A 115,343-nucleotide genomic window follows, 5' to 3' on the forward strand; every position below is an offset into this window, starting at 1 on the left:
ATTAAATAAGGCAATATAATTTCAGCTGTTCCACTTATCAAACCATAAATAGATAGAGAAACTACAATAGTTGCCAAAATTATTCTAATTATTTTCACCAGCACTTCCCCCGCAATAATGAAATTAGGTCCTTTACTAAAGTCCCCTGTAATACAGTTAAAATGAGCGCAAACCTCTCTAGATTATCGCTCTGAGATTACAGTACATTGATATTTGTTATGATTGTTTCCAACCACTGGTTTGTATCCTTAAAACAGAAGCCATTATTCCTATGAGGCAAAAGGTAATTCCTACTGGAAAGATGAAGAATAGTATAAGATCTGGAATTATTCCAAGGTACGGTAGAATTGTACATACCGGAACTGCAACGGTCAGGGTTAATAAGATAATCAAATCTAGTTTTTTGGTATTCAAACGAAAATCCTCCTAAAGCAATACAATACATTTATTAGCTACTAATCTTAGTTAACACTCTTAGATCCAATTATTTCAAAATAGTGCTAATAAATCCATCTTTTTTTACATAAATAGAAGCCTATCTTATTACAGATAAGCACCGATTTAATAGAACAATGGACTCAATTCAATATTCTTGAGTTGCCCCTATTCATGAAGACCTAGTTTCGAGCTAAAGTAAATAAAAGATGGTGTTAGAACATTAAAATCCATATGACCTGAGGAAACACTGGTAAAGGTATTTGATACTTAGCGTTGTAAATTCTCATTTTCCTGCGCTACCCCCTTCAGGATCGTCTTAATTATCTATGTCCGAAAAATCTATATCAATAATATCTGGGAAGTATTCTTTCATAGCCTTATATTCATCATATAAGCCTTCTTCAGATAGCACTAATGCTTCAGATAGTGCTTTATACAGCCTGTTACCCATTGGCCGCATACTTATATAGGTTAAGGTTCCCCCAACTGCTCCTCCTAGTACTGGTACAACTTTTGCGACGCCCTTAGCAAATACATCTTTATTCACTTTTATCCCAATGTATAAAAGAGATTTCTTAATTATAGGGTAGTAAAGCGTTTTTGTAAGAGCTTTTTGCGGTAACTTTTTTAGCAATTGTTTCGATAATCCGTTCGAAATAAACTTTAAGGCATTTGCTGTTCCTGCAACGCTAAACATAACACCTAAAAACATGATTATTTCATTTCGAGCTTCTTCCATATCGGTATGTTCATCAAGCCATAAGTCATCATGCCCATATAAATAAGCCAATTCTTGGGCTAAAACCACCGAATTTCCAAAAAATTGATATAAGTCTGCCGGAATTGTCCCCGCCATTGCTAATCCACCTGGAACACCTGTAGCAAATCCAAGCCCAGCACTTTTTAATGATCTTTTATGAATTACAGCTTTTGCAACATTATCGAGCTCAGATCTATTAATCCCAGCTTTGTATGGTCCTAATGCTAAAATTTGATTCAACTTTTCCTTAGATACTCGATCAGCAAATCTTTTCGTTAAAAAGTCTTTTCGGTCAACTTTTACGGTCGGCACTTTTAAAGTTTGATCAATTAGTGAGGTTAAGTCAATTTGCTTCTTTTTAAGTTTATTTGCCATATGTATACCTTCTCTCTTCAATTTGGAGGTAATAATATTTTTCCATATTACTCATTTTAAGTAATTTATTCGACGAAGAACGGTGGAGCAGGGATTTTAAAATTCATCGTGACCTCCAAAATGGATTTGCGCTTAAAATGTTCAGTTATCTTACGACTTCAGCCAACATGTCAAATCCAATTATTTCAAAATAACGTTGATAAATCTACCTATTTCCCAAATAAAAGGAGCCTATCTTATTTAAGATAAGCTCCGAGATTGTGGAAGACTCTGTTTCAAGATATTTACTTGTGTGCCTACTACTTATTTATCCTGTACAATTCAGACTTGCCAAGGTAATTGATTCCATTCTGTTCACAAAACATTTTCAAGGTTTTATTAAACCACTCTGGTGCAAAGGGATTAAGCATAACTGAGTTAATAAAATTATCAATATGTCCGTAGTAAACCTGAAATGTTTTATCCTTTAGATTTAAATTTAACTTTGATATGATTCTTTTTACTTCAGTAGAAATTTCTTCAATTGCAATATCCTTATATAACCAGGAGTCTCCGCTTAGCTTTAAATAGTCTTTTACGTATTCTTGAGCGTCTTCGGTCCCATTAAACTTATAATGAGTTACAAGTCTAATTTCACTTTCATGTGAGAACGCTTTTCTTTTGATTTTAATTAAATCATAAAAGGAGTCTTTTTCTACTATCTCATTCAGATCTTCCACATACTCTACTTCTAAATCTTCAACATTTTCAAGTTTTGAAATGTCATTTAAGTCAATTTCAATACGTACTGAAGTGTTATTATTATTATAAATTCTCCATAAAGCATCGCTCTCATTTATTTTTGTCCAAGATTGACAATATAACTTATTCGTTATAATTTGTTGAAGTATAGTCTCTAAAGCATGTTTTGTAGATATTGAATCGGCAGAATCGGTCGTTTTTTTTAATTTAGATTCAATTAAATTTAACTCATATGGATCATCCCAAAGAGTAGGATGTACAAAAGTTAATGATTGTTTCATTATCATATCAACAAAGGACTCAAAACTTATAAATCTATAAATTTTAGACATTTTTTCCTCCTGTTTATTACGTACTAATTTATTAGAGACCAATACCTCTTGTTACATTGCTTTGACTTTCTGAAATAAGAGAAATGCAACTTTTAATGGAACCTTTATTTAAATATGCTGATATTAATAATTTTTAGATTTCCTATTTAATATACCTTTTGCTAAAGTTAGTTTCGAACCAATACCTAAATAAACAAGCAATCCTGTACATATAGATATAGCCGAAGTAAGAAGAGCACGAGAATATAAACTGAAAGCTTCTGGTAACCATATCTCACAGAGAACTTCCGTCCCCCATACAATCAGGGACATTAAGACTACTAACAATAAAACGCTTCTCAATGTTTTAAGTAAAGGTAGAATCTTAAAGTGAATGGTATTCTTGATCATATATACGTTATATGTAATCGACGTTGTGAAACCAATATAGGTTGCTAATATGGGCCCTACTTCATCTAAATATGGCACAAGTAGATAGTTTAAAAGCACCTTTAAACCAACGCCTATGAGTATACCTATGATTAATTTCTTTTGCTGATTAATCCCTTGCATAATAGCAGCCGTTACCGTGTACAAAGCAAAAACAACTGCGGCCAAAGAGTACCATTCCAGTATGCCTCCGCCTATGTCAGGGCTATTTTCTAGTCCAAACACCATTATATAAATTGGTCTTCCTAGAATACATAAACCCATAGCAGCCGGCAGTGTAAAGAAAATTAGAATTTGTATGGTTTGAGAAATTTTGTTATGTACCTCTAACATCCTTCCACTATTAAATGCAGAGGTTATCCCTGGGATTAAAGACATACCAAATGCTGTCGCTAATGATACAGGAACCATAACGAGAATTTGAGCTAGACCAATAACGGAATTAATCGTCTCAGCTTCATATAAATTGTATCCAATCGATTGAAATAACTTATTTATCATGAAGGTATCAATATTCTGGTAGATCGGTATGGCAAGACCAGTAATTACAAAAGGAATTGCATAACCAATCAATTCTTTAAACATCGATTGAACGTTCATGTCCTCGTTGTTCAAACTTTCATCTCTTTGTTTCTTAATTAAATCTCTACGTTTAAAGAAGACAAATAGCAATGTGATAAATCCAGCTAATCCTCCTATAAAAGCAGCAAAGGTAGCGACGCCCACTGCATTTGTAATAGAGCTTTTAAGTACATGAATAGTGACATATGCACCTGCCAAAATGAAAGTAATCCTAACCACCTGTTCGATGACTGTGCTTAGTGCAGATGGACCCATAGATTGGTTACCTTGAAAGTACCCCCTAAAAACGCTCATAGCTGGAATTATTAACAAAGCAAAACTAACAAGACGAATGACAAACTGAACATCCTCAATAGAATTACCTGTTGAATCATTAGGATCTATGACTAATCTTGCTAAAAATGGTGCCGTTAAATACAAAGCTACGAAGGATATGGTACCAGTCATGACCATTAAATACATTCCATACCGTAAAAGCCTCAATCCGACTTGATAATTACCTACTTCATTATATTTCGAAACAAATTTTGATACGGCAAGGGGAAGACCTATTGTTGAAATGCTTAATAGAATTGTATATGGTCCGTAGGCATATTTATATAAAACGTATCCCTGCGTTGATACAAGAGCAGTAAATGGAATAATATAAATGAAGCCTAGAATCTTAGATATTAGGGTTGCAGCCGTTAGAAAAAAAGTACCCCTTAAAAATTTACTTTCCACTGAGACACCTCAATTATTTCTACTGTATGAGCTATGCTATCTATAATATATTTCTTCCATCACTTCATATTAACATATTTATCCATTATAACTGAGAGAAATTAAACCATAAAAAAGACGACTTCTCTTATGAAATCGTCTTTATGCAATAGGTCAGTTAGATTACTCTCATTTTTCAATTCTCGCTCCGAGATTGTTGAAGACTTGAAGTCAAGATAATTAGAAACTCTCTTCCTTGAAAACCCTCATTTTCAAATACTCTCTAATAACCATTAGATCATTATCACGATAACTTCAAAGAATCTTTTAACTCTTTCTTCAAAAATTCTAACTTGTTGAGGTCTGGAATAAAGTATGAAGGCCCTGGCACTTCAGGTGTCGTTCCCTTGATTTCCTTCGTTTGAATAGACGTTGAACTTATTGTAGGAAACTTTTTTTGCAGGGCAAGTATTTCACTTGGTTTAAAATTAGTCTCAACGTTATCTTTTAATACCTCTGAAATCTTATTAATTTCAAATAGTGTGTCTCCTGACTTGACCTCATCTACCGTAGCTTTAATAAATTGTCTTTGACGTTCATCTCTTGAGTAAACGGTGCTCACATCACGCTTCCTCATTCTTACAAATGCGAGCGCTTCTTCCCCATTCATTTCGGTTATTCCCTCATCAAAGTAAATCCGATCATTTGAATAAAAGTTCTTTTCCCAAAATGGATATTTCACATCTACCTTAACTCCACCAATTGCATCAACAATGTCATGAAATCCTTCAAAATTTACAGCAACATACTTATCGATCGGTATCTCCAAAAGATCTTCCACTGTTTCTACGGCTAACTTTTTGCCTCCATAATTGGTAAGGTACCCATATGTATAAGCAGCATTTATTTTATGAGTCCCAGCGTATTCACTTCCAACTTTTTCAACCGGAACTTGCACTTTTGTATCCCTAGGAATACTTGTCATCGTTACTTCTTTTGACTTAGGATCAAGAGTTATAACAATTTGAGTATCAGCTCTTCCGCCTTTTCCATCTGAGGAATAATCTTCAATTCCAAGTAGCAAAATGGATATGGGTTCATTTCCGACTTTTACTTTTGTGTCTCTTAATTCTGACATATCGTTATCCCGTTCAAGTTCACTATAAGATTCCTTCGCCGTATCATATACTTGAAATCCTAAATAACTCGCGATACAAATGACAATAAAGAAAAGTGATAGAGTACCAATGAGGATTTTTTTCCTGCGCTTTTTTCTTCGCCGATCTGTGAATCTATTTTTCATCTTTTTCTCCTTTTTTCTATGGATTGTGAAACCAGTATTCACTTAAGTGTTTCCATAATAGGTTCCTGCACTATAGTGATCTTGCATCGCCAACAACTGAGAAACTGTTAAAAAGTGATAGCCTTCATCTTCAAGGGTAGTTAGGAGCCGTGGTAAGGCATCGGCGGTAGTTGGATGCACATCATGTAACAGGATGATCGATCCAGATACAACTTCCTTGTTTACGACCTGATTGATCGCATCAACATTCTTACTTTTCCAATCCAATGAATCAACGGACCATAGAATAAGAGAAGCTCCATTGCGACTTGCCACTTCTTCAACTTCTGAATTGATCGCTCCATAAGGCGGCCTGATAAGTGTAGGTGCTTCCCCTGTCGCATCCTGGATCTTTTGTGTGGAGCTTTGGAATTCCTTTTGTATTCTGGACTCCCCTAGTTTCGTTAAGTTCATGTGTTGATCGGTATGATTCCCAATTTCATGCCCAGCGCTAGCCACTTGCGCAGCAAGAGAAGGGTTCTTTTCTACTTGACTCCCTAACATAAAAAACGTAGCTTTAGCTTGATGTTGCTTTAGTATCTTCAAAACCCGTGGAGTGACGTTCGGATTAGGTCCATCATCAAAAGTCAGTGCAACATACTTTTCTCCAGGTTTAAGAAGAGGTGGCTCGCGCTCTGCTGTTGCAGCTGTATTTTCTTCCTCTAAAGGAAGTTTAATTTCAATTGGCCCCTCCCCGTTTTCGGTTAGGTTAGACTTCTCCATATAGAAGATAAGCGAACCTTCATGTGCCAACCAATTCCATGAGTCAGGCGCACTCAATAATTCACTGAGCCTTTGATCGATTAATTCCTTATTATACTGATCGTTTTGTTTTAATTGCTTCTCCAAAGTAGCACGAACATTCTCTAACGTTTTTCCATAGGAAGTGAGTAAATCGCTTATTTTTAGGCGGTTATGATTAGCATCTACCGTAAAAACTTTGACGTGATTTTCACTAGAACCCGTATCTACCAAATGATTGGCGTTAAAGATTAAACTTGTTGTATCTTTTGCTCCTAGTTTTGCATCTGCTTGAATCGTTAAGTGAGCACGACTTCCCGAACCAAGCTGATCTTTCTCAGATTCTACTTCAGAGAAAAACATTTCTTTCTGCTCTTCAATCCACTCTTCAATCGTTTTTTCAAGAGACCGATTGTCAATAATCGGTTTGGTAACCAGTATAGTATAACGCTCGGTTTCGTCAGTCTCTTGCTCAAATTCAATGGTATTTTCCTTATCAACTTCCTTTGCGCTACTATCTCCAACCCACTTGCCAATCCCAATTACCATAAAAAGTCCTAATAAAATAAGCACAACCCATCCGGGCCATTTGATTCGCTTGAATGGCAACCTCTTCATCATATTATCGATCCTCTTTCATTTCATCTATGAAAAATGTTCAGACACGTTATAAAACCTATATTTCGACATATATACAAAAGAGTCTATCGATAGATAGACCCTAAGATTCAAACATACTATTAAATCCTATGGTTGTTGGCATTATCATTTACATGATTGGTAATCGTCTCAACAATATCAGAAACACTTACGTTTTCAGTCGAAAGGGAAGTCCCTAAATCGTATCGATCAAATGCCTCTAAACAAGCATCCGTCTGGTGAAAACACCAGGCTCCTTCTTGTTCTCCTCGATTCAACAGTCTCTGATGAATGGTATCTTTACTTGCTGTTAAGCAAAAGGCATGGATGTTTTCATCCCATTTTTTCAGTCCATTAAAAATATATTGAAAATAATCAGGTTTTCGAAGCGTCATAGGAACGATTAAGTTTATTTGATAACGACTTATTAAACGAGCTGCTGTTTCGACCGTTAATTCCGGCCAAAGCTGTAAATCTTGAAAATCACCCGTATGAGCTTCTTGTGCCTGAATGTCTTTTGGCATCATGTGCCGCAGCATATATCCGATTACTTCAGGATCATAAATCATACTATTATCAATTTCATTTAATAAAGCTTCTGCAACGCTAGTTTTCCCAACACCAAATGCTCCGTTTACCATGATAATCATTAGACGATCCCCTCATCACTAAAGTTTCATTTCTCTCAGTTTGTTTCTTCTAATTACTAAGAATTTATTAATCTAAATTTAGACTGCTTATGACCAAATCGTTCAAGCTCTTCTTCAAATTGCATGCCAGCTTTTTGTAGCACATGACGGGAAGCTTTATTCTGAGACTGTGTTTCCGCCACTATGGTAGAATACCCTAGTGTTTCAATCCCAAATTTCAAGATGTGCGTAATGACTTCTGTAGCATACCCTTTTCCCAATAGTCCGGTAAAAATTGATTTCCGATTTCGATATCACGCTCATCATGATACATATCGAGAAAAACCAGTCCTATAAAAGCTTCCGTCTCTCGTAACCGTATCGTCCAATGCAAAGCTGCATTTTGAGAGTGAATCATTTCATTAAACCTCTTCCCATAACCCACTTCATCAACAGGACCGCCTATATATTCCCGAACATGCTCATTTTCATATAGTTGTTTAATATCAGCATAGTCCTCTATTGAAAGAGGGATTAGCATGCATCGTTCAGTATTCAACAATACTTTTCCTCCTCACCTTCCAATTCTCCCAGGCGATATTAATAGAATTTTGAGAGTGCAGGAAACGAGTCAATTACATCATCGTATTCCGATACTTCTCCGAAACCATACTGTGCATAAATAAAAGGAATTTTAGCGTACCTCGCTGCTTTTAGATCCCCTTCCGTATCCCCTATATAAATAGGCGTTGTCAGATTGTTTCTCTCTATAATCAGCTGAATATTTTCTCCTTTTGAAAGTCCCGTTCTCCCAGGGTTTTCAAAGTCTTGAAAGTAGTTCTCAAGTTGGTGATGCGTATAGAATGATTCAATATATCCATCCTGGCATTTACTGACGATATAGAGTTTGTATGAGTTTGATAGTCTCTTCAATACTGTCTCTACCTGAGGAAAAAGAGAACCACCGTGTTTTTCTATGTATCCTTGTTCAACTTCGCAACACTCTCTTATCACCTGTTCTCTGACCTCTTCAGACAGATAAGGAAATAGTTTTAAACTAATCTCCTGCATTTGTAACCCCATCGTTCCTTCAAAGTCAGTTCTTGTGAGTTCTCGATGAACTTGTGGGTGTTCTTTCAAACGACTATTCCATGCGAGTAATACAGTATCAATCGGGTCCCAGATGGTGCCGTCTAAGTCAAAAATAATGCTATCCATATAGTGATCTCTCCCAGTAAAACGCTTAATGGAAAAACTTCTTATTCTTTCAGCATAAGAGCAGCTTCGTAATATTCTAATAAAAGAAACGGAATCATGCTTTCTACCTCAACTATGTATATAATTGTAAAAAGAGACACTACATGACGTTTGCTTCTATATTCATACCTCAATATAACTCGAGGCATATTTTACAGAGGATGATGAGATGACGTACTCAAATCTAGGACTCGAAATAAAAGCATTGCGGCAGATGAGAGGATTTTCACAAAAAGAACTTAGTAAGAAAATTTGCTCACAAGCTCAAATCAGTAAGATCGAAAAAGGTGATGTCTATCCCCTTGCCCCAACTTTGTATGAAATCGCAAGCCGATTAGGAGTAGATATTAACTACTTTTTTGAGAGGGCATTGATTGAAAGACATGATTATGTAGAAGAGGTTTATATTCAGGTAAGAGAAGCGATCAACCAGCAAAACTATCAAAAAGTATATGAAATTGTTAAAACAGAAAAGAAAAATCCCCTTTACCATCACCATTTAGATTTCAGGCAATTTATCATGTGGCATGCAGCCATTTGTAAATACCATTTGGAACTCGATACAAAGAATACACTCGACTTGTTAGATGAAGCTCTGAAATTAACCCATACAGGTAAATTTTATAGTGAACGGGAAATCGAAATTTTAAATAGCAAAGGGGTTATTTATCTCTTAACGGAGGAGTATGCAGCAGCCATTGATCTTTATCAACGCTTATTAGAAGAACACGAGAGGTTACGATACGAAAAAGACACAACGATTAAGATTAGAATCTACTATAACTTCGCAAAAGCACTAAATAAGAATAAAGAGTATGATTCATCGATAAAAATTTGTACATATGGTATTGAGGATTGCATCACTAAAAAAAGCATGTACCTTTTTGGTCATTTATACTTTCAGTTGGGATACAATTACTTTCAAACAGGTCGAAGAGAAAACGCAATTCAGTACTTTTCCAAAGCCTATACCATTTTCGATCTACAAAATGAGGATGAGCTCAAAAAGCATATCGATCAATATTTCTTAAAAGAACTTGAGGGTTATGGCAGTAGAGATGTTTCACCCTCCAATCGCCAAACTAAATAGAAAACATTAAGAGAAGAGGATCAGATCCTTTTCTCTCTTCTCTATGAATTATTCCACCTCTGGATGTTCAGTAAGTCTATCCATCTTAAACCTTATATTAATGTATTAGCTACTATAGCTCTGAATTATGTATTTATTACGACATCTGCATTGTCTAATGGCTTAATCGTGTTAACATAGTATTCCTCGGCCTTCCAATACCTCTTTTCGAATTTTTCTCTGTTTCGTTTAGTAGTTTCTGTTTCACGCATAAACCTTTTTTCCCGAGGACAGTCCAAAAATAATACTTTATCAAAATAGTCCCTCCATTCCTTACGTTGGAGAAAAACTCCTTCAATAACAATCCACCCTGTCTTAGGCAAATCAATTGTTCTGAATTCATGTGTATCTGTATCATTATCATAATATGGGAGATCAATTTGATTGCAGTATGTAAGTTTTTCAAAAAAATGTTCCTTTAACCACTCAACGTCCCATTGGAGATTAAAATACTCATACCATTCTTCAAATCCGGTATTATAACGGCTTTTTCTTTCAACGATATGATCATCGATATGAAATAAATAATATTCAATCTTTTCCTTATCAAGGAGCTCATGAAGTTGTTTGACAAACGTTGTTTTTCCAGACCTACTCAGCCCATCTATTCCCAGAATGTATCTTCTATTAGATTGGACTGATAAAATCAGTTCCGATAAATTTATTTCCATCTATTTCACCCTTTCCAATTGATTCATTTTACTTCTTCTTTTTGACTTAAAGGAATATGAAACAATTACCATTTAATATACTATCGCAAGAATATTTTATCTTACCTCTCATCATTTTTAGTACATACAAATGTAGATCTTATTCCGGACAAATTACCTTATTGAGTGCTTATCTATTTTTCATCAAACGCTCCGAGATTGTTAAGTAACTAGCTTAAAGGTTTACCTGAGACAATATGCCAATGTAGGTGCTTTGAATCTTGATAGTCTCCAATATTGGTAATCACTCTACAAGCTCCTTTTTCTTCAGTGACCATAGCAGCAACTTTTCTGATTACTCCAAGTAGCTCAAGCACTAATTCATCATCACTTCCCTCTAAAGTGATTAAAGATGAAATGTGTTTCTTTGGTATAGCCACAATATGTACTGGATAAAATGGCTTTGTATGATGATAGGCTAGTACATTTTCTGTTTCTAATACTTTTTCTACTTGTGTCTTACCACACAATACTTCATCACAATAAAAATCTTCAGTCATAATAATTAATTACCTCCTCTATTTGATTCACTCGTCTTCTCATTACACAATACCAATTATTTCAAAATATCATCAATAAATCTATTGTTTCTTTAATTAAAAAGGAGCCTATCTTATTAAAAATAAGCTCCGAGATTACTTAATAAGTACTTTCATTGTTCTATTATTTCTCCACCCAAAAATTTTGTCTGGCAATAAGGACAACGATACACATCATTTAGATCAAGATCGATATCAAATCGTAGTGGCAATCTTCTTTTGCAAACCGGACATCTCCATAAAGTAAAGGATATGATAAAGAAGATCACTAAAAGAGAAGTACCTGGAATGGCCAGCCACCAACTCCCAAAAATACTTCCTATAATGCTCAAGGTTAAAGAGAGAAATAAAGCGGCTAGTGAAATCTGTCTATATTTCATAATATCTCTAACTCTTTTTGCCACTCTACCCCTCCTTTTATTATTAAAATGACTGGATAGCGCCTTCAGATTCCCAAAATTGAAACGTTACATTATTACTCAACTTTTGCTCCGAGATAATGGAACATTGATATTTGTTATGATTGTTTCCAACCACTGGTTTGTATCCTTAGAACAGAAGCCATTACCCCTATGAGGCAAAAGATAATTCCTACTGGCAAGATAATGAATAGTAAAAGGTCCGGAACTATTCCAAGGTACGGTAGAATTGTACATACCGGAACTGCAACGGTCAGGGTTAATAAGATGATCAATTCAAGTTTTTTGGTATTCAAATAATAATCCTCCTAGAGCATAAAGTAGTTCGATTAGCATCTAATTTTAATCAAAATGCTTAATACCAATTATTTCAAATAAGAGCTGATAAATCCATCTTTTTCACTAAAAAGAGCCTATCTTATTAAAGATAAGCTCCGAGATTGTTGAAGATTAAATAGAAATTCATCTAATAAGGTTATTTTAAATAATTGTAGACTTGTGACTTGTCTTGGCAGTATAGTTTCCTAAACTACCTTTAGTTTTAAATTGTATTTACTTCATATAAAATACCCAAAACCACCTAGTTTTTAAATTAATCCCCCTTCCTACGCTCTTTATATTATCCAAAATATTGTAAATAATATAATTTTATGGTAAATTTTGAATATTGTTATAAAAGGGAGGGTATTTATGAAAAGATTTAGAAAGCCTATACTATGGGTTTTTCTATCAATTGGCATTATATTAACAAGCTTAGTTTTTGTTCATTTCATTAGTTTAGAAAAAGAACCAGTTTCTAAAGATTGGAGTAGAGAATTCGATCTTAATTTAAAAAGTGATGATAAAACAGTCCCTTTTCAAGTGAACAATGAGGATTCCTTGACATTTTATACAAGCAACAACGAAGGAATAAATAGCGTAACTTTAGATGATGATTACAAAATTTTAGAAAACCAATCAATAAAACTTGATACATCTCCAGAATTCAGTATATGGACAAATGGGAAGAAATTTCTCTATGTTAATTCTAAAAATGAACTCCACCATTACATTGAAAGCAATAATAAAGATACTGTAATCGATGATAATATTACTGGGTACATGGCTAATAAGAATACAGTCGTTTACTGGAAAGATAAAAGTCTATTTACTATAAATCCAGTGAGTATGAAAACATCTAAAGTCAAAGACTTCGATAAAAGGATAAATCGTGTCGTTTTAGAAGATCAATCACTATTAGTAATCACAAATGAAAAACAGGCTTTTGATGGAACATTATTAATTCCTGAAAAAGAAAAATATCGTTCATACGAAGTGTTTGCGATGGAAACTGAAAAAATCAGTCAAAGATTCACTAATTTTGACTACATACTTGAAGATGAGAATATGGAGCTTGTCTATACTATTTATGATGTGAGTGAGAAAGCCCATACGCCTTATTACTTATCAGGAACAATTACAAAGTTACACACGAAAAAACCAAAAACGTCAAATTTTTATCCTGCAGGCAGTAACGTACGAATTGAAAATCCTAATTATTTAAACATCTACCAAAATGATGGAAAGGTTAATATTCTTTTTAGTGCCCAAGGAAGAGTATCGAGTTTTAAAACTGAAACAAATGTTTTCAATGCAACGCTTAACGATAATAAATGGAAAGCCAATCAATTGAGTCGGACAGCAAATCGTTCGTCAAATCCATTCCAATTTGAAGATGGAAAGATTTTTTGGCAGGAAACTCAACCACTCGAAGACGCTAAAGTGAATTATAGCTTAATGGGAATTACTACAGATAAAGATGGCATTGCTCGTAGTAAAGAAATCAATAAAGATGATATCAAAACAGCTCTCTCTCACACAGGATTAGCTCTTGCTATGGGTATTATGACTCTGTTGGTTGCAATGGTCTGGGTAACACCTGCGGGTATTTTTATTATGATTATGTATATGTTTAATACCAATGCGATTGAACAGGGGAAAAGGTGGGTTCTCGTTACCACTCTTAGCTTATATTTTATTACTCAATTATTTATTATACAAATGCAAATGAATGACGTTTTTTATATGTTTGCTCCAGATTATTTAATATTTGACGGAAGTTCTTACATTCTTCCATTTCTGATTGGCGCCATTTCGGTATTAATAATAAAAATGTTTCGTATTAGCAAGGATCATTTACTTGCAAAGCTCAGTTACACAATTGCAATGAATGTGCTAATTGTGACACTTTTAATCGGTCCTTATCGTTTCTAATGTTGGCCAGGTCTTTATCAAGACCTGGTTTTTTATGCAATGAATTTTATTCTTGTACCATTTAATTTATTTTTGAAGCAATATGGTTCACTTTAATACTAACAATTGCTGAACTAATAATAGGGAAAAAGAATTAAATTGAACACTACTCTACCTAGAGTAATGAAGAGGCAAATGTTTTTTATTGAACAATCGCTCCGAGATTACTAAAGATCATTTGTTTACATACACTTTTTCATCTTTCAATTTCTTTACTCCTTTATTTCTTATCCAAACTTCAATATTATCATCTTCTTTTATTAGAACTTTTAAAAACGACTTCAAAAATAGTACTTATTACTATTCCTCCAATAAACAATGAAAGCTCGTTTTCTATTAGAAAAAAGTACAAAGAAACCACCAAAATTATGGTTCTTATTATTCGTTGGATTTTTTTATTTTTCAAATGCAATTTCCCTTTTCTTTATGCTCTATCGTGTAGATTATTAAATAATCGCTCCGAGATTGTTGAAGAATTGAATACAATATAAATTAAGTTTTCTTCTTCTCTTGTTTGATATGCGCTTTGTAAGTACCTGTATAGTTCAAAGACACTCGAAATGCGTTGCAATATCTTAAAATATACTCTGAATATCGCAAGCCCTTTCATCATGGCGAAAAAAGAAGGACAGTTAAGTAAATGTCCTTCTTCATCTATACCTATTTTTTCTTAAACATTTGCATCCGGTGATTCTCAAGCTCTGCCACAAAGATATCTCCCTGTTTATTCACCGCAATATCATGGGGGATTTTCATTTCACCAACTTGAGAACCCCAATCACCGAACCGTTCTATGATCTTACCACTTTGACTTGCGACCACCACTTGATGGGATCCTTTATCACTGTTTGGATAAAGCGCATCACCGCCATCTGCTACATACACGTTACCGTTTTTCCCCACTTCCACACCGAAAGGGCGGCCCAGCTCGTGCTGATCCCACTCATCGAGGAATTTTCCATCCTGGGAGAAAAGCTGAATACGTGCATTGTTCCTGTCTGCTACATACAAGTTCCCTTTCTGATCATGAGAAATTCCATGGGGCAGATTAAATTCACCTGGACTATCCCCCAGTTTATTCTTCTCCCAAAGGAATTGTCCCTCAGCATCGAATTTCACAATCCGTCTATTACGGTAGCCGTCGCTGACAACAAATGAGCCATCTTTCATGACCGTGACATCCGTGGGCCTCGCGAATGTATACTTCGTCATCCCAGTCGGGAAATTAGGCAGCACATTCCTTATCCGTAAGGCAGGCTCCATATAAATGGGATAGTCATCTCCAAATGTATCTACTAATTGACCACGAGATGTAAATTTGTAAACCTTGTTCTGAGTAATATCCGTGATCCAAACATTGTCTTCATGATCGATTTCCAATCCATGAGGGGAAGCAAATATATTCTCTCCCCAACGATCTTTGACTTTCATGGTTTCTCCATCAATGACGATAAGGGTTGGTTCTTGGATCAGGCTTTCCCCACCATATTCGGAACTTCCCCGATGTAAGTAGTAAATATCTCCTTTACTATTTACTGCTACTCCACTCGCTTCCCCGGCTATTTTCTTATCTGCCTCAGTCTTTGGCCAGAGAATTTCAGGAACATACGATGCTGATGGTTTGGCCTCAGGAACGTCTTTATATACTGTATCACTTCCTCCACGGCTAAACCACGCAGCCATTGCTCCTAGCAGGAGGACGATAGTGATTGTTATGCGTAAACTTTTCTTCATTTCCTTTCAACTCCATATAAATTATTGAGGATATGATTGTAACACAACGTGAAATAATGTTTCCTCTGGCTTATGACATAAGATGTATAGGACTAAAGACGTATGGAGTATCTAAGTTTTGTAGATGTTCTAAAATAGTTATATCAGTTTCCATTACAAGTCCTATAGACATTTCACGTTGTTAACATTTTTTTTACTAATCATCAGATTTATAATGAAGTGACCCTATCAGTAGGATCCTCCGTTTAATTCCAGTAAAATTTAAACTGACGAACTTTCTAACACCAATTATTTCATATCATTTATAAATATCTTTTTTTTATGTAAAATAAAAAGCCTATCTTATTAAAGATAGACTCCGATAATTGATTTTCCTTATCTCGTGAATTCAAATAAATCTTGTTATGTCCTGATCTGCAAAGAGATTATGTGAAATGTTTTGAAGAAAGAGGAAAGAAGAACCTTAAATTATGAGTTGCCAGGGACATTGATGGCGATGAATAAGAGAAACTAACTTATGAACGTTGTATTGAAAAAGAATACCGTTCTCAAATAGTCATCGATTATGATGGTCCAAAATTTAATGAAGAGTTCTATGCCGAGACATTTGAACTTTGGTGTTACTTTGGGGACTATAAAAAGGGCACAGGAACATTATATGATCTCAAGAATAATGATTTAAGATCTTCTATAAAGAAAACATTAAGTACATAATTTAATTGCAGACTGTCCTTCACTTATATCACTTTGAGGTACTTCAACATAGCTATTATCGATATTAGATTCTTTTTTTGAATTTCTAATTCTTCCAAACAAGTTTCTCACCCTGTTTCAAATAAAATATACAACCGTTATTCAATTAAACTGCCCTATTGCTTAAGATCGACAACACCGTCCACAATCCTAATATCAACATATCACGGCATATGTTACCTTATTTTTCTTCCTAATCTACTCTTTCTTCTATCTTCGTAGTTTCTTTGGTAAACTTCTAAAGATAGGCAGTTTGTTAAAGGGGGATGAGGATGGATCGGATTATGGTGATGGGTGCTTCAGCAGGCGCCGGTAAGTCAACTTTTGCAAAGAAACTCGGCAACATTCTAGGTTATCACGTTTACCATCTTGATGCGCTCTTTTGGAAACCGGGCTGGGTAGAAGCAAGTCTCAATGAATTCCGTGCTTCCCAGAAGAAAATCACTTCAAGTTCTCACTGGATTATAGAAGGCAATTATAGCAATTCCTATGATATTCGAGTAGCAAAGGCAGATACGATTATTTACATCGATGCGCCTAGACTTCTTTGTCTTTATCGCGTTCTAAAACGCTGGGTGACTCATATTGGGAAGACTCGTTCTGATATGGGCAAAGGCTGCAATGAAAAAATGGAGTGGTCGTTTTTAACTTTCATTTGGACGACCTACTATCCTCGTAAAGAGAAGATGAATAAGCGATTTGCAGAGATTCAGCAAACTTCTCCTGAAAAAACCATAATCGTTTTACAAAACAAAGCGGAAATCGCGAATTTTCTTCATGAACTTCAGACAAAGCATACAATTTTGTCATAACCCATGATAAGATAAAATGCAGTACGTTTGAATCCTGATTTTCCTGTTCAAACTAGAAAGACTACTGAAGCACATGGAGGCATTATGCTAACTTTTGAAGAAAAACTAGAGATTATTGAATCATCCTTTCCTGAATTAACACGAAAAGACGTATCGCTTGGACGTGTGAACTTTCACTATGAAGAAGCGGTTATCGATAAGAAAAATGTGGTTTATCATCTTCACCCGAACGGAAATGGCTATGTATTTGGCGATCTGATTGAAGGTTACCCATTAGATGAAAGAGGGATGGTCAACATTCGCGATTTTTCAAGCAATGAGCTTCGAAAAATTATCAGAGAGTCAATCCAGTCTCTTTCTGTCCTTCCGGGATCTGATATTGAAGTACAAGTGTGGGTGAATGACGAAGGTCAAACGCTTGAACTCATGTACGAGCCTGAACTCGAGTTATGGAATGTTTATGCTGGCGATATTCTTGATGGCACCTTCCCTTCTCGAAATGAAGCGGTTCAATACCTTGATGAAGAAGGATTTACTAGAAGATAAACCTGATTAGCCTCCCGCCACTAAGCGAGAGGCTTTTTTTATTTAGATGAGCGATTTATAGAATCCAGTTGATTTTCCTACATAGCCACAAGCTTCATAGAATTGATGTGCAGCTCTTCGCTCTTCACGATTCCCGCTATTTAACACGACTGTTGTAGCTCCCTTATCATCAGCCCTTCTTTCGGCTTCCTCCATCAACTTCCTTCCAATTCCTTGCTGGCGATATTCTTTCGCTGTTACCATCGTAATGATTCTCGCAACAAGAATATTGGCCACATAGGATCGTTCATAATGCATACCAAGCATACCAATTAGTTCCCCTTTCTCTTCCGTCACAAGGGTAAGATACTGAGGATCATTTAGTATTGGTAGGAATCGCTCTTTTACTTCATGTACTTCTGCTTCATAGCCCATATCTGAAAGTAAACGAGTGATACCTTCCTCATCCCCCAGCTTCACCTTTCTTATGTTCATGTTCCCTTCTCCTCTCGTAAACCACTATTTCGATATCGCTTTGATGAAAATAAGAGAATGAGTGGCAAAATAAGCACACTTAAACTTACCACTCCACTCCATCCAAACCGATCCCACGCCACTCCAACTCCTGAACTGCCTGCAGCAACACCTGCATAATAGCTAATTAAGTAAAAACTTGAAGCGCCACTTTTATGATGATCGGCTGTTTGGGCGACGGAAGCTGATGCCATTGAATGCGCGATAAAAAATCCTGCGCAGATGATGCAAAGTCCAATCATGACAGCCGATATATTTTGAAAAACGGTCAGAACAACTCCAACGATGAGGGTAGATAGTCCGATGATCATGGTTCGTCTAAGGCCAATGTTAGAAGAAATTCTTCCTGCAAGAGGTGGAGAAATGACGCCAAGGATATACGCAAAATAGGTTAGAGAGATCCACTTCAACGAAAGAGCAAAGGGGTCTTCTTCCAGGTGAAATGGCAAATAAGTCCACACACCTGTAAAGATTACCTGGATTAGAAAACCGAGGGTGAAAAGAGACAATAAGCGATGGTCTCTAAGGTGAACAAACATCCCCTTCATATCGTTAACTACGCTTCTACTTCCTCCTTCAAAAAAGCGGGAGTCAGGTAGTAGCCAGTAAAAACAACCTGTTGCTACTAGGCCAAAACCACCAAGAAACATAAAACTTATTTGCCAACTATAGAGATCCGTTAAGTAACCTGTTGCCACTCGTCCTCCAAGTCCTCCCATTGCATTGCTAGCAATATAAATACTTGTAGCCAGTCCGATGGTGTATGGCTCGACTTCATCAGCTAAATATGCCATGGCTGATGCGGGTATTCCCGCGAGGAAGAATCCCTGGATACATCGAAGAATGAGTAAAAAGAGGAACGATTTCATTAATGGCATAATCAGGAGCAGACCGAGAACAAAAAGCAGGGATACTTTCATGACAACTGTTCGTCCATGGCGATCGGAAACAAAGCCGAGAATTAGAAGACCCGGAATCATTGTAATGACCGGTAGCGACATAAGGAGACTTGATGTTGTAGGCGTTATATGAAATTCTTTCGCGAATATAGGAAGCAGCGGTTGAAAAGCATATAAAGAAGAAAAAATGAGCAATGCTCCGCAACCAAGACTAGCCGCTACTCGCCAAAATCCTCCATCCTTTGATGTATAACGCTGTTTCTTCGTTGTTTGATCCATCACTGTATCATCACCTTAGTTCTAGCTGAATTTTGTTGGAATTTGAGTTAGATCAATGCCCCATACAATTGGCATGTAAAAATAAATGGCTATCGTAATAATGATGATAGAGGTTACATTTAGCCAAAAACCGGCTCGCGCCATATCAGGAATTTTTAAATAACCTGATCCAAACACAACCGCGTTTGGTGGTGTGGCAACTGGGAGCATGAAGGCACAGCTTGATGCAATTCCAGCTCCAATCATTAAGGCATATGGATGAACACCGATCGCTGCTGATAAAGAAGCCATAATTGGAAACATCATTGTGGCCGTCGCCGTGTTGGATGTAATTTCTGTTAAGAAAATAACAAGCGTTGTAACCAGTAGTAAAATAATGAATAAGTGAATTCCTTCAAGAATGGTTAATTGCTCTCCAATCCACTTGGCAAGTCCTGATTCTTGAAAACCGGAAGCAATGGCAAGCCCTGCTCCAAAGAGTAGGAGGATGCCCCAAGGTAACCCTTTCGCTGTATTCCAGTCCAACAAAAAAGATCCTTTTTTCGAAGGTGCCGGTATAAGAAACAATAAAATCGCTGCCGTCATGGCAATCACTGTATCATTAATGTTTGGATTTAACTCACTAAGTACGAATGAGCGACTGATCCACGCAAGCGCCGTAAGAGAAAATATGGTAAGAATGACTTTCTCTTCTACCGACATTCCTCCGAGATCATCCTTCTCTCTTTTGATAACCTCTTTACCACCTGGCAATTCTTTAATGTTCATTGGAAAAGCCATTTTCACAAGGTAATACCAGCACCCAATTAATAGTAGAACGGTTAACGGTACACCAAACATCATCCAGCGGGCAAATGAAATTTCAATGCCATATAGCTCATTCACAACAGCTGCGAAAATGGTATTTGGCGGTGTTCCAATTAATGTCGCAAGACCACCAATCGAAGCACTATAAGCGATACCAAGCATAATCGCTTTTCCGAAATTAAATCGGGGAGCTCCTTCCTCCGTATTCATATCTAGCTGCTCAGATACTTGATAAATCACTGCAAGTCCAATTGGCACCATCATCATTGCGGTGGCAGTATTTGAGATCCACATCGATAAAAAGCCCGTAGCGACCATAAAGCCAAGGACAATTTTTTCCGTACTCGTTCCAATTGCTGATATAATAAAGAGAGCAATGCGTTTATGTAAATTCCACTTTTGCATTGAAAGCGCAATCAGGAAACCACCCATAAAAAGAAAGATCGTATTATCGCCATAGGCTGATGCTGTTAAATCACCTTCCAGTGCACCTGTTAGCGGAAATAAAATGAGTGGTAATAGAGACGTTGCAGGAATGGGAATTGCTTCTGTAATCCACCATGTTGCAATCCATGCCGTACTAGCTAATACAGCTAAACCAGCTTCCGAAAGGCCGTTTGGGTGAAAAAACAGCATCAGCGCAAGAAAGAGCGCTGGTCCTAACACTAATCCAGTTAGCTTTCTTTTGTCATAAACCGGATCTGGACCGGATAGCGTAGGATTTTTTTGTGAACTTTGAGAAGGGATTCCCGGCGTGTGTGAAGAAGCGAATGTTAAGAGATCCTTTGCACGATGATGTTCATGCCAAAAACAGCTCCAAAAAAGACGTACTTGTTCCATAGTGATACCTCCTATCGTTCGTGTCACTATAGTGTAGGATTCACTTGGTACACCTGTCAATATTTTCACAATTTTGGTTCTATTTTACTCTTTTTTAGCAAAGGACTTTTGGTTCATCTTTGATATTTTCATTCACACCCTCTTTCAAAACCCCCTTATATTTCCAATAAGGGCGAATGTTATAAGTTGATGGTGTGATTTTAATCATTCATACGATACATTCCAGGAATCACCGTATGAGTTTCATTTCGATTGACAACAAGTTGCTCAAAATCGATCCAGGGGGTATATGATGAGAAAGATACAGCAGACGACCATTAATTCGGTTGTAAAATACGGACAAACGAAGCTTCCGAAATCAACAAATACAGAATGTCCTGAATGTGGTAATGACGCCTCATTTCAATTGAAATTTGATTATCAAATTAACCAGGCCGTGTTTTCAACACTTTCCCGCTGTTCCATTTGTAAAGAAGCGGTACTCTTCATTTTAATTAAAACCTCACATGGCGATCGCGGAGAAGAAGTCGAGCTTTTTGTCCACCAAACATCCTTCACACGTGAACCGCTCGGTAGACTAACAAGTTCTGCCCGATTGCCTGACGATCTTGAACGTGTTTATCGCTCTGCCGTGAACGTACATAATATGAAAGACTGGACCGCCACAGCTGTCATGGCTAACCGCGTTCTTGAAAGTATTACCGGCAGTTTTCTATCTGAGAATGAATTAGGACAGCCCCTATCCAAACAGCTCGAAACGTTGGCGAAACAAATTGACTTAGAAGAACCGATTGTAAAGCTAGGTCAGCTTCTCGGAAAAGGAAGTAATCTGAATAACCTCCTTTGTCTTGAAAAAGCGACTAGCGAAGAAACGGCGAATCTCATTATTGACTTGTTAGATTCATTAATTGAATATCTTTATATTCTTCCTCAACGAATTGTTCATCTACAAAAACAAATCGAAGGATAATGAAAAGACAGGTAGCTCATGAGCTACCTGTCTTTCTTGTTAAACCATACTCGTTTTATCGTTATTTCTAACCCTTCGTTTTCTTTTGAAAAGAAGGATAGTTAATAAAGATCGCAATCACTCCAGCAATCGCAATAAGTATGGGATAAATGGAGTAAGGCAAGAGGGCGAGTGGTGAAATTGAAGCAAGTCCAGCAACAGCTAGCACCTGTGCACCATACGGGAGCATTCCTTGAATACTACCTGAAAAAATATCTAAAATACTAGCTGATTTCCTCGGATCTACGCCATACTTCTCAGAAATGTTCTTCGCAAGTGGTCCCCCCATAATGATGGAAATCGTATTATTCGCTGTCGATAAATCGAGTACACTAGCTAGACCAGCGATACCAAATTCTGCACCTCTACGGGAGTTTACTCGGCTTAAAATTTTATCTAGAACGTATTGAATACCTCCATTATGCTTGATTACTTCAATCATACCACCGATTACAAGGGCAATCATCGCAAGGTCTTCCATTCCTTTAATCCCTTCTGTAACGGTGGAAATCAGTCCACTCATGCCAAATGAACCGTTAAACAGACCGACTATTCCAGCAAATAGCGTTCCACTTACAAGGACAATAAGCACATTAACCCCTGCAATGGCTGCGATTAAAACGCCTAGATAGGGAAGAATCGTGATCAAATCAAAAGCGCGATCTCCACCAACTGTTGCCTGCTCTCCCATCGTTAACACGCCATAAATAATAGCTGTAATAATAGCTGCGGGTAAGACAATAAAGAAGTTGACTTTGAACTTGTCTTTCATTTGCGTATTTTGTGTGCGAACAGCTGCAATGGTAGTATCTGAAATCATAGAAAGGTTATCACCGAACATCGCTCCGCCAATGACGGCAGATAAAGCTAGGGCTGGCGCAACTCCTGTTTGGTCTGCAATTCCGATACCAATCGGTGCAAGGGCGACAATCGTTCCCATCGATGTGCCCATTGAAATAGAAATAAAACACCCGATTAAAAATAAGCCAACAATTAATAAATTCGCTGGAAGAATCGATATTCCTAAATTCACAATCGAATCCACCGCTCCAATCTTTTCAGCGGTCCCAGCAAAAGCGCCTGCCAATAAGAAGACAAGAATCATCAAGATAATATTGGTGTTTCCTGCTCCTCGACAAAACACTTCTACTTTCTTCATGAAGTTTTCTTTTCGATTCATCGAAAGAGCTACACCTGCTGCAATTAATGAAGCAAGTATAACCGGCATGCTATAAAAGTCCTTTGTTACGATGGCAGTGCCTATAAAGAGCACAATAAATATGCCAAGGGGTAGTAACGCCAGACCATTTCCTTTCATTTCTCTTTCCATTCTCTCTATCTCCTTTTCCTTTACTACTGCATGAAAAAAGCCCACTTCAAGAGAAGAGGGCTTTTGCTCTTATCTCTCAAGATCTCTCTTGCTGGAAGCAGCACCTTTCTGATCGTCAGAGGTTGCTGAAGCTTCTTCGGGCCAGATCCCTCCACTTCTCTTAATAAGAAATATACAGTTATGAATGAGCATGAGCTCAGATTTTATTTGAATTTCAAGATCGAACGAGCTTTACTTTATCACGCCAGATTCAACTGAGTCAACTCTTTCCACCTTCATGAAAATAAACTCCTTATGGAAAAGGAGCTTACCTGGAAAAAAATTCTATACTTTTACAGCCATTCGGCTAACGAGTTAAAAATTGCTCAATGTCTTTCATAATTGACGCTGGTCGCTCCTCAGGTAGAAGATGACCGGTTTTCTTATAAACGATTAATTCGGCATTTGGTAAATCATTTCTTAAACGTTTCCCAATTTTTAATGGCACGACCCTGTCATTTTCTCCCCATATTAAGAGGCTTGGTGTTTGAATTTGATTTAACTCAGCCTCAGAGAGATCCCCTTCTCGATCACGAATCATACGAACCAGCGACCTAAAAATTCCTTCATGAAAAAAGGGTTGAATATAACCATCCATCATTTCTTCATCAATAAGCGCTGGATCATATACGCAATTAAGCAAATTTCCTCTTACTCCTTTTCGATAAAGCCAGCGTTTTAAATAAACAGAGAAAAAAGGTAAGTAAGACGTATAAACGAGACTTTGCTTTGCTTTTTCAAGATAACCTGAGCTACATAGCAAAATATTTTTACTTACAAAATCATCTTTTATCGCAGATGCTCTCATCGCTACCTGCCCGCCCATAGAATGACCGATCATCACTGTACGCTCAATTGAAAGCCTTTCTAGTAGCTCCACAACGACTTCTGCATAATTTTGATAGGAGTGTACAAAGTGATGAGACTTCTCGCTTTTCCCAAATGGCGGGAGGTCAATGGCAACAACGGTGTATGCTTTTGTTAGGAATGGAATTAGCTTTCTGAAGCTAAAGCTTGACGACAAAAAACCGTGAAGGAGGGTGATAACTGGTCGATTAACAGCCTCCTCATTTCTATAATACTCATAGTGAATGTTAATTCCCTTTATCTTTTCCATATTTTCCTTGGAATTTTGAGCTAATAACATCTGTCATCTCACTCCGGATTCTAATTTCACCTTTAAGGTGGGCCTTCTTTTTATTTAAAATGCCCAGGTTTGGTTATACGTATTTTACCCCAATTAGAAAATGAAAAACTTTTTTGCGCCCAGAGTGCACAACCATTTTTTTCATTCTACTTCAACATGGATAAGGTCCAGCAGTTTAACGTTTCTCTTTTGCTCCCGGTGATCAATCACGCGTAGCTCTTTCGTCAATGGATCGACAAAATGGACGTAGCCAGAGAGGACGTTCTTCTCACCATTTTTAAAATAGTGGAAGCGTAAAGACCAATGGAATTCCATTGCTTCGCAGATCACTTCGTTCATTTCTTCTATTTTTTGCTCATCCAGTACAGGCATCTGATTTCTTTTCTCTTCTTCTTTCCAATCACGTAGCTCTTTCACATGCTCAGGTAACATCATTGATGTCCATTTTATATTTCCACGATCACGAATCATCTCTATCCCCCCCTTTACGCTTTATGCCCACCGACAAGTTTACTTCTGTGTAGTGCTGTACCAGCCTTCGTGTATGAAACGGCACGCAGCAGAGCATCTGAGCCGTATTTTTCTCTAATAGAATCCATCACATAGCCAAGGTCTCGCTGCTTCGGCCGGGCAGTATTAAATAAATCCAATTGCACTTCCTCATCATTGCAAATATTCGAAAGAGTGATGGAAATTTTCCGGACCGTTTTTCTTTCATAAAATTCCTCAAATAGTTGAAGACAAACGCGGTAGACTTCAAGCGTAATCGCCGTCGGACTATTGATGCTCCTTGAGCGGTGAAAACCCCCTCCACCTTCTTCTTTGCTATAACTAATCCCTAGACTAATCGTACGACCTGCTTTCCCGGCTCTTCTAGCACGTCTCGCCACTTCTTCACTCATTTCAAGAATAACGTGTTGAATTTCTTTTTGATCATGATAATCCCTTAACAAGATTTGACTTTTTCCAAAACTAATCTGCCCCTGCATAATGGGAGCGCCCATTTCAGAAAGATCGACTCCCCAGGCATGATGATAAAGTTGATTCCCCATGACACCAAATTTCTCTTCTAATAAGTGAAGCGGATAGTGCGCCAACTGCTTTACATTTCGTATCCCCATTCGATTTAACGTGCGTTCAACTCGTGAGCCAATTCCCCACATTTGACTAAGCGGGGAAAGTGGCCACAGTTTTTCAGGAATGTCGTCATATGTCCACTCTGCTATCCCTTTTTCTTTTGCTTCAAGATCCAGACAAAGCTTTGCCATCAAAAGGTTCGGACCTATTCCAATCGCACTTGGTAAGCCGAATGTCTCGCTTATTTCTTTTTTGATCTTGTGAGCCACTTCAAATTTATCTCCCCATAATCGTTCTGTCCCATCAACCTGCAAAAATGATTCATCAACGCTATACGTATGGATACATTCTGATGGTACATAACGGTGGAAAAGCCTCGTTATTTCCATTGATTGTTTTAAATAAGAGGACATTTTTGCGTTAACAATATGAATTCTCTTGTCACTTGGAATTTCAAATAACCTGCTCCCTGTACGAATCCCAAATTCTTTTTTTAGGGCTGGAGAAGCTGCTAGCACAACACTCCCCTGTCGTTCCACGTCCCCAACAACCGCAAGATAACACGTAAGCGGATCAAGCCCCATCTCTACCGCTGAGCAGCTAGCATAGAAGCTTTTCATATCAATACAAAGAATTGTTTTCTTTGGAAATTGTGAATAATCCATTTGTATCCCCCTCCTTCTCACCTAACGGAACATTTGTTCTCTTTATCTATACCCGTATTTTACTCGAATATACGTTCTCTTTACAATAAGTACTTTCTTCCAATCAAAAATGTTACGACAAGTCTCTCTCTTATAATCGAAAAGTTCGTACCTAATGAACTATATGACCATAACGTTACGGGTAAATAGTCCTGTTCATGATCACGGAAGAATAGGTCATTACTATCATTAATTGTTAAAATAGTTTGAATATTAAAACTTTCGTGATAAAGTAAGCTCATCTTAATCACGAGGGGGAAATGAAATGGGAAAGAAAAAGAATTTGCTTTCCATTGGTTTATCAGTGGGTCTTGTTAGCACCATGTTTGCTCCATCCTCAACATTTGCGGCAGCTGATACGAATATGAATAAAGAAACTGGGACGCCATCATTTGTTTCCGGGAAATTAACAAAAGCAAGTTCTCAAAATCCCAATGAAGTGTTATTCGATTACTTAAATGACCAGAAAAGCATGTACAAATTTAGTGGATCGTCAGCACAGGACGCTTTTCAAATCCTTTCAAAGGAAAAAGACGACCTTGGCTTCACGGTATTTCGTTTACAGCAACTTCATGAAGGTACACCGGTTTACGGGTCTACTCAAACCGCACACGTTGATGAAAGCGGCGTCTTAACTGCTGTATCGGGTACCGTTATTCCAGACCTTGGATCGAAGAAAGAGCTTAAAAAAGCAACAAAGTTCAAGAAACAGGATGCAATCAAAAAAGCAGAAAGCGATCTCGGCTTCTCCCCAACTTATGAACAGAAACCTACATCAGATCTTGTCGTGTATACGGATGGGGAATCTCCAACATACGCTTATCACGTCACTTTAAACTTCCTTTCACCTGAACCAGGGAACTGGCAGTACATAATTGACGCAACAAGTGGTGAAGTACTAACGAGCTTTAACGCCCTTCACGAAGCTAAAAAAGAAGGTGTTGGTAAGCCGGGTGGCGGTGGCGCGATTACTGGAACAATTCAAACAGCCAGTGGAACCGGTGTCCTTGGTGATCAAAAGACGTTTAACACGCTTCTTTCTTCCTCAACTTATTATTTAAAAGATACTACGAGAGGCGGCGGTATTTTCACCTATGACGCAGGTAATCGGACTAAGTTACCTGGTTCGTTATGGGCTGATGCGGATAACGCCTTCAACGCAAGCTATGATGCGGCAGCTGTCGACGCTCACTACTATGCTGGCGCAACGTATGATTATTATAAAGATGTTTTCAACCGCGATAGTTATGACGGCAACGGGGCACCACTAAAATCGACCGTACATTACGGACGTAACTACAACAATGCATTCTGGAACGGCAGCCAAATGGTTTATGGTGATGGAGACGGCTCCACATTCGTCTCTCTTTCTGGAGGTGAAGATGTGGTGGCACATGAATTAACACACGCGGTTACAGATACGACAGCAGATCTTATTTATCAAAATGAATCAGGAGCGCTGAACGAATCAATGTCCGATGTGTTCGGAACTCTTGTGGAATTTCATGATAATAACAATCCTGACTGGTTAATCGGCGAAGACATTTATACACCAGGAACTTCTGGGGACGCTCTTCGTTCAATGGCAGACCCATCGCAATTTGGTGACCCTGACCATTACTCTGTCCGCTATAAAGGGACACAGGATAACGGCGGCGTTCATATTAATAGCGGGATTATGAATAAAGCTGCTTATCTTTTAAGTGAAGGCGGTACATTTTACGGAGTCAGCGTATCTGGAATTGGGAAAGAAAAGCTTGGCGCTATTTACTATCGTACATTAACACAATACCTAACCGCGTCTTCGAACTTTAGTCAGATGAGAGCAGCAGCCGTTCAAGCTGCAACTGATCTTTATGGAAGCGGCAGTTCAGAAGTGCAGTCCGTTAAACAAGCCTTTAATGCTGTTGGTGTACAATAATCATTTCGATAAAACAGGTAGCTACTGGCTACCTGTTTTTTAAAATGCCGAAAGGTTTTATATGCCTTTAAACGGGAAAAAAGGGCTAGAAGATAAAGGAGGAATAACCCATGGCGATTTTTAAAGAAGACGCACTCAAACACCAACACGTACTTATCACGGGAGCGACTGGCGGTATTGGATATGAAACAGCAAAATCCGCTGTACAAGCAGGAGCTGCCATTACGATTACTGGAAGAAATAAAGAGAAATTAGAGACGTTAAAGCATGAGTGTGAAAAGTTAGTTACGGATGCTAAAGTGACCATTCTTCCAGCAGATTTAAACGATGAACAGGATCGGGCGAATCTGATTGAAAATGCGATAAAAGAAAGAGGAACAATTACCGGATTAGTGAATTCAGCTGGAATTGGTGGCGGAGATACGCTCGATCAATTACAAGAAGAAGACATTCGAAAGGTAATGGAACTAAACTATTTTTCAACGGTCTTACTAACGCAGCTCGTTTATAATAAAATGCGTGAAGCTCAGAAAAAAGGGGCTATTGTGAACCTCTCTTCTCTGTCGGGGCTTCGAGGAACTTTTGGAAACACCGCCTATAGCGCTTCAAAATTTGCAATTACTGGCTTTACTCAGTCCTTTGCCCATGAGGCAATTCGAGATGGCATTAGAGTGAACGCCGTCTGTCCTGGATTTGTTGATACAGAAATGGGAAGAAACAGCATTGAGTCAAAAGGGAAAAGAGAAAATAAAAGTTTTGAAGAAGAACTAAAAGCTGTGGAGGAAGCAATGCCTTCAGGTCGTATCACACAACCCGAAGAAGTAGCGAACAGTATTGTCTATCTCTTATCAAACGCCTCTGAAAACATTGTTGGAGAATCTTTAAAGATTTCAGGCGGAAGCGTAATGCGCTAAATAACCATTAAAAAAACGCATGGCTATTCGATCCTCAAAGATCGATTGGCCATGTGTTTTTAATAGTAATAACTTAAATGGTACTTGAATAAATACAAGTATCCGTTATGTGCTTCCCATCAATAGACAAATCATCATTTTTGAGCGTTCCCTCAAGAACATATCCCAATCGTTCCGGAATCGCCCGACTCCGTTCGTTCTCTCGATCACATTGAATCTCAACTCTTCGACATCCCAGACCCTGATGAGCATATTGAGTAAGTTTTTGAACTGCCTCTGTCATATAACCATGGCCACTTTGAAAGGTCGCCATCCAATATCCTATTTCAAGTTTTGGAACATCCCAATCAATATTATGAAAACCAGTTGATCCTACAAATTCACCTGTTTCTTTCAAAAAAACAAGATACCTTAAATTTTCACGTTTTAAAAACTTAATATGCGCTTCTCTTGTATTCACTTCCGTCTCTTCAGGGGTGGGTGTTACACGTGCAAATCCTAACCACGGTCTTAGTTCATCAATCGAAGTTTGAATCGCTTCGTTGACTACTTTTCCATCACCAGGCTGCGGCATTCTTAACGTTAATCGTTCTGTCTCAAGCGACGTTTTAACTTCGATTAATATCGGGTTCACAATCATCTCTCCAATGTGTTTGAATAATCAAGCAGATCATATTCTAACTAGATGATAAACCGCTAATCACATGGATTAGCGGTTTAAATGAAATATCTTTATGTCAAGTTCCACAAGCTAAGCTGCTTTAGGACTTGAACCGAAGCGATTTTCTTCTCGCTCACTCTCAAGACAAGTGAAAACAAGAATAACAATACTACCAACATACAACTGATAGTATAACACAAAACATGACAATAATAGGCAAAAAATTCAGTTATTAGGTAAATCTGAGAATTTCGTAAAACTATTTCAGGATTTATCGCTATTTTGATACTCTCCTTTTAAGAGACTCATCCTTAATCGATCGATATAACGTCCTTCTCGGTAGCGATCTTCTCGCAAGATGCCTTCTTCCACAAAGCCACTGTGTTTGTATGACTTAATCGCCTTCTCATTATCCACTTCTACTCTGAGCCAAATCTTATTTAATTTTAATTCAGTAAAACCCCATTCGAGCATCGCTTTCATAGCGCTTACGCCATATCCCTTTCCCCAATAGCGCTTTTCACCAATCGCAATTCCTAGCTCAGCATGATCGTTAAATCGATCAATATTTTTTAAATCGACCCACCCTATGTGTTTCCCTTCTTCCGTTACAATCGCTCGCTGTTCATACCCGTTTTTTCGATCGATACATAATTGAATCCAATTGCTCGTTTCTTCTCGGGTAAACGGTGGATATTTTTCAGGCATATTTAGATGCTTCGTCACTTCTCGATCAAGACACCATTGATAACGATCTTCTGTATCTGACAGAGAGAGTTCTCTGATTGTCACAACTGGCAACGGCTTTCTATTCATATTTAGCTCCCCTGCTTTTCATCTTTTTGTTCCTATTTAACCGTGACCACTATCAACGATTCTCTGCTTGACTGAAGTACCTCTTCATTTCTTTAACAACGGCTTCATAATAAGAGGATTCATGTGGAACAAAATGATCTTTGCTTATTTTTTGATTCAGCTTGTTTCGTTCCCCCTTATGATTAAACCAAAATCCATCTACATGTATGTCGGTTTGCATTCCCATCCAGAGATGATAGAACGCATCAAAATCAGCCTGTACGATTCCTGCAACCTCTTCTTTTTGAAGGTGAAATGCATCGAACGATTGATTGTATTCAAAAAGAAAGATATTTGCGATTTCATTATCAATAAAATCGTTTTGTTTAATCGATGCATTCATCACAAGCAAGGGATGCAACTCTTCGTAAGAAACATGGACCCCAAGCTCTTCCTTTATTTCTCTCACTCCGTCGTTTACTGATTCGTTTTCCATTAAGTGACCCGCAGCCGTGATATCAAATAGTCCAGAAAAGTCCTTTTTTAAGGAACTACGAAGCTGTAAATATACTTTTTCACTTCCCTCTTCTCTTCGAATGAACCAGCATTGAAAAACCTCATGCCAGTGTCCGAGTCGGTGTACCTCATCTCGTGAAGCCACCCCTATTGGGTTTCTATTTTCATCAAATATTTTTACTCTCTCATCTACCATCTTGTAACCTCACTTTTTCTCTAAAACTTACACCTTCGTTATCTATTTCATTACGTCTTTATGACGAATCGTATAATCAATCGTTAAAAAGGGAATGAAAAAAATCCTCATCTCATGCTGAGCCTTTAAAGACCCCACTCCAGCTTGCTTTACAAAAAATTCTTCATCAATTGGTAAGGGAAATTGTTTATTTTTCGTTGATAAATAGGTTCCTGTATCGGCTTTTGAAGTGCGTTTTTTTCTACTAGACAGCTGCAGGCTTTTTCCAACTTGATTTAATTCAAGAACACCAGTCATTGTGGAAAATGGGAGCGGTAATCCGATGTTCATATACGTTCTATCTCCCTTTTTATGCCACGAATAGAGGGCGACAAAGCACACTTCTCCATTCACTTTTCTTACCCAGGCTCTCGGCTGTGGTCTTCCATCGATATGCTCTTTAATCGGAAAAATATCTCCTGTCATTTCGACCAGCTTCCTTGATAATGGAAGATTAATTTGAAGGATTCTCTGACTAAAAAAGCGATAAATCATAGCCAGAGGTTTAAACCACCAATGCCATTTCACACTAGCATACAATCTGTATTCAGGTGTATTTTCATAAAAATGTTTAATTGTTGGAGAGAGAACTTGGCATTCAAGATGGGGTTCATAAATGCTCATATCACTCACTATTCCACTGTAAGAAATAGTATGATCTGCAATTTCCTTCAGAATTTCTTCTCCGACCACATTCCTTCCTTTTATTTGGCTAGTCGGAAAACCGTTATGATTCGTTCTCACTTGTAAACTCTCCTTCATACGAAAAAACAGTTCCAATAATAGGGTTTTTTACCGTCACGTGAATATAAAAGCTTTTCCGATCTTCTAAGTATCGTTCGGTTACAGTTGCTAGACCTTGAAAAAATCGTGGCAAAGGGATTTCTTTTCGACCAAGCACCATTCTTTGATTCAATGATTGAATCGTCATACTTCCATCATCCTGGTTTACCTGAAAAGCAAGATCTGAATATAGTAACGCAGGTTCTCCCAAATAGTCTTCTATGATAAGTCTTTCCTCATTGAGAGTCATTAACGCATTAAAGTAACGCTTCTTCTGTCCAAAAGAAAACGTACGCTGCCAATGAACCTGTTCGTTTCCACCAGCCCCGCTTCGCAACGTATTTCTAATTTGAAAGGGGATATTTGTTCCTCTTTCAGGAAAAAGGAGTTTCGCCTTTGTACCAAGATAAAATATAGGATAGAGCCATCGAGGACCACCGGAAATCTTCTTCATTACTCCTGTTCCGCAGAAACCTTGTTGGTTTGAGAACGAATACCTTTTCTGCAGCATCGGATGAAGTAGATAAAATTGGTCACCGAGTGCGTTTTTATAAATCGACATGAGGATGCTCCTTATCTTTTTCGCTTACAGCTTTTCGCTGTAGGAATGTCACGACTTAACTTTACTCCAATCACAGATAAGACGAACAAACTAACGTTAAAAGTTAAAGGATTAAATGGATGTGTCAAAACATGTGGAGCAGCTAAAATAGCTGACAATGTTAATAAAGGGAAAACCATCATTTGCAGTTTGAATAACCAGGACCTCTTTCGATAAAACAACCAGATCAAACCAAACAATATTTCGCCTATCCCCATTACAAAGACCACTAATGAAGCATCAATCGCTTCTGGTAGTAGACTCGCTGCCATAGATACCTCTTCAGGATGCTTTAGCCATATTTTTGGAACTAGCCCTTGATATATCCAAACGAAACTAAACATAAATGTGATCAGCCAATAGCTAATAAACCGGGTATACTGGGATGCAGGTGATTCCCCTTTCTCTAGCCATCGCTTCAATACATCAAAACTTAAAGCCGTTCCCCACCCAATCAACGGACGGAAGATAGCCGCATCAATCAAAGTACCTAGTCTGCCAAAACGCGTGTCATAATCATATTGAGTTAAGAACGTTAATTTCTCGCTTTCACCGGGTATGTATTTCCAATAACCTTTCCCCTCCGAGATAATCGAAATCTGCTGATCCGTACCAAAATGCAAGGAAGATGTTCTCGATCCGTCCTTGCCATTAAACTCACCAACGCTTTTCCCCCAACCTTCTACTACCAAAATCCCCACGTTTGTTTTATAGGAAAAGAGTTGCGGATCACTTTCATTTTCTTTCGGTAAGTAAGTGATGGAAGTAAATCGCAGATCCCATTGTTCATGCAGATGGGGTTGCTGAGATGCTCCCCATAAATCTTCCATTTCTGTTTCAATTGGAATTTCTACATAAATTGGTTTCCTTTTCATTTTCTCCTCCTGTCGTTTATTGCTTCCAATTGTGCATCGTATCTTGATTAAGTGTAAACTTCTTTCTTCTTTGAAAACAACACTATTTCCCAAAAAACAGAAGAATATCAATTTTTTAGACCACTAGCTAATAAAAAAAGAGCATCATTTTGATGCTCTCTAGCTCACCTTACTTTTGGTCAAAAAACTTTCCAGCTACTTTTTCCACAAGACCTGGAGCCGCGTGATAAAGCTTTGATCCAGCGTTCATCCATTTCGGAAGGTTCACTTCGCGAGCGCCTTTTTCAATAGCAGCAATAATTTCCTTCGATACTTTTTCCGCTGACAGCATCATCTTTTCGACGTTCTTTGTATAAGTGCCACTACTATCGGCCGTTTCAAAGAAATTTGTTTTGATTGGACCTGGATTCACCGTCGTGACTTGAATGTTGTGGTCTTGCAATTCCATCCGCAAACTATTTGAAAATCCGAGCACCGCATGTTTCGAAGCCGAATATCCAGAAGATTTTGGTGTAGCAAGCTTCCCTGCTTGAGAAGCGATATTGACTACGTGCCCTTCTTCTTTAGCCATCATGCCTGGAAGCACATGCGAAGTAAATCGCATGAGGCCAATGACATTCACATCAAACATGGCTTCAATATCCTTCATATCGGCGTCCACAAATGCGTCAAATTTTCCAAAACCAGCATTATTAATTAAAACATCGACCGGAGGCATCTCTTTCAAAAGCATTGGCAGAACATGATCAACACGCTTCCCGTCCCCAACATCAATCGTCCAGACTGCTGGCGCATAAGCCCCGCTCCGTTCGATTATACGCTTTACTTCCATTAACTTCTGTTCTGAGCGAGCTACAAGAATGAGTTTCGCCCCTTTTTCAGCTAAATCAATCGCTAATTGTCTTCCTATACCACTTGATGCCCCTGTAATCAGAACGACTTTGTTCTTTAAATTTTTCATTTGCTTCACCTCTTACGATTGTGATCGATAAACCGTTTTCTCTTTTTCTTTACATTTCACAATTACCTTTTCCGACTCAAGATAATCAAGATGTCCAATCGTCTCAGAAAGAGTAAGGCCAGTTTGCTTCTTATAAACGCCTAGAAATAATTGCTGACAAACTTCAAAAGCGGTCATTGGTTTATTCTTTAAATAGGATGCTACCTTTTCCGAACGCTCTTCCTGTTTATGTAAACGTTCTTTGATCAACTCGTCCGGATTGAGGATAGGATCACCATGACCGGTATACACATACTGAAGATGAGCATCTAAGGTTTTACGATAAGAACTTCTTTGTTGTAGAAGCGGCTTAGGTCGCTCCGTCCCTTTCACATATGGAGGTTCAAGTAAGGGGTTTGATGAAATCTTCTTAATCAGGTGATCCCCCGCAATCATCATCCCCGTCTCCTTATGCCATAAAGAAATATGACTTTGGGCGTGACCTGGGGTTTCCATCACAGTCCACCCGTTACAGGCTGGTACGTCATCTCCTTCCGAGAGATGCAGGTCGCATTTCGCTCGATCTGTATACGCAAGATAACCTCGTGTATCACTTACATGATCGAAATACTGTTCTGGAACCCCTGCTTCACGGTAAATCCCCGTCATAAACGCTTCATTTTCTTTCAAAAAAGAATCGCTCATCTGTAACCATCGGTCATTCTTCCAATGTCCAAGAACGTTAACTCCATTCTTCATCATCTTCCCAACTAGGCCGATATGGTCAGGATGATGATGCGTGAGCACCACCTGTTCAATATCTTCTAAAGCCACCCCATAGTTCTTCAGTTGCTTCTCAAGTTCTAGCTGCGCTTCAGGTGTGCGCGGACCAGTATCAACCAGCGTTAAGGCGTCTCCTTTTAACAAAAAACAATTGACCGGACCCACAGCAAATGGAGTGGGAACCGTGATCGACAGTACCTTTTCTTTCGTTACATTCAAATTGACCGCCACCTCTTCTTTTCTTTACATCACCTACTTCTATTCTATCGCTGTTCGCTCTTTTTGTCATTATATCGAGATAATTTAATTCGAATTTTCTGACATTTTGGGTTGACAATTTTTTATTTTCATAGCATACTATGTAAAATTAGAATGATCGTATCGGCTTTGAAAGGGATTAGTAGAAGTGCTAGTAAGTGCCAGAGAGAGGGATTCATTGGCTGAAAAGTCCCTTCCCATTACTCACTTTGAACCTACCCTCGAGCCTGCTGTAGAAATACAGCCGCTTCCCACGTTATAAGGAACGAGAGGATATCATATGTTGATATCAAAAATAAGGTGGTACCACGGATAACGCCCATTCGTCCTTTTCATGAGGATGAATGGGCGTTTTATTTGGAAAGGATGAGGATGATGACAAGAAACAACATCGGCTTCATTGGTGCCGGATCCATTACAGAAGCCATTGTCGAAGGAATGATTTCTGAAAGGTTTGTAGATCCTAACGAAATTACGTTACTGAATCGCACTAATTCACACCGACTTGAGGAATTAAAAACAACATATAGCGTTCATGTTACTCAAGATATTCAAGAATTGGTACAACAAAACAGAGTGATTGTTCTAGCTATGAAACCAGCAGACGCACCAGATGCCTTAAGCAAAATTCAGCCATATATTCATAGAAACCATCTCATTATTTCCGTTTTAGCGGGCATTACAACCACGTACATTTCGGAAAAAATCTCCATTCCCACCCCAATTGTTCGAGTGATGCCAAATACTTCGGCAACGATAGGGTTATCCGCAACAGCCATTACAGGCGGAGCGTTTGCAAGCGAAAATGACTTACTGTTTACGAAGCGACTGTTTCAAACGATTGGATCCGTTGTGTCGGTATCAGAAGATAAGTTGAATGCCGTAACAGGGTTATCTGGTAGTGGTCCAGCCTATTTCTATTATATGGTGGAATGTATGGAGAAAGCCGCTATACAAAACGGACTTGATGAGGAAATAGCACGCGAACTCATCTTACAAACCATTCAAGGAGCTGCCATGATGCTTCGTCAGACGAAACAGCCAGCAAAACTTTTAAGAGAAAAAATCACAAGTTCCGGGGGAACGACACAAGCAGGAATCGCAACGCTCAAAGCGTTTCACTTTGAAGAAGCTCTATTATCTTGTATTACAGATGCTACGAATCGCTCACAAGATCTAGGGGATATTTTTCTAAAACAAAATTAATGCCTATAGCCCGGTCACCTAATGAAATGTCCGGGCTAAAAAATAAAACCTTATAGAACCCCACTTTTTCTATTCACACACTCTTCTTCTGCACAACCTTACACATTTGTTTTAAGTGAACTAAAGCTTCTTCACTATCGAGTCCTGTCGCAATAATGGTCATGGGTCCAAAATGAGCTGTCAGTCTCCCCATGCTTAAAATACTCTTCGCATTTAATCGTTTGCCTTCAACCTCTACAATAATGTAACTACTAAAGAGGTTTGCACTTTTTACAAAGTCCATCAAGAAGGCCATCGTAACTTTACTCGTGATCAAAACGGTTTCCTTATATACCATCCTTGCATCCTCCTTAGTATCTAATACAACCGTTTGCACCTTTCTATTTTGACACCCTACACGTATACTCGCAAGGATCTTGGCATCTTTCCTCACACACACTTTATAAGATCCGCATAACTTATGTTAGGTATTCTAACATCTTGATCAACATTGATGGATAGCTATGCTATACTGATACAAGATTGCCAGTTTAGAAGACTTCAATAGTATATGTAGTGGTAGCTGCATTATGAATATGAGAATAGGGAGTGACTGGAGATGTCATACAAAGATAAAAAAGTTTTGCCCATCGGATCAGTCAGCGAATTAACAGGGCTATCTTTGAGAAAGATCCGCTACTATGAAGAAAGAGGCCTTATTCTACCTGACCGTTCTGGTGGTGGTACAAGAAAATTCTCGTTTACAGATGTAGAAAAACTAATGGACATCGCAAATCAAATTGAAGACGGCATGCAAACATTTGAAATTAAAAAGCTTTATAAGAAAGAAAAGCAGAAAGATAAAGATAAAATTAGAGATGAAATGATTCGCGGACAGCTAAACGCGGCATTTAAAATGACAAAATAGAGAAAAAAAGCAAGCGATATGATAGTGCATCCCAGAAGTTAGTTTTTTTTCACTCTAACATTCAGGAAGCACTACCTATTCGCTTGCTTTTATTAATGTTATTTCGTTTAAAATATACGATGCAGGGTATAAATGAAAACAGAAAGTTAATGAAAGGAGTTTTGCTCTATCAGTTTCCATTATACAGTTGAAACCGCTAAAACAGTTGAACAGGCCGTTTCTGACTTGAGTGATGAGCTGCAAACAGAAAAATTCGGCGTATTATGGGATTTTGATCTGTCCGCAAAGTTGCAAGAAAAAGGAATGGACTTCCAAACCCCTTATCGTGTTCTCGAGGTTTGTAATCCGAAAGAGGCCGAGCGTGTTCTAAATGAAGATAAGTTAGTGGGCTATTTTCTTCCTTGTAAAATCGTTGTTTTTGAAGATCAGGGGCAAACAAAAATCGGTATGCCAAAACCAACAACTTTATTAAACTTAACCGGGAAAAAAAGTTTAACAGAAATTGGTTATGATATTGAGAAACGTTTAATTTCCTGTATTGAGAGAAGCAAGTAACTTGTCTTCCCTATTGACCCTCCTATAAGAAGAGGGTCTTTTTTCCGCTTTAGTTCTATTAAATGAACCACTTCTATTAAATTATTGTACAATAAGGATTTTTCAAGTGATCATCGATATAGCTGGCCTTCATCCTAAAAAGATCACTAATTTTAGAAGTGTACAAACATGTGGGAGACATTGAAGCCTGTTTAATGTGAAATAAAACATTTGAACAAAAGATGGCTACCTCTTTTTAGAGTCGTCATCTTTTGTTCTATTCTTTTAGCTGCGGGTCATAGCGATATACAGTTAAATCAACTTTTGAATTAGGAAGAAAAATAACCCCTTCCCCTTCTAACATCATCTTTTGATCGATGTACCCTTCCTCTGTTGGTATACCAATCTCGCCTTTCGCGTTTATGACACGGTGCCACGGCAGTTTATACCTTTGACTCATCGTGTGTAAAATCCTCACAACTTGTCTTGCTCCACGCGGCTTTCCGGCATACTTTGCGATTTGTCCATAAGTCATAACTTTACCCGGAGGGATTCCTTTAATAATGGAAACAACATCTTCCGTAAATTTCTCCACATTCATCACCTTCTAATCCAACATTCTCTTCCATTAGTATAGCAAAACCCCCTCCCTTTCCAAAAATAAAAACGTTGTATAAAAATGTGGGCATGCTAGAAACTAAGCTTAGTTAGCTATCGTAAAGGAGCTTAAAAGGAAATGGATAAGCGTTTAATTGATTGGCCTACGTTTTTAGGTGCTCTAAGTTTATTACTACTTGTAACCGTTCCGCTTGTACTTTTTCCGGAGAGCGGAAAGGAATTTGTTAACAAAGCGAATGAGTTCGTGACTACCCAATTCGGGGTGCTCTACTTACTAGTTGGGCTCGGTATCTTTTTCTTTTTAATTTATGTGGCCTTTAGTGATAACGGAAGAGTGCGTTTAGGTGAAGAAGACGAGCGACCGGAATTCAACAATTTTTCTTGGGCAGGGATGCTCTTCTGTGCTGGAATTGGCTCTAGTATTTTATATTGGGGCACAATTGAATGGGCTTATTACTATCAAGGACCGCCTTTTGGATTAGAGCCAGGTACGAAAGAAGCGATTCTTTGGGCAAGTACATACGGAATCTTCCATTGGGGACCGATCGCATGGGCTATCTATACGCTTCCAGCTTTACCTATGGCGTATTTTTACTATGTACGAAAAAAACCAGTCCTAAAAATAAGCGAAGCAACAAGACCATTGATCGGCAACTTAGTCGATGGACCTCTTGGAACGATTATTGATGTGCTATTTATGTTTGGTCTACTTGGTGGAGCAGGAACAACGCTTGCCCTTGGTACCCCAATGATTGCAGAGGGAATAGACGCTCTCACAGGTATTGGTGTCACAATGGTTTTAAAAACGCTAATCCTTGTTCTTGTGACAGCTATTTTTGCTATAAGTGCCTATTCAGGATTAAAAAAAGGCATTAAAGTATTATCGGATATTAACTTAGTCCTCTCCATTTTTCTGCTTTTATTTGTACTAATCTTTGGGCCAACCCGCTTTCTCGTTGAGACCGCAACCAACAGTGTCGGTTTATTAATGGATAACTTCTTTCATATGAGCACTTGGACGGAACCATTCAATGCGCTTGGTCCATATGAAAAAACGGGTTTTCCAGAAAGTTGGACCGTGTTTTACTGGGCATGGTGGCTCGTCTACGCGCCTTTTGTCGGCTTGTTTGTTGCCAAAATATCAAGAGGCCGTTCCATCAAACAAATGATCCTTGGGACCATCAGTTATGGAACTCTTGGAAGTTTATTATTTTTTGGAATCCTTGGAAATTACGGACTTCATATGCAGTTAACAGGTGAATTTGACGTCATAAAGGTTCTAAATAATGAAGGGGCGCCAAGAGCCATTATTGAAATAATTGCCCAACTTCCCTTATCATGGTTTATGATTTTCATTTTTGTCATATTAGCGATTATTTTTCTAGCGACTACGTTTGATTCAAGTTCCTATATTTTAGCCTCCGTTGTTCAAAAAGAGGTGAAGGATGAACCGTTGCGCTGGAACCGACTGTTTTGGGCATTCGCGCTTTGCCTTATGCCGTTAGTTCTTATGTTTGTAGGTGGCCTAGGTACTCTTCAAACCGCAAGTATCGTCGGTGGATTTCCCCTTCTCTTTATCATGATTATGCTAGGTTGGTCGTTTATGCGAGCTTCTACGGCTGATATTAAAGCTTCTGAACATTATGAGCCCAAAACGTTTTCATTAAACTACAAAAAGATTTTACAATCGATCCGCCGTAAGAAAAAGAAACAGCAAAAAGGCCCCATCGATGCTCATTTTGAAGAGGAGAAGAAAGACGATTAGCTTAGCAGATAATTTTTCCATATTTAAAATTATATTGACACTTTCAATAGGTCATGATAAAAATTGAATAACTCTACTAAATATTGAACTGCTTTGAAGGAAACCCAGTAGCAACCTTTTCCCTATTGAAGAGAGCCGATGGTTGGTGAGAATCGGTATATAAAAGGGCGTGAATTTCATTTCTGGAGCTTCTTTTGCACATGCAAAAGACGGTGAAGATCGTTACACAATGAAGTGGTGAGTTTTCTCACAACCAGGGTGGTACCGCGATAACAATCGTCCCTACGGATAACGTAGGGGCGATTTTTTTGTGGAATAACGGAGTTAGCATTCAATCAACCATGAAAGGAGCATCATCATGAGTCAAAACGAACAGTGGTCTTCAAGACTTGGATTTATTCTCGCTGCAGCAGGATCAGCGATTGGTCTTGGAGCCATATGGAAATTCCCGTACACTGCAGGTCAAAATGGAGGTGGCGCTTTCTTTCTAATCTTCATCTTATTTACATTGATCCTTGGCCTCCCACTTCTCCTAGCGGAATTTTCGATAGGACGAACTGCTCAAAGCAACGCCGTAGATTCTTATAAAACCATATCACCGGAATCAAAATGGTATCGTGTTGGAATTATGGGGATGGTCACTTCTTTCATCTTACTGTCATTTTACAGTGTTATTGGAGGATGGATCATTGCCTATCTGTATAAAGCCATTACAGGGGAGCTAACCGGGCTTTCATCTGATGAATACGCACAAGTTTTTGGAACAACGATCTCCAATTCATTTATTAGTATTTTCTCGCAATTCATTTTCATTATTTTAACCATTCTTGTTGTAGCTAGAGGTGTTGAAAAGGGGATTGAACAGGCAAGTAAAATCATGATGCCGGCTTTATTTCTTCTCTTCATTATTCTAGTGATTCGAGCCGTTACGCTAGAAGGGTCAATGGAAGGGATATTATTCTTGCTTCAACCTGATTTTTCAAAAGTAACGTCTCAAACAATCTTAGAAGCAATGGGACAGTCTTTTTTCACACTAAGTGTTGGGGTATCGGTTATGGTCACGTATAGTTCTTACTTACCGAAAACGCAAAGCTTACCCCGCTCTGCTCTCTCGATTGTGGTCATGAACATTTTTATCGTTCTTCTTGCTGGCTTGGCCATCTTTCCGGCAGTTTTCGCTTTCAACCTTGAAGCTGGAGCAGGTCCCGTTCTCTTATTTAATGTGCTTCCAACAGTATTTGGTCAGTTACCATTTGGAATGCTCTTTTTCATCGCCTTTTTGGTACTGTTCTTGTTTGCAGCATTAACTTCTGCCTTTTCAATGCTTGAGATCATTGTCTCGGTTATTTCCAAAGGGGACCTTAATAAACGAAAAAAATGGGCATGGATCATTGGACTTGCCATTTTCGCTGTTGGCATTCCATCAGCTCTTTCATACGGCGTTTTAAGCGATGTCACCTTATTTAATAAAACGATATTTGATCTAGCGGATTATGCGGTTAGTAATGTACTTCTTCCGATCGGAGCTTTGTTAATCTCCATTTTTGTTCCTTTAAAAATGAAAAAATCTGCCCTATATGAAGAATTGAAACGTGGAAGTGGATTAAAGAAAGGGTTGTTCGAAACGTGGTATTTTCTTATCCGTTTCGTCGCACCGCTTCTTATTCTATTCGTTATGTTAGATGTTCTTGGGATTTGGTAAGCAACCAAAAGCCTCGCCACAATGGCGAGGCTTTTTGCTTTGTTATTCGTCTTCTTCAATAGGTGCTGAAGGTTTTGGTTCATCTTTTAGATCAAAATAAGCTTCAAATAATCGTCTAGCAATATCTTTGTTTACGGATTCATTTCTATCACTACTTAAGCTTGGAACCACAACCGCTAACGCAATTTCGGGATTTTCATAAGGGGCATAACCCACAAAGGTTAAATTAAATCCTTCTACGCTATTATTTGGACCAAACTTTACTTCAGCAGTACCCGTTTTACCGGCATGAGTAAAATCTGTTCCCTTAAAATATTTCGTTGCTGTTCCGTTACTAGCATTTGTCACTCTCCATAACCCATTTTGGACTCTGCTAATATCGCTTTGACTCATTTGAATGCGATTCATTACGTTTGTATCAAACTGATCTACAATAATATTTGATAAGCCATCGACATTCGAGGCCTCGTGAACTTCTTTTAAGAAATGGGGCTGAATTCTTTTTCCATCGTTTGCAATCGTTGAAATATATTGAGCCATCTGAAGAGGCGTGTACGTATCAAATTGCCCAATCATTAAGTCCATTAGGTTACCAATTTGCTCAATACCACCATTGATTCCTGTCGTTTCAATTGGCATATCAATTCCTGTCTTCTTTCCAAGACCAAACTGATTAAAATGATAGCGAACCTCATTATATGCACTTGGATCCCACGGAATCCCACTTGTGTTTGGAACATAATCATATCCTGCCATCATCATGGCGATCCTGAACATGTAGACGTTGGATGATCTTTCTAACGCTTCAACATCATTCACCCAGCCCAGGTTAGCATATGACGCCTTATCTTTAGTAACAGGTATCGATATTGGGGTATCAAATAAAGTCGTGCCATGACTAATGACTCCTGTTTCATAACCCGTTAATACAGAAGCCCCTTTTACTGCTGACCCCATTTCATACGCTTCTGACAAGGTTCCATACGAATATTCAACATAGTCATTGTCTTTAGAGCTATATTTCGTTCCGCCGAAGGCTAATACCTCACCTGTCTCTGGATCCAATCCAATCGCATAAGCACGGTCTGCATATGGGTTCCCACGCGCTCTTGCTTTTCTTAATTCTTCTTCAAGAATCGTTTCAAGCTCCTGTTGCAAATCAATATCGACTGTTAAAACCAGGTCATTCCCTCTTTTACCAGGAATCGCTTCAGGTTCGCCAATTGGCTTTCCTGATTTGTCCGTAACATATTTCTTCATGGATTTCTGGCCTCTTAATAAATCTTCATATTGCTTCTCCAGATAGCTAATACCAACTAGATCATTATTATCGTAACCTTTCATTGTATAGGCATCCAATGATTCTTTTGGGATTTGTCCGAGATTACCAAACATCGTTTCCATCGTTTCCTTATAAGGATAGACGCGTTCAGCATCCGGAGATATATCGACGCCGGGCAAATCTTCAAGGTTTTCACTAACCTGTGCAATTTCTTCCCGGGTTAATCCTTTTTTGATAGATTGAGAAGAAAGCGCATACCCAGAATCCATTTGTCGCTTGATTGCAGCAAGTTTCATTTCCTCTTTATCACTGGTAACTTCCTTAAGATCTTCTTCCTTTATGCGATCAATTTGAAGCTGATAAGCCTTTTTAGATTCAAGTTCTCCCCATTCTTCATCCGATAGTTTCGCTTTGGCTTTTTCTGGTCTAGTGATAATCCAGAAATCTTTCAAATCGCGTTCCGTCACCTTGTCCGTATCCATTACGATAAATGTTGCTAGTTTACGAGCCACTTCAAGTCTTTCCTGTTGTGTGGTATTTTGATTTCGAATATAGGTTAACGTAAATGTCGGCTCATTGTCGACCAGCACTCGTCCATACCGATCATACATTTTCCCTCTTGGAGCTGAAGATTTTGCTGTCACATTCTCGGTTTGCTCTGATATCCTTTCAAAATCTTCCCCTTGTACAATTTGAATCATCCCAAGCCTTAGTATAAGAACTGAAAATAATAAAAAAACAAATAAAAATAAAATATTCAGCCGAAACGGCACGTGTGTTTTTTTCATTTTTTCTTTAATCATAGACTATCCCCCGCTCATTTCCTTATCTTCCCAACTATCATAACACAGGATCCTTAGGACTTTTTTCCTTATTAGAAAATATATTCAAACTTTTTCATGAAAGGAAAGTGACATGAAAGGACATCTATTTTCTTATAAATCATATTAAAAAAGCGTGCTGGGGTAGCACGCTTTTCGAAAAGAAATGAGGAGTTATAGAATAGGAGACAGCAACCTTGAGATTGACTCTTTAAATCGAATCCAAAGTGACCTGTCTAAATAGGCTTCTTCTGTTAATTCAACGCTTTTCTTCATATCTTCAATAAAAATATTTTCTAATTCTGTAGATATTTGTTCGTCATAAATAAAGGCGTTCACTTCAAAATTTAATCGAAAACTGCGAACATCAATATTTGCGGTTCCAACAGAAGAAATTTCACGATCGATCGTTATCGTTTTTGCATGTACAAAACCATTTTGATAAATGTATATTCTGGCCCCTGCTTTTAATAGTTCACCAACGTAGGAATAGGTCGCCCAATAGACAAACGGATGATCAGGCTTATTGGGAATCATTAATTTTACATCTACACCGCTAAGGGCTGCAATACGAAGTGCATCTAGTAGGCTAGCATCAGGTATAAAATAAGGCGTTTGGATAAAAATGGTTCGTTTCGCAGAAGTAATCAACTTAATATAGCCATTTTTGATTTGTTCCCATTCAGAATCAGGTCCACTGCTAACAACTTGAACTCCTGCTTTTCCTATGGGTTCAATGATTGGGAAGTAGCAAGATTCATACCCTACCTTATTTCGTGCAGCATGATTCCAATCTAGCAAAAACCTGGTTTGCATCGCGAGAGTTGCACTTCCCTCGATACGAAGGTGTGTATCTCGCCAATATCCAAACTTCGGGTTTAATCCAAGATACTCATCCCCTACATTAAATCCACCAACATAGCCGAGAGTACCGTCAATAATAACAAGCTTACGATGATTTCGGTAATTCAGTCGCGTATTCACATAGGGAATACGTGAGGGAAAAAAGACCTCTACTTCTCCGCCTGCTTCAATCAGTTCTCTGAAAAAACGCTTCCTCGTTTTTCGCGACCCCATCTCATCATAAAGAACGCGAACTTTTACCCCTTCTCGCGCCATTTGAGCGAGCTTTTCTACAATTCTTTTTCCCAAATCATCTTTTTGGAAAATGTAATATTGAAAATGAATATGATCCTTAGCACGCCCAATATCCTCAATAAGAGAATCAAACTTTTTTTTACCATCTGAAAAAATATGAATCGCATTGTCCTGTGTGAGCACTGCATCATCATTTACGAGATGCATATAAATCAGATCCTTGTGTCGCGCAATTTCCTCATGCCTAAATGGGTAAACACCGCTTTTAATTTCACTAACCTGTTCCTCTATTAAATCCTCAATTCCTACTTTCTTAATGTTTTCCCAGTCGAATAACCGCCTTCTGCTTAGGTTTTGACCAAAGACCAGGTACATTACAAAACCAAGAAGAGGTATGAAAAGCAAAACCATTAGCCAGGCCCACGTGGCACCAGCATCCTTACGTTCAAGAAAAATAACGAGAGCGGCAAATCCAAGATTAAGTACAAATAAAACCCCTAATAAAATTGATATAATGTGCATAAAATAGCTCCTTTAGCGAACACCGTAACAAATAACGTCATAACTTCAGTTTACAGCATTTAAAGCTTGTTATTAAGATTTACAATTTAAAGATATCACATTTTCTTTTTATAGAAGAACTTCACCTTTAAAATCATGGAATCCCTTCCATTTCTTTGAAAGTCAAAGTAAAATAAACGTAATACGAGACAAGGAGGCGTTCTAATGATTGGTAAACCAATTCATTTTGATGGAAGCTCTAGTTCCTCATCAACCTCTGTTGAAAAAAAGCAACCTTTTATCCTTACAGATGAAGTCAGAAAAAATCTCAGCGGTAATCCATATCAGCAGCCTAAAAGCTAAGCCTTGCTTAAAAAGCAAGGCTTTTTTTATTCCTCTTTAACCCAACGAATCCTGATAATAAGCAAAATACTTGAAACCACAATCCGTCTCCTTTATAATTTGTCCTGAATTAATAATAATTTAATTCGAGATAAATCCACACATCATGAAAGGAATGAATACGGAAATGGCAAAAGTATTATACATCACAGCTCATCCACACGATGATACACAATCTTATAGTATGGCAGTAGGGAAAGCCTTTATCGACACTTACAAAGAGGCAAATAAAAACGATCAGGTTGTTCATCTCGACCTTTATCGTGAGCACATCCCTCAAATTGATGCGGATGTATTTAGCGGTTGGGGCAAGTTACAGTCCGGCAAAGGGTTTGAAGAATTATCGGCTAGTGAGCAAGAAAAAGTACAGCGACTTAATGAATTAAGTGAAGAATTTATTGAAGCTGATAAATATATTTTTGTCACACCACTGTGGAATTTCTCTTTCCCTCCAGTAATGAAAGCTTATTTTGACTCAGTTTCAGTAGCTGGTAAAGCCTTCAAATATACTGAAAATGGGCCAGTTGGTCTTTTAACAGATAAAAAAGCGATTCACATTCAGGCTCGCGGTGGGGTATATTCAGAAGGTCCTGCAGCTGAAATGGAGATGGGACATCGCTACTTTACAACGATGATGCAATTCTATGGCGTTCCAAGCTACGAAGGACTTTTTGTAGAAGGTCATAACGCGATGCCAGAAAAAGCAGAAGAAATTAAACAAAATGCAATTGCACGTGCGAAAGATGCAGCACATACATTCTAAAATCATTCATTTATTAAAAACCAGCTGACAAGTCAGCTGGTTTTTCTATGAGACGACATATCCCTGGTTTTCTACTATTTCTTGCAAAGTAGATTGAGAAACCTTGCTTGGATCAAAGGTAACAGTAGCATTACCTTCTTTAAAATGAATTTCGACAGCTGATACACCACTTGATTCGAGTAAGGCGCTACGAATAACTGCTGCACAATAATCGCCGGTCATTCCATCAATTTTCAAGGTTACTTGTTCCAATACACTGTCTCCCCTCACGAACTTGTATAGTTATTATTCTTCCCATTTAACAAGATACTATGAAGAAACAAGAAGCTAACATGAAGGAATTTCCTATGACGTTAACGTGCTGAATGATTCTTTTGTTTTGCAGCCCATAGCACCCACCAAATCAATAATGGCTGGAATAGTAAGCGAATCCAAAGGAGCATTTTATTTGCTTCTTCCTGTCCAGGTGCTGGAACTCCTGCAATCGCTGCATAAATATTAGCAGGAAAAATAAGAATTAAATAAACTGCCGTCCAAAATCGAGCCTGCTTTCGCGTAGTAGGAATGAGAAGCAAAATAGCTAACACAATCTCAAGAACCCCTGTGACATAAATCAAACCAAGGCGGAACGGTACCCATTCAGGAATCATTGCAGCGAAACCTTCCCCTTGGACAAAATGGGCAATACCCGCAAAAATAAAGAAGAGAGCAAATAGCACTAGCCCAATTCTACGAACTGTTTTTATCATAAAGAATCTCCTTTTTAATTGGATTCTTATATGATAGCAAACTTTCCATCTTGTTTAGAAGAGAAACGCTTTACCGAAGGAGTTGTTTAATTGTAAATGGCAGCATTTCATGTAGCGTTTCAAAAGAGTAGGTTAGTTCTAGTCGTTCCGTCCATTTATGCGCATCTCTGCCCTTTGGACCAAGGTTCATAACAGGAACCTTCAATTGCTCTAGTGCCTCGAGTGGCAAAGTATAAGATTGCCCGTATAAAGGCATATTGCTCATTAGTGGCTGAATCGTTTCCTTTGTTCGTTCCAATCCAACAAAACTTAAATCTGAGAGCCCCGGAAAGTAATGTTGCGGTTTCAATTTCACTTCATGCTTTGTATCACTATAAGCCATGACACGATGAATCGTTTCCTGAATAAATGGATCATGACGAGAAGAAACGGCCGGGTAGAATGGCGGGTTAAAAAAAAGAACGATCATTGGCCCATCGTCTTTACAAAGTGCAGCAAGATCAAACACCATTCTTGTGGAGAGATCTCGATCCCCAAGATCTTTAAAATTTGCTGAGATGTAATCCTGGCGACGCTTAATCTCCGCTTCTCCAAACAAAGTCACAGCCCGTTGGTGCAGTTGTTCATAGGTTAATACATTGACTTTAAACGGCTCAGGAACATAGCTTTGAAGCATCGAGAAAGCAGTGGCTTTTTCTAAGTAATGGTGTTCTATACGCCTTGCGGCAGTTTTTACAGCCTTCATCAATTTATCCGTAATTTGCTGAATGCTACTTTCCATCCCTAGCACATTAAAGAGCGTGACGCCTACATGTGGAATTTGAACTGAATATCCTTCTTTTAAATCCTTTTGCATTAAATTTGTTGGTGGAGGTGTTACCTCTCCATCAACGACTTCACAGAAATCAGCATTTAATTCTAACTCTTTGGTTACCTCTGCAACCATGTAATTCGCATTTAAGCCAGAGAATGGCTCGCCAACATGCGTTTCTTGACCATAACAAAAAAAACCAGGAAGTAACTTGCCGATTGATCCAGAATAGACATAGAGATTTTGATCACCTGGATAATTCGTGAAAACAGGTTCAGAATTTAAACACGCTGTATAGTTGAGATCATGTTGTTTCGCCATTTCAACGAGCACTGGAACGGCTTCAATCATTCCTAATGAATTGGCTTCCTCATCTGGAACAGTCAGGAATAAAAGATTTCCATCAAACTCCCCGGCATTTGCTTTTTCAAGCATGCTCATCTGTAAGGCAATTCCGGCTTTCATATCCATCACACCTCGACCAAACACCCACTCTCCACTTTCAAGATCATTCTGAACTTCTAGTGGCATTTTATCGAGATTCTTGTATATCTCTTCCGTTAAGTCGTAGGGGCTGAATGCTAGATTTTTTAATTGTCCGTAATCTTCTACATCGACTACGTCAAAATGACTAATTAAAATGACCGTTTTCTTCGCTGCTCCATTCTTAATGAGCCCTGTAACAAAAGAACGACCATCACTTGTTGGATGAAGAGCAAGCATGTGAGGATTATCTTTAAAATAGTCTAGATCCTGAAGCTGAAGATGGATATATTCTGCAAGTGCTACCTCTGGGTAAGAACCTGTAATACTCTGATGTTCGACAAGCCTTGATAACAAATACATTAGCGATTCTTTTGATTGCCATTTCTCCATCTTAGCGCCCCCTCCTCTTTTTTTTGCATAATTCACCTGTTTTTGGTAGGTTAAATGGGCATAGACGGTTTTTTATGAAGACTCACCGTCTCATTACCTCAGCCACTTTCAAACCGTTTAGGAAAAGTGAATGTTCTCCAAGTTCGAATAGGAGTTCACTTTATCATATTTTATACATACAAAACTTGAAAAGACCAGAAGAAATGGGGAAAATCATGACAATCATATTTGCTCATAGAGGCGCCAGTCGACAATGTCCAGAAAATACATTAAGTGCTTATAAACGGGCGGTAGAACTTGGAGCTGAAGGAATTGAAATTGATATCCAACTTTCAAAAGATGGGGTTCCGGTTGTCATTCACGATCGTACATTAAAGCGGACGACATCCGGGAAAGGAATTGTGACCGATACTACCTATGCTGATCTTAAAAAGCTTGATGCTGGCAGCTGGTTTTCACCAAAGTTTCAACAAGAGCGCATTCCCTCTTTGGAGGAAGTATTGATTTTCGCTTCCAATTATCCTGATTTGTGGCTAAATATTGAATTAAAATACTATCGAGAAAATGATGATCTTCTTGCTCAAACAGCGATCCCGATGATAAAAAAATTTCGTTCTGAGAAAAACACGCTGATTTCTAGCTTTGAACATGAACGATTGCTTGAAGTACATAAATTATGGTCTAAATTAGAAACTGCACCTCTTTACAAAGGGAATCTACATGAACCATGGCAATACGCGAAAAAACTAAAAGCGAAAGCCATTCATCCTCATTTCAAATCCATCCATGGACCACTTATTAAAACCGTTCGATCTCAAGGTATAAAAGTACGCCCTTATACGGTAAATGAAGAAAAATGGATCAGACAGTTTCTTGATTGGGAAGTTGACGGTTTAATGACGGATGTTCCTGATCTAGCTCTAAATATTATGCATAACAAGCAAATTTCTCAGCAAAAAAAAACTTGGTGGAAACAGATTTGGAGCATAATAACAAAGTAAAGCACGATTTGCGACTTCTATTTTTGTACGTGCTATACTTAGGGTCACGAAAGAAGTAATAAAGGAGAGATCGCATGTCATCAGCATTATTTACACCTTATACAATTAAAAACGTTACATTTCCTAATCGAATTGTAATGAGTCCTATGTGCATGTATTCGTGTGAAGCTATGGACGGGAAAGCAACCGATTTCCACTACACACACTATACTTCTAGAGCTGTAGGAGGAACAGGTTTGATTATTACAGAAGCAGCCGCTGTTACTGAGCAGGGCCGCATCTCTCCACAGGACCTTGGCATTTGGAATGACGACCATATAGAAGGATTGAAAAAAATTGTGCACCTTTCTCAGGAACAGGGAGCAAAAGTAGGCATTCAACTTGCCCATGCTGGCCGAAAAGCTGTATTGGATGGTCCGATTATTGCACCTTCAGCCATTCCTTTTAATGATAAAATGAAAACACCTGAAGAGATGACAATTGAACAAATTAACGAAACAATTGTGGCCTTTAAAGAAGGTGCACTAAGAGCAAACGAAGCAGGGTTTGATGTTATTGAACTTCACGGTGCTCACGGTTATTTAATAAATGAATTTTTATCTCCATTAACCAACAAACGTGAGGATCAGTATGGTGGTTCAAAAGAAAATCGCTATCGCTTTCTTAAAGAAATCATCACAGAAGTGAACAGTGTATGGAATGGTCCACTCTTTGTACGTATTTCAGCGGAAGAATACAACGAAGATGGAAATACAATGGAGGACTTCATTTATTTTTCAAGCGAAATGAAAAAACAAGGCGTTGATCTTGTAGATTGTAGTACAGGCGGGGTTGTACCAGCGAGCATTGATGCCTTTCCAGGATATCAAGTTAAACACGCTGAGCAAATTCGGAATAAAGCGGAAATCGCAACTGGAGCAGTTGGATTAATCACACATCCTCTCCAGGCAGAGGAAATCATTCATAACAACCGTGCTGATCTTGTCTTGCTTGCGAGAGAACTTTTAAGAGATCCTTACTGGGCGAGAACGGCTGCAGCTGAACTTGGGGCAGATCTAGAAGCACCTAAACAGTATGAACGTGGTTGGAATTAAGTCATAGGCTAGAACAAAACCGAGCTCAAGATGAGCTCGGTTTTGTTAATGGCAGATGAACTGTCATATGGTCTTTTACGATTTCCGTATTTTCAAAAACAGCTTTTGCTTCACACAAAAGCTCTTCCATATCAACCTCTTGATAACGTGAACTTATATGGTTTAATAACAGTTTCTTGACATTAGCCGTCTTAGCAATTTGAGCCGCTTCCTTCGTTGTAGAGTGATAATACTCAAATGCTAGCGAAGACTTCTCACTTGAAAAAGTAGCTTCATGAATCAAAAGATCGGCATTTGTTGCAAAACTAATCGTCTTTTCAAGAAACCGAGTGTCCCCACAATAAACGATATGCCTTCCTTTGATTGGTGGACCAATGACTTCACTTGCATGAACCTTGTTTCCACTTTCTAATGTAATGGATTCTCCCTTTTTGAATTTTTGATAAACCGGTCCGGGTTGAACACCAAGTGATTTTAATTTTTCAACATTTAACGACCCGATCTTATCTGCTTCTTCTATTCGATAACCAAAACTATCGATTCCATGTTCTAATAAAGCCACCTTAATATCCATATCAGACTCTTGTACTTGAAAACCGTCCTCTACTTCTATCATACGGAGCGGATAACGAAGATGCGTACCGCTAATTTCTATGGCGGTATTAATAAAACGAGCAAGCCCTTTAGGGCCATATATCTTCAGTTCCGTCTCTCCACCTTGAAAGGAACGACTTCCTAGAATGCCGGGCAGGCCGAAGATATGATCACCATGTAAATGTGTAATAAAAATTGCGGTCACTTTACTGAGGGTAATGGTAGATGTAAGTATTTGATGCTGCGTTGCTTCTCCACAATCAAACAACCAAACTTCTCCAGAATCCAACCGAAGAGCGGTGGAACTAACGTTTCGTTTCGTTGAAGGAACTCCGGCACCTGTTCCTAGAAATGTGAATTCCATTTCAATCCTCCTTCTTACCTCTTCTTTGTCGCAAACGAGTCAATGATCCGCTACACTGTATATATGCATTTGATATAGGAGCTGAATAGGATGCTTTCAAACAAACAATTATATTTTTTACTATTTCTATCACATTGCCTATTATTCCTATCTTTCTATTTGTTTAAAGACGTTTTTTGGCCACTCTTTACTCTTTCTCTTCTCCTCCTTGGAGGAATTTCAATTCGAAAAGTGAAATGGAAAAAACCGTCCCAATTTCATCTATTAATTGGAATGTTAAGCGGCGTATTCCTTTATTTTGTATTCTTATTGGGTAAGATTCTTATGCTTGCTTTATTCCCGCAATTCATCATACAGGTCGATGAACTTTACAATCTTGTTGCACCAGTTAAAGCATGGCACTATATAAGTCTAATTCTGATTATTATTCCTGGAGAAGAATTATTTTGGAGAGGACTTGTTCAAGCAGAACTTAAAACGCGTAAACTTAAATTTCCGATTTTACTAGCAGCGCTTCTCTATATGACTGCGCACCTTTATGCAGGCGTTTTCCTTCTCCTGATTGCTGCTGTGTTAGCTGGATGCGTATGGGGCTACTTATATGACAGGACCCATAATATGATTGTTCCCTTGCTTTCACACCTTGTATTTGATTTATTTCTTCTTGTCTTTTTTCCGCTTCTGTGAGGCATGCTCTCTTAATTTCTGATGGAGATTCTTCATATGCTGTTTGTATAGAAGGATTTCCTGACGATCAGGATGTACTCCTCCATACCTTTCCTTTATGTAGATGTCTCGAACCCTATTCTTGCTGTCAGTTTCACCAGGAATTTTCTTTAACCATTCACTTAATGTTTCTCCTGAGTAACGCCCAAACCCATACTTTATTGCTTTTATTTCTAGATCATAAAGCTGCTTTCTTATCTGATTCGATGGTGGTGTTGTTTGTGTGACTTTCTTTTCTTCGCTTGCCTTCAACATTTCACTCGTTAAAGTCGCAAAAGATCTTACGGGAAGGCGAGATAACGCAAGTCTTTTTTTGTAAAAGATAAACAATAGAACGAGTAACGCAATAGTAAGGCATGTATAGAAAATAAGCTCAAGTGGTAAATCTAGACTTTCTCCATTTACCATTTGTTCCTTGTTTACTTCTTGGTTTTCCAATTGATTGTTCGCTTCTAAGAGAAGCGAATTTTGAGTAGATCGAGTAGGAAGGTTTGAGGTTAGCCAGTAGATCGGCAAACCAATGATATATCCTACTCCGCTTACCGAATAAGAGATCACTTTAATGAGTGGCTCTTTCATCCAAATGAGTATACTAAACAAACCGCTAGAAACAGCTAATATTAGAAGAATCGAACTCATTGCCCATTTTGCCTGATGTGGTCCCCTTGTATTTCTTATCTCTACTGCTGCTCTACATATAAGAAGCAAAAGAAATTGAACGAGAGGAAATAGAAAAACCAACTGTCTTAGTTCAGAAGAATTACTGAACAGAAAAAATAAAAAAGCCCCAGCGAAGCTCAAGAAAAATAGTATGGTATCATCATGCCGACTTGTCTCTCTCATGTTGACATAACTACGCCATGCAATCGTGATTGAAAGAAGAATGGCATAAAAAAGCGGTACATTTAATAATATTCCCACAGTAAAAGTTAATATGGTTAAGAAAAGCACCCATGCAAACGTGACGTGGTCTCGATTTTTAAAATAAACAAGAAAAAAGCAGCCTCCACAACCAATGAAAAGAACAAGAAAAGGGAAGATCGGCGGAAGGTTTTTTTCGTACAAATAAAAGAACATGAGAAGAAAATACACGAAAACCATATCATAAATGTAATAGAGAAAATGGGGAAGATTTCTGAAACCCTTCATCAATCCGATATCCTTTCTATTTCACTAAGATAAGCATGACCATCTGTTAACTTCACGTCATAACATTTATGCCCTTTGTTCTTTAAATACTGATAAAAGTTAACTTCTTCTAAAGATTGAATCGGTTCACTTAATCGTATTAAAACTGAACGCTGTGTGAGTCGCTTTTTGAGCAGTGAACTCATACGATCGAAAGATAGAAGTGGTCTCGTATCATCGATTCGAGCTAGTAACTCCAATGCTTTACTTAATTGAGCATTCCCCTCGCCCGCTTCTAGTATCATAGAAGGGTCTGGTCCTTCAGGGTCTGAATTAATATAAATTTCAAATGCTATCCCTCGCTTTGTAGCGACAGTACAAAGAAAAGCGAGTTGACTAATATATGCCTCAATATGATTGGAAACCTGACCAGGACTGTTCTTTCTTTTAACCGACAAATCGAGAATAAAAACCCATCTCATTTCAATCGAACGCTCATAAATTTTTGTTTTTAACTCTGACGTCCTTGCCGTTGCTTTCCAATGAATCCGATTAAACGGGTCGGTGCTCACGTACTCTCGAGCTCCAGCTGGAGCAGAGAGGTTTTCGTAGAGGGAATGTTCATAAGGGAAGTTCCCCATTTCATAAGTTGAAAGCTGCTCCAGGCCACTTACCTCTTTCAACTCTGGATAAATAACTACTTCTGTTTGAAAAAAGCCGTGAAGACTCGATACATGGCTACCCAGGCCAAAGAGGTCTTTTATTGTAAATTGAAGCTTCCTAATTCGCGTAGCTCCTCTTTGATGAGCATGAATGGAAAAGGAAATGTTCTGCTGTTCCTCTTGTTTAAGAAAAAAAGGAATGGAATAGTAGTGAAGGTTTTTTGTATTTTGAACGATTTCCAAATGTGAAAGATGGAGAACAGGTTCAAGAGCAAAACGCAGCTCACCATTCCAAACCGGCAATCTTCCTCGATTTTGCACCGAAAAGGAAAGTGTTTCATCTTCCCCTTTAAAAAGCTTGATTGTTTGTCGCTTATTTTCTAACTGAACAGATCTAGCTGCTTTTTTTAAATAGAGACGAGTGCCATAGGCAAGTACCATTATTGCAATTGTTACTAGGAATAGTTCAATTGATTGAAAATAGAAAGCAACAATGAGCAAAACCCAACTTAACCCTAAAAATGAAGAGAGTCTGGTCTGGGATTCCCATCTCATGTAGTAGTAACTCCCCTCGCTTCTACAGGAACGTCAACTTGGGATAAAATCTCTTGTAGTAAAGCTTGTTTCGTCTTACGCATCGCTCCTTCCATCGTCAAAACAAGACGATGACTAAGGACATATGGCGCTACAAACTGAATATCTTCAGGAGTAACAAACGACCTACCTTCAATGAATGCTTTTCCCTGGGCTGCTTTCATAAAGGCAATGGTTCCTCTTGGGCTAACGCCAACACTTATGTACTCTCCGTTTCTAGTAGCGTGCACGATACTTAATAGGTAATCTTCAATGACTTCAGAAAGTACCACTTGCTTCACTTGTTCTTGAAACACTTCTATTTCTCCAGCTTCAAAGATCGCCTCTAAGTCATTGAATGGATTTGTTAGTCTCATCATTTGAATCATTTGTTTTTCTTCTTCCAGCGTTGGATACCCAGTTTGCATCTGCATAAAGAAACGATCCATCTGGGCTTCCGGTAATGAAAAGGTTCCCTGCGATTCAAGAGGGTTTTGAGTGGCTATTACGATAAAAGGTGTTGGAAGTTTAAGTGTTGTTCCTTCAATCGTTACCTGCTTTTCTTCCATTACTTCTAATAAACTTGACTGCGTTCTAGGAGTTGCTCGGTTTATCTCATCCGCAAGCAATACGTTCGTCATCACAGGACCTGGACGTAATTCAAAATCTTGCTTTTTCGGATTGAAAAACTCAATACCTGTTACATCACCAGGTAATACATCAGGAGTGAATTGAACTCTTTTATATTGACCACCGAGTAAGACTGCCATGGATTTTGCGAGAAGGGTCTTACCAGTGCCCGGAACATCTTCCAATAGAACATTGCCATTATTCAACAATGAAATCATTACAAGCTCAATCGTTTTTTCTTTTCCAATTAAAACTCTCTTCATTTCATTCTGGACAAGTTCGATCTTATCAACAATCTTCATATTAGTAGCTCCTTTTCTGGTGAGGAAAGTTATCACTTACTCTTTATCTTGTTTATACTTCCAAAGAAAGTCCCGATCAAGGCTTGTTCCCCGCCTCTTTTCATCTCGCAATTTATGACTTCCATCTTTACTAAGCTGATTTCCTTTAAGAAGCGCTCCATCCCCATATTTCGATCGAATCGTTCCAATTGTATTCTGGAGATCATGTCGTCTTGAGTCCGCTTCATAGGAAAATATATCAAGCTGAACTGTTGCGTCGTTTCGATCAACTAGCTGCTGTCCAGTTACACCAAGTAAGCGAATCGGCTGACCTGACCAATTCTTTTCAAAGAGAGCTTTAGCAGCTTTCAAAATGTCTGCAGACTGAGAGATGGGATTTGAAAGTTTTCTACTTCTTGTAACGGTGGTCCGGTCACTGTAACGTATCGTTAGTTGAATATTAAAGCTAAGAACATTCTTTTTAGCCATCCTTTTAGCAACGGAATCTGATAAATTGGTAAGTGCAGTATGAATCCGATGATGATCTATAAGATCTTCTGGAAACGTAGTCGAATTCCCGACGCTTTTAAATTCATCAATTGCATCTGGATCTACGGGACGGTTGTCCCGTCCGTTTGCCCGCTCATGCAATCTTTTTCCATTAATTCCTAGCTTCATTTCAAGTTGGAGTGGATTGGCATGAGCTAAATCATGGATAGTTTTAATTTCTAATTCAAGTAATTTTTCTTTGGTCTTCTTTCCCACCCCATGCATCTCCCCGACATCAAGTGGCCAGAGCAATTGATCTAACTCTCTCTTACGAAGAATGGTAATCCCTAACGGCTTTTTCATATCAGAAGCCATTTTTGCTAGAAATTTATTCGGCGCAATTCCAATACTGCAAGGGATGCCAATTTCGGCATGAATGCGTCTTTGAATCTCCTTTGCAATCTCAATCGGATTCCTGTCCCCGCAGTCTTCTGTAATATCTAAATAGCCTTCATCAATCGACACTGGTTGCACGAGGGGGGTATAGGATTCTAATAGTTCAAAGATCTGGAGAGACGTCTGTCGGTAAAGAGGAAAATTAGGCGGCATCACAAGAAGTTCAGGACAATGTTTCTTCGCTTCCCAAACCGGCATTGTTGTCTTCACGCCTCGTTTTCTCGCTTCATAGCTACTCGTAACGACGATCCCTCGCCTTTCTTCTACATTTCCGGCAATGGCAAGGGGCTTTCCTCGTAGTTTTGGATTATGCGCGACTTCAACAGACGCATAAAAACTATTCATATCCACATGAAAAATAACTCTACCTCTTCCCTTTGCACTCCGCTCCATTACACCCATCTCCTTAACCCTTAAATCGACACCGTTTGCCCTTATTCGGGTAGTGCCTGTCACTCATGCTAAAAAGACAGGAGAGGTCTCCTGTCTTAAGTGGTGGATACTTTCTTCCGTTCAACCCATTTCACAAATTCACTGCCGTGAAAATGCTGATTGAATTCCATTTGAAATTCGTACATCGCATCAAGAAATTCAGCATTTTCAACTGATTTTGACCGGTACTCGTCAAGGTAATTCATGACAGCATAAGAATACTGAGTACTTGCTTCCACTTTCGTTTGCCCTTCTTCCGTTAACGTTACGTAAGACACTCGCCGATCGTTAGCTTTCTTTTCAAGCTTAACAAATCGTTTGTTTTTCAAACGTTTCAAAACCTGCATGACCGTTGAAACATCCCAAAGGCCAATTTCTGAGATTTTTGTTATCGTTACTTCTTCCTCCAAATAGACGATCCACATTACATGCTGTTCTGCCTGCGTTAAGCCAATTTCTCTAGCATTTTTCTGCCATTCATTTTCCAAAACTTTATATGTGCCACGCATATAATTCATTAGTTTATGAGTTTGAATAGAGTCCATATAAACACCGCTTCCACTTCAATGATTGTCATTATACCTCTTTATTTTAACATAATATAGAAACGTTGCCACGGAGGTAGCTATAACAAAAAAGAGAACATTGCCGAAAATCGACAATGTTCTAAACATTTTTTAAAACTTATGCGTTGGCCACTTCTCTAATGATTGAAACCACTGCTTCCGATACTTTCACAAGCTCTTTTACAGGCATCCGTTCATTTGTCGTATGAATTTCTTCATAACCAACTGCCAGGTTGACTGTAGGAATACCGTGACCTGCAATCACATTGGCATCACTTCCACCACCGCTTGTTAATAGTTCAGGAGAACGCCCAATCTTTTCCATTGCTTTCTTTGCTACTTCAACGACATAGTCACCATCATTAAACTTGAAACCTGGGTACATCACCTTAATATCAAGATCTACGGAACCACCCATTTCTGAAGCAGTTTTTTCGAAAGCCTGTTTCATTTTCTCTACTTGCGCTTCCATTTTCTCGGGAACGAGCGAGCGTGCTTCAGCTAATACTTCAACATAATCACAAACAATATTCGTTTGAGAACCACCCTCAAAACGACCAATGTTAGCTGTTGTTTCATTATCTAAGCGACCAAGCGGCATTTTCGCGATAGATTTTGCAGCCATAGTAATCGCTGAAACGCCTTTCTCAGGTGCAACACCTGCATGAGCTGTTTTTCCATAAATTGTCGCTTTTATTTTTGCTTGTGTTGGAGCCGCAGTGATGATTTTACCAACTTCACCGTCACTATCTAGCGCATAACCAAATTTGGCAATTAGCTTCTCAGGATCAAGAACTTTCGCACCTTGAAGTCCTGATTCTTCTCCAACTGTAATAATAAATTGAATTGTCCCATGCTCGATGTTCTGTTCTTTTAAAACGCGAATAGCTTCGAACATCGCTGCCAAACCTGTTTTATCGTCTGCTCCAAGAATCGTTGTTCCATCAGTTACAACGTATCCATCTTTAATCGTTGGCTTCACGCCTTTTCCCGGTACAACTGTATCCATATGGGAAGTAAAATAAATCGGATCCGCTTGTTCAACGGTTCCTTTAAGCGTACAAATTAAATTTCCTGCCTCATGATCCGTTTTTTCTGCAGCATCATCTTCTTCTACTTCGACACCAAGCGAAGTGAATTTTTCTTTTAAAATAGCAGCAATTTTCTTCTCATGTTTCGTTTCAGAATCGATTTGAACGAGCTCTAAAAATTCGTCAACTAGTCTTTGTTCATTAATCATGATGTATGCCTCCTAGAATTCGGTTTAAAGCGGGATATTGCCGTGCTTCTTCTTTGGACGATCTTCCTTCTTATTCCGCATTAATTCGAGCGCTTCAATCAGCTTTTTTCTCGTCTCTCTTGGATCGATGACGTCATCAACCATCCCACGTGAAGCAGCTATGTATGGGTTCGCGAACTTCTCACGATATTCTTCAATCTTTGCAGCTCTTGTTGCTTCTGGATCATCACTCTCATTAATTTCCCTCGCAAATATGACGTTAGCAGCACCTTCCGGGCCCATCACGGCAATTTCGGCATTTGGCCAAGCATATACCAGGTCAGCTCCAATGGATTTGGAATTTAAAGCTACATAAGCACCGCCATACGCTTTTCTTAATATAACCGTGATTTTCGGTACGGTTGCTTCTGAATAAGCATAAAGGATTTTAGCTCCATGACGGATAATGCCACCGTGCTCCTGTTTGATCCCTGGGAAAAAACCAGTAACATCTTCAAACGTAATCAATGGAATATTAAAAGAATCACAGAACCGAATAAAGCGAGAAAGCTTGTCAGAAGAATCAATGTCGAGTCCGCCAGCCATTACTTTTGGCTGATTGCAGACCATTCCTACTGTCTCACCTTTTATTCTTGCAAAACCTACAACAATGTTTTTCGCAAAATATTTTTGTACTTCAAGAAATGAGTCTTTATCTACTACTGCATCAATCACCGTTCTAACGTCATATGGCCTGGTCGCATCAAATGGTACGAGATCAGCAAGATCGGGACAAAAATCATCGCGTTCATCACTTTTTAGGATAGGGCTTTTCTCTTCGTTATTTAACGGTAAATAGCTGATCAAATCGCGAACGCTTGCGAGCACTTCTTCTTCAGACTTACCTGTAAAGTGGGCATTACCACTTTTAGACCGATGGACTTTTGCCCCACCAAGGTCTTCGGCTGTAATCTTCTCGCGTGTAACTGTTTCAATTACTTTGGGACCAGTAATAAACATCTGGCTTGTATCTTCTACCATAAATACAAAATCAGTTATTGCAGGAGAATAGACAGCTCCGCCTGCGCACGGACCCATAATAACCGAGATCTGTGGAACTACTCCGGAATAGATCGCGTTACGGTAAAAGATGTGTCCATACCCATCCAATGATACCACACCTTCTTGAATTCTCGCACCTCCAGAGTCATTCAGACCGATAATTGGGGCACCATTTCGTGCTGCTAAATCCATCACATGAGCTATTTTTTGTGCGTGCATCTCACCCAGGGCACCTCCAAAAACGGTGAAATCCTGTGCAAAAAGATAGATCGGACGTCCATTCACTTTCCCATAGCCAGTAACGACCCCTTCGCCAGGTGCCTTTAAATCTGCCATTCCAAAATCCAATGAACGGTGTTCAATGAAAGAATTAAGCTCAACAAACGTCCCCTTGTCTACAAGTAAATCAATTCGCTCCCGAGCTGTTAACTTACCTTTTTCATGTTGTTTAGCTATACGTTCATCCCCACCGCCAAGCTCTACTTCTCTCCGCCGATCGTACAATTCGTTTATTTTATCGTACATATCCATTATTCTGCCTCCTTCGTCGCTTTACTACAAAGTTCGTATAGTACCCCTCCTGCTGATTTAGGGTGCAGAAATGCAATATTCGCTCCACCAGCACCTTTCACAGGCGTGTCATGAATCAGTTTCACACCATTTTTTGATAGCTCACGTAACCTGTCTTCAATTTGATCAGCTGCAAGCGCAATATGATGAATGCCCTCTCCTCTTTTACGAATAAATGAAGCAATCGGACCTGCATCTCCAATGGGTTCTAGCAGTTCAATCCTTGATTCGCCAATCTTCAAGAACGCCACTTTTACACCTTCTGAAACCACTTCTTCAATTGCTTCTAATTGCAAATGAAGTTGATTCACATAAAAAGGAAGCGCTTCTTCTAAAGAAGTTACAGCAATTCCGATATGATCAATTTTCTTAGGAGGTTCTTTTATGGACTGCTCAATTCCATCACGCTCATACACGGCTTTTTCTATAAAAATGGCCGTATCTTTTGTTGGAGTTCCCGGAGTAAATACTTTTTGGATCCCTTTAGATTCTAAAAACGGGATATCCTCCCACGGTATAACCCCGCCTCCTACAACGATAATATCCCCCGCATCACGCTGTTCTAACAATGAAACAATTTCAGGGAATAATTCATTATGTGCTCCTGACAAACAGGACAATCCAATGGCATCCACATCTTCTTGAATGGCAGCAGCAACGATTTGTTGTGGCGTTTGCCTTAAACCTGTATAGATGACTTCCATTCCATAATCACGAAGGGCCTGAGCAATAACAAGGGCTCCTCGATCGTGACCATCAAGACCGGGCTTTGCTATTAGTACGCGAATCTTCTTCATATCTATCTCCACTCCCCGTTTGTTTAGATTCCTGTATATTCACCAAATTCTTCTCGAAGGACGCCACAGATTTCACCCACTGTACAATAATCTCGAACACAATTAATAATAAGTGGCATTAAGTTGCTCGTTCCTTTAGCACCAGACCTCAATTCTTCCAACCGAGCGCTCACTCGACGTTGGTCTCTTTTCGCACGTAAGGTCTTCAGCTTTTCGATTTGTTTACGTTGGAGCTCGGGATCAATTCGGTGTAACTCAGGCTTAGGCTCATCTTCTAATTTGTATTGATTCATGCCCACGACGACTTCTTCACCACTCTCAATTTTCTTTTGCGTCTCATAAGCTGCCTGGTGAATTTCTCGCTGCATATAACCCTGTTCAACAGCAGATACTGCCCCGCCCATATCATCAATCTTTTGAATGTACTCAAATACATACGCTTCAAGCTGATCAGTCAAATTCTCTATAAAGTAAGAACCTCCAAGGGGATCAACCGTATCTGTTACGCCGCTTTCATTTGCAATAATTTGCTGTGTTCTAAGAGCAATTCTTGCCGAATCTTCCGTAGGTAATGCTAAGGCTTCATCCTTCGCATTAGTATGCAGGCTCTGAGTTCCTCCAAGTACAGCCGCAAGTGCTTGAATGGTTACTCGAACAATATTGTTATCGGGCTGCTGCGCGGTTAACGTTGAACCAGCGACTTGAGTATGAAAGCGTAGCTGTAAGCTTTTCGGTTTTTTCGCGCCGTAACGTTCTTTCATGATCTTAGCCCAAATTCTTCTGGCTGCTCTAAATTTCGCAACTTCTTCGAGAAACTGATTATGGCCATTAAAAAAGAAAGCAAGTCGGGGCGCAAAATCATCAACTTTTAAACCCGCTTCAATCGCTGCATCAACATAAGCAATGCCGTTCGCAATCGTAAATGCTAGTTCCTGAGCTGCAGTCGACCCTGCTTCTCTAATGTGATAACCAGAAATACTAATCGTATTCCATCGCGGGACGTGCTCTGCACAATATGCAAAGATATCTGTGATTAATCTCATTGAAGGCTTAGGTGGAAAAATATATGTCCCTCTAGCAATATATTCTTTTAAAATATCATTTTGAATGGTTCCTGAAATTTGTGCTTGTGACACCCCCTGCTTTTCTGCAACAACAATATACATCGCGAGTAAAACAGATGCAGGTGCATTGATTGTCATTGAAGTGCTGACTTTATCTAGGGGAATATCTCGTAAAAGCGCTTCCATATCATCGAGTGAATCAATGGCAACACCAACCTTGCCAACTTCCCCCTTCGCCATCATATCGTCCGAATCATAGCCGATCTGTGTAGGAAGATCGAAGGCAACGGATAGTCCAGTTTGACCTTGATCCAGTAAATACCGAAAGCGTCGGTTCGTTTCTTCAGCCGATCCAAACCCAGCATACTGCCTCATTGTCCAGGTACGACCTCGATACATCGTTGGTTGAATCCCTCTAGTGTACGGGTATTGTCCCGGTAATCCCAATTTCTCCATATAGTTCTCATCCAAACTTTCAGGATGTCCTAGACGAGCTATATCAATTCCAGAGCTTGTCTTAAAAGCTTCTTTCTTCTCCGGAAATTTTTCTATTAGCTTTTCAGTTAGTGCTTTCCATTCCTCAAACTGTGTTTGAAAATCTTTCTTCTCTGTCGTCATCCCCATTCCTCCCTGGTAGTCTTACACGATTTGAATAAATGTGAAATTTAGATGTCTAACTTATATCTCATTCTGGATAAAGTAAGCGTTTTCCTGCTAAACCTGAAAAATTTGTCGACATGTCTACCTGTTTCCTCAAGGATTGCCTTGTTCAACCTAACAAATCAATGTAAAATAACGTTAGAATGCTTATTTTGGGAGGGACTCTCATGCCTCGTAAAGCCACAAAAATTGTTGTTTATATTATGATTATTTCGTTGCTTCTTAGTTTATTTGCTGGAGCAACAGCGATGTTGTTTTAAGGACAACCAAGTAGCAACGGCTATTAAAGGCAATATAATGATAGAAAAGAAGAAGCCGTCAGTTGACGGCTTCTTCTGCTTTACTTAAACAACCGCTTGAGGAAAACTGCCCCAATTGAGCTATAATCATGAATCCATATTTCTCATTCATTCAGCTTTTGAGAAAGCCCCTGGCTTAAAGTAACGTTTCAATAACAGGTATTGTTCTACTTCATTTAAAAAATACAGAAGGGCTGAACGTGTTTCAAACTCCGCACGATCGGCTGGCAATGGGGAATTTCTAAATTCTTCACGCATCGCTTCTAGTTCTTCAAGAAACACATTCGCAGTATTTTGTGGTTTGACAGAGTGACTTAGTTTTTCCATAAAATCCGCCATTGTGCGTCCATGAAGATAGGTTTGATCCAGTGATGAAATAATAGGAAGTACTCGCTCTAAGATGGCAAATTGTTTTTCACGCATTTTAAAATAAACATAATACTTATCATCATCACGCAACATATGGTTTTCAATATCTTTAAGCGCAAGATTCTTCGCATGCTGAAGTAAATCTTCCACTTCAATAATCTCTTTTCCATCCCAGCTACTTTCACCTTCACGAAGATAAACCGAATATTCCATCAATATGACAGAAAATTTCTCTTCGATTTGTTTCCTAATTTTCATTAAATCTTTTTGGAGACTTGGCATATAAAGATTAAATAGAAGCGCCACGCCTATTCCAATCACAATAATCGCTACTTCATTCCATACGATCTCCCAACTCACATTATTAAAGTTGTAAATATGGAGAATGATAACTGAACTGGTAATAACTCCTTCCGTTGCCTTTACCGCAACAACTACCGGAATAAAGAAAAGCAGCAAGAGCGAAATGCTAAATGGCGTATAACCAATTCCTTCAAAAAACACCGCGCTAAATACAATACCAAGTAAGCAAGCCAAAAATCGTTCCCATGAACTTCGAAATGACCGTTTAGTTGTAGGTTTAATACAAAGAATTGTTAAAATACCTGCAGAAACATAGTTATCTAGAGAGAAAAGCTGCGCTATTGTAATGGCAACCCCTGTTCCTATTGCTGTTTTTAATGTCCGATAACCAATTTTCACTTTCAATAAAGATTCTTCCTTCCACAATAAGAGTTACTTCATTAATATCCTTCAATTAACAGAGTCTAAACCATTTTCTCTTGATTGAACAGTTAAATTCATTTTAAGAACGCTTTCATCATGATTTTTCTTATGATACTTATGTAGGAAGCCTAATTTCGTACTTAAAGACAAAAAAAGTGAACACACCAAATGTCCACTTTACAACACTTTATCTAGAAACGCTTTTGCTCGATCCGTTTGAGGGTTACTAAAAAATGATGAAGGGTCACTCTCCTCAACAAGCTTTCCTCCATCTAAAAATAGAATCCGATCTGCCGCTTCTCTTGCGAACGCCATTTCATGTGTCACAATAACCATTGTCATTCCCGATTTGCCAAGATCCTTCATCACATCAAGTACTTCGTTAACCATCTCTGGATCTAGTGCAGAAGTAGGCTCATCAAACAACATATACTCCGGCTCCATTGCTAGCGCCCTTGCAATAGCAACACGCTGCTTTTGTCCACCAGACAATCGTTTAGGATATTCATTTGCTTTCATCGAAAGACCAACTTGCTCAAGGAGTTCATAAGCTTTTTTCTCAGCCATGTTACGCTTTAACCCTTTCACCTTAATCGGTGCATAGATTAGGTTTTCTAGCACAGTTTTATGTGGAAAGAGATGAAAATGTTGAAACACCATTCCAATCGACTGACGCAACTGCATAATATTAGTTGAAGGATCCGTGAGTTGTTTATCGTTCACCCAAATCGTACCTGAACTTACTTGTTCTAGTTGGTTCATACAACGAAGAAGAGTCGACTTACCAGATCCAGATGGCCCAATGATCGCCACTACTTCACCTTTTTGAATCGATGTATGAATACCACTCAACACTTCATTTTCCCCAAATTTCTTGTGAAGATTCTCTACTTTAATCACTTCGACTCATTCTCCTTTCGACTAATTTACCTACTAGAGTCAACACCATAACGAGTACATAGTAAATGATTCCGGCAATCAGCAACGGTTCAAAGTATTTGAACTTCTCAGCAGCCACTATTTGACTTCTTCTCATAATATCAAATACGCCAATAACAGAGACAATGGCAGATTCTTTTGTTAAAGTAATAAACTCATTCATGAGGGCAGGTAAAATGTTTTTCATAGCCTGCGGCAAAATAATATCCTTCATCATTGGTCGATATGGTATGCCCAGGGCGGCGGCGGCTTCATTTTGTCCACTGTCAACCGCACGAATTCCTGCTCGTATTATCTCTGATATATAGGCAGCCGAATTTAATCCAAATGAGAGAACTCCAGCTTCAAAAGCGGAAATATCATACCCTGTTAACTGAGGTGTTGCATGATAAAATAATAATAGCTGTAAAATAAGAGGGGTACCTCTGAAAACAGATGTATAAGCATCCGCTATCCAACTAAGAATCTTTAATCGCCCGATCTTAAATAATGCGAGAATTGTACCAAGTGCAAACCCTACGATTGCTGAAACACTAACAAATTTTAACGTGACCAATATTCCTTGCAGGATGTATGGAATATTAGGCACGAATTGACCAAAATCCAAATTCATGCCTCTTCATCCTTTCTTCTAAGATGTTATTTTACTGTCTCCTGACCAAACCATTTCTCAATAAGTTCGTCCATTTTACCATTGTCCTTCATTTCCTTAATCACTTCGTTAAATTCTTTTGTTAACTCACTATCTTTCGGAAAGGCTACAGCTGATCCAGCCTCTTCTGTATTAGGAAGATTTTCACCAGATAGATCGTCATTGCTTTCTAAGTAGCCTTTTGCGACAGTATCTTCAATAATAATGGCATCATAACGTCCTGATTTAAGTTCTTGAATCAGTTCTGGGATACGATTTAGCGTAATGATTTCCATATCAATACCACTATCTTTTAATTCGTTTGCTTTGTCTTCTTGAATGGAACCGAGCTGTACCCCTACTTTTGCTCCATCAAGATCTTCAGGCTTTACCATTTCGTTATCTTTTGAAGATAAGATCATATGGTTAGCTGAATAATAAATATCAGAGAAATCTACATTTTCCTTACGTTCATCTGTAGGCGTCATTCCCGCAAGTACAAAATCGACACGTTCACTACTTAATGCTGTAATGAGTCCACTAAAATCCATGTCCTTGATTTCAACGTTATAACCTAACTCTTTTGCAATATAGTTAGCGATATCCACATCAAATCCGATAATCTCTTCTCCCTGAGCTGAATCAATATATTCAAATGGTGGATAATCAGCCGAAGTTCCCATTACGAGTGTTTCTCCTGCTTCTTCATTTCCACTCTTTGCATCTTCATTTGAACTGCCACACGCAGCAAGTCCGATTACCATAAACAATCCAGCGATGATGATGAACCAATTTTTTTTCATTTTTTTATTCCCCCTGATGAATGTATAATAATTCGTTTTCTTGTATATTCATCACTATACCAGACAATCTACATACATTCTACATTTTTATTCATATATTTTTATATAAATAAAAGTAAGTTTTTTCAGTTAATTCTGTTAATACAACAAAACAAGAGTCTTTTTAGTTTCTATCATGGATTTGAAAACGAATACAAAATGCATAAAACAATAAAAAAAGCATCCGGCAAAATGCCGAATGCTGATTTATAATGATTAGCAATATTTATTGAATAAATATTGTAACATGCCAGAAACTTCTTCAGGATCGCTTCCTTCAATCTCATGACGTTCAACCATGTTAATGATTTCTCCATCTTTTAAAATAGCAAATGAAGGAGATGATGGTGCAAATCCAGTAAAATAAGAACGTGCTTTTGCTGTTGCCTCTTTGTCCTGACCGGCAAATACCGTTACAAGATTATCTGGTGTTTTCTCATTAGTAATCGCCATCTTTGCAGCTGGACGTGCTACGCCCCCTGCACAGCCACATACAGAGTTCACCATCACAAGCGTTGTACCTTTGCTTGTCACAACCTCTTCTACCTCTTCAGGTGTTGTTAATTCTTTATATCCTGCTGCTTTGATCTCTTCACGAGCTGTTGCCACAACATCGTTCATAAATAGATTAAAATCCATCGACATTCCATATTCCTCCCTTAATTCAAATCGCTTTCTTTCTTATTGTATCGCGAATCACGATACTTTTCCAAGAAACGCTTTCATCCATCGAAAAAAAACAGCCATCCTTTAAGATGGCTGTTCCTATTAATAGACAGACGTATTTTCTTTTGAGATTGTTTCTAGGTTTTCTTTCACTCGAGCAAGGAACTTACCGCAAATCATTCCATCAAGTACTCTGTGATCAAGAGAGAGGCAAAGATTTACCATATCTCGCACAGCTATCATCCCGTTATTCATAACGACCGGACGCTTCACAATGCTCTCAACTTGAAGAATAGCAGCTTGCGGATAATTAATGATGCCCATCGATTGTACAGAGCCAAATGAGCCAGTATTATTCACAGTGAACGTTCCACCCTGCATTTCCTCACCTTTTAGCTTACCTGTTTTTGCTTTTTGGGCAAGCTCTTTCACTTCCCGAGCTATGCCTTTAATTGACTTTTCATCTGCATTCTTGATAACTGGAACGAAAAGCGACTCGTCTGTACCAACTGCAATCGAAATGTTAATATCTTTTTTCTGAACAATTTTATCGCCAGCCCACATTGAATTCATTTGAGGGAATTCTTTGAGAGCTTCTACGACAGCTTTAACAAAGAAAGCAAAGAATGTTAGACCATAGCCTTCCTTCTTCTTGAAATCATCTTTCATTCCATTACGATATTCAACAAGATTTGTTACGTCCACTTCCACCATGGTCCATGCGTGCGGAGCTTCGTGCTTACTACGAAGCATATTGTTCGCAATAGCACGGCGAACGCCTGTCACTGGAATTTCAAGGTCACCTTCTGCTACAGGAACATCCGCGCTCTTCGTTTCTGGGATTGATTTGGCTTGTGCTTTTGGAGCTTTTGGAGCTTTTGGAGCTTCACTCTTCTCTTCGTTTTTCTTTTCAGCAGGAGCTTGTTCTTGCTTCGGTGCTGGAATTTCACCTGAGTCAATTACCTTCTGGATATCTTTTCGGGTAATACGCCCACCTTTACCAGATCCCGTAATTTGTTCAAGATCGATATTATTTTCTTGTGACATTCGAAGAACTGCTGGTGAGTATCGACGTTTCATCGGCTGATCCTCATCCTGCTCTTTCTTCTCTTCTGAAATGTTTTCAATCGCCTGTTGACCTGTTGATTCTTCCTGCTTTTCTTCTTTAGCAGCTCCACCTTCAACATCGATATAACAAACGAGTTCACCAACTTCAATCGTATCGCCTTCTTCAGCCACTAGTTCTTTAATGACTCCCGTATACGATGAAGGCACCTCCGCATTTACTTTATCTGTATTGACCTCAGCAATTGGATCATATTTGTTTACAGTATCACCGACTTCAACGAGCCATTTTTCGATCGTTCCTTCTGTGACACTTTCTCCAAGTTGAGGCATCAGTATTTTTTCAACTGCCACAATAAACCCTCCACTTCTTCCAATCGTTTAATATTCTGCTAGTTCACGCATCGCTTTTTCTACTTTATCCGGATTCAGCATAAAGTATTTCTCCATAGGTGGAGAATACGGCATCGCTGGTACATCAGGACCTGCCAAGCGCTGAATTGGTGCATCAAGATCAAAAAGACACTCTTCTGCAATAATTGCAGAAACTTCGCTAATAATACTTCCTTCTTTATTGTCTTCCGTCACAAGAAGAACTTTGCCAGTCTTTTTGGCTGCTTCTACGATGGCTTCGCGATCAAGTGGATAAACTGTACGAAGATCGAGAACGTGAGCAGAAATACCGTCTTTTTCTAGCTTCTCTGCTGCTTGAAGAGCAAAGTGAACACTTAGGCCGTATGTAATGACAGTAATATCGTCACCTTCACGTTTCACATCCGCTTTGCCAATAGGTAGCGTATACTCTTCTTCAGGAACCTGTCCTTTAATTAAACGATACGCACGTTTATGCTCAAAAAATAATACCGGATCGTTATCGCGAATGGCAGCTTTCAATAGACCTTTCGCATCATAAGGGGTTGAAGGCATCACAATTTTAAGCCCAGGAACATTTGCGAAAAGCGCCTCAACAGATTGTGAATGATAAAGCGCTCCGTGCACGCCTCCACCATAAGGGGCACGAATCGTAATTGGACAATCCCAATCATTATTTGAACGGTAACGAATTTTAGCTGCTTCGGATACGATTTGGTTAACAGCCGGCATAATGAAATCAGCAAACTGCATTTCTGCAACTGGTCGCATTCCGTACATCGCAGCTCCAATGCCAACACCAGCAATCGCTGATTCTGCAAGTGGGGTATCAATGACGCGGTGTTCACCAAACTCATCATAAAGTCCGTCCGTTGCGCGGAACACACCACCACGTACACCAACATCCTCGCCTAGAACAAAAACTTTCTCGTCGCGCTGCATTTCTTCTCTTAAGGCCTGGGTTATCGCTTGAATATATGAAATAACTGGCATAATGGTTCCTCCTTACTCTCCGTATACATGCTTCATTGCATCTTCAGCAGGTGCATAATCTGCATTTTCTGCGTATTCTGTTGCTTCATCTACTTCTTTTTGAACACGTTCATGAATTTCTTTTTCAATTTCATCAGTCAGAACGCCAACTTCTTTTAAGTAAGCCGCAAATGTAATGATCGCATCCTTTTTCTTCGCTTCTTCTACTTCTTCACGTGTACGATAGGCGCGATCGTCGTCATCACTTGAGTGTGGTGTTAAACGATAGGATACTGTCTCGATTAATGTTGGCCCGTCTCCGCGACGCCCTCTTTCTACCGCTTCTTTTGCAGCTTCATAGACAGCAAGAGGGTCATTGCCATCAACCGTAACTCCCGGCATGCCATATCCAATCGCGCGATCAGACACTTTCTCACAAGCTAACTGCTTTGAAACTGGTACGGAAATGGCATACTTGTTATTTTCACATACAAATAAGACCGGTAATTTATGCACACCTGCAAAGTTCGCTGCCTCATGAAAATCACCTTGATTGGAAGATCCTTCTCCGAATGAACAGAACGTGACAAGGTCCTTACCTTCCATGCGACCGGCTAGAGCAAAACCAACGGCATGAGGCACTTGCGTTGTTACAGGAGAGGAGCCGGTAATGATGTTATTCTTTTTCTGTCCGAAGTGACCCGGCATCTGGCGACCAGCTGAGTTTGGGTCTTCCGCTTTTGCAAAACCTGAGAGCATGAGATCTTTTGCTGTCATTCCAAATGAGAGGACTACTCCCATATCGCGATAATAAGGTGCAACGAAATCTTTTTCTGGATCCATTGCAAATGCAGATCCAACCTGAGCTGCTTCTTGACCCTGGCAAGAAATAACGAACGGGATTTTTCCAGCGCGGTTCAGTAACCACATACGTTCATCGATCTTTCTAGCCATTAACATTGTTTCAAACATTTCAAGCACTCTTTCATCAGAAAGTCCTAATGCTTCATGACGATTTTCAGCCATAATGTTTTACCTCCTTAAATAAACCTTTTATTAAGAATGAATTGCTTTCCCATCCACTGCTAGTGCAGCTTCACCGATTGCCTCAGAAAGTGTAGGATGTGGGTGAATGGTATGGGCTACTTCCCACGAAGCTGCATCAAGGACTTTTGCTAAGCCTGCTTCAGAAATCATATCCGTTACATGAGGGCCAATCATATGTACACCTAAAAGATCCTCATTATCTGCATCAGCAACAATTTTGACAAACCCATCTGATTCACCAAATACTAGCGCTTTTCCAATGGCTTTAAAAGGGAACTTACCAATCTTGACATGATGACCTTGCTCTTTCGCCTGTGCTTCTGTTAACCCTACGCTTGCCATTTCTGGACTACTATAAATACAGCTAGAAACCTGAGTATAATCGATCGGTTCAGGGTCTTGATCAGCTAAGTGTTCTACTGCAGTAATCCCTTCATGTGAAGCAACGTGGGCAAGTTGCATACCACCGATTACATCACCAATCGCGTAAATATGAGATTCTTTCGTTTGATAATATTCATTGGTTTGAATAACGCCTTTATCAACTTCAATTGTGGTGTTCTCAAGACCTATATTTTTCACATTTGCTTCTCGTCCTACTGACACAAGCATCTTATCCGCAGTAAACGTTTTGGTTTCTCCCTTATGATCCGCTTGAATGGATACACCAGAATCTTTAGATAAAGAATCGCCTATCACTTTTGCACCAGTGAACAGCTTAATGCCTTTTTTCTTCATAAGCTTGTGCGCTTCTTTAGAGATATCTTTATCTTCCGTTGGGACAATACGATCAGCATATTCGAGTACAGTTACCTCTACTCCAAAGTCAACAAGCATGGATGCCCACTCGATTCCAATAACGCCACCGCCAACAATGATAATGGAAGATGGGAGGCTTTCCATACGAAGAGCTTCATCCGATGTCATCACATACTCGCCATCTACCTCAAGTCCTGGAAGGGTACGAGGTTTTGAACCTGTTGCGATAATCACGTTTTTAGGAATCAACATTTCATTTTCTTCCCCATTATTCATCTCAACTGAAACCGTCCCAGGCATTGGTGAGAAGATCGATGGGCCAAGAATACGACCGAACCCTTCAAACACATCGATTTTTCCCTGTTTCATCAGGTGCTTCACACCATTATGAAGCTGATCAACAATGCTCTGCTTTCGTTCCTGAACTTTTTTAAAATCCAATGCAATTTCTTTTGCCATAACACCAAATTTCTCACCATGCTTCGCAGTAGCATAAACTTCAGCACTGCGAAGCAATGCTTTACTAGGAATACAGCCACGATGCAAACAGGTACCACCAAGTTCTCGTTTTTCAACAATTGCCGTTTTTAGACCTAACTGGGAAGCACGAATGGCAGCTACATAGCCCCCCGTACCTCCACCCATTATGACAAGATCATATTCTTCAGCCATTCAAATTCTCCTTTGTTGAACGTTTTATTCCATTTTCTTCTTAAACAAGATACAAACCGCACCAATTTTCACACAATCACTATACGATCGATTCGATTGAAGTAACTGGGTAAACTTTCGCCTGTTCTTCTTCTCTTAACACTCGTAATCCACCTTCAGCAAGGGCCTGAAGCTCATTTTCACCTGGATGAACGAGTACATCAGCAATCCATTTAATCTGATCAGTAATTTGAGATACAAATTGTTTTCCATAAGCAAGTCCTCCTGTTAAAACAATCGCATCCACTTCTCCTGCAAGAACAGCACTCGCCGCTCCGATCTCTTTAGCTACCTGATACGCCATGGCATCGAAGATCAGTTTCGCTTTCTCATCTCCATTATCAATTCGCTGTTCAACTTTCACGGCATCGTTTGTCCCAAGATATCCAACGTACCCTGCTTGTCCAACAAGCTTCTTCATGATCTCATCAGCGTAATACTCTCCGGAAAAACACATCGCGACAAGATCACCAACAGGAACCGTACCAGCCCGTTCTGGTGAGAATGGTCCCTCACCGTGCAACCCATTATTCACATCCACGACTTTTCCTTTACGATGGGCTCCAACGGTTATCCCGCCACCCATATGAGTGACGATAAGGTTAAGGTCTTCATATTTACTGTTTAATTGAGAAGCTACTCGTCTTGCTACAGCTTTTTGATTTAATGCATGGAAAATACTTTTGCGTTCAATTTCTGGCACTCCAGAAAGACGTGCTACATCTTGCAGTTCATCTACAACGACAGGGTCTACTATAAAGGAGGGAATATTGAGCTGTTCAGCAATTTCAAAAGCAATTATTCCTCCTAAATTGGAAGCGTGTTCACCTGAGAAACCATTACGTAGGTCTTCAAGCATACGTTCATTAACAGCATACGTACCACCTTCAATTGGACGTAATAACCCTCCACGACCTACGACAGCAGACAGTCTCGAAATATTAATATCTTCTTCATCTAAAGCTTCAAGAATGGTGTTTTTCCTAAATTCATATTGATCAATGATGGATTTAAATTGATTAATTTCATCTGTGTCGTGCCGTAATGATTTCTCAAATACGGCACGTTCATTATCAAATACTCCAATTTTCGTTGAGGTTGATCCCGGGTTGATTACCAGAAGTCGATATACTTTATCTGTCACTCCAAACCCTCCGTTTATCTACGATGACCTAAAATATTCTGAGAGTTCATCAAGAATTGACTCCTTGACTGCTTCATTTGCTCAATTCTTTCTTCAGCAAGACGGTCTGCTGCTGCATATGTTGGAATGCCATCACGTTTTGAAATCTCAATGACCTTGGAAATCGTGTCATAGATTCCATCAACGCGTTTCATTGCACGATCGCGATTATAGCCATAAAGCTCGTCTGCAACGTTAATTACCCCACCTGCGTTAATAACATAGTCTGGCGCATAGACAATACCCATTTCGTGAATTTGATCACCGTGAGTTGTTTCACGCAGCTGATTGTTTGCTGCACCCGCAATCACTTTAGCTTTAATTCTGTTGATTGTATCATCATTAATAATGGCTCCTAATGCACACGGTGCAAAAATATCGCAGTCAACATCATAAATGTCATCTGGATCCACAGCTTTTGCCCCGAAGTCTGTTACAGCACGATCAATTGATTCTTTGTTGATATCAGTAACAACTAGAGAAGCTCCTTCTTCATGAAGGTGTTTACAAAGGTTATATGCAACATTTCCAACACCCTGAACAGCTACTGTTTTACCTTGTAATGAATCAGTTCCAAATGCTTCTTTAGCTGCCGCTTTCATTCCTACATAAACTCCATAAGCAGTAACAGGAGAAGGATTGCCAGAAGAGCCAAATGCAGGTGAAATACCCGTTACATACTCAGTTTCTTCATGAATTGTATCCATGTCTTGGACAGTGGTACCTACATCTTCAGCCGTTATGTATCGACCGTTTAATCCTTGAATGTAACGTCCAAACGCTCGGAACATGGCTTCATTTTTATCTTTACGAGGGTCTCCAATAATAACCGTTTTTCCTCCCCCAAGATTTAAACCTGCTGCAGCATTTTTGTAAGTCATTCCTTTTGCTAGACGAAGGGCATCCTCAAATGCAGCTTCCTCAGAAGCGTATGTCCACATTCTAGTTCCACCAAGAGCTGGCCCAAGAGTTGTATCGTGAATGGCAATAATTGCTTTTAACCCTGAAGCTTTATCCTGACAAACAACCACTTGTTCATAATCATATTTCTCCATATAAGTAAAAAGTTCCATAAGTAATCTTCCTCTCTCTTATCTTCTTAATTATTTAGCTGAACTTACTGCGAGCGCGATACTATATACTTTACTTTCTGAACTATCCGCTCGAGATGTTAAGACAATAGGTGCTTTAGCGCCTGCAATGACTCCTCCTACTTTTGCATGTGCAAAATAGACGAGTGATTTATAAAGTGCATTCCCAACTTCAATAGAAGGAACAAGAAGAATGTCTGCTTTTCCTGCTACTTCGCTTTGTATTCCTTTTTGTTCTGCTGCCTTTTCGGAAATAGCGTTATCCAATGCTAGTGGCCCATCAATGAAACAGTCAGAAATCTGCCCCCTTTTATTCATCTGGGTCAGGGCTGCTGCATCAAGCGTTGCTTGCATAGCAGGGTTAACGACTTCGACCGCAGCCAATGGGACAACTTTAGGTAGCTCAACTCCAATGCTTCTCGCAATAGCGACTGCGTTCTTAACGATTTCACCCTTTTGCGTTAAATCCGGTTCAATATTCATGCCGGAGTCAGTTACAAAAATTAGTCTCTCGTAGCCTTCGATATCAAAAGCAGCTACGTGAGAAAGGATTTTTCCTTTTCTCAAACCATATTCTTTATTCAATACTTCCTTTAAAATCACCGAGGTGGAGACCATTCCTTTCATCAACACATCGGCCTCTCCATTTCTAACGGCTTTAACAGCCATTCTTGAAGCCTCTTGCTCTGATTGGGCGTCAACAATTTGAAGGGATGGTGACTCAATTAATCCCTCATCGGCTAACATTTGTTTCAATTCGTGCTTTTCACCGTAAAGGATGAAGGAAGCGAGCTGTATCCTAATGGCTTTATGGACCGCTTCAATTACGCCTTTATCTGCTGCAGCAGCAAGGGCAACTGTTTTATTAGGCTGTTTGGATAGATCATTCACAAGTTGTTCTAGATTCATCGGTGTCCTCCTTTTACGCCATCATACTATTATGCAAGTTTCGTGCCAATTCTAACTTCTTAATGGAACTAGGTTCTAAGTCGAATCGACTATGCAATAAAATGCACATCATGCAATTTATTGCATGCTAGATTTTTCAATTCCGTGTTTCTCCATTTTATAATATAGATTACGTAGAGATACACCTAACGCCCTTGCTGTCGCTGTTTTATTTCCTTCATAAACATCAAGTGTCTGACGAATTGTTTTCTTTTCAAATTCATCAACTAACTGAGATAGCATCTTATCAGGGGTTCGTTCAACCGACAGCAGTTCAGCATCCTTCTTTTCACTTAATAGCGAAGGAAGGTGGTGTAAATCGATCATCGTTTCTGAAACATCCATATGAATCACAATTCTTCCCAAAACGTTTTCAAATTCCCTCACGTTACCTGGCCAGTCATAAGATGTTAAATAGTCCACAGCTGCTGGGGTTATCCCTCTTACATTTCTTCCATAATCTTGATTAATTTTTGTCAGTAAATGCTTCGCAAGTGCTCCAATATCCTCTTTCCGTTGTCTCAATGGAGCTATTTGAATAGGTAGCCGATTTAATCGATAATATAAATCTTCCCTAAACGATCCATCGATTATTCTTTTTTCAAGTTTTGCATTCGTTGCTGCGATGACTCTTACATTAATTGAAATTGGTTTTGCACCACCTACTCGTACAATTTCTCGTTCCTGTAGTACGCGAAGGAGCTTTGCCTGCGTCCCTAACGAAACTTCCCCAATTTCATCTAGAAAAATACTCCCACCGTTCGCTTCCTCAAAAAGCCCTCGTTTACCACCTTGACGCGCACCTGAAAACGCTCCATCTTCATAACCAAAAAGTTCACTTTCAAATAGCGATTCGGAAATGGCAGCGCAATTCACTCTGACAAATTTGTTGTATTTTCGATCGCTTGCATTATGTATGGCGTGCGCAAATAATTCTTTCCCTGTACCCGATTCCCCACGAAGAAGAACGGTCGCTGGGGTAGAGGCAGCTAATTTAGCTTGCTGAACTGAAAAAGTCATCTCATCTGATTTCCCTATTATATCTTCGAAGGAATACTTGGCTTCTAACGTTCTAATAATTTGCCTGGCTCGTTGTAATTGGTTATTCAAAGAGTGTAATTCTGAAATATCATGAATAACCCCTACACTTCCTTTCAAACGTCCATCAACAATCACAGGCGAAACATTCACAACGACCTCTCTCTTCTTTGGACCAACTTTCATCTGCACGCCGCGCACCGGCTTTCTCGTTCTAAGCACACGCATATGCATGCTTTCACCTTCAGAAATGTCTGTATTCGCCGGTTTGCCAATAACCTCATCACGGCTAAGACCCGTTAACCTTGTATAAGCTGGATTAATCATCAGCCCTTTACCGTTTTCATCTACAACTGAAATGGCTTCGTCGGATGATTGAATGATGGCTTCAAGCATTGATTGAACACTTTTTAAATTTGTTACCTCTTGTGCCATTTGCTCGATTGCCGTCATGTCTTTAAAAACCGCTAGCGCGCCAATTCGGCTTCCTTCATCATCAAACATTGGAATCCTTGTCGTGATGATTTTCTTTCCATTTGGAAGAAGCTGCTCTTGATTAATTTCAGCTTTACCTGAAGAAAGAACGCGAGGGAGCATACTAGAAGCCATCAGAGATCCAATTACTCTCCCATCAGCTTGCTTCTTGGTAATCCCAGTAATTTTCTCAGCACTGCGATTAAACAACGTCACTTCCTCATGGACATTAACTGCAATCATTCCATCATGTGTCGAATCTAAAATGATTTCTTGTTGCTTCGATTGATGAAGTAATGTATCAATTAATACTTCTTTTTCTTCAATTAGCTTTAAAACGATATTTGCTACTGATCCGGGAATCAAAACAGTATGCTTTTCTCGCTTATCTCTGATTTCCTCAAATACCGCTTCATCTCCCGTAGCTTCTACAATGACATCGATTTCAAAATGTTCTAATGCTACTTTCCAGTCTTCAAACACATCAATTCCACTTTTACGAGCCTTCAGAATACCAGGTGCGTCTTGGTTACAGTCCACCATTGCGATAACTTCCATCATCTTAGTTTCCTGCAAAATCTCCAGAAGTGCCACTCCACCTTTTCCAGCACCTACAATCATACATGTTCGCAACTCTTCATCACCTGCACCCTATACATGCAATATATTTCATACTAATCATACATGTATTTTTTATTTTTGACAAATCATGCACGGTTATCTTCGTTTTTTTGTTAGTTGCTGACATACATAGACACATCATCCAGACTTCGCTACAATAGCACTAGTGATGTGTAGAAGGGGTGCACCAGTAATGAGGTTAATTGCTTTACTTATTGTCTTAATTCCTGGAATCATTGGTGTTATTGGTATTAAATTAATGAGAGATGTTCTTTTCGGCGTATTAAATCCACCGTTCACTTCTCTTGTTGTTCAATTTATTCTCGGTCTCATTTTCCTTATCGCTGGTCTTTCCTTCGTTGGCGGGTTTATTTTTTATCGAGATCGCAAACGAAATAAAGTACAGCCAAGATTTTCTTCAAAAAAACAGTAATGCAATCAAACAAAAAAACAAAGCCCCATTCAAAAGAAAGGGCTTTGTTTTTTTGTTGTATGATAATCTTTTTTTATTAAATGAAAAGCTTATCTGCTATGAGAATAATTATCCATGTTATGTTCAATCCGCAGTTTATCAGCGACCATCGCAATGAATTCACTATTGGTCGGCTTTGCTTTCGACATGCTTACAGTATAACCAAATAAGTTCGAGATTGACTCTACATTCCCTCTACTCCAAGCAACTTCAATCGCATGACGAATTGCGCGTTCAACTCGAGATGAAGTCGTATTAAACTTTTTCGCAATATCAGGATAAAGCACTTTTGTAATCGAACCTAATAATTCAATGTCATTATATACCATTGTAATGGCTTCTCTTAAGTACATATAACCTTTAATATGTGCCGGCACACCAATTTCATGAATAATACTCGTGATGCTTGCATCAAGGTTTCTTGGACGATTTTCTCGCTGTGGTCGTTTATATGATCCGCTATTTGTTTTAGTAAACGTCGTTTTCTTGCCACTAACCTGCCTCACGTGACTTGCTAAATTATCCATATCAAACGGCTTTAAAATAAAGTAAGATGCTCCTAAATCAACAGCTTTCTTCGTAACATCTTCCTGACCAAATGCAGTGAGCATAATCACACTACACGTGTAATTCATTTCCCTTAGTCGTTCGAGAACTGCAAGACCATCCAGGTGTGGCATAATAATATCAAGCACTAGTACATCAGGCTCTTGATCTTCAAGCACTTCTAAGCATTCCTGTCCATTGGATGCGGTTCCGACTACCTCCATATCCTCTTGTCGTGACATATATTCCTCAATCAAATTAACCAATTCGCGATTGTCATCAGCTAAACATACTTTTATTTTTTGCACGGCTCCGTCTCTCCTTCCACAAGTTTGGTTACCGTAGTAGTATAGAAATTCAACGGAAGTTATAAATTTCCTCTAAAATTTCTAAAAACATTTAAAAACAATATCAATTCTTCATCAATCTTTAATATCCTTCAATTTACTACACATAAATACAATTTCTGAATTGTCTTTCAATTTTGTCGAATTTTCTTCATCCAAAGTATACCATGGTTTGAAAACGAAAGAAAGCGAACATTGAGCTTTTTTAGCTCGCTGTTCGCTTCTCATTGCGACTCTCTTCATAAATATTGATTCCGGCTTCTTCGAGCATCCATTCAATATGAACCCCATAGCCTGAAGTGGAATCATTAACAAACACATGAGTAACTGCTCCAATCACTTTCCCATCTTGAATAATCGGACTTCCACTCATTCCTTGAACAATTCCACCGGTTTCTTTTAATAACTGTGGATCCGTTACTTTAATAACCATTCCTTTTGTAGCAGGAAACTTTTGAGGGATTGAACTGATTACTTCTACATCATATTCCTTTACCTCACTACCTTTTACTACCGTCAATATTTTTGCGGGTCCTTCTTTCACCTGATGAGAAAGCGCAATTGGCATTGGTTTGTCATACATGCCTTTTTTCACTTCCTTATTCATCTCACCAAAAATACCAAATGGGCTATTTCGCGTGATAGTACCAAGCTTTTGATCTGTTTTAGAAAACCTTGCTAACTTTTCACCAGGATGTCCATTACTTCCTTTTTCAATTGATGTAACAGAAGAAGGATATATCTCACCACGGTTAACGACAATTGGTTTCTTCGTATCCATATCAGAAATAACATGGCCTAGAGCACCATATTTTTTTGAATCTGGATGATAAAACGTTAACGTACCAACGCCTGCTGCAGAATCTCGGATATATAATCCAATTCGATAGGCTTCATTTTGTTTATCTTTAACCGGGACCAATTTCTTACTCAGTTCTTCATTTTCTCTCACAATCGTTACTTCTAATGCGTTACCATTGTTTCCAGCTTTTTTAACAATCGAGCCAATATCACTCATTTTTTGTACAGCTTGACCATTTATCTTTGTGATAATATCGCCTACTTGAATGTCTGCTATTTCTCCAGGTGACCGATCCCCCTGATTTGTATGAATCAAATGATGACCCACAACCAGAACACCACGCGTGTTTAGCTTAACACCTATTGATTGTCCGCCAGGGATCACTTTAAAGTCTGGAAGAACTTTTACATCAACTTTCTTGACTGGGATCTTTCCAATAGCTAAATCAATGATATCTGAACCGCTTCTGTCGCCGTTAACTGCAATTTCTTTTCCTTGCAGATCTAAGCTTGCCACTTCAGTGGTTCCAAGTGTTGCAACGGCAGGAACAACAGATGAAATTTTCGTTTGATCTCCTTCAAACATGATAATCTCATTTGGAATGGATAAAAATAATTGTACTGGTTTTGAAAAGCCGATTCCGATTAAAAACCCAAGGAGAACTAAACCCAACAACTTACGAAACATCTCTATCTTCAATCCTTCACTCTCCTCGCTCTTGCTCACACCTCCAACATGGCTGTATCTATAATTTTGCCTTGAGTCGCCGTTATTATAACCTCTAAAAATGAAAATGCTACCCTGAGTTGGATAGCATTTCAAATCATGATTTAATTTGGTTTGCTTGATGCAACAATTCTTTCGCATGTTTCTTCGTAAGCTCTGTCATCTCAGCACCGGCGATCATTCTTCCAAGTTCTTCAATTTGTTCATCATCACTTAAATTTCCAACACTTGTCTTTGTTCGACCTTCACCGGTTTCTTCTTTCGAAATATAAAGGTGATGATCTGCCATGGCGGCTACCTGTGGAAGGTGAGTAATAACAAGAACTTGGGACCCGGAAGAAAGACGCTGAATCTTTTCCGCCATGGCTTGAGCCACTCTTCCACTCACTCCAGTATCTACTTCGTCAAATATAATAGAGGTAACGCCCTGATGCTTTGAGAAAATGGACTTTAAGGCTAACATGATTCGAGATAACTCTCCGCCAGAAGCCGTTTTTGAAAGTTCTTTAAGCGGCTCACCAGGATTTGTAGAGATCATAAAGTCAATATCATCTTGTCCAGATCGGTGAAAGAAATCTTTTTTGTTTTCATCACGCTCATTGAAATGAATCGCAAATTCTGTTTTTTCCATATAAAGATCTCGAAGCTCATGATGAATTGATGCGACAAGCTCACCAGCTATTTTTTTACGTAGGCCGGTCAAATTATCAGCCTCTACTGTTAGATCGGCTTTTATGCCTTTCAAATCAGACTGTAGCTCATCTACACGGCCTTCCCTGTTTAATAACTCATCTACTTCATCTTCAATTGAAGCCGCGTACTCCAAGATTTCTTCTACAGATTCCCCGTATTTTCGCTTTAAAATTTGAATTTCGTTTAGTCGCTCTTCTACAAAATCTAGTCGTGCTGGATCAAATTCAAGTTGATCTCGATATGTATTTAATTTGCCTGCTGTCTCTTCAAGTAGATAGAATTGATTGGCGACCTCTTCATGATACCCCCTCAATTCCTCATCAAGGTCCACTACTGACTCGAGCTGCGACATCGCTAGTCCAACCCAATCTAAGCCTTTATTATCTCCATGAAGGGAATCATAAACATCCTGAAGCGCAGAGAATAACTTTTCAAAGTTACCTAATCGCAATTTCTCTTCCATTAATTCCTCATCTTCGTTCGGAGAAAGTTCAGCTTTCGTGATTTCTTCAAGTTGGTATTGAATTAAATCAAGTCTATGAGCCATTTGCTGCTCATTTTCAGTTAAATTCTTCATTTGTTGCTGGATTTTTTTGAACCTTTGATAAACTTCCCTATATTCCAAAAGAGCTGGCCCAATGGATCGGTCTCCAAATTGGTCGAGTAAAGTAAGGTGCTTATCTGATTGCATTAAATCCTGGTGTTCATGTTGTCCATGGATATCAATAAGCGTTTGACCAATTTCGCGCAAAATACCAAGTGTGACTAACTTTCCATTAACTCGGCAAATGCTCTTTCCAGTATGTGATATGTCACGGCGTAACACCACCATGTCATCTGTAAACTCAATTCCTACATCTTCAAGCTTTTGCACTGTTGGATGGTTCGTATCAATATGAAATAACCCTTCAATTTCTGCTTTCTTCGTTCCATAACGCACAAATTCAGCTGAACCTCTCCCACCAACTAAAAGCCCTATGGCATCAATAATAATGGATTTACCAGCGCCTGTTTCTCCAGTAAGAACGGTTAACCCACGCTCAAATGAAACGGTTATCGCTTCTATGATCGCAAAATTACGAATGGATAGTTCCGCTAACATATTCTCCCACCTTCAAAGATCCTCATTCATTATTCTACAGCATATCAATAAAACGTTGTGATAACATCGGCGCTGCTTCGGCACTCTTACAAATAATGAGAATGGTATCATCACCGCTGATATTCCCCATAATCTCTTCCCAGTCGAGATTATCAATTAGCGCACCAATGGCATTCGCATTCCCAGGAAGCGTTTTCATTACAATAAGATGATCTGCATGATCAATACTAATAAACGCGTCTGTTAAGGTTCTTTTTAATTTTTGAAGCGGATTAAAGCGCTGATCTGCCGGCAGACTGTATTTATACCTGCCATCGATTGTTGGCACTTTAACAAGATGAAGCTCTTTAATATCTCTAGAAACTGTTGCTTGTGTTACATTAAAGCCTGCACTTTTCAGACAATAAACAAGCTCGTCCTGAGTTTCAACATCTTGATTCGCAATCATTTCACGTATTTTGATATGGCGTTGCCCTTTATTCATTGTATAACCTCCGGCAAGTAAAATCTGACAGCCTTATTATATAGCCCTTTTCGTCTTTTGTATAGACCCTCATAAATATTCACTCGCAACTCCCGTTTGTTTCCAACTCAAAATGGCCAGTGTGAAGATGAACGAGAAAAAGGACACACTTCGTGCATCCTCTATAGTTTCTGATGTGCTTCTTCCACAACTTCTTCAGCAGAAGGAACATTGTCGACAATGTCTTCCTGTTGCCAACCAAGATATAATAAGAATTCGATATTTCCTTCCCCTCCTGTTATAGGGGAATAGGATACACCGTTTACTTTATAGCCTTCTCCTTCAGCAAAATCCATCATTTCTTTCAGTACACGCTGGTGAATTTTTTTATCACGAACGATTCCCTTTTTGCCTATTTCTCCACGTCCAGCTTCAAACTGCGGTTTGACAAGCGCGATGACCTCTCCATTTTCTTTTAAAATTTTCTTTAAAACAGGTAGAATCAATTTTAAAGAAATGAACGAAACATCAATTGTTGCAAGGTCAGGAAGTCCTTGTTGAAAATCTTCTCTGACTGCATATCGAAAATTTGTTCTTTCTTTCACTACCACGCGATCGTCTACCCGCAATTTCCATGCGAGTTGATTATAACCGACATCAAGTGCATAAACGAGAGAAGCACCGTTTTGAAGTGCACAGTCGGTAAACCCGCCCGTTGAAGAGCCTATATCTAAGACGATTTTGTTTTTCGGATCAAGAGAGAAAACGTCAATCGCCTTCTCTAACTTTAAACCGCCACGTCCAACATAACGTAATGTGTCTCCCTTAATTTGAAGAAGGATATCTTCCGACACTTTCATTCCTGGCTTGTCCATTCTTTCCGTCTCTGAGAAGACAAGACCTGCCATGATTGCTCTCTTTGCTTTTTCTCTTGTATCAATCAAGCCTCGGTTTACAAGTAGTACATCCAGTCTTTCTTTTTTTGCCATGCTCTTTTATGCCCTCTTTTGTTTAGCTGGAATCATTTTCTTCGCTTTCTCAGCAATATCATCTGCAGTTAACCCAATTTCTTTTAATAACTCACCTACACTACCGTGTTCAATGTAAGCATCCGGAATTCCCATACGCTGAATTCTTCCATGCTGATAGCCACTATCATTAACATATTCTAGAATAGCACTACCAAATCCACCTTGGAGTATAGCTTCTTCAACTGTAAGCATCGGTATTCCTTCTTGCATGAGATCTGCAATCATTTTCTCATCGAGAGGTTTTATAAATCGAGCATTAATAACACGTGCTGAAACACCCTCTTTTTCTAACTTCTCAGCTGCACTTAACAGATCTTGAAGGGTTGGACCAAATGATAATAACGCAATATCTGTACCTTCACGAATGACTTCCCAGCTACCAATAGGAATTTCTCTTAGTTCTTGATCCATCTTTGTACCAATGCCGTTTCCTCTAGGATATCGTACAGCAATAGGTCCCTGGTTGTACTTCATTCCTGTATAAACCATATGTTGTAATTCGTTCTCATCTTTCGCCATCATGAGCACCATGTTTGGCAAGTGTCTGAGGAAAGAAATATCGAAAACGCCCTGGTGTGTTTCACCATCTGCTCCGACCAGACCAGAACGATCGATTGCGAGGAAAACATTCAAGTTTTGTCTACAAACATCGTGAACAAGCTGGTCATATGCTCTTTGAAGAAACGTAGAATAGATTGATAACACCGGTTTTAACTCTTGAGTTGCAAGCCCTGCTGCCATTGTAGTTGCATGCTGTTCAGCAATCCCAACATCAAATAGTCTTTCAGGGAATTGCTTTTCAAATGCTTCCCATTTTGATCCAACTGTCATCGCAGGAGTGATGACAGAGATTCGATTATCTTTCTCCGCAAGCTTTCGCACTGTTTCACTAACGACTTTACTATAACCAGGCGCTGCTACTTTCGGTTTAATTTGTTCCCCGGCTTCGATTTTATATGGACTCACCCCATGCCAGACGCCAATTTGATCGCTTTCTGCAGGTTGATAGCCTTTTCCTTTTTTCGTAAGAACGTGAATAAGAACAGGTCCCTTTGTCTTCTTAGCATATTTAATATTTTCCATAAGGGCTTCGATATCATGACCATCAACGGGTCCAAGATAAGTAAATCCAAGTTCCTCAAAGAAAATGCCGGAAACCAATAAATACTTCAAAGCATCTTTAACGCGCTCTGCTGTTGAAGCAAGTGCTCCTCCAAACGCAGGAATTTTCTTCAGTAAATACTCAAGCTCTTCCTTCGCTTTATGATATTTACCTGCTGTCCGAAGCTTTCCTAAGATGTTATGAAGTGCACCCACATTTGGAGCAATGGACATTTCATTATCATTTAAAATGACAAGCATGTCCTTTTGCTCGTGGCCGATGTGATTAAGGGCTTCTAGTGCCATCCCGCCTGTAAGGGCCCCATCGCCAATAATGGCCACAACGTTTTCGTCTGTTCCTTTCATATCACGGGCAGCAGCCATCCCCATTGCTGCTGATAATGAGGTAGAACTATGCCCTGTTTCCCAGACGTCATGCTCACTTTCATTTCGCTTCGGAAAGCCACATAGTCCTTTATATTTTCGGAGAGTGTCAAATCTTGAAGCACGTCCTGTGAGAATCTTGTGTACGTACGCCTGGTGACCAACGTCCCAAATAAATTTATCTTTTGGACTATTATATATTTTATGAAGCACAATTGTCAGTTCAACTACGCCAAGATTCGGCCCCAGATGTCCACCTGTTTCGGAAAGTTTGTTAATTAAGAAACTTCTAATTTCTTCAGCAAGCTCGGTCATGTCGTTCATATCATAATTCTTTAGAAACTTAGGATTTTCAATCTTTTCTAAATCCATGGGAATGTCCTCCCCTTCTTATTTCGATTTACGGTTTCCCTTTTTCTTTTTGGATTGATTGTCTACCATCTTAATCTTAAACGTTTTTTCTACAAAGTATAAAAATCGTCCTACTTGAAAGATAATGCCTGTAGAAAAGTGGATGGCAAACGTTTTTCCGAGCGCTTTTCCTCCAACCGTTAACGCAGCGATAACGCTTGTAAATACGACTGATATTATATATTGAAACAAAGATCCGTCGCTATGTCCAAGTTGAAGTGTTAATTGGACGACAACGGTTGCAGAGGCTGTACCGCTTATAATACCCGAAATGTCTCCAATTACATCATTACAGAAGCTTGCAACGCGGTCTGCGTTGCGTGTCACAAAGATCGCATGTTTCGCACCGGTAAGGCGTTCAGCAGCCATCGCATGGAATGGCACTTCATTGGCAGCAGTAGAAGCTACCCCAATTGTATCAAAGAATATCCCAATTAAAACGATCAATAGAACCACGATCATCCCGATTGCCCAGGAAACTCCACTCAATACCGCTGTTGATATAATTGAAAAAATAGCCGCTAACACAAGTGTGATAACGGCAATAGCTAAACTCCAGTTTATGGATTTTGATACGGAAGCTTTCATATCTACTCCTTGTCCATTATATAATCACATAAAAATAAGTATCCAACTAACAGGTCATCAAGGAGTCAGTACGTTTCCCCCTGTTCCCTGTTAATTGAATACCCCTGTTGTATTATGTATCGCAGAGTGGTCACTTAAAGAGTAAAGACTGCGGCTTAGGTCCAGTAGGTTTTCCCAGATCGATACCTGAACGTCGCCGTTCAGGCGGTTTCCCTTTACATCAATCTTAGCGTAGTCACCATGCGCTAGACTGGATTACCACTTAGTCCGCACTATAATCCCCTTTAAGTGTCACTCGGAACAGTCTAGGAGTTTTCCTCAACAGTTCCACACATTTCCTAGCCTCTTTTGCAGAGCAGATTTCATATGGGTGGTAGGAAAAAAGCGGCCGGCCGAGCTGCAAATTTCCAATAATCCATAATCCCCTCTAGCTCCACTCAAGGCAGGCTACGCTGTTCAACTGCGTTCCCATGCAGCTGCAACAGGTTCATACCCCAATTCATAGCAGGCAGCGTTAACCGCTCTGCTACAAGAATGGGCCTCCGCGGAAGCAGGGTCAACGCCCACATGCCTTTGTGGATCGCCCTGCGACCTTAACTCCCAGCATCGACCCAAGTCTGGGCGACTCAAGCCAACACCAGGAACTTCATCGATGTGCCCTATGGCGGATTTTTAGGCCCGCCTTCAGAAATGGCGAACTGACTAGAATACTGCACCACTCAGTCTTAATTTATTATACCACACATTCATTTTATGCTCAATTATGTGTTAGTGATCACGTTCTACGATGAATTTCGCAATGGATTGTAAGGTGCTTATTTCTATGTTAGCCGCAGCAAGATGAGCTAAACCTTCTTTTGTATGGTAGTTAAGTTTTTCTTTTGCTCCCTTTAGAGTGAGAAGCTTCGGATAAGTACTTTTTTCGTTATTTTCATCACTACCAGGAACTTTTCCAATCTTACCTTCTTCTCCTTCAACATCTAGAATATCGTCGCTAATTTGGAAGGACAGGCCAATATGTTCACCAAAAGCACGCAGATGTTCTCGTTGCTGATCTGTAGCATGACCTATGATTGCACCAGCCATGATAGAGAAAACAAGTAGCTTGCCTGTTTTATGATGATGAATATACTCAAGTTGTTCGAGTGTTAATTCTTGTTTTTCACCTTCTAAATCCGCCATTTGTCCACCAACCATACCAGAAGGACCTGCAGCATGTGATAACAGTTTAATCAGATCAACTTTTTGTTCACTTGCTAAATTGGAATCTGCAATAAGTTCGAAACTCTGTGTTAATAGCGCATCTCCAGCAAGAATGGCCGTAGCTTCCCCATATACGATATGGTTTGTCGGTTTTCCTCGACGTAAATCATCATTGTCCATTGCAGGCAAATCATCATGAATGAGTGAGTACGTATGAATCATTTCAACTGCACACGCCACTGGAATGGCTTCCTTAGTCGATCGACCAAAGGCTTCTACCGTAGCGAGCAATAATATTGGACGGATTCGTTTTCCACCTGCATGAATGGAATACAACATTGCTTCCTTTAATGATTCTGGCATTTCAAGACGTTCAATGTAGGCGGGAAGTTCTTCGTCTAACAATTGCTTGCATTCATTCATATAGGAACTGAGATCTGAAGTCACGCTTCATCCTCCTGGACAGAAAAACGCTTAATTTCACCGTTTTCTTCAACAATTTGATCCATTTTCCCTTCAACGGATTGCAGTTTCTCATGACATACGTTTGATAAATTCATTCCTTCTTGAAAAAGAGAAATGGCCTTTTCAAGAGGGACATTTCCTTCTTCCAAAGCCCCAACAATTTGTTCTAATTTTTCCATCGCTTCTTCAAAAGTTACGTTCTCATTTTTTTCCATTCGAATCACTCTCCTCTAATCCCCATACATGGCAATCAATTTTCCCATCTGACATTTCAAGTTTTAGCACATCTCCAGGTTGAACCTGATGAACAGATTTAACGAGTTCTTCTTCTTTATATGCAAGGCTATATCCACGTTCCATTACTTTTAATGGACTTAAAGCATTCAATTTTCCCGCAGCAAGTGAAAAATCACGTTGTTTTCCATTTAAAACACGTTGCATCTCCTTAGTTAAAGAGTGTTTAAGCTCTCCAAGCTCTTGACTCGCCTCTTTAAGAAGTTTTTGTGGATGCTGTTTCATTAACTGCTTATGATTACGACCAACTCGCTCAGAAGTATAAGAAAGCAACCGCTTCATGTTTCGCTGCAATCGTTCTACTTGTAAATCGAGCTCCTGCTCCTTCTGTTTCAATAGTTGATCAGGATAGCGAAATGCATATGATCTTTGAAGATTTGACAATCGATCGCGATCGGTAGCTAACTTCTCTTGCATGACTCTCATGAGTCTATGTACTCTTTGGTCAACCCGCTCTTTCAATTCCACTACGCTAGGTACCGCTAACTCTGCTGCACCAGTTGGTGTAGGTGCCCTTAAATCTGATACAAAATCCGCAATTGTAAAGTCCGTTTCATGACCAACGGCTGAAATAATCGGCACTTTAGAATTCGCTATACTTCTAGCAACTTCCTCTTCGTTAAATGCCCATAATTCTTCTATTGATCCGCCGCCACGTCCAACAATCAACACATCGATCATTTTCATCGCATTTGCCATTTCAATGGCTTGAACAATTGATCCTTTGGCTCGATTCCCCTGAACTAGCACAGGAAACACCGTTATCCTTGCAGCGGGATAACGTCTTTTAATGGTGGTGAAAATATCTCGAATAGCGGCTCCAGTTGGGGAAGTAATAACACCAATTTCAGTAGGAAAGCGCGGAATTTGCTGTTTGAGGGTTTCTGAAAACAATCCTTCAAATTCGAGTTTTCGTTTCAATTCTTCATAAGCTAAATACAGATTTCCAATTCCATCAGGCTGCATTTCTTTCGCGTACAACTGATATTGACCGTACGGTTCAAATACAGAAACTTCACCTCGAATAAGGACTTTCATGCCATTTTCCGGCTTGAATTTCATTTGACGGTTATTCCCTGCAAACATCACTGCCTGAACCCGAGATTTATCATCTTTCACAGTAAAATAAAGATGCCCTCGATTGTGAAGCTTCACGTTCGACAATTCACCACGCAACCAGACATCTTGCAGTGCTGGCTCATTATCGATCATCCGCTTCACATGTCTCGTAAGAGCTGTAACCGATATATAACGATCCGCTTTCATACCGATCCCCTCCTAATGGTATTAACTTTTTTGCATGATTTTAGAGAGGACTCCATTCACAAAACGTCCCGATTCTTCTCCACCGAACAATTTTGCTAGTTCAACCGCCTCATTCAAACTAACATTTACTGGTATATCATCTCTCATAACCATTTCATAGGTAGCCATTCGAAGAACTGAACGGTCTACATTACCAATTCGACTAAAGGTCCAATTAACAAGGTTCTCTTTAATGACCGCATCAATCTTTTCAAGATTCTCAAGCGTTCCGAAGACAAGCTCAGATAGAAACTCGTCACCTTCTCCCTCATTTAAAACGTGTTGCAGGGCTTCACGTGGATCGGTGTCTGTCACATCTATTTGAAACAATACCTGGATGGCTTTTTCTCTTGCATGTCTTCTTTTCATTGCTATACTCCCTTTACGCTTATATTGCTATACCCATAAATAATAGCATATTGTAGAGGACAAATACAGGTTTTGCAATGTCCAATTGTTTTCATCTAGTTGGCAACTAGCGTGGAGCGTGCACGTATAAGTGAAATAAGTTGGTATTACTTCCAAAAAAGAAGCAAAAAAAAAGCAGTGGGGATGTGCCCCGCTGCTTATTCTTCGTTTTCCACTTCTTTTTTATCAAATGTAATTCCAACGACGCTCACATTCACCGCGCTGATTTCTAGTGCCGTCATGGTAAGAAGCGCCTGGCGAATATTTTCCTGCACCTTCTCACACACTTCTGGAATAGATAAACCATAGCTCACCACAACGTAAGCATCAAGGATGATTCCATCCTCATCAAGCTCTACCTTAACACCTTTTCGATGATCCTTTCGCCCAAAGCGTTCAACAACACCTGAAGCAAAATTCCCTCTCATTTCTGCTACGCCGTCAACTTCTGAAGCTGCAATGCTCCCGATTACTTCAATAACTTCTGGTGATATTTCGACTTTTCCAAGCCCAGTATCGTGCTCTTCCATTTCAAATGATTGAAGTTCATTCATTTTGAACACCTCACTTAGAATTCGTAGATTGTTCTGTTAAGTCATACTTTTCAAGAAACTTTGTATTAAAATCACCACTCACAAATTTCTCATGATTCATTAAGCGCATATGGAACGGGATAGTCGTTTTTACACCTTCCACGACAAATTCTCCAAGAGCACGCTTCATTCTAGCAATCGCTTCTTCTCTTGTATCAGCATAAGTTATAAGCTTTGCAACCATTGAATCATAGAAAGGCAAAATATCATAACCAGGATAGACAGCTGAGTCTACACGAACCCCAAACCCACCTGGCGGAAGATACATGTCAACCTTTCCGGGAGATGGCATGAATTTCTTGTCAGGGTCTTCTGCATTGATACGACATTCAATCGCCCACCCTTTAAATGTGACATCTTCCTGCTTATAACGCAAAACTTCATCAGAAGCCGCTCGAATTTGCTCTTTAATCAGATCAATACCCGTTACCATTTCTGTCACAGGATGCTCAACCTGAATACGAGTATTCATTTCCATAAAATAAAAATTCCCTGTTGGCTCAAAAATAAACTCCACAGTTCCTGCACCAGAATATTGGACGGCTTTCGCAGCACGAACAGCCGCATCACCCATTTTCTTTCTGATTGTTTCATCAAGAGCTGGCGAAGGCGTTTCCTCTACAAGCTTCTGTAAACGTCTTTGAATTGAGCAATCTCGCTCTCCAAGATGAATGGCATTCCCATGGTTGTCAGCAAGAACCTGAATTTCTACATGGCGAAAATCCTCGATAAACTTCTCAATATAAACACCAGGGTTTCCAAAGGCAGTCGATGCTTCTTGCTGAGTAATATTGATTCCTTTTACTAATTCATTTTCATCCTTAGCAATTCGAATCCCTTTACCTCCACCGCCAGCAGTTGCCTTGATAATAACCGGGTATCCCATTTCATTTGCTAGAGCTACCGCTTCCTCCGCGTCCTTCACAATGCCCTCTGACCCCGGTACAATCGGAACTCCCGCTTCCTTCATCGTTGTTCTAGCTACGTCCTTTGTACCCATACGACTAATTGCCTCAGGGCTTGGACCAATAAACGTAATATTGCACTCTCTACATAACTCTGCAAAGTCTGCGTTTTCTGAAAGAAATCCATAACCAGGATGAATCGCATCAACACCGGTTACCGTTGCAATACTCATGATATTGGTGAAGTTTAAATAGCTGTCTTTTGAAGCAGTTGGTCCAATACAATAAGCTTCATCTGCTAACCTAACATGCAGGGCTTCTTTATCCGCTTGAGAATACACTGCAACTGTTTCAATGCCAAGCTCTTCACAAGCACGGATGATTCTAACGGCAATTTCTCCTCGATTGGCTACAAGTACTTTCTTAATCTCCATACCATCATCACCTATGCTTTCACTAAAAACAGAGGTTGTCCGTATTCAACTAGCTGTCCATCCTCAACTAGCATTTCAACGATTTCTCCATTTACCTCTGCTTCTATTTCATTAAAAAGCTTCATTGCTTCAATGATGCAGACTACGCTATCTTCTGAAACTTTTTCTCCAGTTTTCACGTAAAGTTCCGATTCTGGATTCGGACGAGCATAGAACGTTCCAACCATTGGTGATTCGATTTTATGTAAAGATTCATCTTGTACTTCTTCTTTTTCAGCCGCTTTAGGCTCTTCTTTTACAGGAGAAGAAGCAGGCATCGTTTGATCAACAGGCTGTTGTGCAATGGTTTGCTGTACAGGTTGTTGAACAGGTGCCTCTGCATATTGCACTTCATTTTTCTTTAATACGATCTTAGATCCATCACTTTCATATTCAAATTCATCAATGCTTGATTGATCAATTAGTTTGATCAATTCGCGAATTTCTTGAACTTTTAACAAGATTTCCACTCCCTGTCGTCTTTTTGCTAATTTTAGTAGTAAGGAGGTTTTCTGTTTAGAAGACACGCTCCAACTTATAGCGATTATAGCATAATAAGAATGATGATTAGTATCTCCCTAAAAATGGGCAATTCATCCAACCTCACATATTAAGACCATTAACTAACAGCTGGTCCTAATCCTATTCATCATATCATAACTTTCGGTTACTTGGTAGAAGTCAACACTGAACCCCCTCCTTCACTTAGAGTAACAAATAAAGAAATCGTTTTCACTACTAATTTTCTTAGTGCTAATAAAAAAAGAGATGGAGTAACTCCCCATCTCTACTTTGCCGCCGGTTGAAATTCTACCGCAATTCTATGACCATCCCCTAGCTGTTCTTCTGCAAGCACCATAATATTGTTCGCTTCTTCATTCGATAGCTGATCCGCTTTTACAATAACTCTTACTTTTTCGTCGTCGAGGGTATAAACGACTGCATCACTATACCCTTCTGATTTTATGACGTTTTCTAAAACGGATTCCTTTTGAGACAATGCCATTAATTCTTGGCGCTGTTCGTGAGCTTCATTTCTTAAGTCTGCAGAAGCTTCGCTCGCAATAACAGCTGTATAATCTTCAATGGCGGCATCTCGCTGTTCTTGAATCTCAAGTCTCAAGGCAGCAAAGGCTTCATCTCCAGAAACATTCATCGAAACGGATTCATCTTGAACACCGTTCGTTTCTTTCGCTTCCTCTCCTTTTACACTTTCTTCGCTTTGCTCATCTTGATCTCCCACAAACGCCACATTATCCGTACCAGGTGTCATAATATAATAAGCTGATAGAACAATAATTAAACTTAACATTGTTAATAACCATACCGTTTGCTTTTTTAAGACCATTTTATGATTCCCCCTTTAATTTTTTCGGCAAAACCATCACTCGATGACTTTTTACATCAAGTAGTCTCGTCACTGCATCAACGATCATTTTTTTCACTTCCATATTCTCTGCTCCGACTGCCACGACAACAACCCCTCTTACAACAGGCTTCTTTGTACTAACTACGATCGGACCCTGACCATTATCATTTTGAACAACAACAACTTGTTCATCGCTTGATTGTTCTTCAATTTTTCTTGACCCTCCATCATTTGGAGATTCATAAGTATATTTATCAGTAGAAGTGCTGTTTTTTTCAACAACTTTTTGCTCGGTAGAATCTAGATTAACGATGACTGTGGCTTCTGATACTCCCGCCACTTCGTCTAACGCTTCCTTCAATTGTGTTTCATACATATTTTCATAATCTGACATTGTCGACGGATTTGACTTTTTTTGGCTGAAAACTTCTTCACTTTCCGAGGAGCTCCCCTGTTCATTAAATACCTCCTGGGCAGGATCAGGTTTCGAGAAGAAACTGCCGGAAAACATGAAAATGATGCCAATGCCTGCAGCAATCAGGAGATAATAGATCGGAATTCCTTTTTTCTTCTTCGGTTTTTTTAATTGAGCTAGCCAGCTTGTTGGTTTTTCATCCACGTTCCTACTCTCCTCCTTTCACCTGAACGCCAACCTGGTTTGGATACAATCCCCATTTATCAGCTAGAAAATAAGCGACTTTCTTGGAACGTGCATTTGTTGAGTGACTTTCCTCTTCCTTACTTTCTGATGATACCGTTACCGCTTCAATTTCCTGAACATCCGATTCTACTGCTTTCCTTACTGTTACTGCAATTTGTTGAATATTCTTTTCTCCCTTTCCCTCTTGTAACTCAAGCCCTACCTGCGTAATTTCAAGATTAAACTGGTCTCTCAACTCCTTTTCAACCTGGCTTTTCATTTGGACAGCCATTTGTTCTTCAATATATGCAGCATTGGATGCTTGTATTTCACTTTTCTTTGATTCTATCTGATTTTCCATCCTCACATCCGGGGTTGAATCTGTAAGAGCAGCAGATTTTAACATGGCATCAAAATCTTTTGTGAAAATCGTTAAAATAGGTGATAGAATGACCGCCATTAGCATTAAACCGATGACCATTTTGACATATCGTTGCATATTCGAATTTGGTAACAGCAACTCAAGCACAGTAGCTAGTAAAATAAGAACAATAATGTTTGTGATCCAGCCTGTAATAATGGACAATTCACACCTCCTAACGCACCATTAACGTGATATTTCCAGATGCTATAATAATCGTTACCGCTAAAAAAAACATTAAGGATACAATAGCAAGAGCAGCAAATATAAATAAAATGCTTTTTGATATCACATTAAGTGACTGAATGATCGGCCCACCACCTAATGGTTGAATGACTGCTGCGGCAATATTATAAACCAGCACTAATGAGAGAACTTTTATTGCAGGGAAGGCACAGATCATGAGTAAGATCACTACACCAGCTAGTCCTACAGTATTTTTTAAGAGAACCGAGGCACTAAGTACAGTATCCGTTGCATCTGTAAACATCCTTCCTACAACAGGAATAAAATTACCTGTTACGAATTTAGCCGCTCGAATTGTAACACCATCCGCTACAGCAGTTGATGCGCCCTGGACTGAGATAACACCTAAAAAAACTGCAAAAAATACTCCGAGCGTACCGATTGCGATATTCCGTATTAAATTCGATAACTGGGTTACTTTATATTGATCACTTATTGTACTTACAATCGCAAGAACGGCTGATAGAAAGAGCATCGGTAGGACAAACTTTTGAATTAATAATCCGCCTGTATTCACTAAAAATAAGACGATTGGGTGAAAAAAGGCCACAGAAGCAACACCACCAACAGAAGCCATTAAAGCTAACAGCAGAGGAATTAACGCTAGAAGAAAACTCATCATGTTCGCAATGGCGGTTTCTGTATACTGAATGGCTACATGAAAACTATTTAGTGCAAGTATAATTAGAACCATATAAATAATGCCGTATGCAACGGTGCTCACCGCCTTGTGTTCGAAGGCATTTTGCATATTTTGCAGGAGAATACTGAAGATTGTTAATAGAATTAAACTTCCCAGTAACTTTCCGTGAACGAGCAATTCATGGAAAAGGAATTTTAGCAACCCTATTAAGTACGCTTTTAAAGAAAGTTGTTTTTTACCTTTCACAAAATCCATGAAAGATCCTTTTTGACTTTCAGGCAAAAAACCACCATATTCTCTAATCACTTCGTCCCAGTAAGCCTGAATGTCTTCTAAGCCGAGCGTATTTAACTGCTTGTCTACAAATTGAGTAGATATCGGCTCTTCTTCTTCGCCCTGTGCATGTGCGGTGGTGTGTACCTGCATAAGGGTGAAGCAGAGGAATAGCAACATCAACATTGTTTTTTTCATATGGGGCACGTCCTCTTCCTCCCTCTTATGATGGCAAAAGCTTAAGTACCGTTTCGATAATAAGTGTAAGAATCGGAATCGCCATCGCTAAGATTAACAGTTTACCTGCAAGTTCAATTTTTGAAGCAATTGCACCTTGCCCTGCATCTCTTACAATTTGGGCCCCGAATTCTGCTATATACGCAATTCCAATTATTTTCAACACCGTTTCAACATAGACAATTTCAACATTTGCTTTAGAGGCCAAACTTTCTAACATTTGAATAATATGTTGTATTTCTCCTATTAAATAAAGAAAAATTAAAGCGCCTGTGAAAACCGTAATCGTAAAGGCAAACACAGGCTTTTGTTCTTTAACAACAATCACAAGGAAGGTAGCGATTAATCCCAATCCAACGATTTGTAAAATATCAATCGCAGTCACCCCCTAACCCTGGAAAAGGAAGACCCCTCGTATTTTCTGAAAAAGATCATCAATGATGGTGATCACCATATAAAGAACAACAATGAAACCAATCAGCGTTACCCAATGGGCATACTCTTCTTTCCCCATTTGTTTGAGAATAGTATGAAGCATGGCTACAATGATGCCGATACCCGCAATTTGGAAAATCGTATTTACATCATGATTCATTTCCGTTTCCTCCCAATGACTAAATCAATAATATGACAAGAAGAATCCCCCCAAGAACACCAAGACTCTTATACATGCGCTCATACTTCATTTGATTGTCTCTCGCTTCTCGTTCTTCTCTCTCCAAATGAATCAAGGCAAGTTTAATTTGTTTTTGTTCATGCTCTCGATCGTGTTGTCCTATGGTGGCACCAAGTTGTTTCATCACTTCCTTCTCTTCTTGTTTAAATGCCGTATACTTCCAAACCTCTTCCATGCTTTGCATCCAGGCTTCATAAGCTGTCCCTTGCCCAGCATCGAGCTTTTTCCTGAATGAATCAAAAAACCAGGAAACAGGATGACCAACCTGCCTACAAATATGACTACAGGCAACGCTCAGTGGCGTCATGCCATAGACAATTTCCGCTTCCAATGATTGAAGTGCTGCCTTTAACTGTCGCAACTGTCGCGATCGTTCGCTCACTGTCCTCGACCATTCCACTCCAGCCCACGTACTTGCCAACATAATGAGCACTGCACCTAGTAACTTCATGCTAGATCACCTTTTTACGTCGAATTTCCTTACCTGTTTTATCTTTGATCGCATGAATCGTTCCTGGACCATTTTTCCGTGACAGTTCGACTATTCGTTCAAAAGATCCAGAGTTGACTAAACCTTGCATACTTGGCCTTCGGTATAAATCATCCATACTCGTTCCGTGTACAGTGACAACAAGCTTAATTCCTGCATTTATCGCTTCAAATATAGCTTCACTATCTTCTTTTCGACCAATTTCATCAACAACCAATACTTCTGGACTCATGGATCGGATCATCATCATCATTCCTTCTGCTTTAGGACAAGCATCCAGAACATCTACACGGTCACCAAGCCGATGCTGGGGAATTCCCAGAACACAACCAGCAATTTCAGATCGTTCATCAACAATACCTACTTTAGCTGATGGTATTCTTCTAACGTTATCGCCTTCAGCTATAATGCGAGTTAAATCACGAAGCATCGTCGTTTTACCAGACTGCGGCGGTCCTAAAATAATTGTATTTGTCCAACCCCCTGCATAAAGATATGATACAAGCGGTACTGCTATACCAAGCTTTTGTTTTGCAATTCTTACATTAAAAGAGGCAATGTCGCGAATGGCTTTTACATTTCCATTTAAGGTAATGACTTTTCCTGCAAGACCGACCCGATGCCCGCCTTCAATCGTCACAAATCCTTTTTTTAACTCTTCTTCTAGCGCATACAAAGAATAATGACTAAGTTTATTTATCATTTGTGACGCATCATCTTTTGAAAAAAAGTACGTTTGTCCATTTAAGAGGGGAAAATTCGGTTTACCATTTATCATTATTTCAAGCGGACGGTTGATGCGCATTCTAATTTCTTCAATTGTTGATCTTTCCATATCGGTGTATTCTCGCAAAATCTTCTTTACATTTTCCGGAAGCACGCGAAGAGCTTCTTCCACGAATGTCCCTCCTCTCCAGGCTTGTTTCTCTCTACACTACTATTCCTATTAAGGTTGAATTATGTCTCTATCAAATCTATGACAGAGTACCAATTAAAATAAATCCTACACCTACCATAATCAGGAGAATTTTTGTCATTGATAGATCTCCTGCTAGACCGATTAGACCTGCTGTCATTGTTGTAACAAGTATGATGGGACCTACAATGGCTAACACTGCATTAATGATCATAGCTGTTTTAAGATCATGAATAATAAGAATTAAAACGGCTGAGACCAGCTCGATAACACCCGATAATAGGCGAAGCACCCCCATCACAAGAACGGAATGAATCATCTCAAACCTCCAAAGATTATTTGTACAACTTATGATGACATCCTAAATTTCAGAATGGAGTATGAATGGCCTTCATGTTTAAATCAAAAAAAACCACCCAAGTAGTGGGTGGTCATTGTGCTTTTAAGCCATTTAATATAAATTGAACCGTCAGTTCGATTTCATTCTCATCATCCCATTCGCGTTCAGGAACCATAATATATCTTGCCAGAAAGAAACCTAAAATAGCTGTAATGGAAAGCCTTATCGCAGAAGAAGGAGGGATCTGAATTAATTCTCCTTTCTTTTGAAAATGGATAATCACTTTTTCAAAACGATCAAACAAGTCCTTTGCAACATGCTCAATAAATTGCGTACGAAGTTCTTCATGAAATGGAATTTCCTGTATGAGGATTTTAACAATCGGGAGGTGTTTGCGAATGAATGTCTGCCTATTTTTCACAATAGCTCTAAGGAAATCTTCGTAATGCTCATAATCTGTTTTTAATACTTTGTCTAAATCTTTTACAATAAAGGGAGCAACAAGATGACTCATTACAGGTGTCACAATAGCAAGCAACAAATCTTTTTTCGTACGATAATGACGAAAAATTGTGCCTTCCGCTACGCCAGCACGCCTGGCAATTTCGCTTGTAGAGGAAGCTGAGAACCCTTTTTCCTGGAACATCTCAACGGCCGCTTTTACGATACGTTTTTGTTTTTCTGTTAAATCACCTGACTCATTCACCTCTTCATCAAAAAGCCAATCTGTGCCGTCTTCTGTCTTTTTCATAAACTCCCCCTGATTCTATATGCGTCGGTGTTTTTTAAGTGCATAGATGTTTAAAATCATAAAAGTAATCGAAAAACCAAATAAAACAAGTAAATCAATCCACAATTCTGTTAATCCCTGTCCTTTAATCATAACACTTTTAAGAGCATCAGCTCCATAATACAAAGGAGTTAAAGGTCCAATCCAGCTTAGATAATTTGAGATCGTATCAAGGTTAAATAATCCAGAAAAGAAGATTTGTGGAACCACAACTAGTGGTATGAATTGAATCATTTGCAATTCATTCTTAGCAAATGACGAAAGTAAAATACCTAACGTTAAGGCACTTAATGCTAGCATGAGCGTAATAAGCAGCACATAAAAGAATGAGCCTTCCATCTTTAAATCAATGACGTACACACTATATAGGGCAATGATCGCTGATTGGACCATTGTAAATAATCCAAAACCGACCACATATCCGATGACAAGCTCCCACCTTTTAATAGGACTAGCTAAAACGCGTTCTAACGTGCCTTGAGTTCGCTCTCTTAAGAAGGAAACACCCGCAATTAAGAATACAAAAAAGAAAATAAAGAACCCAACCAGTACCGGGCCGAAATGATCAAATGATGTCATGTCGTCAGACCCAAATAAATAAGATATATTCATTGTCACTTTTTCTTCACTATTCACCGCACTATTTTTGACAAGCTCAATGACTGCTCGATTAATTGAAGGATTACTACCTTCAAGATATAGCTTCTTTTCTCCGTTGTTAAAAACAACTACTGCATCATAATCTTCTTTCAATAACGACTCAATAGCATCTTCTGAAGAAACATTTTTAACAACAGCATGTTGTTCCATCTTCTCAACGATCTGATCAGGTAGATCTAGAACACCAATTTTCAGCTCAAGGTCTTCTCCGTTAAACACAAGGGATAACATCGTTAAAATAATGATTGGAGCAACAATCATTAAGGCCATTGTCCGCTTGTCATGAATAAACTGCTTTAATATACGTTTTACTACAGCACTAATTCTCATTTGATTGCCCTCCATACGATAGAAAGGCTTGCTCAATAGTCTGTGAATCCGTTTGTTTTTTTAATTCGTCTGGCGTGCCTACAGCAATCAAGTGGCCACCTTTTATCATCCCGAGCCTTGAACATCTCTCAGCTTCGTCCATGACGTGAGTCGTTACAAGAATAAGAACCCCTTTGCTTCGCAAATCTTCGAATGTTTCCCATATCTTTTGCCTTAAGGAAGGATCGATTCCAACAGTTGGTTCATCTAGTATGAGAATATCAGGATTGTGTAATAATGCGATTGCAAGCGATAAACGACGTTTCATACCTCCTGAAAAATCCTCTACTCTTTTTTGAAGTTCTTTTTCTAAATCAACTAGCTTCATTGCAGATAAAATGCGAGCTTTTTGCTCACGTCGACTTACCCCGCTAAGTGTTGCAAAAAATTCCAAATTCTCATAAGCGGTTAATTCACCATATAAAGCGTCCGCTTGTGCCATGTAGCCTATCCGCTTCATGACATTAAGATCAGGCATCTGCTTTTCCAATACAATTACCTCACCCTCAGTAGCTTCTTCAATGCCACATAGCAATTTCACGAATGTGGTTTTCCCTGATCCAGAGGGTCCAAGTAAACCGAATATCTCACCTTTGTTAAGCGTCATTTTAATATTGTCTAGAATCGTAGTATGGCCATAACGTTTCGTTACCCGAGTTTGAACCGGAAAATTTTTCATACAACCCCTCCTAATGAGTGATTACTCACTTTATTATAACATGCGTTTTTCAGTTGTAAAGTGAGTAATCACTCACGATTTCCACAAAAAAAACCGCTCTAACAGAGCGGTTTTGCAATGATTAACCTCGGGATACATATTCACCTTTAGAAGTATCAACAATGAGAATATCTCCCTGGTTTACAAAGAAAGGTACCTGAACGGTTAAACCAGTTTCAACAGTTGCTGGCTTTGTGCCTCCTGAAGCTGTATCACCTTTAATACCAGGTTCAGTTTCAGTAACTACAAGTTCAACGGTGTTTGGTAATTCTACACCAATTGTTTCTTCACCATAGGTGCGAATCGAAATTTCCATGTTTTCCTTAAGGAATTTAAGTTCATAATTAATTTGCTCTGTAGGAAGTTCTACTTGCTCATATGTTGTTGTATCCATAAATGTGTGCATATCTCCACTTGCGTAAAGATATTGCATTTTACGATTTTCAATATGAGCTTTTGAAACCTTTTCTCCAGCACGGAATGTTTTTTCTTGAATTCCACCAGTACGAAGGTTGCGTAGCTTTGTTCTCACGAAAGCTGCTCCTTTACCAGGTTTTACGTGCTGAAATTCCATTACTGTCCAGATCCCATTATCCACTTCAATTGTAAGACCGGTTTTTAAATCGTTAACAGAAATCATAAGTAGTCCCTCACTTTCATTATTCGCCGAGAATCAGTAATTCTTTAGTTGAATGAGACAATGCCTCATTTCCTGTCTCGGTGATGACTGTATCATCTTCTATTCGTACTCCGCCCTTACCAGAGAGGTAAATACCTGGTTCAACGGTCACAACCATACCCGGTTCTAACACTGTATCAGATTTTGTTGAAAGCGCTGGGCCTTCGTGTACTTCTAGACCTACACCATGACCCAATGTATGCCCAAAGTAGTCTCCATAACCTTTTGCAGCTATAAGATCTCTGGAGATTGCATCTGCTTCTTTTCCGCTCATTCCGGGCTTAATTTCTTCCATTGCCTTAAGCTGAGCTTCGAGAACCGTGTGGTATACACTTTTAAGCTCTTCGCCAGGATCTCCAACAGCCACTGTACGGGTTATATCGGAACAATATCCTTTATAATAAGCGCCAAAATCAAGTGTGATTAGTTCGTTCTTTCCAATGACTTTATCACTTGCAACACCGTGGGGAAGACTTGAGCGAATACCCGACGCAACTATAATATCAAAAGAAGATGAGGTTGCGCCATTTTTTCTCATAAAAAACTCAAGCTCATTGGAGACATCAAGCTCAGTTATCCCCGTACGAATATAGCTTGTAATATGTTGAAAAGCAGCATCCGCTATTTCGGTAGCTTCTCTCAATACGTTTAATTCACTAGAATCCTTGATCATACGATGCTTTTCAAGAAGACCATTGATAGGAACAAGACTCGCTTCAACTTTAGCTTCATATGTTTTAAAGACCTGGTATGTAACTTGCGTTTCTTCAAAACCTAGCTTCTTTACTCCTAGGGCGTTAGCTAACTTAGCAACTTCTTCTACAATAGGACCCTTATGTTGTACAATCTCAAAACCCTTTGCTTGCTCCTGGGCCTGATCAATATAACGAAAGTCTGTTATAAACTTTGCTTCCTTCTCAGTAATTAGGACAACACCTGAGCTTCCGGTAAACTGCGAAATATATCTGCGATTACTTGCTGAAGTAATTAACATCGCATCAATATCATACTCTTTAAATGACTGACGTAGATTCTCAATACGTTCCACAACTTCGTCCTCCTTTAGAATTATAAAAATGACTGTAATGCTAGTTCATAACCCTTTAATCCAAACCCAACAATTTGGCCTTCTGTAACCGGTGAGATGACAGACGTATGTCGAAATGACTCTCGCTTATGTACATTTGATATGTGCACCTCTACAACTTGAGTCGGAACACTAGCAATGGCATCACGGATGGCATAGCTATAATGTGTAAAGGCCCCTGGATTTAGAATAATTCCCGAAGCATTCTCTGCTTCATGAATCCAGTCAATAATCTCACCTTCATGGTTGGACTGATGGAAGATAACAGTTGCCTCATTCTCGTTAGCTAATTGAGACAATCGTTGCTCTAATGTTTCAAGCGTTTCACTTCCATAGATGCCAGGCTCCCGTTTACCAAGGCGATTTAAATTAGGTCCATTAATGACATAAAATGTTTTCATGTAAGTCTCCTGATTAAAATAATTAGTAAGGACCTGCTGACTCCTATGTTGTGTAAAAAAAAGAGAATGTTCCATGAACATTCTACCATAGCTTCATTTGTTTGAATAGGAAGTGACCTTCTGTTGATTCTCATGATATTCAAAGGATATTGAATATCCTATAAACACGCCATACAGTATATACAAACAGAGTGTTGTAATAATCGTATTGCGATCAAGATTGGTGATTGTTGGGAGGTCAATGAACATTGGGTTAAGTAAATAAAAGACAATAACCCAAAGCACTACACCATATGCAAGTCCTGCAAGCATGTTATTAATTTTCACAAGCGTTACTTTATACAAAAAAGCTACAAGGATTGAGATTAGCCCAATCGAAAGAATCCCTATCCATTGTCCAAGCTGCTGGTTTTTCCATTCACCTAGTGCCCACGGAGATAGAATGAGTGAAGGCGGTATCTTTGTGAATTTAAATAAATATGTGAGATATCCAATTAGCCCCCAAAACAGCCCACCAGCAATCCCTATGGTGACAATTTTCGAAGTAAAAGAAAGAGGCTGTTCTTGTTTATTTTGTTCAAGTTGCTCGTTCTCCTTGGAGTCCTGCTGCTTTTCTTTTTCCATTTCATTCACCTCGCACCTAGCTTTTCCTAATGTAGATAAAATTATTTATTAGAAATTTGTGTATTGAAAAGATTAAAATCGCTATCGTTGGGGAAAATGAATATTAGCATCTCTTACCTAGAGGTTTTTGCCTATTTCTTGTAGAATGGTATAAAGTACATTTGTTAGAGTATAATCGTTTCAAAACATTCTACTTCATAATAGGTTGGTGAGAGATATTGTCTGATACAAATAAGCCTGCATATGGCGGGCAGGCGGTTGTTGAAGGTGTGATGTTTCAAGGGAAACATACATCTGTAACCGCTATTCGGCGAAAGGATGGCTCAATTGATTATTTAGAAGTTCCTAAGCAGCCGAAGCCGATTCGAACAAAACTTAAAAAAATCCCTTTCATTCGCGGAGTTGTTGCGATTATCGATGCTAGTGGAAATGGAACAAAACATTTGAACTTCTCTAGCGAGCGTTATGATGTCGATCCCTCTGAAGATGAGGAGGTTCTCGGTAAGGAAGAACCTTCGAAACTAAATCTCTTATTAGGCGCTGCTGCCATAGGCGTAATTTCTTTCGCATTTGTGAAAACAATCTTTACATTGTTACCTGCGCTTGCTGCGGCTTCATTAGAATTTATTTTTCCTGGACACGTGGTTCAGAACTTAATTGAAGGTTTTATCAAGCTAATTTTACTGCTTGGCTACATTTATTTTATTTCGCTCACCCCCATCGTTAAAAGAGTTTTTCAGTACCATGGAGCTGAACATAAAGTAATCAATGCTTATGAAGCAGGATTACCGATTACAATTGAAAATGTTCAGAAGCAGTCTCGACTTCATTACCGATGTGGAAGTAGTTTTATTCTTTTTACAGTAGTCATTGGCGTATTTATTTATCTATTAGTTCCCACTGACCCATTATGGGTGAGATTACTATATCGAGTCGCATTAATACCAGTTGTCCTTGGTGTCTCTTTTGAAGTTCTTCAACTAACGAATAAAGTGAGAGACATACCAGTACTGAAAGCACTTGGTTATCCTGGGTTATGGGTACAGCTCTTAACGACCAAAAATCCAGATGATAAGCAAGTAGACGTAGCAATCCACTCATTTAATGAACTACTTTCTCGAGATAAAGTGCGAGAGGAAGATGATTCAAGTACTAAAGTTGTGTAAAGATGAACAGGAGGTGAATCATTTGTCGCGCCGTGTTGTTCAACCTCTGATTTATTTATTAATAGGTCTCGCAGCTATTGGTTTTTTATGGAAAGTGCTCACTGATCCGGGTGGACTTTTCAAGCAGCTTCTTATCACTGCAGCCATTGCCATTGTGATTATCTTTATTGCCAAAAAATTGATGGCTAAAAAAATGGGGCAACAATCAACTGCCTATCAAAGAGCTGCAAAACAATCTTCAAAATTAAAAAAGAAAAAAGTTGCACCTAGAAGAAATGCCTCCCACTTAAGGGTCATTCCTTCCAAACGACTTACGCCTAGAAAGCGTTCATTGCAAGAAGATAAAAAACAAAATCCTTTCACGGTCATTGAAGGTCGTAAAGGGAAGAAGAAAAACAGGGCTCTATTTTAGAAAATGGTTGCTGCGCTAAAATCACGTGAACCGTTGTTTTATCATAGCCTTTGTTCTAAATGTAAAATAATTACCAAATTAAAAGAAAGGGTGGTTGATGATCAACCGCCCTTTCTTTTAATTTCTGGCATTTTCCTCCACGTATTGAGAAACTGAGAAGTCCGCTCTTTTCCTAACATGATTAATTTTTTTTGGCCTTGTCTTTCTAATTTAAAGGCGGTCGTTAGATCTTCATTAATTGGGATAAATACTATGTTTTGAGCCTTTTGATCTTCAATGTAACGTGCATCATGAGCTCGTTTCATTGTTTCGAAGAGAGCCTGATACATGTCAACAGCATTTGAAATGTGATTTTCATTCACTTGATTAAAATTAGCGCTTAATTGAAAACCCAACACTGGTCTTAGTGGTTTTTTATTATCGGGGGGTTGAAATACCCACAAAGGAAAATTACTTAATATCCCCCCATCTACCATATAGTGTTTTTTCCCATTGATTGAATAGAGAGGCTGAGGCTTGAAGAAAAAAGGTAAGCTCGCGCTCATTCTTACTGCCTTTGCAACAGAGAACCGTTCTGGTACAAATCCATATTGAGCGAGGTCATCCGGTAATACGACAAGCCTTCCTTTCGTAATGTCAGAAACAATAATTTTAAGTGATCCTTCAGGCAAATCACCAAATGTGAGAATTCCCTTTCTTTTTAATAACTCCTCAACCCACGCTTCTAAGTCTTTTCCTGAATAAAGACCAAGATTCCAATATAACATCAGCCAGCGAAGTAGCGGAAAGGTAAAACCAGAATTTTTCTCTAATAATGTCGTCAAGTCTGTATCAAGTAACGTACTTTCTAATTCACTCCCGTTGTATCCCGCCATAATCAATGCTGCAATCAGAGCCCCCGCACTCGTTCCGGCTGTTCTTTTGAATGCTAGACCTTTCTTCTCTACAGCTTGAAGAGCTCCAACAAGAGCAATTCCTTTTACGCCCCCACCTGAAAACACTCCGTCAATATACAAGACCTTACCTCCTTCCAACCTTATTAAAGCCTAATCTTATAAGATAAGATTTAGTACAAAAAAGAGGAATTTGATTCATCTAGGCAGTTTTCGAATAGAGACATAAAAAAAAGGAACAATCCGATTACACCTCGGATTGCTCCTCATGAGCTTCTTCATTTTTTCGCTGAACTTCTCTAAGTTCATCCACTCGGACATTCGTTTCTTCGAAATATTGAACGAGATCTCCAATTCGATCAATCGCGTCCCAGCTTAAATGATGTTCAATACCTTCAACATCTTCATATATGTTCTCTTCATTAACCCCGATAACACCCAGAAACTGTTCAAGCAAAGCATGGCGATCAACGAGTCGCTTTCCTAGCTTTTTCCCTTTGGGAGTAAGCATGAAGCCGCGATACTTTTCGTAAACGACATATTTACCTTTATCTAATTTTTGAATCATTTTCGTTACCGAGGAGGGATGTACCTCTAGTGCTTCCGCAATGTCTGATACGCGAGCATACCCTTTTCCGTCTATTAGTGCATAAATACGTTCAATATAATCTTCCATACTTGGAGTAGTGGCCATTGGATTCCCTCCATCTTTTATTCCATTTAAGCCAGTTAATAAAAGCATACACCATAGTATGGGCGGATACAAGGAAAGGTTCCATGTGCTTTTATTAAGGGCCTCGTCTTGCTGAATGACACAATGTGTTCTAACAAAAAGATGAAGGATAAACGGAAAACGTTTATCCTTCACTCTTCAATCTTAAAGCCCGCACTTTAATTGGGCGCTACAATTATCACACGTATTACAGCCGCCGATTTCTTTTACTTGCCCTTTTCGACAAACTGGACACGTATTGCCTACTTCAGAGCCAATCGTCACGTCAGTTGAGCGTAGATCAGTAATCGTATCGACAAGAACCACTTGTTTCTTTTCCTGCATACCATCTTCAAATTCAAGCTGTTCGAATGAATTTTCCTCTGCTTTAAGAGTTAGAACTTGAGAATCACGGCTTCCATCCACATAAACCGTTCCACCCTTTGCCCCTCCATTGTAAAGGCGCTCATACACAGCTTCTACTTGCTTTACCGTATATCCTTTTGGTGCGTTTACTGTTTTAGAGATCGAGCTGTCTACCCAACGCTGAATGACACATTGTGTGTCAGCATGATCTTCAGGAGCAAGCTCCATGGCAGAAACAAACCATTCAGGAAGCTTTTCTGGATCTGCTTCTGGATTTTTCTCGTAGTATTCAGCAAGAATATCTGCCTTCACTTCAATGAACTTTCCAAGGCGACCACTACGGAAATAGGAGAATGAAAAGTATGGTTCGAGACCAGTCGAAACTCCTACCATCGTTCCTGTACTTCCTGTTGGCGCTACAGTTAGTAAGTGTGAGTTACGAATGCCGTAATCCATAATGTTGTCTCGTAAGTCATTCGGCATTTGTTGCATATATCCAGTGTTAACAAAAGCTTCACGTAATCTATTTGTCTCTTCTGCTGTTTCACCTTCAAGGAACGGGAAACTGCCTTTCTCCTTAGCTAAATCAACTGAAGCACGATAAGCCGTTGTAGCAATTGTTTCAAATATTTGATCAGTTAACTTATTTCCTTCTTCTGAGCCATAAACCGTTTCGCAATAGATCAGTAAATCGTGAAGTCCCATTACTCCGAGACCCACACGGCGCTCACCTAGAGCTTGCTTTTCGTTTTCTTTTAAGAAATAAGGCGTTGCATCAATAACGTTATCTTGCATTCTTACGCCTACTTCAACAGTTTCTCTCAATTTATCAAAATCAACTGTTTTCGTTTCCTTATTTGCCATTTCCGCAAGGTTCACAGCTGCCAGGTTACAAACTGAATAAGGCGCTAACGGTTGCTCTCCACAAGGATTCGTTGCTACTACTTTTTGTCCGTAAGAGGTAGCGTTTGTTTTTTCATTAGCATTGTCAATAAAGAAAATACCTGGTTCAGCAGAGTATGTTGCACAAATATTGATGAGATCCCATAGCTCTTTTGCCTGAACTTTACGATACGTTCTTACAGGGAACCCTTGGGCTTTCCAATCACGAACATCACCTGATTCATGCCAGTTCTCATTATAGAAACTCATTTGTTCCTTGGTATAGTTTTCTACGTCAGGAAAGCGTAGCTCATATTCAGTATCGTTTTCAACTGCATCCATGAAATCCTTCGTAAGACAAACAGAAATATTTGCCCCAGTTAAGAAGTCTGGATTATGAACCGAGTACGTACCGCCAGTCGCTAACTTCTCTTGTGCATCTTGCATCACTTTTTCTTCAAAACCACCTGTACCTGGGATACTCCGATAATTTAAAATACTTTGATACATAGATCTTTCAGCATCTGAAAGTGGTGTGAATTTCAATTTATCTTCCGCGAGTTTCTTTATTTGCTCGTCTTTCGTGTTTTCTACAAGAAAACGAAGAATACGTGGATTTTGCATTTTTGAAATAATGAACTCAATAATATCCGGGTGCCAATCTGCAAGCATTATCATTTGAGCACCGCGACGTGACCCACCTTGCTCTACAAGATGTGTAAGCTTTGCTATATCATCCAGCCACGAGACAGACCCAGATGACTTTCCATTAACACCTCTAGCAAGAGTATTTCTCGGACGAAGCGTTGAGCCATTTGTTCCTACTCCGCCGCCGCGACTCATAATTTCCATTACTTGTTTGCGGTGTTCTGAAATACCTTCTCTTGAATCCTGAGGAAAAGGCATCACATAGCAATTAAAATACGTTACTTCGGTATCAGCACCTGCACCATACAGTACTCTACCTGCAGGAACAAAATTCATTGAAGATAATTCATGATAAAAACGATCTTCCCAATATTTCTTTTCCCCATCTGTTTTCTCCACGTCTGCTAAGCCACGAGCGTTTCGGCGTGCAATTTGCTCATAATAAACTTCTAGAGGCTTTTCAATAACGTCCAATGAACGCACAATCAGTCCAGACTCTCTCTCTTCCTCTGTATCTAGTACGCCTACGTAGTCTTCATGAACAGCAACAGTTGCCTTCTTTGATGCTAGATCGAGTTGTTCAATGTATCCGAGACCTCGCGCTGGAAATTTCGGATCTTCCTTAATGGTTAAAACAACGAAATCACCTTTTTGTAATGTTTTTTTCTCTGTATCTTTAAAGGCATAGCGATCTAGCATGACAAGACGACTTACACCTTTGTGACTTAGGTGCATTTCTTCTGTAATAGGATGCACTTGCGCAAACATCTCAATATCTTTATTTAACTGTTCAATGTTAATAGACCTTCTTTTTTCATTGGTTTGTATTGTCATATAAACCCCTCCGTTTCGACATTTATACATATAAGAGCAACTCTAGATGTATGTAACTGTAATAAATCGTCTTGATTAATAGTAGCACATGTCCATCACGCAGACAATCATTTTCAACCATATATAGTGTTCAGAATTCTTTACCCAATACTACATATAGTAAAACGACGAAAGTTTTATCGATTTGTCAACTTTCAAATCGAGTGAATTTTAGAGATTTCACCCGATAATCCAAGATTGAATTACGAGAACAGAGAAAAAAGAAGAATTTTGTCTATTGCACAATTATCCACATTCTGTCTTTCAATTCAAATTAAAGTTTTAATAAAAACCGATTCACTTCTTACAACGAAAATAACTATAGAACATTTGTTCCTGTTTAGTCAATAGGAAAAAGCACCCATCGAAGGTGCTTATCTGCTAAAGTTCCATTCCTTACTTGCATATTTTTCTGCCGCTAATTGGTTTACGTAAGCTTCTTGTTCTGCTGATAATTCAAAAGGGACTAGCTCAATATTAAGTCCTGTTTGAAAACCCTCATAAAAAGCTTTTATCGCTTCTTGAATGGATACGGGTTTATGCCTAAGAGCATTAATGGCAACTGCTTTTTTTCTAAACCCTCTTTGCATTCGTTCTCGAATACGATCGTTTTTAAATTTGAAACAATCAAACAACTTATCTTCATCTATATCCAATAAGATCGACCCATGTTGGAGAATGACGCCCTTTTGACGCGTTTGAGCGCTTCCAGCCACTTTTCTTCCTTCAACAACAAGTTCATAATAAGAAGGTGAATCAAAACACACACCAGATCTTGGAGCCCGAAGCTCCTCTTTCTCTTCTTCTGTTTCCGGAACAGAGAAATAAGCATCTAATTCAAGTTGTTGAAAACCAATCAATAAGCCTTCTGAAATAACACGATACGCTTCTCTTACCGTTGATGGCATGTCAGGATAATCTTCAGAGACAATAACGCTGTATGTAACTTCTTTATCATGAAGAACTGCTCTTCCTCCTGTAGGGCGTCTCACAAAGCCTAGTCCATGCTTATCCACGGCTTCCATATCAATGTCTCGTTCAATACGCTGGAAGTACCCGATTGATAGAGTTGGTGGAGCCCAGCCGTAAAAACGAATAACCGGGGGGATAACACCTTCACTGTGCCATTTCAGTAACGCTTCATCTAGTGCCATGTTATAAGCTGGAGAACGTTCTCCCGAATTAATAAATGCCCATTGCTTCATTATCGGTACTCCTTTATCACAGTTAGTTTCTAACACTCCTCCTATTCTAGCAGAGGTGAAAATGGTTGACCAATGAACACTCTTAATTTTTTCAAAAGGAAGACCGCCTCTTTCGCGACTCCCATTCCCGTCTTATGTCCTATAAAAAATAGGAAACCCCTCCTTCCCCTTAATTTATTGCATAGAAATTCTTTTTTCTTTTGCGGAAATCAGTAAAGACGTGTAAACTTAAGGTTGTCGATTTTACTTGAAAGGGTGTAACAAAGTATATGGAATGGATTATCGCAATACTTGTCGCGATCATTGTGTATGTTGTCATTACTCGCTACATACAGAAAAGGAATTTGAAAACGTTAACGGAGGAAGAATTCCGCGCAGGGTACCGTAAAGCCCAGCTGATTGATGTTCGTGAACCAAATGAATTTGATAATGGCCATATTCTCGGGGCAAGAAATATTCCTGTTAGTCAACTTAAAATGCGTATTAAAGAAATCCGCAAAGATCAACCTGTCTATATGTATGATTATAATGGGATTATTGTAGCTCGTGCAGCAAGCATCCTTAGAAAACATGGGATCAAGGACCTTTATCAATTAAAAGGCGGCTTCAAAAAATGGGGCGGAAAAGTAAAGAAGAAGTAAAAAGCAGCTGCTTGGCAGCTGCTTTTTTTATTATGGAAAGGTTAATACGTATGAAAATTTACGCTTTTTGGTATCGTAATATTGGTTTTCTAGCAGCTGTCGTTTCATCCAGTCGACCAATCACAGTGGTATGAGGAGCTTCCTGAACAATTTCAGGGTTATCTTCTGCTTCTTTAGCAATTTGAAGCAGAACATCACAGAATTCATCAAGTGTTTCTTTAGACTCAGTTTCTGTCGGTTCAATCATCATACACTCTTCAACATTGATAGGGAAATAAATTGTAGGCGGGTGATACCCAAAATCAAGCAAGCGCTTGGCCATATCTAACGTACGAACACCAAGTTTCTTTTGTTTCTTACCAGAAATAACAAATTCGTGCTTACAGTGCTGTTCATATGGCAGCACAAATGCATCTTGAAGACGTCTCATCATATAGTTTGCATTTAATACTGCATTTTCGGATACTTGCTTGAGCCCTTCAGGTCCCATCGTACGAATGTACGTATAAGCACGTACGTTAATTCCGAAGTTTCCATAATAAGGCTTCACTCGTCCAATCGATTGAGGGCGATCATAATCAAAACGATATGCATCCTTCTCTTTGACAAGAACTGGTTTCGGAAGGTATGGGATGAGATCTGACTTAACTCCCACAGGTCCTGAACCAGGTCCTCCCCCTCCATGTGGTCCAGTAAAGGTTTTGTGTAGATTTAAATGCACAACATCAAAGCCCATATCTCCTGGTCTAGCTGCCCCCATAATAGCGTTCATATTTGCACCGTCATAATAGAGTTTTCCACCAGCGTCGTGAATAATTTTCGCCATTTCGGTAATTTGCTCTTCAAATAGTCCAAGTGTATTCGGGTTTGTAAGCATTAAAGCTGCCGTGTCATGATTGACAACACGCTTTAAATCTTCAAGATCAACCAACCCTTTTTCATTGGATTTAACGGTTACTGCTTCAAAACCAGCAACGGTGGCCGAGGCGGGATTAGTGCCGTGAGCAGAGTCTGGCACGATGACTTTTGTACGATTAAAATCTCCATTTGCCTCATGATACGCACGAATCATCATTAAACCTGTCCACTCCCCATGAGCCCCGGCTGCTGGTTGGAGAGTTACCTCATCCATACCGGTTACAGCAACAAGGTTCTCTTGAAGATTGTACATCATCTCCAATGCCCCCTGAACCGTTTCTTCTTCTTGAAGGGGATGAATGAAAGCAAAACCTGGATATCTTGCCACATCTTCATTAATCTTTGGATTGTACTTCATCGTACATGAGCCAAGCGGATAGAATCCAGAATCCACACCATGATTACGTTTCGATAATGCAGTATAGTGACGCATTAATTGGAGTTCTGACACTTCTGGTAACTCTGGTTCAGTTTTGCGATTGAACTCATCTGGCAACAAAGCGTCTAGATCAATATCAGGAACATCAAGTTCAGGAAGACTATAAGAAATACGTTCCGGTTCACTAAGTTCAAATATTAACGGCTGATTTTTACTCATTGTGCTCCCCCCACTTCTTTTGCAAACAGTTCAATTTCAGCTTTTGTTCGATTCTCTGTTACTGCGACAAGCATGTGATTTTTAAGTTCAGGATAATCCCGTCCTAGATCATATCCTCCGATCATGCCTTTCGCTAGTAATTTCTGATTCAATTCCCTAATTGGCCCGTTGACCTTAATGACAAATTCATTAAAATAAACACCATCAAATACTGTCTCCACTCCCGCTTCTTCAAGACGTGCTTTTGCATAATGAGCTTTTTTTATATTTTGCTCTGCCATTTTACGTACACCCTTCTTTCCAAGGGCACTCATTGCGACAGAGGAAGCAAGAGCATTCAAAGCCTGGTTAGAACAAATATTTGAAGTCGCTTTATCCCTGCGAATATGCTGTTCTCTTGCTTGTAATGTGAGAACAAAACCGCGCTGGCCATTGTCGTCAGTAGTTTGTCCGATCAAACGACCCGGGACTTTTCGCATCAGTTTTTTCGTCACAGCGAAATAGCCACAGTGTGGACCACCAAATTGAGAAGGAATACCAAACGGTTGACAATCGCCTACTACAATATCTGCCCCCATTTCACCCGGTGGAGTCAGGCGACCAAGCGCAAGAGGGTTACTTGAAACGACAAACATCGCTTTTTGCTCATGGACAAGCTTTTCAATTTCAGGTAACGGTTCAAGTTGGCCAAAGAAATTCGGATATTGTACCATAACGCACGCTGTATGTTCGTCAATTTCATTCTTAAGCTTATCTAAATCGGTAACGCCATTGCTCGAATCAACTTCAACCACTGTTAATCGTTGACCTAGGGCATAAGTATCTATGACAGCACGCGCTTCGGGATGGACTGTTTTTGAGACGACGATTTTTTTCTTTTTAGTTTGGCCGGCACTTAGTAGACCCGCTTCTGCTAGAGCCGTAGGACCATCGTACATCGAGGAATTCGCTACTTCCATTCCTGTTAGTTCACTAATCATCGTTTGAAACTCAAAAATGGCCTGTAATTCACCTTGAGAAATTTCAGGTTGGTATGGCGTATAGGCCGTATAGAACTCAGAACGACGAATGACATGGTCAACGACAGAAGGAATCGCGTGATCATATACTCCTGCACCAAGGAAAGACGCATTCTCCATCGTATTAGCATTCTTT

General features: G+C 39.2%; 115 protein-coding genes, 1 pseudogene, 1 riboswitch and 2 other annotated features (1 of these 119 running past the window's edge). Of the genes and pseudogenes, 22 read left to right on the forward strand and 94 right to left on the reverse strand.

All coding sequences use genetic code 11. The annotated features are described in order from the left end of the window. Positions 1-754: 754 nt before the first annotated feature. The 8 genes and pseudogenes from PQ511_RS03880 to PQ511_RS03920 all read right to left on the reverse strand — a co-directional run bounded on the left by PQ511_RS03880 (position 755) and on the right by PQ511_RS03920 (position 8,928). Positions 755-1,573, reverse strand: coding sequence for a bacteriochlorophyll 4-vinyl reductase (locus PQ511_RS03880; protein WP_273850625.1), 819 nt, complete (start codon positions 1,571-1,573; stop codon positions 755-757). Positions 1,574-1,872: 299 nt separating this feature from the next. Further along, on the reverse strand, positions 1,873-2,646 hold the full coding sequence (locus PQ511_RS03885) for a DUF2971 domain-containing protein (RefSeq protein ID WP_273850626.1): 774 nt from the start codon (positions 2,644-2,646) through the stop codon (positions 1,873-1,875). A gap of 123 nt (positions 2,647-2,769) precedes the next feature. After that, complete coding sequence (locus PQ511_RS03890) at positions 2,770-4,380, reverse strand: putative polysaccharide biosynthesis protein (RefSeq protein WP_273850627.1); 1,611 nt, start codon at positions 4,378-4,380, stop codon at positions 2,770-2,772. A 283-nt stretch (positions 4,381-4,663) separates the two neighbouring features. Further along, positions 4,664-5,662: an LCP family protein gene (locus PQ511_RS03895; RefSeq protein ID WP_273850628.1), complete on the reverse strand. Its 999-nt coding sequence runs from the start codon at positions 5,660-5,662 to the stop codon at positions 4,664-4,666. Positions 5,663-5,704: 42 nt separating this feature from the next. After that, a complete protein-coding gene (locus PQ511_RS03900; RefSeq protein ID WP_273850629.1) occupies positions 5,705-7,063 on the reverse strand; it encodes a polysaccharide deacetylase family protein in 1,359 nt (452 codons plus the stop codon). A gap of 119 nt (positions 7,064-7,182) precedes the next feature. After that, entirely contained in the window at positions 7,183-7,731 is a 549-nt protein-coding gene (locus tag PQ511_RS03905; protein ID WP_273850630.1) for an AAA family ATPase, read from the reverse strand. Between the two features lie 56 nt (positions 7,732-7,787). Continuing rightward, positions 7,788-8,251 (reverse strand): annotated as a pseudogene (locus tag PQ511_RS23700) (GNAT family N-acetyltransferase). A gap of 59 nt (positions 8,252-8,310) precedes the next feature. Beyond that, positions 8,311-8,928: an HAD family hydrolase gene (locus PQ511_RS03920; protein WP_273850633.1), complete on the reverse strand. Its 618-nt coding sequence runs from the start codon at positions 8,926-8,928 to the stop codon at positions 8,311-8,313. Positions 8,929-9,136: 208 nt separating this feature from the next. Here PQ511_RS03920 and PQ511_RS03925 point away from each other — a divergent pair, with 208 nt between their 5' ends. Next, positions 9,137-10,057 carry a helix-turn-helix domain-containing protein gene (locus PQ511_RS03925; protein ID WP_273850634.1) on the forward strand — a complete coding sequence of 307 codons (921 nt, stop codon included), beginning with the start codon at positions 9,137-9,139 and terminating at the stop codon, positions 10,055-10,057. 125 nt (positions 10,058-10,182) lie between these two features. Here PQ511_RS03925 and PQ511_RS03930 read toward each other — a convergent pair whose 3' ends face one another. The 4 genes from PQ511_RS03930 to PQ511_RS03945 all read right to left on the reverse strand — a co-directional run bounded on the left by PQ511_RS03930 (position 10,183) and on the right by PQ511_RS03945 (position 12,060). Beyond that, positions 10,183-10,761 (reverse strand): kinase, encoded by a 579-nt coding sequence (locus tag PQ511_RS03930; RefSeq protein WP_273851126.1) that lies wholly within the window; start codon positions 10,759-10,761, stop codon positions 10,183-10,185. 215 nt (positions 10,762-10,976) lie between these two features. Continuing rightward, the gene (locus tag PQ511_RS03935; RefSeq protein ID WP_273850635.1) at positions 10,977-11,306 is read right to left on the reverse strand and encodes an HIT domain-containing protein; all 330 of its coding nucleotides are present in this window, start codon (positions 11,304-11,306) and stop codon (positions 10,977-10,979) included. 152 nt (positions 11,307-11,458) lie between these two features. Further along, the gene (locus PQ511_RS03940) at positions 11,459-11,749 is read right to left on the reverse strand and encodes a hypothetical protein (protein WP_273850636.1); all 291 of its coding nucleotides are present in this window, start codon (positions 11,747-11,749) and stop codon (positions 11,459-11,461) included. Positions 11,750-11,862: 113 nt separating this feature from the next. Further along, positions 11,863-12,060 (reverse strand): hypothetical protein, encoded by a 198-nt coding sequence (locus tag PQ511_RS03945; RefSeq protein WP_273850637.1) that lies wholly within the window; start codon positions 12,058-12,060, stop codon positions 11,863-11,865. Between the two features lie 394 nt (positions 12,061-12,454). Between PQ511_RS03945 and PQ511_RS03950 the strand changes: the two genes are divergently transcribed. Continuing rightward, on the forward strand, positions 12,455-14,017 hold the full coding sequence (locus tag PQ511_RS03950; protein ID WP_273850638.1) for a hypothetical protein: 1,563 nt from the start codon (positions 12,455-12,457) through the stop codon (positions 14,015-14,017). Between the two features lie 699 nt (positions 14,018-14,716). On the opposite strand, the gene PQ511_RS03955 is transcribed toward PQ511_RS03950, so the two are convergent. Continuing rightward, a complete protein-coding gene (locus PQ511_RS03955) occupies positions 14,717-15,790 on the reverse strand; it encodes a peptidyl-alpha-hydroxyglycine alpha-amidating lyase family protein (RefSeq protein WP_273850639.1) in 1,074 nt (357 codons plus the stop codon). A 1,025-nt stretch (positions 15,791-16,815) separates the two neighbouring features. Here PQ511_RS03955 and PQ511_RS03960 point away from each other — a divergent pair. After that, entirely contained in the window at positions 16,816-17,355 is a 540-nt protein-coding gene (locus PQ511_RS03960) for a P-loop NTPase family protein (protein WP_273850640.1), read from the forward strand. A gap of 84 nt (positions 17,356-17,439) precedes the next feature. Next, positions 17,440-17,901 carry a hypothetical protein gene (locus tag PQ511_RS03965; protein ID WP_273850641.1) on the forward strand — a complete coding sequence of 154 codons (462 nt, stop codon included), beginning with the start codon at positions 17,440-17,442 and terminating at the stop codon, positions 17,899-17,901. A gap of 42 nt (positions 17,902-17,943) precedes the next feature. Here the strand turns inward: PQ511_RS03965 and PQ511_RS03970 are convergent, their stop codons facing one another. From PQ511_RS03970 to PQ511_RS03980, 3 genes are read right to left on the reverse strand one after another with little or no spacing between them, the layout of a single operon-like run. After that, positions 17,944-18,375 (reverse strand): GNAT family N-acetyltransferase, encoded by a 432-nt coding sequence (locus tag PQ511_RS03970; RefSeq protein WP_273850642.1) that lies wholly within the window; start codon positions 18,373-18,375, stop codon positions 17,944-17,946. Further along, positions 18,372-19,592, reverse strand: a complete 1,221-nt coding sequence (locus PQ511_RS03975; RefSeq protein ID WP_273850644.1) for an MFS transporter — start codon at positions 19,590-19,592, stop codon at positions 18,372-18,374. Before PQ511_RS03975 ends, PQ511_RS03970 begins: the two co-directional genes overlap by 4 nt. A gap of 21 nt (positions 19,593-19,613) precedes the next feature. Continuing rightward, positions 19,614-21,239 carry an SLC13 family permease gene (locus tag PQ511_RS03980; protein WP_273850646.1) on the reverse strand — a complete coding sequence of 542 codons (1,626 nt, stop codon included), beginning with the start codon at positions 21,237-21,239 and terminating at the stop codon, positions 19,614-19,616. Between the two features lie 292 nt (positions 21,240-21,531). On the opposite strand from PQ511_RS03980, the gene PQ511_RS03985 reads away from it, so the two are divergent. Next, positions 21,532-22,209, forward strand: coding sequence for a hypothetical protein (locus tag PQ511_RS03985; RefSeq protein ID WP_226657158.1), 678 nt, complete (start codon positions 21,532-21,534; stop codon positions 22,207-22,209). Positions 22,210-22,276: 67 nt separating this feature from the next. Here the strand turns inward: PQ511_RS03985 and PQ511_RS03990 are convergent, their stop codons facing one another. The 4 genes from PQ511_RS03990 to PQ511_RS04005 all read right to left on the reverse strand — a co-directional run bounded on the left by PQ511_RS03990 (position 22,277) and on the right by PQ511_RS04005 (position 26,506). Beyond that, on the reverse strand, positions 22,277-23,587 hold the full coding sequence (locus PQ511_RS03990) for a Na+/H+ antiporter NhaC family protein (protein WP_337957743.1): 1,311 nt from the start codon (positions 23,585-23,587) through the stop codon (positions 22,277-22,279). A gap of 57 nt (positions 23,588-23,644) precedes the next feature. Beyond that, positions 23,645-23,748, reverse strand: a riboswitch (SAM riboswitch). 176 nt (positions 23,749-23,924) lie between these two features. After that, on the reverse strand, positions 23,925-24,764 hold the full coding sequence (locus tag PQ511_RS03995; RefSeq protein WP_273850648.1) for an alpha/beta fold hydrolase: 840 nt from the start codon (positions 24,762-24,764) through the stop codon (positions 23,925-23,927). 141 nt (positions 24,765-24,905) lie between these two features. Beyond that, positions 24,906-25,235, reverse strand: coding sequence for a YolD-like family protein (locus tag PQ511_RS04000; protein WP_273850649.1), 330 nt, complete (start codon positions 25,233-25,235; stop codon positions 24,906-24,908). Between the two features lie 14 nt (positions 25,236-25,249). Next, positions 25,250-26,506: a Y-family DNA polymerase gene (locus tag PQ511_RS04005; protein ID WP_273850650.1), complete on the reverse strand. Its 1,257-nt coding sequence runs from the start codon at positions 26,504-26,506 to the stop codon at positions 25,250-25,252. A 304-nt stretch (positions 26,507-26,810) separates the two neighbouring features. Here PQ511_RS04005 and PQ511_RS04010 point away from each other — a divergent pair, with 304 nt between their 5' ends. Both PQ511_RS04010 and PQ511_RS04015 read left to right on the forward strand, forming a co-directional pair. Then, a complete protein-coding gene (locus PQ511_RS04010; RefSeq protein WP_420541655.1) occupies positions 26,811-28,466 on the forward strand; it encodes a M4 family metallopeptidase in 1,656 nt (551 codons plus the stop codon). Between the two features lie 110 nt (positions 28,467-28,576). Then, positions 28,577-29,380 (forward strand): SDR family NAD(P)-dependent oxidoreductase, encoded by an 804-nt coding sequence (locus PQ511_RS04015; RefSeq protein ID WP_273850651.1) that lies wholly within the window; start codon positions 28,577-28,579, stop codon positions 29,378-29,380. Positions 29,381-29,453: 73 nt separating this feature from the next. Here the strand turns inward: PQ511_RS04015 and PQ511_RS04020 are convergent, their stop codons facing one another. The 8 genes from PQ511_RS04020 to PQ511_RS04055 all read right to left on the reverse strand — a co-directional run bounded on the left by PQ511_RS04020 (position 29,454) and on the right by PQ511_RS04055 (position 35,788). After that, positions 29,454-30,014 carry a GNAT family N-acetyltransferase gene (locus tag PQ511_RS04020; protein WP_273850652.1) on the reverse strand — a complete coding sequence of 187 codons (561 nt, stop codon included), beginning with the start codon at positions 30,012-30,014 and terminating at the stop codon, positions 29,454-29,456. A 291-nt stretch (positions 30,015-30,305) separates the two neighbouring features. Next, the gene (locus PQ511_RS04025) at positions 30,306-30,857 is read right to left on the reverse strand and encodes a GNAT family N-acetyltransferase (RefSeq protein ID WP_273850653.1); all 552 of its coding nucleotides are present in this window, start codon (positions 30,855-30,857) and stop codon (positions 30,306-30,308) included. A 52-nt stretch (positions 30,858-30,909) separates the two neighbouring features. Continuing rightward, positions 30,910-31,548, reverse strand: a complete 639-nt coding sequence (locus tag PQ511_RS04030) for an NUDIX hydrolase (RefSeq protein ID WP_273850654.1) — start codon at positions 31,546-31,548, stop codon at positions 30,910-30,912. A gap of 42 nt (positions 31,549-31,590) precedes the next feature. Further along, positions 31,591-32,331: a hypothetical protein gene (locus PQ511_RS04035; protein ID WP_273850655.1), complete on the reverse strand. Its 741-nt coding sequence runs from the start codon at positions 32,329-32,331 to the stop codon at positions 31,591-31,593. Continuing rightward, positions 32,315-32,932: a DUF4166 domain-containing protein gene (locus tag PQ511_RS04040; RefSeq protein ID WP_273850656.1), complete on the reverse strand. Its 618-nt coding sequence runs from the start codon at positions 32,930-32,932 to the stop codon at positions 32,315-32,317. Before PQ511_RS04040 ends, PQ511_RS04035 begins: the two co-directional genes overlap by 17 nt. A gap of 11 nt (positions 32,933-32,943) precedes the next feature. Next, positions 32,944-33,846, reverse strand: coding sequence for a DoxX-like family protein (locus PQ511_RS04045; protein ID WP_273850657.1), 903 nt, complete (start codon positions 33,844-33,846; stop codon positions 32,944-32,946). Positions 33,847-34,015: 169 nt separating this feature from the next. Then, positions 34,016-34,807 (reverse strand): SDR family NAD(P)-dependent oxidoreductase, encoded by a 792-nt coding sequence (locus PQ511_RS04050; protein WP_273850658.1) that lies wholly within the window; start codon positions 34,805-34,807, stop codon positions 34,016-34,018. A gap of 12 nt (positions 34,808-34,819) precedes the next feature. Beyond that, complete coding sequence (locus tag PQ511_RS04055; RefSeq protein WP_273850659.1) at positions 34,820-35,788, reverse strand: MBL fold metallo-hydrolase; 969 nt, start codon at positions 35,786-35,788, stop codon at positions 34,820-34,822. Positions 35,789-35,947: 159 nt separating this feature from the next. Beyond that, positions 35,948-36,161 (forward strand) — a binding site (T-box leader). A 41-nt stretch (positions 36,162-36,202) separates the two neighbouring features. Between PQ511_RS04055 and proC the strand changes: the two genes are divergently transcribed. Next, positions 36,203-37,033, forward strand: a complete 831-nt coding sequence (proC, locus tag PQ511_RS04060) for a pyrroline-5-carboxylate reductase (protein ID WP_273850660.1) — start codon at positions 36,203-36,205, stop codon at positions 37,031-37,033. Positions 37,034-37,106: 73 nt separating this feature from the next. Here the strand turns inward: proC and PQ511_RS04065 are convergent, their stop codons facing one another. Then, positions 37,107-37,370, reverse strand: coding sequence for an HPr family phosphocarrier protein (locus PQ511_RS04065; protein WP_226657129.1), 264 nt, complete (start codon positions 37,368-37,370; stop codon positions 37,107-37,109). Between the two features lie 261 nt (positions 37,371-37,631). Between PQ511_RS04065 and PQ511_RS04070 the strand changes: the two genes are divergently transcribed. Further along, positions 37,632-37,940 carry a MerR family transcriptional regulator gene (locus PQ511_RS04070; RefSeq protein ID WP_098444122.1) on the forward strand — a complete coding sequence of 103 codons (309 nt, stop codon included), beginning with the start codon at positions 37,632-37,634 and terminating at the stop codon, positions 37,938-37,940. A 168-nt stretch (positions 37,941-38,108) separates the two neighbouring features. Continuing rightward, positions 38,109-38,495 carry a DUF302 domain-containing protein gene (locus PQ511_RS04075; RefSeq protein ID WP_489753148.1) on the forward strand — a complete coding sequence of 129 codons (387 nt, stop codon included), beginning with the start codon at positions 38,109-38,111 and terminating at the stop codon, positions 38,493-38,495. Positions 38,496-38,751: 256 nt separating this feature from the next. Here the strand turns inward: PQ511_RS04075 and PQ511_RS04080 are convergent, their stop codons facing one another. After that, positions 38,752-39,075, reverse strand: coding sequence for an MGMT family protein (locus PQ511_RS04080; protein ID WP_273850662.1), 324 nt, complete (start codon positions 39,073-39,075; stop codon positions 38,752-38,754). A 135-nt stretch (positions 39,076-39,210) separates the two neighbouring features. Between PQ511_RS04080 and PQ511_RS04085 the strand changes: the two genes are divergently transcribed. Both PQ511_RS04085 and PQ511_RS04090 read left to right on the forward strand, forming a co-directional pair. Beyond that, a complete protein-coding gene (locus tag PQ511_RS04085) occupies positions 39,211-40,857 on the forward strand; it encodes a BCCT family transporter (RefSeq protein ID WP_273850663.1) in 1,647 nt (548 codons plus the stop codon). Between the two features lie 84 nt (positions 40,858-40,941). Continuing rightward, positions 40,942-41,144, forward strand: a binding site (T-box leader). Between the two features lie 71 nt (positions 41,145-41,215). Then, the gene (locus PQ511_RS04090) at positions 41,216-42,559 is read left to right on the forward strand and encodes a sodium-dependent transporter (RefSeq protein WP_273850664.1); all 1,344 of its coding nucleotides are present in this window, start codon (positions 41,216-41,218) and stop codon (positions 42,557-42,559) included. A gap of 42 nt (positions 42,560-42,601) precedes the next feature. On the opposite strand, the gene PQ511_RS04095 is transcribed toward PQ511_RS04090, so the two are convergent. Both PQ511_RS04095 and cls read right to left on the reverse strand, forming a co-directional pair. Next, positions 42,602-44,644, reverse strand: a complete 2,043-nt coding sequence (locus PQ511_RS04095) for a peptidoglycan D,D-transpeptidase FtsI family protein (protein WP_273850666.1) — start codon at positions 44,642-44,644, stop codon at positions 42,602-42,604. 192 nt (positions 44,645-44,836) lie between these two features. Then, positions 44,837-46,282 (reverse strand): cardiolipin synthase, encoded by a 1,446-nt coding sequence (gene cls, locus PQ511_RS04100; protein WP_273850667.1) that lies wholly within the window; start codon positions 46,280-46,282, stop codon positions 44,837-44,839. 204 nt (positions 46,283-46,486) lie between these two features. Here cls and PQ511_RS04105 point away from each other — a divergent pair, with 204 nt between their 5' ends. Together PQ511_RS04105 and PQ511_RS04110 are read left to right on the forward strand one after the other, a co-directional pair. Further along, on the forward strand, positions 46,487-46,624 hold the full coding sequence (locus tag PQ511_RS04105) for a hypothetical protein (protein WP_273850668.1): 138 nt from the start codon (positions 46,487-46,489) through the stop codon (positions 46,622-46,624). Positions 46,625-46,790: 166 nt separating this feature from the next. Then, positions 46,791-47,426 carry an FMN-dependent NADH-azoreductase gene (locus PQ511_RS04110; RefSeq protein WP_273850669.1) on the forward strand — a complete coding sequence of 212 codons (636 nt, stop codon included), beginning with the start codon at positions 46,791-46,793 and terminating at the stop codon, positions 47,424-47,426. 45 nt (positions 47,427-47,471) lie between these two features. Here the strand turns inward: PQ511_RS04110 and PQ511_RS04115 are convergent, their stop codons facing one another. The 3 genes from PQ511_RS04115 to PQ511_RS04125 form a co-directional block, all read right to left on the reverse strand. After that, complete coding sequence (locus PQ511_RS04115; RefSeq protein ID WP_273850670.1) at positions 47,472-47,678, reverse strand: heavy-metal-associated domain-containing protein; 207 nt, start codon at positions 47,676-47,678, stop codon at positions 47,472-47,474. 101 nt (positions 47,679-47,779) lie between these two features. Next, complete coding sequence (locus PQ511_RS04120; RefSeq protein WP_273850672.1) at positions 47,780-48,175, reverse strand: DoxX family protein; 396 nt, start codon at positions 48,173-48,175, stop codon at positions 47,780-47,782. 70 nt (positions 48,176-48,245) lie between these two features. Beyond that, positions 48,246-49,862 carry a M20/M25/M40 family metallo-hydrolase gene (locus PQ511_RS04125; protein ID WP_273850673.1) on the reverse strand — a complete coding sequence of 539 codons (1,617 nt, stop codon included), beginning with the start codon at positions 49,860-49,862 and terminating at the stop codon, positions 48,246-48,248. Positions 49,863-50,077: 215 nt separating this feature from the next. Here PQ511_RS04125 and PQ511_RS04130 point away from each other — a divergent pair, with 215 nt between their 5' ends. Together PQ511_RS04130 and namA are read left to right on the forward strand one after the other, a co-directional pair. Continuing rightward, a complete protein-coding gene (locus tag PQ511_RS04130) occupies positions 50,078-50,863 on the forward strand; it encodes a glycerophosphodiester phosphodiesterase (RefSeq protein ID WP_273850674.1) in 786 nt (261 codons plus the stop codon). A 74-nt stretch (positions 50,864-50,937) separates the two neighbouring features. Next, a complete protein-coding gene (gene namA, locus PQ511_RS04135) occupies positions 50,938-51,957 on the forward strand; it encodes an NADPH dehydrogenase NamA (RefSeq protein ID WP_273850675.1) in 1,020 nt (339 codons plus the stop codon). 25 nt (positions 51,958-51,982) lie between these two features. On the opposite strand, the gene rnz is transcribed toward namA, so the two are convergent. Beyond that, complete coding sequence (gene rnz, locus PQ511_RS04140; RefSeq protein ID WP_273850676.1) at positions 51,983-52,915, reverse strand: ribonuclease Z; 933 nt, start codon at positions 52,913-52,915, stop codon at positions 51,983-51,985. 90 nt (positions 52,916-53,005) lie between these two features. Between rnz and PQ511_RS04145 the strand changes: the two genes are divergently transcribed. Further along, positions 53,006-53,602 (forward strand): CPBP family intramembrane glutamic endopeptidase, encoded by a 597-nt coding sequence (locus PQ511_RS04145; RefSeq protein WP_273850677.1) that lies wholly within the window; start codon positions 53,006-53,008, stop codon positions 53,600-53,602. On the opposite strand, the gene PQ511_RS04150 is transcribed toward PQ511_RS04145, so the two are convergent. The 9 genes from PQ511_RS04150 to PQ511_RS04190 form a co-directional block, all read right to left on the reverse strand. After that, positions 53,570-54,790, reverse strand: coding sequence for a hypothetical protein (locus PQ511_RS04150; RefSeq protein WP_273850678.1), 1,221 nt, complete (start codon positions 54,788-54,790; stop codon positions 53,570-53,572). The genes PQ511_RS04145 and PQ511_RS04150 overlap by 33 nt on opposite strands. After that, positions 54,790-55,986 carry a DUF58 domain-containing protein gene (locus PQ511_RS04155; RefSeq protein WP_273850679.1) on the reverse strand — a complete coding sequence of 399 codons (1,197 nt, stop codon included), beginning with the start codon at positions 55,984-55,986 and terminating at the stop codon, positions 54,790-54,792. Before PQ511_RS04155 ends, PQ511_RS04150 begins: the two co-directional genes overlap by 1 nt. Beyond that, positions 55,983-56,936 (reverse strand): AAA family ATPase, encoded by a 954-nt coding sequence (locus PQ511_RS04160; RefSeq protein ID WP_273850680.1) that lies wholly within the window; start codon positions 56,934-56,936, stop codon positions 55,983-55,985. Before PQ511_RS04160 ends, PQ511_RS04155 begins: the two co-directional genes overlap by 4 nt. A 36-nt stretch (positions 56,937-56,972) precedes the next feature. Next, positions 56,973-58,253, reverse strand: a complete 1,281-nt coding sequence (locus PQ511_RS04165; protein ID WP_273850681.1) for a DNA polymerase IV — start codon at positions 58,251-58,253, stop codon at positions 56,973-56,975. Between the two features lie 95 nt (positions 58,254-58,348). After that, positions 58,349-58,837 (reverse strand): MarR family winged helix-turn-helix transcriptional regulator, encoded by a 489-nt coding sequence (locus tag PQ511_RS04170; RefSeq protein WP_273850682.1) that lies wholly within the window; start codon positions 58,835-58,837, stop codon positions 58,349-58,351. Between the two features lie 139 nt (positions 58,838-58,976). Next, positions 58,977-60,098 carry a M20/M25/M40 family metallo-hydrolase gene (locus tag PQ511_RS04175; protein WP_273850683.1) on the reverse strand — a complete coding sequence of 374 codons (1,122 nt, stop codon included), beginning with the start codon at positions 60,096-60,098 and terminating at the stop codon, positions 58,977-58,979. Between the two features lie 24 nt (positions 60,099-60,122). Beyond that, positions 60,123-61,670, reverse strand: coding sequence for an acyl-CoA carboxylase subunit beta (locus PQ511_RS04180; protein WP_273850684.1), 1,548 nt, complete (start codon positions 61,668-61,670; stop codon positions 60,123-60,125). Continuing rightward, positions 61,670-62,506 (reverse strand): methylmalonyl-CoA epimerase, encoded by an 837-nt coding sequence (gene mce / locus PQ511_RS04185; RefSeq protein WP_273850685.1) that lies wholly within the window; start codon positions 62,504-62,506, stop codon positions 61,670-61,672. The genes PQ511_RS04180 and mce overlap by 1 nt, the downstream gene beginning before the upstream one ends. 23 nt (positions 62,507-62,529) lie before the next feature. Beyond that, entirely contained in the window at positions 62,530-64,188 is a 1,659-nt protein-coding gene (locus tag PQ511_RS04190; RefSeq protein ID WP_273850687.1) for an acyl-CoA mutase large subunit family protein, read from the reverse strand. A gap of 209 nt (positions 64,189-64,397) precedes the next feature. Between PQ511_RS04190 and prli42 the strand changes: the two genes are divergently transcribed. Beyond that, positions 64,398-64,490 carry a stressosome-associated protein Prli42 gene (gene prli42, locus PQ511_RS04195; RefSeq protein ID WP_224592116.1) on the forward strand — a complete coding sequence of 31 codons (93 nt, stop codon included), beginning with the start codon at positions 64,398-64,400 and terminating at the stop codon, positions 64,488-64,490. Between the two features lie 147 nt (positions 64,491-64,637). Here the strand turns inward: prli42 and PQ511_RS04200 are convergent, their stop codons facing one another. From PQ511_RS04200 to PQ511_RS04260, 13 genes are all read right to left on the reverse strand, one after another. Further along, positions 64,638-65,606 carry an aromatic acid exporter family protein gene (locus PQ511_RS04200; protein ID WP_273850688.1) on the reverse strand — a complete coding sequence of 323 codons (969 nt, stop codon included), beginning with the start codon at positions 65,604-65,606 and terminating at the stop codon, positions 64,638-64,640. 195 nt (positions 65,607-65,801) lie between these two features. Then, on the reverse strand, positions 65,802-66,524 hold the full coding sequence (locus tag PQ511_RS04205) for an amino acid ABC transporter ATP-binding protein (RefSeq protein ID WP_273850689.1): 723 nt from the start codon (positions 66,522-66,524) through the stop codon (positions 65,802-65,804). After that, a complete protein-coding gene (locus PQ511_RS04210; RefSeq protein ID WP_273850690.1) occupies positions 66,517-67,176 on the reverse strand; it encodes an amino acid ABC transporter permease in 660 nt (219 codons plus the stop codon). Before PQ511_RS04210 ends, PQ511_RS04205 begins: the two co-directional genes overlap by 8 nt. A 26-nt stretch (positions 67,177-67,202) precedes the next feature. Then, positions 67,203-67,997: a transporter substrate-binding domain-containing protein gene (locus tag PQ511_RS04215; protein ID WP_273850692.1), complete on the reverse strand. Its 795-nt coding sequence runs from the start codon at positions 67,995-67,997 to the stop codon at positions 67,203-67,205. Positions 67,998-68,252: 255 nt separating this feature from the next. Further along, a complete protein-coding gene (locus tag PQ511_RS04220) occupies positions 68,253-68,681 on the reverse strand; it encodes a BrxA/BrxB family bacilliredoxin (protein WP_273850693.1) in 429 nt (142 codons plus the stop codon). 123 nt (positions 68,682-68,804) lie between these two features. Beyond that, positions 68,805-70,121, reverse strand: a complete 1,317-nt coding sequence (locus tag PQ511_RS04225) for a dihydrolipoamide acetyltransferase family protein (protein WP_273850694.1) — start codon at positions 70,119-70,121, stop codon at positions 68,805-68,807. Positions 70,122-70,148: 27 nt separating this feature from the next. Further along, positions 70,149-71,132 carry an alpha-ketoacid dehydrogenase subunit beta gene (locus tag PQ511_RS04230; protein WP_226657064.1) on the reverse strand — a complete coding sequence of 328 codons (984 nt, stop codon included), beginning with the start codon at positions 71,130-71,132 and terminating at the stop codon, positions 70,149-70,151. 12 nt (positions 71,133-71,144) lie between these two features. Continuing rightward, complete coding sequence (locus PQ511_RS04235) at positions 71,145-72,137, reverse strand: thiamine pyrophosphate-dependent dehydrogenase E1 component subunit alpha (protein ID WP_273850695.1); 993 nt, start codon at positions 72,135-72,137, stop codon at positions 71,145-71,147. A gap of 30 nt (positions 72,138-72,167) precedes the next feature. Continuing rightward, positions 72,168-73,589, reverse strand: a complete 1,422-nt coding sequence (gene lpdA, locus PQ511_RS04240) for a dihydrolipoyl dehydrogenase (RefSeq protein ID WP_273850696.1) — start codon at positions 73,587-73,589, stop codon at positions 72,168-72,170. 79 nt (positions 73,590-73,668) lie between these two features. Beyond that, positions 73,669-74,772, reverse strand: coding sequence for a butyrate kinase (buk, locus tag PQ511_RS04245; RefSeq protein ID WP_273850697.1), 1,104 nt, complete (start codon positions 74,770-74,772; stop codon positions 73,669-73,671). 14 nt (positions 74,773-74,786) lie between these two features. Beyond that, positions 74,787-75,884: a branched-chain amino acid dehydrogenase gene (gene bcd / locus PQ511_RS04250; RefSeq protein WP_273850698.1), complete on the reverse strand. Its 1,098-nt coding sequence runs from the start codon at positions 75,882-75,884 to the stop codon at positions 74,787-74,789. A 30-nt stretch (positions 75,885-75,914) separates the two neighbouring features. Continuing rightward, positions 75,915-76,811, reverse strand: a complete 897-nt coding sequence (gene yqiS, locus PQ511_RS04255) for a phosphate butyryltransferase (protein WP_273850699.1) — start codon at positions 76,809-76,811, stop codon at positions 75,915-75,917. Positions 76,812-76,928: 117 nt separating this feature from the next. Then, entirely contained in the window at positions 76,929-78,995 is a 2,067-nt protein-coding gene (locus PQ511_RS04260; RefSeq protein ID WP_273850700.1) for a sigma-54 interaction domain-containing protein, read from the reverse strand. A gap of 181 nt (positions 78,996-79,176) precedes the next feature. Between PQ511_RS04260 and PQ511_RS04265 the strand changes: the two genes are divergently transcribed. After that, positions 79,177-79,416: a DUF2627 domain-containing protein gene (locus PQ511_RS04265; protein ID WP_273850701.1), complete on the forward strand. Its 240-nt coding sequence runs from the start codon at positions 79,177-79,179 to the stop codon at positions 79,414-79,416. An 89-nt stretch (positions 79,417-79,505) separates the two neighbouring features. Here the strand turns inward: PQ511_RS04265 and spo0A are convergent, their stop codons facing one another. The 30 genes from spo0A to PQ511_RS04415 form a co-directional block, all read right to left on the reverse strand. Beyond that, positions 79,506-80,309 (reverse strand): sporulation transcription factor Spo0A, encoded by an 804-nt coding sequence (gene spo0A, locus PQ511_RS04270; RefSeq protein WP_273850702.1) that lies wholly within the window; start codon positions 80,307-80,309, stop codon positions 79,506-79,508. Positions 80,310-80,553: 244 nt separating this feature from the next. Next, the gene (spoIVB, locus tag PQ511_RS04275; RefSeq protein ID WP_273850703.1) at positions 80,554-81,849 is read right to left on the reverse strand and encodes a SpoIVB peptidase; all 1,296 of its coding nucleotides are present in this window, start codon (positions 81,847-81,849) and stop codon (positions 80,554-80,556) included. A gap of 124 nt (positions 81,850-81,973) precedes the next feature. After that, on the reverse strand, positions 81,974-83,671 hold the full coding sequence (gene recN, locus PQ511_RS04280) for a DNA repair protein RecN (RefSeq protein WP_273850704.1): 1,698 nt from the start codon (positions 83,669-83,671) through the stop codon (positions 81,974-81,976). A gap of 34 nt (positions 83,672-83,705) precedes the next feature. Next, positions 83,706-84,155, reverse strand: a complete 450-nt coding sequence (ahrC, locus tag PQ511_RS04285; RefSeq protein ID WP_273850705.1) for a transcriptional regulator AhrC/ArgR — start codon at positions 84,153-84,155, stop codon at positions 83,706-83,708. Positions 84,156-84,316: 161 nt separating this feature from the next. Continuing rightward, positions 84,317-85,123: a TlyA family RNA methyltransferase gene (locus tag PQ511_RS04290; protein ID WP_273850706.1), complete on the reverse strand. Its 807-nt coding sequence runs from the start codon at positions 85,121-85,123 to the stop codon at positions 84,317-84,319. 6 nt (positions 85,124-85,129) lie between these two features. Next, the gene (gene dxs / locus PQ511_RS04295) at positions 85,130-87,022 is read right to left on the reverse strand and encodes a 1-deoxy-D-xylulose-5-phosphate synthase (protein WP_273850707.1); all 1,893 of its coding nucleotides are present in this window, start codon (positions 87,020-87,022) and stop codon (positions 85,130-85,132) included. Between the two features lie 18 nt (positions 87,023-87,040). Next, positions 87,041-87,649 carry a CNNM metal transporter family protein gene (locus PQ511_RS04300; RefSeq protein WP_273850708.1) on the reverse strand — a complete coding sequence of 203 codons (609 nt, stop codon included), beginning with the start codon at positions 87,647-87,649 and terminating at the stop codon, positions 87,041-87,043. A gap of 768 nt (positions 87,650-88,417) precedes the next feature. Further along, positions 88,418-89,299, reverse strand: coding sequence for a polyprenyl synthetase family protein (locus tag PQ511_RS04305; RefSeq protein WP_273850709.1), 882 nt, complete (start codon positions 89,297-89,299; stop codon positions 88,418-88,420). Continuing rightward, positions 89,296-89,532, reverse strand: a complete 237-nt coding sequence (locus tag PQ511_RS04310; RefSeq protein ID WP_098444164.1) for an exodeoxyribonuclease VII small subunit — start codon at positions 89,530-89,532, stop codon at positions 89,296-89,298. Before PQ511_RS04310 ends, PQ511_RS04305 begins: the two co-directional genes overlap by 4 nt. Next, entirely contained in the window at positions 89,519-90,877 is a 1,359-nt protein-coding gene (gene xseA / locus PQ511_RS04315) for an exodeoxyribonuclease VII large subunit (RefSeq protein ID WP_273850710.1), read from the reverse strand. Before xseA ends, PQ511_RS04310 begins: the two co-directional genes overlap by 14 nt. Positions 90,878-90,898: 21 nt before the next feature. Next, positions 90,899-91,285, reverse strand: a complete 387-nt coding sequence (gene nusB, locus PQ511_RS04320) for a transcription antitermination factor NusB (RefSeq protein ID WP_273850711.1) — start codon at positions 91,283-91,285, stop codon at positions 90,899-90,901. Between the two features lie 197 nt (positions 91,286-91,482). Next, positions 91,483-91,878 carry an Asp23/Gls24 family envelope stress response protein gene (locus PQ511_RS04325; protein WP_273850712.1) on the reverse strand — a complete coding sequence of 132 codons (396 nt, stop codon included), beginning with the start codon at positions 91,876-91,878 and terminating at the stop codon, positions 91,483-91,485. Positions 91,879-91,888: 10 nt separating this feature from the next. Further along, positions 91,889-93,256 (reverse strand): acetyl-CoA carboxylase biotin carboxylase subunit, encoded by a 1,368-nt coding sequence (gene accC / locus PQ511_RS04330; protein ID WP_273850713.1) that lies wholly within the window; start codon positions 93,254-93,256, stop codon positions 91,889-91,891. Positions 93,257-93,267: 11 nt separating this feature from the next. Beyond that, on the reverse strand, positions 93,268-93,756 hold the full coding sequence (gene accB, locus PQ511_RS04335) for an acetyl-CoA carboxylase biotin carboxyl carrier protein (RefSeq protein WP_098444169.1): 489 nt from the start codon (positions 93,754-93,756) through the stop codon (positions 93,268-93,270). 326 nt (positions 93,757-94,082) lie between these two features. Beyond that, positions 94,083-94,643 (reverse strand): SpoIIIAH-like family protein, encoded by a 561-nt coding sequence (locus PQ511_RS04340; RefSeq protein ID WP_273850714.1) that lies wholly within the window; start codon positions 94,641-94,643, stop codon positions 94,083-94,085. A gap of 1 nt (position 94,644) precedes the next feature. Then, the gene (gene spoIIIAG, locus PQ511_RS04345; protein ID WP_273850715.1) at positions 94,645-95,283 is read right to left on the reverse strand and encodes a stage III sporulation protein AG; all 639 of its coding nucleotides are present in this window, start codon (positions 95,281-95,283) and stop codon (positions 94,645-94,647) included. Between the two features lie 4 nt (positions 95,284-95,287). Then, positions 95,288-95,890, reverse strand: a complete 603-nt coding sequence (gene spoIIIAF / locus PQ511_RS04350) for a stage III sporulation protein AF (RefSeq protein ID WP_273850716.1) — start codon at positions 95,888-95,890, stop codon at positions 95,288-95,290. Positions 95,891-95,900: 10 nt separating this feature from the next. Next, positions 95,901-97,085, reverse strand: coding sequence for a stage III sporulation protein AE (spoIIIAE, locus tag PQ511_RS04355; protein ID WP_273850717.1), 1,185 nt, complete (start codon positions 97,083-97,085; stop codon positions 95,901-95,903). A 25-nt stretch (positions 97,086-97,110) separates the two neighbouring features. After that, the gene (gene spoIIIAD / locus PQ511_RS04360) at positions 97,111-97,500 is read right to left on the reverse strand and encodes a stage III sporulation protein AD (RefSeq protein ID WP_098445785.1); all 390 of its coding nucleotides are present in this window, start codon (positions 97,498-97,500) and stop codon (positions 97,111-97,113) included. A 12-nt stretch (positions 97,501-97,512) separates the two neighbouring features. Then, on the reverse strand, positions 97,513-97,719 hold the full coding sequence (gene spoIIIAC / locus PQ511_RS04365; protein ID WP_048308951.1) for a stage III sporulation protein AC: 207 nt from the start codon (positions 97,717-97,719) through the stop codon (positions 97,513-97,515). Positions 97,720-97,738: 19 nt separating this feature from the next. Further along, on the reverse strand, positions 97,739-98,251 hold the full coding sequence (gene spoIIIAB / locus PQ511_RS04370) for a stage III sporulation protein SpoIIIAB (RefSeq protein ID WP_273850718.1): 513 nt from the start codon (positions 98,249-98,251) through the stop codon (positions 97,739-97,741). Position 98,252: 1 nt separating this feature from the next. Then, positions 98,253-99,188: a stage III sporulation protein AA gene (gene spoIIIAA, locus PQ511_RS04375; protein WP_273850719.1), complete on the reverse strand. Its 936-nt coding sequence runs from the start codon at positions 99,186-99,188 to the stop codon at positions 98,253-98,255. A gap of 76 nt (positions 99,189-99,264) precedes the next feature. Continuing rightward, the gene (locus PQ511_RS04380) at positions 99,265-99,525 is read right to left on the reverse strand and encodes a DUF2619 domain-containing protein (RefSeq protein ID WP_273850720.1); all 261 of its coding nucleotides are present in this window, start codon (positions 99,523-99,525) and stop codon (positions 99,265-99,267) included. A 112-nt stretch (positions 99,526-99,637) separates the two neighbouring features. Beyond that, positions 99,638-100,297 carry a TetR/AcrR family transcriptional regulator gene (locus PQ511_RS04385; protein WP_273850721.1) on the reverse strand — a complete coding sequence of 220 codons (660 nt, stop codon included), beginning with the start codon at positions 100,295-100,297 and terminating at the stop codon, positions 99,638-99,640. A gap of 15 nt (positions 100,298-100,312) precedes the next feature. Further along, entirely contained in the window at positions 100,313-101,326 is a 1,014-nt protein-coding gene (locus PQ511_RS04390) for an ABC transporter permease (protein ID WP_273850722.1), read from the reverse strand. Further along, positions 101,316-102,044, reverse strand: a complete 729-nt coding sequence (locus PQ511_RS04395) for an ABC transporter ATP-binding protein (protein ID WP_273850723.1) — start codon at positions 102,042-102,044, stop codon at positions 101,316-101,318. The genes PQ511_RS04390 and PQ511_RS04395 overlap by 11 nt, the downstream gene beginning before the upstream one ends. A gap of 121 nt (positions 102,045-102,165) precedes the next feature. Next, entirely contained in the window at positions 102,166-102,723 is a 558-nt protein-coding gene (gene efp, locus PQ511_RS04400) for an elongation factor P (RefSeq protein ID WP_273850724.1), read from the reverse strand. A 19-nt stretch (positions 102,724-102,742) separates the two neighbouring features. Beyond that, on the reverse strand, positions 102,743-103,810 hold the full coding sequence (locus tag PQ511_RS04405) for a M24 family metallopeptidase (protein WP_273850725.1): 1,068 nt from the start codon (positions 103,808-103,810) through the stop codon (positions 102,743-102,745). A 20-nt stretch (positions 103,811-103,830) separates the two neighbouring features. Further along, a complete protein-coding gene (gene aroQ, locus PQ511_RS04410) occupies positions 103,831-104,250 on the reverse strand; it encodes a type II 3-dehydroquinate dehydratase (RefSeq protein WP_273850726.1) in 420 nt (139 codons plus the stop codon). Positions 104,251-104,343: 93 nt separating this feature from the next. Continuing rightward, positions 104,344-104,874 carry a YqhR family membrane protein gene (locus PQ511_RS04415; protein WP_273850727.1) on the reverse strand — a complete coding sequence of 177 codons (531 nt, stop codon included), beginning with the start codon at positions 104,872-104,874 and terminating at the stop codon, positions 104,344-104,346. Positions 104,875-105,092: 218 nt separating this feature from the next. On the opposite strand from PQ511_RS04415, the gene PQ511_RS04420 reads away from it, so the two are divergent. Both PQ511_RS04420 and PQ511_RS04425 read left to right on the forward strand, forming a co-directional pair. Beyond that, positions 105,093-106,040 (forward strand): DUF1385 domain-containing protein, encoded by a 948-nt coding sequence (locus tag PQ511_RS04420; RefSeq protein ID WP_273850728.1) that lies wholly within the window; start codon positions 105,093-105,095, stop codon positions 106,038-106,040. Between the two features lie 22 nt (positions 106,041-106,062). Next, positions 106,063-106,452, forward strand: coding sequence for an SA1362 family protein (locus PQ511_RS04425; protein ID WP_273850729.1), 390 nt, complete (start codon positions 106,063-106,065; stop codon positions 106,450-106,452). 101 nt (positions 106,453-106,553) lie between these two features. On the opposite strand, the gene PQ511_RS04430 is transcribed toward PQ511_RS04425, so the two are convergent. From PQ511_RS04430 to PQ511_RS04445, 4 genes are all read right to left on the reverse strand, one after another. Then, positions 106,554-107,468, reverse strand: coding sequence for a patatin-like phospholipase family protein (locus tag PQ511_RS04430; RefSeq protein WP_273850730.1), 915 nt, complete (start codon positions 107,466-107,468; stop codon positions 106,554-106,556). Between the two features lie 124 nt (positions 107,469-107,592). Then, positions 107,593-108,039 (reverse strand): transcriptional regulator MntR, encoded by a 447-nt coding sequence (gene mntR, locus PQ511_RS04435; protein WP_194222127.1) that lies wholly within the window; start codon positions 108,037-108,039, stop codon positions 107,593-107,595. Positions 108,040-108,222: 183 nt separating this feature from the next. Continuing rightward, positions 108,223-110,787 carry a vitamin B12-dependent ribonucleotide reductase gene (locus PQ511_RS04440; RefSeq protein ID WP_273850731.1) on the reverse strand — a complete coding sequence of 855 codons (2,565 nt, stop codon included), beginning with the start codon at positions 110,785-110,787 and terminating at the stop codon, positions 108,223-108,225. A gap of 413 nt (positions 110,788-111,200) precedes the next feature. After that, positions 111,201-112,031 (reverse strand): lipoate--protein ligase family protein, encoded by an 831-nt coding sequence (locus tag PQ511_RS04445; protein ID WP_420541656.1) that lies wholly within the window; start codon positions 112,029-112,031, stop codon positions 111,201-111,203. A 269-nt stretch (positions 112,032-112,300) separates the two neighbouring features. Between PQ511_RS04445 and PQ511_RS04450 the strand changes: the two genes are divergently transcribed. Beyond that, positions 112,301-112,672 (forward strand): rhodanese-like domain-containing protein, encoded by a 372-nt coding sequence (locus PQ511_RS04450; protein ID WP_224881155.1) that lies wholly within the window; start codon positions 112,301-112,303, stop codon positions 112,670-112,672. A gap of 58 nt (positions 112,673-112,730) precedes the next feature. On the opposite strand, the gene gcvPB is transcribed toward PQ511_RS04450, so the two are convergent. Beyond that, positions 112,731-114,188 carry an aminomethyl-transferring glycine dehydrogenase subunit GcvPB gene (gcvPB, locus tag PQ511_RS04455; RefSeq protein ID WP_273850732.1) on the reverse strand — a complete coding sequence of 486 codons (1,458 nt, stop codon included), beginning with the start codon at positions 114,186-114,188 and terminating at the stop codon, positions 112,731-112,733. Continuing rightward, a protein-coding gene (gene gcvPA / locus PQ511_RS04460; protein ID WP_273850733.1) for an aminomethyl-transferring glycine dehydrogenase subunit GcvPA crosses the window boundary here: on the reverse strand, positions 114,185-115,343 show its 3' portion. Its footprint extends 185 nt past the window's final position; the window shows 1,159 of its 1,344 coding nt (coding positions 186-1,344); its start codon lies beyond the right edge, outside the window; the stop codon is at positions 114,185-114,187. The genes gcvPB and gcvPA overlap by 4 nt, the downstream gene beginning before the upstream one ends.

It is taken from the genome of Guptibacillus spartinae (genome assembly GCF_028610625.1).
Classification (GTDB): Bacteria; Bacillota; Bacilli; order Bacillales; family Guptibacillaceae; genus Guptibacillus; species Guptibacillus spartinae.

Excerpts from the sequence above, each read along its gene's own strand:
- prli42 (WP_224592116.1), top strand. The coding sequence starts at position 64,398 with ATGCCTCGTAAAGCCACAAAAATTGTTGTTTATATTATGATTATTTCG.
- PQ511_RS04155 (WP_273850679.1), bottom strand. The coding sequence starts at position 55,986 with ATGAGATGGGAATCCCAGACCAGACTCTCTTCATTTTTAGGGTTAAGT.
- PQ511_RS04030 (WP_273850654.1), bottom strand. The coding sequence starts at position 31,548 with ATGGTAGATGAGAGAGTAAAAATATTTGATGAAAATAGAAACCCAATA.
- dxs (WP_273850707.1), bottom strand. The coding sequence starts at position 87,022 with ATGGATTTAGAAAAGATTGAAAATCCTAAGTTTCTAAAGAATTATGAT.
- PQ511_RS04105 (WP_273850668.1), top strand. The coding sequence starts at position 46,487 with ATGATTGGTAAACCAATTCATTTTGATGGAAGCTCTAGTTCCTCATCA.
- PQ511_RS04175 (WP_273850683.1), bottom strand. The coding sequence starts at position 60,098 with ATGATTAATGAACAAAGACTAGTTGACGAATTTTTAGAGCTCGTTCAA.
- PQ511_RS04215 (WP_273850692.1), bottom strand. The coding sequence starts at position 67,997 with ATGAAAAAAAATTGGTTCATCATCATCGCTGGATTGTTTATGGTAATC.
- PQ511_RS03905 (WP_273850630.1), bottom strand. The coding sequence starts at position 7,731 with ATGATTATCATGGTAAACGGAGCATTTGGTGTTGGGAAAACTAGCGTT.
- yqiS (WP_273850699.1), bottom strand. The coding sequence starts at position 76,811 with ATGAATCTAGAACAACTTGTGAATGATCTATCCAAACAGCCTAATAAA.
- rnz (WP_273850676.1), bottom strand. The coding sequence starts at position 52,915 with ATGGAATTCACATTTCTAGGAACAGGTGCCGGAGTTCCTTCAACGAAA.
- PQ511_RS03975 (WP_273850644.1), bottom strand. The coding sequence starts at position 19,592 with ATGGATCAAACAACGAAGAAACAGCGTTATACATCAAAGGATGGAGGA.
- PQ511_RS04045 (WP_273850657.1), bottom strand. The coding sequence starts at position 33,846 with ATGAAAAGGAAACCAATTTATGTAGAAATTCCAATTGAAACAGAAATG.
- PQ511_RS04415 (WP_273850727.1), bottom strand. The coding sequence starts at position 104,874 with ATGGAAAAAGAAAAGCAGCAGGACTCCAAGGAGAACGAGCAACTTGAA.
- bcd (WP_273850698.1), bottom strand. The coding sequence starts at position 75,884 with ATGGAACTTTTTACTTATATGGAGAAATATGATTATGAACAAGTGGTT.
- PQ511_RS03950 (WP_273850638.1), top strand. The coding sequence starts at position 12,455 with ATGAAAAGATTTAGAAAGCCTATACTATGGGTTTTTCTATCAATTGGC.
- PQ511_RS04300 (WP_273850708.1), bottom strand. The coding sequence starts at position 87,649 with ATGAAAGCTTCCGTATCAAAATCCATAAACTGGAGTTTAGCTATTGCC.
- spoIIIAE (WP_273850717.1), bottom strand. The coding sequence starts at position 97,085 with ATGAAAAAAACAATGTTGATGTTGCTATTCCTCTGCTTCACCCTTATG.
- mntR (WP_194222127.1), bottom strand. The coding sequence starts at position 108,039 with ATGGCCACTACTCCAAGTATGGAAGATTATATTGAACGTATTTATGCA.
- PQ511_RS04290 (WP_273850706.1), bottom strand. The coding sequence starts at position 85,123 with ATGGCAAAAAAAGAAAGACTGGATGTACTACTTGTAAACCGAGGCTTG.
- PQ511_RS03880 (WP_273850625.1), bottom strand. The coding sequence starts at position 1,573 with ATGGCAAATAAACTTAAAAAGAAGCAAATTGACTTAACCTCACTAATT.
- PQ511_RS04190 (WP_273850687.1), bottom strand. The coding sequence starts at position 64,188 with ATGACGACAGAGAAGAAAGATTTTCAAACACAGTTTGAGGAATGGAAA.
- PQ511_RS03900 (WP_273850629.1), bottom strand. The coding sequence starts at position 7,063 with ATGATGAAGAGGTTGCCATTCAAGCGAATCAAATGGCCCGGATGGGTT.
- PQ511_RS04095 (WP_273850666.1), bottom strand. The coding sequence starts at position 44,644 with ATGATTAAAGAAAAAATGAAAAAAACACACGTGCCGTTTCGGCTGAAT.
- PQ511_RS03925 (WP_273850634.1), top strand. The coding sequence starts at position 9,137 with ATGACGTACTCAAATCTAGGACTCGAAATAAAAGCATTGCGGCAGATG.
- PQ511_RS03985 (WP_226657158.1), top strand. The coding sequence starts at position 21,532 with ATGAGAAAGATACAGCAGACGACCATTAATTCGGTTGTAAAATACGGA.
- aroQ (WP_273850726.1), bottom strand. The coding sequence starts at position 104,250 with ATGAAAACATTTTATGTCATTAATGGACCTAATTTAAATCGCCTTGGT.
- PQ511_RS04220 (WP_273850693.1), bottom strand. The coding sequence starts at position 68,681 with ATGTCGATGGATTTTAATCTATTTATGAACGATGTTGTGGCAACAGCT.
- efp (WP_273850724.1), bottom strand. The coding sequence starts at position 102,723 with ATGATTTCTGTTAACGATTTAAAAACCGGTCTTACAATTGAAGTGGAT.
- PQ511_RS04380 (WP_273850720.1), bottom strand. The coding sequence starts at position 99,525 with ATGATTCATTCCGTTCTTGTGATGGGGGTGCTTCGCCTATTATCGGGT.
- xseA (WP_273850710.1), bottom strand. The coding sequence starts at position 90,877 with ATGAAAGCGGATCGTTATATATCGGTTACAGCTCTTACGAGACATGTG.
- PQ511_RS04170 (WP_273850682.1), bottom strand. The coding sequence starts at position 58,837 with ATGGACTCTATTCAAACTCATAAACTAATGAATTATATGCGTGGCACA.
- PQ511_RS04325 (WP_273850712.1), bottom strand. The coding sequence starts at position 91,878 with ATGAATGAACTTCAATCATTTGAAATGGAAGAGCACGATACTGGGCTT.
- PQ511_RS04160 (WP_273850680.1), bottom strand. The coding sequence starts at position 56,936 with ATGAAGATTGTTGATAAGATCGAACTTGTCCAGAATGAAATGAAGAGA.
- spoIIIAB (WP_273850718.1), bottom strand. The coding sequence starts at position 98,251 with ATGAAGTTACTAGGTGCAGTGCTCATTATGTTGGCAAGTACGTGGGCT.
- PQ511_RS04125 (WP_273850673.1), bottom strand. The coding sequence starts at position 49,862 with ATGGAGAAATGGCAATCAAAAGAATCGCTAATGTATTTGTTATCAAGG.
- ahrC (WP_273850705.1), bottom strand. The coding sequence starts at position 84,155 with ATGAATAAAGGGCAACGCCATATCAAAATACGTGAAATGATTGCGAAT.
- PQ511_RS04390 (WP_273850722.1), bottom strand. The coding sequence starts at position 101,326 with ATGAGAATTAGTGCTGTAGTAAAACGTATATTAAAGCAGTTTATTCAT.
- PQ511_RS03970 (WP_273850642.1), bottom strand. The coding sequence starts at position 18,375 with ATGAACATAAGAAAGGTGAAGCTGGGGGATGAGGAAGGTATCACTCGT.
- PQ511_RS03995 (WP_273850648.1), bottom strand. The coding sequence starts at position 24,764 with ATGTTATTAGCTCAAAATTCCAAGGAAAATATGGAAAAGATAAAGGGA.
- proC (WP_273850660.1), top strand. The coding sequence starts at position 36,203 with ATGACAAGAAACAACATCGGCTTCATTGGTGCCGGATCCATTACAGAA.
- PQ511_RS04070 (WP_098444122.1), top strand. The coding sequence starts at position 37,632 with ATGTCATACAAAGATAAAAAAGTTTTGCCCATCGGATCAGTCAGCGAA.
- PQ511_RS04385 (WP_273850721.1), bottom strand. The coding sequence starts at position 100,297 with ATGAAAAAGACAGAAGACGGCACAGATTGGCTTTTTGATGAAGAGGTG.
- PQ511_RS04235 (WP_273850695.1), bottom strand. The coding sequence starts at position 72,137 with ATGGCTGAAAATCGTCATGAAGCATTAGGACTTTCTGATGAAAGAGTG.
- PQ511_RS04120 (WP_273850672.1), bottom strand. The coding sequence starts at position 48,175 with ATGATAAAAACAGTTCGTAGAATTGGGCTAGTGCTATTTGCTCTCTTC.
- PQ511_RS04310 (WP_098444164.1), bottom strand. The coding sequence starts at position 89,532 with ATGGAAAAAAATGAGAACGTAACTTTTGAAGAAGCGATGGAAAAATTA.
- PQ511_RS04080 (WP_273850662.1), bottom strand. The coding sequence starts at position 39,075 with ATGAATGTGGAGAAATTTACGGAAGATGTTGTTTCCATTATTAAAGGA.
- lpdA (WP_273850696.1), bottom strand. The coding sequence starts at position 73,589 with ATGGCTGAAGAATATGATCTTGTCATAATGGGTGGAGGTACGGGGGGC.
- PQ511_RS04150 (WP_273850678.1), bottom strand. The coding sequence starts at position 54,790 with ATGAAGGGTTTCAGAAATCTTCCCCATTTTCTCTATTACATTTATGAT.
- accC (WP_273850713.1), bottom strand. The coding sequence starts at position 93,256 with ATGGAGATTAAGAAAGTACTTGTAGCCAATCGAGGAGAAATTGCCGTT.
- PQ511_RS04130 (WP_273850674.1), top strand. The coding sequence starts at position 50,078 with ATGACAATCATATTTGCTCATAGAGGCGCCAGTCGACAATGTCCAGAA.
- PQ511_RS04340 (WP_273850714.1), bottom strand. The coding sequence starts at position 94,643 with ATGGTCTTAAAAAAGCAAACGGTATGGTTATTAACAATGTTAAGTTTA.
- PQ511_RS04005 (WP_273850650.1), bottom strand. The coding sequence starts at position 26,506 with ATGGATTATTCACAATTTCCAAAGAAAACAATTCTTTGTATTGATATG.
- PQ511_RS03955 (WP_273850639.1), bottom strand. The coding sequence starts at position 15,790 with ATGAAGAAAAGTTTACGCATAACAATCACTATCGTCCTCCTGCTAGGA.
- cls (WP_273850667.1), bottom strand. The coding sequence starts at position 46,282 with ATGCACATTATATCAATTTTATTAGGGGTTTTATTTGTACTTAATCTT.
- mce (WP_273850685.1), bottom strand. The coding sequence starts at position 62,506 with ATGAAGAAGATTCGCGTACTAATAGCAAAGCCCGGTCTTGATGGTCAC.
- PQ511_RS04010 (WP_420541655.1), top strand. The coding sequence starts at position 26,811 with ATGGGAAAGAAAAAGAATTTGCTTTCCATTGGTTTATCAGTGGGTCTT.
- PQ511_RS04085 (WP_273850663.1), top strand. The coding sequence starts at position 39,211 with ATGGATAAGCGTTTAATTGATTGGCCTACGTTTTTAGGTGCTCTAAGT.
- PQ511_RS04110 (WP_273850669.1), top strand. The coding sequence starts at position 46,791 with ATGGCAAAAGTATTATACATCACAGCTCATCCACACGATGATACACAA.
- PQ511_RS04000 (WP_273850649.1), bottom strand. The coding sequence starts at position 25,235 with ATGATTCGTGATCGTGGAAATATAAAATGGACATCAATGATGTTACCT.
- PQ511_RS04210 (WP_273850690.1), bottom strand. The coding sequence starts at position 67,176 with ATGAATTTGGATTTTGGTCAATTCGTGCCTAATATTCCATACATCCTG.
- gcvPB (WP_273850732.1), bottom strand. The coding sequence starts at position 114,188 with ATGAGTAAAAATCAGCCGTTAATATTTGAACTTAGTGAACCGGAACGT.
- PQ511_RS03920 (WP_273850633.1), bottom strand. The coding sequence starts at position 8,928 with ATGGATAGCATTATTTTTGACTTAGACGGCACCATCTGGGACCCGATT.
- PQ511_RS04065 (WP_226657129.1), bottom strand. The coding sequence starts at position 37,370 with ATGGTATATAAGGAAACCGTTTTGATCACGAGTAAAGTTACGATGGCC.
- spoIIIAC (WP_048308951.1), bottom strand. The coding sequence starts at position 97,719 with ATGAATCATGATGTAAATACGATTTTCCAAATTGCGGGTATCGGCATC.
- PQ511_RS04450 (WP_224881155.1), top strand. The coding sequence starts at position 112,301 with ATGGAATGGATTATCGCAATACTTGTCGCGATCATTGTGTATGTTGTC.
- PQ511_RS04445 (WP_420541656.1), bottom strand. The coding sequence starts at position 112,031 with ATGAAGCAATGGGCATTTATTAATTCGGGAGAACGTTCTCCAGCTTAT.
- PQ511_RS04145 (WP_273850677.1), top strand. The coding sequence starts at position 53,006 with ATGCTTTCAAACAAACAATTATATTTTTTACTATTTCTATCACATTGC.
- PQ511_RS04050 (WP_273850658.1), bottom strand. The coding sequence starts at position 34,807 with ATGAAAAATTTAAAGAACAAAGTCGTTCTGATTACAGGGGCATCAAGT.
- recN (WP_273850704.1), bottom strand. The coding sequence starts at position 83,671 with ATGTTAGCGGAACTATCCATTCGTAATTTTGCGATCATAGAAGCGATA.
- PQ511_RS04025 (WP_273850653.1), bottom strand. The coding sequence starts at position 30,857 with ATGAATAGAAAGCCGTTGCCAGTTGTGACAATCAGAGAACTCTCTCTG.
- PQ511_RS03960 (WP_273850640.1), top strand. The coding sequence starts at position 16,816 with ATGGATCGGATTATGGTGATGGGTGCTTCAGCAGGCGCCGGTAAGTCA.
- PQ511_RS03980 (WP_273850646.1), bottom strand. The coding sequence starts at position 21,239 with ATGGAACAAGTACGTCTTTTTTGGAGCTGTTTTTGGCATGAACATCAT.
- nusB (WP_273850711.1), bottom strand. The coding sequence starts at position 91,285 with ATGAAAAGAAGACATGCAAGAGAAAAAGCCATCCAGGTATTGTTTCAA.
- PQ511_RS04040 (WP_273850656.1), bottom strand. The coding sequence starts at position 32,932 with ATGTCGATTTATAAAAACGCACTCGGTGACCAATTTTATCTACTTCAT.
- PQ511_RS03935 (WP_273850635.1), bottom strand. The coding sequence starts at position 11,306 with ATGACTGAAGATTTTTATTGTGATGAAGTATTGTGTGGTAAGACACAA.
- PQ511_RS04395 (WP_273850723.1), bottom strand. The coding sequence starts at position 102,044 with ATGAAAAATTTTCCGGTTCAAACTCGGGTAACGAAACGTTATGGCCAT.
- PQ511_RS04015 (WP_273850651.1), top strand. The coding sequence starts at position 28,577 with ATGGCGATTTTTAAAGAAGACGCACTCAAACACCAACACGTACTTATC.
- PQ511_RS04265 (WP_273850701.1), top strand. The coding sequence starts at position 79,177 with ATGAGGTTAATTGCTTTACTTATTGTCTTAATTCCTGGAATCATTGGT.
- PQ511_RS03965 (WP_273850641.1), top strand. The coding sequence starts at position 17,440 with ATGCTAACTTTTGAAGAAAAACTAGAGATTATTGAATCATCCTTTCCT.
- PQ511_RS04440 (WP_273850731.1), bottom strand. The coding sequence starts at position 110,787 with ATGACAATACAAACCAATGAAAAAAGAAGGTCTATTAACATTGAACAG.
- PQ511_RS04165 (WP_273850681.1), bottom strand. The coding sequence starts at position 58,253 with ATGGAGCGGAGTGCAAAGGGAAGAGGTAGAGTTATTTTTCATGTGGAT.
- PQ511_RS04090 (WP_273850664.1), top strand. The coding sequence starts at position 41,216 with ATGAGTCAAAACGAACAGTGGTCTTCAAGACTTGGATTTATTCTCGCT.
- PQ511_RS03895 (WP_273850628.1), bottom strand. The coding sequence starts at position 5,662 with ATGAAAAATAGATTCACAGATCGGCGAAGAAAAAAGCGCAGGAAAAAA.
- PQ511_RS04230 (WP_226657064.1), bottom strand. The coding sequence starts at position 71,132 with ATGCCAGTTATTTCATATATTCAAGCGATAACCCAGGCCTTAAGAGAA.
- PQ511_RS03885 (WP_273850626.1), bottom strand. The coding sequence starts at position 2,646 with ATGTCTAAAATTTATAGATTTATAAGTTTTGAGTCCTTTGTTGATATG.
- PQ511_RS04180 (WP_273850684.1), bottom strand. The coding sequence starts at position 61,670 with ATGGATATGTACGATAAAATAAACGAATTGTACGATCGGCGGAGAGAA.
- namA (WP_273850675.1), top strand. The coding sequence starts at position 50,938 with ATGTCATCAGCATTATTTACACCTTATACAATTAAAAACGTTACATTT.